The organism is Rhodospirillales bacterium, assembly GCA_016712595.1.
GTDB lineage: Bacteria > Pseudomonadota > Alphaproteobacteria > Rhodospirillales > Defluviicoccaceae > Defluviicoccus.
This window is the reverse complement of record JADJQT010000001.1, coordinates 57,672-173,014: the sequence shown is the minus strand read 5'-3', so window position 1 is coordinate 173,014 and position 115,343 is coordinate 57,672. Positions and strand designations below refer to the sequence as shown.

General features: G+C 62.2%; 104 protein-coding genes, 1 tRNA gene and 2 pseudogenes (2 of these 107 cut by a window edge). 63 read left to right on the top strand and 44 right to left on the bottom strand.

The features are described from left to right. The 21 genes from miaB to IPK66_00635 form a co-directional block, all read left to right on the top strand. Positions 1 to 131: the final stretch of a tRNA (N6-isopentenyl adenosine(37)-C2)-methylthiotransferase MiaB gene (gene miaB / locus IPK66_00735; GenBank protein MBK8173861.1), read on the top strand. Its footprint begins 1,216 nt before the window's first position; 131 of the gene's 1,347 nt are visible here — the last part of the coding sequence; its start codon lies beyond the left edge, outside the window; it ends in the stop codon at positions 129 to 131. Positions 132 to 136: 5 nt separating this feature from the next. Beyond that, entirely contained in the window at positions 137 to 1,195 is a 1,059-nt protein-coding gene (locus tag IPK66_00730; protein MBK8173860.1) for a PhoH family protein, read from the top strand. Continuing rightward, entirely contained in the window at positions 1,155 to 1,724 is a 570-nt protein-coding gene (gene ybeY / locus IPK66_00725) for an rRNA maturation RNase YbeY (GenBank protein ID MBK8173859.1), read from the top strand. The genes IPK66_00730 and ybeY overlap by 41 nt, the downstream gene beginning before the upstream one ends. Position 1,725: 1 nt before the next feature. Beyond that, entirely contained in the window at positions 1,726 to 2,697 is a 972-nt protein-coding gene (locus IPK66_00720) for an HlyC/CorC family transporter (GenBank protein MBK8173858.1), read from the top strand. Positions 2,698 to 2,768: 71 nt separating this feature from the next. Further along, positions 2,769 to 4,304, top strand: a complete 1,536-nt coding sequence (lnt, locus tag IPK66_00715; protein MBK8173857.1) for an apolipoprotein N-acyltransferase — start codon at positions 2,769 to 2,771, stop codon at positions 4,302 to 4,304. 232 nt (positions 4,305 to 4,536) lie between these two features. Beyond that, positions 4,537 to 4,992, top strand: coding sequence for a helix-turn-helix domain-containing protein (locus IPK66_00710; GenBank protein ID MBK8173856.1), 456 nt, complete (start codon positions 4,537 to 4,539; stop codon positions 4,990 to 4,992). Between the two features lie 226 nt (positions 4,993 to 5,218). Then, positions 5,219 to 6,394, top strand: coding sequence for a methionine adenosyltransferase (locus IPK66_00705; protein MBK8173855.1), 1,176 nt, complete (start codon positions 5,219 to 5,221; stop codon positions 6,392 to 6,394). Continuing rightward, positions 6,391 to 7,128 carry a tRNA (guanosine(46)-N7)-methyltransferase TrmB gene (trmB, locus tag IPK66_00700; protein MBK8173854.1) on the top strand — a complete coding sequence of 246 codons (738 nt, stop codon included), beginning with the start codon at positions 6,391 to 6,393 and terminating at the stop codon, positions 7,126 to 7,128. Before IPK66_00705 ends, trmB begins: the two co-directional genes overlap by 4 nt. Positions 7,129 to 7,310: 182 nt before the next feature. Next, positions 7,311 to 7,793, top strand: a complete 483-nt coding sequence (rimP, locus tag IPK66_00695) for a ribosome maturation factor RimP (GenBank protein MBK8173853.1) — start codon at positions 7,311 to 7,313, stop codon at positions 7,791 to 7,793. Between the two features lie 36 nt (positions 7,794 to 7,829). Beyond that, the gene (gene nusA / locus IPK66_00690) at positions 7,830 to 9,425 is read left to right on the top strand and encodes a transcription termination/antitermination protein NusA (GenBank protein ID MBK8173852.1); all 1,596 of its coding nucleotides are present in this window, start codon (positions 7,830 to 7,832) and stop codon (positions 9,423 to 9,425) included. Positions 9,426 to 9,454: 29 nt separating this feature from the next. Further along, a complete protein-coding gene (locus tag IPK66_00685) occupies positions 9,455 to 10,084 on the top strand; it encodes an RNA-binding protein (GenBank protein ID MBK8173851.1) in 630 nt (209 codons plus the stop codon). 7 nt (positions 10,085 to 10,091) lie between these two features. After that, entirely contained in the window at positions 10,092 to 12,890 is a 2,799-nt protein-coding gene (gene infB, locus IPK66_00680; GenBank protein MBK8173850.1) for a translation initiation factor IF-2, read from the top strand. A 39-nt stretch (positions 12,891 to 12,929) separates the two neighbouring features. After that, on the top strand, positions 12,930 to 13,346 hold the full coding sequence (rbfA, locus tag IPK66_00675) for a 30S ribosome-binding factor RbfA (GenBank protein MBK8173849.1): 417 nt from the start codon (positions 12,930 to 12,932) through the stop codon (positions 13,344 to 13,346). A gap of 1 nt (position 13,347) precedes the next feature. Continuing rightward, entirely contained in the window at positions 13,348 to 14,274 is a 927-nt protein-coding gene (truB, locus tag IPK66_00670) for a tRNA pseudouridine(55) synthase TruB (protein ID MBK8173848.1), read from the top strand. A 14-nt stretch (positions 14,275 to 14,288) separates the two neighbouring features. Continuing rightward, entirely contained in the window at positions 14,289 to 14,558 is a 270-nt protein-coding gene (gene rpsO / locus IPK66_00665) for a 30S ribosomal protein S15 (GenBank protein MBK8173847.1), read from the top strand. An 85-nt stretch (positions 14,559 to 14,643) separates the two neighbouring features. Further along, the gene (gene pnp, locus IPK66_00660; GenBank protein MBK8173846.1) at positions 14,644 to 16,788 is read left to right on the top strand and encodes a polyribonucleotide nucleotidyltransferase; all 2,145 of its coding nucleotides are present in this window, start codon (positions 14,644 to 14,646) and stop codon (positions 16,786 to 16,788) included. A gap of 259 nt (positions 16,789 to 17,047) precedes the next feature. Beyond that, positions 17,048 to 18,421 (top strand): nitronate monooxygenase, encoded by a 1,374-nt coding sequence (locus IPK66_00655; protein ID MBK8173845.1) that lies wholly within the window; start codon positions 17,048 to 17,050, stop codon positions 18,419 to 18,421. Between the two features lie 151 nt (positions 18,422 to 18,572). After that, complete coding sequence (locus IPK66_00650) at positions 18,573 to 19,007, top strand: transcriptional repressor (protein MBK8173844.1); 435 nt, start codon at positions 18,573 to 18,575, stop codon at positions 19,005 to 19,007. A 136-nt stretch (positions 19,008 to 19,143) separates the two neighbouring features. Further along, a complete protein-coding gene (locus IPK66_00645) occupies positions 19,144 to 19,563 on the top strand; it encodes a rubrerythrin (GenBank protein ID MBK8173843.1) in 420 nt (139 codons plus the stop codon). 116 nt (positions 19,564 to 19,679) lie between these two features. Then, positions 19,680 to 21,032, top strand: a complete 1,353-nt coding sequence (locus IPK66_00640) for a glycerol-3-phosphate dehydrogenase (GenBank protein ID MBK8173842.1) — start codon at positions 19,680 to 19,682, stop codon at positions 21,030 to 21,032. A 27-nt stretch (positions 21,033 to 21,059) separates the two neighbouring features. Continuing rightward, a complete protein-coding gene (locus tag IPK66_00635; protein ID MBK8173841.1) occupies positions 21,060 to 21,644 on the top strand; it encodes a DUF3501 family protein in 585 nt (194 codons plus the stop codon). Between the two features lie 86 nt (positions 21,645 to 21,730). Here IPK66_00635 and IPK66_00630 read toward each other — a convergent pair whose 3' ends face one another. After that, complete coding sequence (locus tag IPK66_00630) at positions 21,731 to 22,237, bottom strand: hypothetical protein (GenBank protein ID MBK8173840.1); 507 nt, start codon at positions 22,235 to 22,237, stop codon at positions 21,731 to 21,733. Between the two features lie 143 nt (positions 22,238 to 22,380). On the opposite strand from IPK66_00630, the gene IPK66_00625 reads away from it, so the two are divergent. Then, positions 22,381 to 23,373, top strand: coding sequence for a D-glycerate dehydrogenase (locus IPK66_00625; protein MBK8173839.1), 993 nt, complete (start codon positions 22,381 to 22,383; stop codon positions 23,371 to 23,373). Between the two features lie 2 nt (positions 23,374 to 23,375). Here IPK66_00625 and IPK66_00620 read toward each other — a convergent pair. The 6 genes and pseudogenes from IPK66_00620 to IPK66_00595 form a co-directional block, all read right to left on the bottom strand. Beyond that, positions 23,376 to 24,750 (bottom strand): annotated as a pseudogene (locus tag IPK66_00620) (cysteine--tRNA ligase). A 20-nt stretch (positions 24,751 to 24,770) separates the two neighbouring features. Further along, positions 24,771 to 26,150 (bottom strand): glutamate--tRNA ligase, encoded by a 1,380-nt coding sequence (locus IPK66_00615; protein MBK8173838.1) that lies wholly within the window; start codon positions 26,148 to 26,150, stop codon positions 24,771 to 24,773. Beyond that, positions 26,147 to 27,806: pseudogene (locus IPK66_00610) on the bottom strand (NAD+ synthase). The gene IPK66_00615 and the pseudogene IPK66_00610 overlap by 4 nt, the downstream one beginning before the upstream one ends. Before the next feature lie 168 nt (positions 27,807 to 27,974). Then, positions 27,975 to 29,057: a cation diffusion facilitator family transporter gene (locus IPK66_00605; GenBank protein ID MBK8173837.1), complete on the bottom strand. Its 1,083-nt coding sequence runs from the start codon at positions 29,055 to 29,057 to the stop codon at positions 27,975 to 27,977. 198 nt (positions 29,058 to 29,255) lie between these two features. Further along, positions 29,256 to 30,413 carry an MFS transporter gene (locus tag IPK66_00600; protein ID MBK8173836.1) on the bottom strand — a complete coding sequence of 386 codons (1,158 nt, stop codon included), beginning with the start codon at positions 30,411 to 30,413 and terminating at the stop codon, positions 29,256 to 29,258. Between the two features lie 94 nt (positions 30,414 to 30,507). After that, positions 30,508 to 31,362, bottom strand: a complete 855-nt coding sequence (locus tag IPK66_00595) for an ABC transporter substrate-binding protein (GenBank protein MBK8173835.1) — start codon at positions 31,360 to 31,362, stop codon at positions 30,508 to 30,510. 451 nt (positions 31,363 to 31,813) lie between these two features. Here IPK66_00595 and ndk point away from each other — a divergent pair, with 451 nt between their 5' ends. Continuing rightward, positions 31,814 to 32,236: a nucleoside-diphosphate kinase gene (gene ndk / locus IPK66_00590; GenBank protein ID MBK8173834.1), complete on the top strand. Its 423-nt coding sequence runs from the start codon at positions 31,814 to 31,816 to the stop codon at positions 32,234 to 32,236. Between the two features lie 78 nt (positions 32,237 to 32,314). Here ndk and IPK66_00585 read toward each other — a convergent pair whose 3' ends face one another. Together IPK66_00585 and IPK66_00580 are read right to left on the bottom strand one after the other, a co-directional pair. Further along, positions 32,315 to 32,968 carry a phosphoribosylglycinamide formyltransferase gene (locus IPK66_00585; protein ID MBK8173833.1) on the bottom strand — a complete coding sequence of 218 codons (654 nt, stop codon included), beginning with the start codon at positions 32,966 to 32,968 and terminating at the stop codon, positions 32,315 to 32,317. Between the two features lie 2 nt (positions 32,969 to 32,970). Continuing rightward, the gene (locus tag IPK66_00580) at positions 32,971 to 34,107 is read right to left on the bottom strand and encodes a phosphoribosylformylglycinamidine cyclo-ligase (GenBank protein ID MBK8173832.1); all 1,137 of its coding nucleotides are present in this window, start codon (positions 34,105 to 34,107) and stop codon (positions 32,971 to 32,973) included. A 119-nt stretch (positions 34,108 to 34,226) separates the two neighbouring features. Here IPK66_00580 and IPK66_00575 point away from each other — a divergent pair, with 119 nt between their 5' ends. From IPK66_00575 to IPK66_00565, 3 genes are all read left to right on the top strand, one after another. Further along, the gene (locus IPK66_00575; GenBank protein MBK8173831.1) at positions 34,227 to 35,453 is read left to right on the top strand and encodes a hypothetical protein; all 1,227 of its coding nucleotides are present in this window, start codon (positions 34,227 to 34,229) and stop codon (positions 35,451 to 35,453) included. Positions 35,454 to 35,515: 62 nt separating this feature from the next. After that, on the top strand, positions 35,516 to 36,634 hold the full coding sequence (locus tag IPK66_00570) for an AI-2E family transporter (GenBank protein ID MBK8173830.1): 1,119 nt from the start codon (positions 35,516 to 35,518) through the stop codon (positions 36,632 to 36,634). Further along, positions 36,634 to 37,317 (top strand): DNA replication protein, encoded by a 684-nt coding sequence (locus tag IPK66_00565; GenBank protein MBK8173829.1) that lies wholly within the window; start codon positions 36,634 to 36,636, stop codon positions 37,315 to 37,317. The genes IPK66_00570 and IPK66_00565 overlap by 1 nt, the downstream gene beginning before the upstream one ends. Before the next feature lie 507 nt (positions 37,318 to 37,824). Here IPK66_00565 and IPK66_00560 read toward each other — a convergent pair. The 7 genes from IPK66_00560 to IPK66_00530 form a co-directional block, all read right to left on the bottom strand. Beyond that, positions 37,825 to 40,506, bottom strand: a complete 2,682-nt coding sequence (locus IPK66_00560) for a pyruvate, phosphate dikinase (protein ID MBK8173828.1) — start codon at positions 40,504 to 40,506, stop codon at positions 37,825 to 37,827. Between the two features lie 10 nt (positions 40,507 to 40,516). Further along, positions 40,517 to 42,604 (bottom strand): glycine--tRNA ligase subunit beta, encoded by a 2,088-nt coding sequence (locus IPK66_00555; GenBank protein ID MBK8173827.1) that lies wholly within the window; start codon positions 42,602 to 42,604, stop codon positions 40,517 to 40,519. Positions 42,605 to 42,637: 33 nt separating this feature from the next. Then, entirely contained in the window at positions 42,638 to 43,513 is an 876-nt protein-coding gene (locus IPK66_00550) for a glycine--tRNA ligase subunit alpha (GenBank protein ID MBK8173826.1), read from the bottom strand. A 138-nt stretch (positions 43,514 to 43,651) separates the two neighbouring features. After that, a complete protein-coding gene (locus IPK66_00545; GenBank protein ID MBK8173825.1) occupies positions 43,652 to 44,353 on the bottom strand; it encodes a GNAT family N-acetyltransferase in 702 nt (233 codons plus the stop codon). Positions 44,354 to 44,367: 14 nt separating this feature from the next. After that, positions 44,368 to 45,234 carry a S49 family peptidase gene (locus IPK66_00540; protein MBK8173824.1) on the bottom strand — a complete coding sequence of 289 codons (867 nt, stop codon included), beginning with the start codon at positions 45,232 to 45,234 and terminating at the stop codon, positions 44,368 to 44,370. A gap of 81 nt (positions 45,235 to 45,315) precedes the next feature. Beyond that, complete coding sequence (locus IPK66_00535) at positions 45,316 to 46,062, bottom strand: methyltransferase (GenBank protein ID MBK8173823.1); 747 nt, start codon at positions 46,060 to 46,062, stop codon at positions 45,316 to 45,318. Next, positions 46,055 to 46,276, bottom strand: coding sequence for a DUF2007 domain-containing protein (locus tag IPK66_00530; protein ID MBK8173822.1), 222 nt, complete (start codon positions 46,274 to 46,276; stop codon positions 46,055 to 46,057). Before IPK66_00530 ends, IPK66_00535 begins: the two co-directional genes overlap by 8 nt. Positions 46,277 to 46,541: 265 nt before the next feature. Here IPK66_00530 and IPK66_00525 point away from each other — a divergent pair, with 265 nt between their 5' ends. Beyond that, positions 46,542 to 47,444 carry a polyprenyl synthetase family protein gene (locus IPK66_00525; protein ID MBK8173821.1) on the top strand — a complete coding sequence of 301 codons (903 nt, stop codon included), beginning with the start codon at positions 46,542 to 46,544 and terminating at the stop codon, positions 47,442 to 47,444. 52 nt (positions 47,445 to 47,496) lie between these two features. Here the strand turns inward: IPK66_00525 and IPK66_00520 are convergent, their stop codons facing one another. Beyond that, complete coding sequence (locus IPK66_00520) at positions 47,497 to 47,919, bottom strand: transposase (GenBank protein MBK8173820.1); 423 nt, start codon at positions 47,917 to 47,919, stop codon at positions 47,497 to 47,499. A 185-nt stretch (positions 47,920 to 48,104) separates the two neighbouring features. Here IPK66_00520 and mtnA point away from each other — a divergent pair, with 185 nt between their 5' ends. Continuing rightward, positions 48,105 to 49,208, top strand: coding sequence for an S-methyl-5-thioribose-1-phosphate isomerase (gene mtnA, locus IPK66_00515; protein ID MBK8173819.1), 1,104 nt, complete (start codon positions 48,105 to 48,107; stop codon positions 49,206 to 49,208). Positions 49,209 to 49,267: 59 nt separating this feature from the next. Here mtnA and IPK66_00510 read toward each other — a convergent pair whose 3' ends face one another. Then, positions 49,268 to 49,735 carry an SRPBCC domain-containing protein gene (locus IPK66_00510; GenBank protein MBK8173818.1) on the bottom strand — a complete coding sequence of 156 codons (468 nt, stop codon included), beginning with the start codon at positions 49,733 to 49,735 and terminating at the stop codon, positions 49,268 to 49,270. Positions 49,736 to 50,007: 272 nt separating this feature from the next. On the opposite strand from IPK66_00510, the gene IPK66_00505 reads away from it, so the two are divergent. Then, the gene (locus IPK66_00505; protein MBK8173817.1) at positions 50,008 to 50,313 is read left to right on the top strand and encodes a hypothetical protein; all 306 of its coding nucleotides are present in this window, start codon (positions 50,008 to 50,010) and stop codon (positions 50,311 to 50,313) included. Between the two features lie 76 nt (positions 50,314 to 50,389). Here the strand turns inward: IPK66_00505 and aqpZ are convergent, their stop codons facing one another. After that, entirely contained in the window at positions 50,390 to 51,121 is a 732-nt protein-coding gene (aqpZ, locus tag IPK66_00500; protein MBK8173816.1) for an aquaporin Z, read from the bottom strand. A 742-nt stretch (positions 51,122 to 51,863) separates the two neighbouring features. On the opposite strand from aqpZ, the gene IPK66_00495 reads away from it, so the two are divergent. From IPK66_00495 to IPK66_00480, 4 genes are all read left to right on the top strand, one after another. Further along, positions 51,864 to 53,156 carry an IS1380 family transposase gene (locus tag IPK66_00495; GenBank protein MBK8173815.1) on the top strand — a complete coding sequence of 431 codons (1,293 nt, stop codon included), beginning with the start codon at positions 51,864 to 51,866 and terminating at the stop codon, positions 53,154 to 53,156. 845 nt (positions 53,157 to 54,001) lie between these two features. Further along, a complete protein-coding gene (locus tag IPK66_00490) occupies positions 54,002 to 55,456 on the top strand; it encodes an NAD(P)-binding protein (protein ID MBK8173814.1) in 1,455 nt (484 codons plus the stop codon). Between the two features lie 5 nt (positions 55,457 to 55,461). Next, entirely contained in the window at positions 55,462 to 56,148 is a 687-nt protein-coding gene (locus IPK66_00485) for a PIG-L family deacetylase (GenBank protein MBK8173813.1), read from the top strand. Between the two features lie 20 nt (positions 56,149 to 56,168). Then, positions 56,169 to 56,804, top strand: coding sequence for a sugar transferase (locus IPK66_00480; GenBank protein ID MBK8173812.1), 636 nt, complete (start codon positions 56,169 to 56,171; stop codon positions 56,802 to 56,804). 31 nt (positions 56,805 to 56,835) lie between these two features. Here the strand turns inward: IPK66_00480 and IPK66_00475 are convergent, their stop codons facing one another. The 3 genes from IPK66_00475 to gph form a co-directional block, all read right to left on the bottom strand. Continuing rightward, complete coding sequence (locus IPK66_00475; GenBank protein MBK8173811.1) at positions 56,836 to 58,080, bottom strand: glycosyltransferase family 4 protein; 1,245 nt, start codon at positions 58,078 to 58,080, stop codon at positions 56,836 to 56,838. Positions 58,081 to 58,421: 341 nt separating this feature from the next. Continuing rightward, positions 58,422 to 58,496, bottom strand: a tRNA-Val gene (locus IPK66_00470). A 47-nt stretch (positions 58,497 to 58,543) separates the two neighbouring features. Next, the gene (gene gph / locus IPK66_00465; GenBank protein MBK8173810.1) at positions 58,544 to 59,215 is read right to left on the bottom strand and encodes a phosphoglycolate phosphatase; all 672 of its coding nucleotides are present in this window, start codon (positions 59,213 to 59,215) and stop codon (positions 58,544 to 58,546) included. A gap of 117 nt (positions 59,216 to 59,332) precedes the next feature. Between gph and glmU the strand changes: the two genes are divergently transcribed. From glmU to IPK66_00435, 6 genes are all read left to right on the top strand, one after another. Beyond that, entirely contained in the window at positions 59,333 to 60,700 is a 1,368-nt protein-coding gene (glmU, locus tag IPK66_00460) for a bifunctional UDP-N-acetylglucosamine diphosphorylase/glucosamine-1-phosphate N-acetyltransferase GlmU (protein ID MBK8173809.1), read from the top strand. Between the two features lie 5 nt (positions 60,701 to 60,705). Beyond that, complete coding sequence (glmS, locus tag IPK66_00455) at positions 60,706 to 62,529, top strand: glutamine--fructose-6-phosphate transaminase (isomerizing) (GenBank protein MBK8173808.1); 1,824 nt, start codon at positions 60,706 to 60,708, stop codon at positions 62,527 to 62,529. Positions 62,530 to 62,598: 69 nt separating this feature from the next. Further along, on the top strand, positions 62,599 to 63,951 hold the full coding sequence (gene gor, locus IPK66_00450; protein ID MBK8173807.1) for a glutathione-disulfide reductase: 1,353 nt from the start codon (positions 62,599 to 62,601) through the stop codon (positions 63,949 to 63,951). 150 nt (positions 63,952 to 64,101) lie between these two features. Then, positions 64,102 to 65,496, top strand: a complete 1,395-nt coding sequence (locus IPK66_00445) for a 3-deoxy-7-phosphoheptulonate synthase class II (protein MBK8173806.1) — start codon at positions 64,102 to 64,104, stop codon at positions 65,494 to 65,496. 28 nt (positions 65,497 to 65,524) lie between these two features. Continuing rightward, complete coding sequence (locus tag IPK66_00440; protein MBK8173805.1) at positions 65,525 to 66,700, top strand: nicotinate phosphoribosyltransferase; 1,176 nt, start codon at positions 65,525 to 65,527, stop codon at positions 66,698 to 66,700. Positions 66,701 to 67,347: 647 nt separating this feature from the next. Continuing rightward, positions 67,348 to 70,998, top strand: coding sequence for a hypothetical protein (locus IPK66_00435; protein ID MBK8173804.1), 3,651 nt, complete (start codon positions 67,348 to 67,350; stop codon positions 70,996 to 70,998). A gap of 237 nt (positions 70,999 to 71,235) precedes the next feature. Here IPK66_00435 and IPK66_00430 read toward each other — a convergent pair whose 3' ends face one another. Continuing rightward, positions 71,236 to 72,357 (bottom strand): DUF2125 domain-containing protein, encoded by a 1,122-nt coding sequence (locus tag IPK66_00430; protein ID MBK8173803.1) that lies wholly within the window; start codon positions 72,355 to 72,357, stop codon positions 71,236 to 71,238. A gap of 149 nt (positions 72,358 to 72,506) precedes the next feature. Between IPK66_00430 and IPK66_00425 the strand changes: the two genes are divergently transcribed. From IPK66_00425 to IPK66_00410, 4 genes are all read left to right on the top strand, one after another. Next, positions 72,507 to 73,346, top strand: coding sequence for a DMT family transporter (locus IPK66_00425; GenBank protein ID MBK8173802.1), 840 nt, complete (start codon positions 72,507 to 72,509; stop codon positions 73,344 to 73,346). Between the two features lie 21 nt (positions 73,347 to 73,367). Continuing rightward, the gene (locus IPK66_00420) at positions 73,368 to 73,979 is read left to right on the top strand and encodes a gamma-glutamylcyclotransferase (protein ID MBK8173801.1); all 612 of its coding nucleotides are present in this window, start codon (positions 73,368 to 73,370) and stop codon (positions 73,977 to 73,979) included. Beyond that, positions 73,976 to 74,470: a GFA family protein gene (locus tag IPK66_00415; protein ID MBK8173800.1), complete on the top strand. Its 495-nt coding sequence runs from the start codon at positions 73,976 to 73,978 to the stop codon at positions 74,468 to 74,470. Before IPK66_00420 ends, IPK66_00415 begins: the two co-directional genes overlap by 4 nt. Before the next feature lie 102 nt (positions 74,471 to 74,572). Next, entirely contained in the window at positions 74,573 to 75,286 is a 714-nt protein-coding gene (locus IPK66_00410) for a hypothetical protein (GenBank protein ID MBK8173799.1), read from the top strand. On the opposite strand, the gene pabB is transcribed toward IPK66_00410, so the two are convergent. The 7 genes from pabB to infA all read right to left on the bottom strand — a co-directional run bounded on the left by pabB (position 75,268) and on the right by infA (position 80,801). Next, on the bottom strand, positions 75,268 to 77,139 hold the full coding sequence (gene pabB / locus IPK66_00405) for an aminodeoxychorismate synthase component I (protein MBK8173798.1): 1,872 nt from the start codon (positions 77,137 to 77,139) through the stop codon (positions 75,268 to 75,270). The two genes, IPK66_00410 and pabB, sit on opposite strands and share 19 nt — an antisense overlap. Next, the gene (locus tag IPK66_00400) at positions 77,129 to 77,494 is read right to left on the bottom strand and encodes a hypothetical protein (protein ID MBK8173797.1); all 366 of its coding nucleotides are present in this window, start codon (positions 77,492 to 77,494) and stop codon (positions 77,129 to 77,131) included. Before IPK66_00400 ends, pabB begins: the two co-directional genes overlap by 11 nt. Beyond that, positions 77,495 to 78,463: a tRNA glutamyl-Q(34) synthetase GluQRS gene (gene gluQRS, locus IPK66_00395; GenBank protein MBK8173796.1), complete on the bottom strand. Its 969-nt coding sequence runs from the start codon at positions 78,461 to 78,463 to the stop codon at positions 77,495 to 77,497. Between the two features lie 36 nt (positions 78,464 to 78,499). After that, positions 78,500 to 78,715 (bottom strand): DNA gyrase inhibitor YacG, encoded by a 216-nt coding sequence (gene yacG / locus IPK66_00390; GenBank protein MBK8173795.1) that lies wholly within the window; start codon positions 78,713 to 78,715, stop codon positions 78,500 to 78,502. Further along, positions 78,712 to 79,932, bottom strand: a complete 1,221-nt coding sequence (locus IPK66_00385) for a ribonuclease E/G (GenBank protein ID MBK8173794.1) — start codon at positions 79,930 to 79,932, stop codon at positions 78,712 to 78,714. Before IPK66_00385 ends, yacG begins: the two co-directional genes overlap by 4 nt. Then, positions 79,919 to 80,521, bottom strand: a complete 603-nt coding sequence (maf, locus tag IPK66_00380) for a septum formation protein Maf (GenBank protein MBK8173793.1) — start codon at positions 80,519 to 80,521, stop codon at positions 79,919 to 79,921. The genes IPK66_00385 and maf overlap by 14 nt, the downstream gene beginning before the upstream one ends. A 61-nt stretch (positions 80,522 to 80,582) precedes the next feature. After that, positions 80,583 to 80,801 carry a translation initiation factor IF-1 gene (infA, locus tag IPK66_00375; GenBank protein ID MBK8173792.1) on the bottom strand — a complete coding sequence of 73 codons (219 nt, stop codon included), beginning with the start codon at positions 80,799 to 80,801 and terminating at the stop codon, positions 80,583 to 80,585. 265 nt (positions 80,802 to 81,066) lie between these two features. Between infA and IPK66_00370 the strand changes: the two genes are divergently transcribed. Next, positions 81,067 to 81,863, top strand: a protein-coding gene (locus IPK66_00370) for an IS5 family transposase (protein MBK8173791.1) whose coding sequence is annotated in 2 segments (ribosomal slippage) — positions 81,067 to 81,439 and positions 81,439 to 81,863 — 798 coding nt in all. Because the reading frame shifts where the segments join, the coding sequence is not laid out codon by codon here. 1 nt (position 81,864) lies between these two features. Here the strand turns inward: IPK66_00370 and IPK66_00365 are convergent. The 5 genes from IPK66_00365 to IPK66_00345 all read right to left on the bottom strand — a co-directional run bounded on the left by IPK66_00365 (position 81,865) and on the right by IPK66_00345 (position 89,969). Beyond that, positions 81,865 to 82,875 (bottom strand): polysaccharide deacetylase family protein, encoded by a 1,011-nt coding sequence (locus tag IPK66_00365; protein ID MBK8173790.1) that lies wholly within the window; start codon positions 82,873 to 82,875, stop codon positions 81,865 to 81,867. Positions 82,876 to 83,014: 139 nt separating this feature from the next. Continuing rightward, positions 83,015 to 84,388, bottom strand: coding sequence for an NAD(P)/FAD-dependent oxidoreductase (locus IPK66_00360; GenBank protein MBK8173789.1), 1,374 nt, complete (start codon positions 84,386 to 84,388; stop codon positions 83,015 to 83,017). Between the two features lie 152 nt (positions 84,389 to 84,540). Then, entirely contained in the window at positions 84,541 to 86,250 is a 1,710-nt protein-coding gene (locus IPK66_00355) for a DUF3473 domain-containing protein (GenBank protein ID MBK8173788.1), read from the bottom strand. Between the two features lie 524 nt (positions 86,251 to 86,774). Continuing rightward, complete coding sequence (locus IPK66_00350; protein ID MBK8173787.1) at positions 86,775 to 89,342, bottom strand: PAS domain S-box protein; 2,568 nt, start codon at positions 89,340 to 89,342, stop codon at positions 86,775 to 86,777. A 234-nt stretch (positions 89,343 to 89,576) separates the two neighbouring features. Continuing rightward, the gene (locus IPK66_00345; GenBank protein MBK8173786.1) at positions 89,577 to 89,969 is read right to left on the bottom strand and encodes a response regulator; all 393 of its coding nucleotides are present in this window, start codon (positions 89,967 to 89,969) and stop codon (positions 89,577 to 89,579) included. A gap of 351 nt (positions 89,970 to 90,320) precedes the next feature. Here IPK66_00345 and IPK66_00340 point away from each other — a divergent pair, with 351 nt between their 5' ends. The 15 genes from IPK66_00340 (at position 90,321) to IPK66_00270 (ending at position 104,242) form a co-directional block, all read left to right on the top strand. Further along, a complete protein-coding gene (locus IPK66_00340; GenBank protein ID MBK8173785.1) occupies positions 90,321 to 91,247 on the top strand; it encodes a response regulator in 927 nt (308 codons plus the stop codon). 6 nt (positions 91,248 to 91,253) lie between these two features. Continuing rightward, entirely contained in the window at positions 91,254 to 91,538 is a 285-nt protein-coding gene (kaiB, locus tag IPK66_00335; GenBank protein MBK8173784.1) for a circadian clock protein KaiB, read from the top strand. Positions 91,539 to 91,550: 12 nt separating this feature from the next. After that, positions 91,551 to 93,080 carry a circadian clock protein KaiC gene (gene kaiC / locus IPK66_00330; GenBank protein MBK8173783.1) on the top strand — a complete coding sequence of 510 codons (1,530 nt, stop codon included), beginning with the start codon at positions 91,551 to 91,553 and terminating at the stop codon, positions 93,078 to 93,080. Positions 93,081 to 93,270: 190 nt separating this feature from the next. After that, positions 93,271 to 94,095, top strand: a complete 825-nt coding sequence (locus IPK66_00325; protein ID MBK8173782.1) for a hypothetical protein — start codon at positions 93,271 to 93,273, stop codon at positions 94,093 to 94,095. A gap of 347 nt (positions 94,096 to 94,442) precedes the next feature. Then, positions 94,443 to 95,195, top strand: coding sequence for a 2,3-diphosphoglycerate-dependent phosphoglycerate mutase (gene gpmA, locus IPK66_00320; protein MBK8173781.1), 753 nt, complete (start codon positions 94,443 to 94,445; stop codon positions 95,193 to 95,195). A 316-nt stretch (positions 95,196 to 95,511) separates the two neighbouring features. Continuing rightward, entirely contained in the window at positions 95,512 to 96,810 is a 1,299-nt protein-coding gene (locus IPK66_00315) for a S41 family peptidase (GenBank protein ID MBK8173780.1), read from the top strand. A 19-nt stretch (positions 96,811 to 96,829) separates the two neighbouring features. Beyond that, a complete protein-coding gene (locus tag IPK66_00310) occupies positions 96,830 to 98,068 on the top strand; it encodes a divergent polysaccharide deacetylase family protein (GenBank protein MBK8173779.1) in 1,239 nt (412 codons plus the stop codon). Between the two features lie 8 nt (positions 98,069 to 98,076). After that, positions 98,077 to 98,604, top strand: a complete 528-nt coding sequence (locus IPK66_00305; GenBank protein ID MBK8173778.1) for an RNA pyrophosphohydrolase — start codon at positions 98,077 to 98,079, stop codon at positions 98,602 to 98,604. After that, positions 98,601 to 99,368, top strand: a complete 768-nt coding sequence (locus IPK66_00300) for an SDR family oxidoreductase (protein ID MBK8173777.1) — start codon at positions 98,601 to 98,603, stop codon at positions 99,366 to 99,368. The genes IPK66_00305 and IPK66_00300 overlap by 4 nt, the downstream gene beginning before the upstream one ends. Before the next feature lie 67 nt (positions 99,369 to 99,435). Beyond that, the gene (locus IPK66_00295) at positions 99,436 to 99,831 is read left to right on the top strand and encodes a dihydroneopterin aldolase (protein MBK8173776.1); all 396 of its coding nucleotides are present in this window, start codon (positions 99,436 to 99,438) and stop codon (positions 99,829 to 99,831) included. A gap of 360 nt (positions 99,832 to 100,191) precedes the next feature. Further along, entirely contained in the window at positions 100,192 to 102,087 is a 1,896-nt protein-coding gene (uvrC, locus tag IPK66_00290; protein ID MBK8173775.1) for an excinuclease ABC subunit UvrC, read from the top strand. A gap of 35 nt (positions 102,088 to 102,122) precedes the next feature. Next, complete coding sequence (gene pgsA / locus IPK66_00285; protein MBK8173774.1) at positions 102,123 to 102,758, top strand: CDP-diacylglycerol--glycerol-3-phosphate 3-phosphatidyltransferase; 636 nt, start codon at positions 102,123 to 102,125, stop codon at positions 102,756 to 102,758. Between the two features lie 97 nt (positions 102,759 to 102,855). Next, positions 102,856 to 103,107, top strand: coding sequence for a molybdopterin converting factor subunit 1 (gene moaD, locus IPK66_00280; GenBank protein MBK8173773.1), 252 nt, complete (start codon positions 102,856 to 102,858; stop codon positions 103,105 to 103,107). A gap of 2 nt (positions 103,108 to 103,109) precedes the next feature. Continuing rightward, the gene (locus IPK66_00275) at positions 103,110 to 103,595 is read left to right on the top strand and encodes a molybdenum cofactor biosynthesis protein MoaE (protein MBK8173772.1); all 486 of its coding nucleotides are present in this window, start codon (positions 103,110 to 103,112) and stop codon (positions 103,593 to 103,595) included. Next, positions 103,592 to 104,242 (top strand): HAD family hydrolase, encoded by a 651-nt coding sequence (locus tag IPK66_00270; GenBank protein ID MBK8173771.1) that lies wholly within the window; start codon positions 103,592 to 103,594, stop codon positions 104,240 to 104,242. The genes IPK66_00275 and IPK66_00270 overlap by 4 nt, the downstream gene beginning before the upstream one ends. 129 nt (positions 104,243 to 104,371) lie before the next feature. Here IPK66_00270 and IPK66_00265 read toward each other — a convergent pair whose 3' ends face one another. Together IPK66_00265 and IPK66_00260 are read right to left on the bottom strand one after the other, a co-directional pair. Next, positions 104,372 to 104,980: a winged helix-turn-helix domain-containing protein gene (locus tag IPK66_00265; GenBank protein MBK8173770.1), complete on the bottom strand. Its 609-nt coding sequence runs from the start codon at positions 104,978 to 104,980 to the stop codon at positions 104,372 to 104,374. Positions 104,981 to 105,880: 900 nt separating this feature from the next. Then, positions 105,881 to 106,783, bottom strand: a complete 903-nt coding sequence (locus IPK66_00260) for a branched-chain amino acid aminotransferase (GenBank protein MBK8173769.1) — start codon at positions 106,781 to 106,783, stop codon at positions 105,881 to 105,883. A 186-nt stretch (positions 106,784 to 106,969) separates the two neighbouring features. Here IPK66_00260 and IPK66_00255 point away from each other — a divergent pair, with 186 nt between their 5' ends. The 3 genes from IPK66_00255 to IPK66_00245 all read left to right on the top strand — a co-directional run bounded on the left by IPK66_00255 (position 106,970) and on the right by IPK66_00245 (position 109,586). Next, positions 106,970 to 107,488, top strand: a complete 519-nt coding sequence (locus IPK66_00255) for a MarR family transcriptional regulator (protein ID MBK8173768.1) — start codon at positions 106,970 to 106,972, stop codon at positions 107,486 to 107,488. 95 nt (positions 107,489 to 107,583) lie between these two features. Next, positions 107,584 to 108,267, top strand: a complete 684-nt coding sequence (locus IPK66_00250; protein MBK8173767.1) for a response regulator transcription factor — start codon at positions 107,584 to 107,586, stop codon at positions 108,265 to 108,267. A 14-nt stretch (positions 108,268 to 108,281) separates the two neighbouring features. After that, positions 108,282 to 109,586, top strand: a complete 1,305-nt coding sequence (locus tag IPK66_00245) for a HAMP domain-containing protein (GenBank protein MBK8173766.1) — start codon at positions 108,282 to 108,284, stop codon at positions 109,584 to 109,586. A 20-nt stretch (positions 109,587 to 109,606) separates the two neighbouring features. Here IPK66_00245 and IPK66_00240 read toward each other — a convergent pair whose 3' ends face one another. The 3 genes from IPK66_00240 to IPK66_00230 all read right to left on the bottom strand — a co-directional run bounded on the left by IPK66_00240 (position 109,607) and on the right by IPK66_00230 (position 111,469). Next, the gene (locus tag IPK66_00240) at positions 109,607 to 109,942 is read right to left on the bottom strand and encodes a tRNA-binding protein (GenBank protein ID MBK8173765.1); all 336 of its coding nucleotides are present in this window, start codon (positions 109,940 to 109,942) and stop codon (positions 109,607 to 109,609) included. A 135-nt stretch (positions 109,943 to 110,077) separates the two neighbouring features. Next, positions 110,078 to 110,518 carry a phasin family protein gene (locus IPK66_00235; GenBank protein MBK8173764.1) on the bottom strand — a complete coding sequence of 147 codons (441 nt, stop codon included), beginning with the start codon at positions 110,516 to 110,518 and terminating at the stop codon, positions 110,078 to 110,080. 300 nt (positions 110,519 to 110,818) lie between these two features. Further along, positions 110,819 to 111,469 carry a hypothetical protein gene (locus IPK66_00230; protein MBK8173763.1) on the bottom strand — a complete coding sequence of 217 codons (651 nt, stop codon included), beginning with the start codon at positions 111,467 to 111,469 and terminating at the stop codon, positions 110,819 to 110,821. A gap of 122 nt (positions 111,470 to 111,591) precedes the next feature. Here IPK66_00230 and IPK66_00225 point away from each other — a divergent pair, with 122 nt between their 5' ends. Then, positions 111,592 to 112,449, top strand: a complete 858-nt coding sequence (locus IPK66_00225; GenBank protein ID MBK8173762.1) for an RNA polymerase factor sigma-32 — start codon at positions 111,592 to 111,594, stop codon at positions 112,447 to 112,449. A 76-nt stretch (positions 112,450 to 112,525) separates the two neighbouring features. On the opposite strand, the gene IPK66_00220 is transcribed toward IPK66_00225, so the two are convergent. The 4 genes from IPK66_00220 to IPK66_00205 all read right to left on the bottom strand — a co-directional run. After that, the gene (locus IPK66_00220) at positions 112,526 to 113,344 is read right to left on the bottom strand and encodes a pyrroline-5-carboxylate reductase (GenBank protein MBK8173761.1); all 819 of its coding nucleotides are present in this window, start codon (positions 113,342 to 113,344) and stop codon (positions 112,526 to 112,528) included. A 31-nt stretch (positions 113,345 to 113,375) separates the two neighbouring features. After that, positions 113,376 to 113,876 (bottom strand): YbjN domain-containing protein, encoded by a 501-nt coding sequence (locus IPK66_00215; protein MBK8173760.1) that lies wholly within the window; start codon positions 113,874 to 113,876, stop codon positions 113,376 to 113,378. Positions 113,877 to 114,105: 229 nt separating this feature from the next. Next, positions 114,106 to 114,381 (bottom strand): accessory factor UbiK family protein, encoded by a 276-nt coding sequence (locus IPK66_00210; protein ID MBK8173759.1) that lies wholly within the window; start codon positions 114,379 to 114,381, stop codon positions 114,106 to 114,108. 227 nt (positions 114,382 to 114,608) lie between these two features. Next, on the bottom strand, positions 114,609 to 115,343 hold the 3' portion of the coding sequence (locus IPK66_00205; GenBank protein ID MBK8173758.1) for a M48 family metallopeptidase. It continues 9 nt past the right edge of the window; the window shows 735 of its 744 coding nt (coding positions 10-744); the start codon falls outside the window, past its right edge; it ends in the stop codon at positions 114,609 to 114,611.

The following is a 115,343-nucleotide window of genomic DNA, read 5'->3' as shown; positions in this document are numbered from 1 at the left end:
GCAGCCCCTACATGCAGGCCGTCCATCTTGATGCCGCTCCCGCGCTGCTGGGTTCTGTGACGCTGGCGCGGATCATCGGCGCGAGCGCGAACAGCCTGAGCGGCGCTCCTGCTTCGGGCGGGGGCGCGTGAGCCAATTGGCGGGCGACGCGCCCGGCGATCAACCCGCACGGGTGACGATCCATAAGCGTTTCGACGATAACCGGCTCGCTTTGCAGCTCTTCGGAGCGCATCACAGCCATCTTGCACGGATCGAACAGCATCTCGATGTGTCGATCGATACGCGCGGCAATCACTTGACGATCAGCGGCTTCCCGGATCCCGTGGCGCGCGCCGGCGCCGTCCTGGACCGGCTCTACGCGCGTCTCGAGCAGGGGCATTCTTTGCGACTTGCCGACGTCGATGCGATTTTGCGCATGGCTGCCGAAGAACCGACCGGCGACGGACCCGAGGCTGCGGACCGTGGCACAGGCGAACCCGAGGCGAGAGTGTTCATCCGCGGGCGGCTGGTGTCGGCGAGAACGCGCGCACAGGGCGCGTACATCCGAGCCATTGACAACCATGACCTTGTCTTTGGTATCGGCCCGGCGGGGACCGGTAAAACCTACCTGGCCGTCGCGAAGGCGGTCGAGCGCCTAGTCAACGGCGAGGTCGACCGGATCATCTTGTCCCGACCCGCGGTCGAGGCCGGGGAGCAACTCGGGTTTCTGCCGGGAAACATGCGCGAGAAGGTGGACCCCTACCTGCGTCCGCTTTACGACGCGCTTTACGATATGCTGCCGGCCCCGCAGGTGATCAAGCGGCTGGAGAGCAGCGAGATCGAGGTCGCGCCGCTCGCCTTCATGCGCGGCAGGACCTTGGCGAACGCATTCGTCATCTTGGACGAGGCGCAGAACACCACCGCCGTGCAAATGAAGATGTTTCTCACCAGGCTCGGCGAAAACGCCCGGATGGTGATAACCGGAGACCTCAGTCAGGTCGACTTGCCGAAAGGGACCCGTTCCGGACTGCGGCAGGCGCTTGAGATTCTTGGCGGCGTGGATGGAATTGCCTTTGTTGAGTTCGGCGAAAGCGATGTTGTGCGTCATCCGCTCGTAACCCGCATCGTGCGGGCGTACGATCAAGCGGAAGACCGCATGAAAGTGGGCGCAGAATATGAACTGGAGCGGCGAGACGGTGGACGCCGTCGCCCTTGACCTCGACGTGCTGATCGACACCAGCGGCTGGGAAGAGCGCATTCCCGGCATCGACGTGATCTGTCGCCGTGCGGCTTCGGCGGCTTTCATCGAAGCCCTGCGCGTTCGCCGGGCGCCAAGCGCGACAGCGGGCGCTGGTGTGACAGATCGCCCGGGCGCATGTCTGCTTCTCGCCGATGACGGCCAGGTGCAGGCGCTCAACCGGCAGTTCCTCGGACGCGACGAGCCGACGAATGTTCTCGCGTTCCCGAGCGCTGCCGCCGACGTGCTTGTTGTGACCGGCGCCGACGGGCCGCCCTTGAGTCTGGGCGATATCATCATTGCCCTTGAAACGACGGCAGACGAGGCGATGCGCGCGGGCAAGCCGCTCGACTGCCATCTGAGCCATCTGGTCGTCCATGGCGTCTTGCACCTTCTTGGCTTTGATCATCAGGTCGAAGATCAGGCCATTGAGATGGAAGCGTTGGAGCGGCGGGCGCTCTCCTCGCTCGGCATTGACGATCCCTATGCCGACGACGGCGAGAATTGACATGATCTCGAACGACTCCGCCACCCCGGCGGACGACGGCGCCAGTCGCTCGTCGGCGCGAACGACAGCGGCCCGGCACGATCCGGCATTAAGCAAGATCATTCGCGGCGCGCTGCGCCGAATCGGCCTCGTGCGCAATGGCGAGGGCTCGATGCGCGATGCGCTTGACGATCTGATCGAGGCGAGCGGAGACGCCGAAGAATTGCTCGGAGAGGACGAACGTGTCCTTCTTTCGAACATTCTCAATGTTCGCGGGCGCTCGATCAGCGATGTCATGGTCCCGCGCGTCGATATTATCGCCATCGACGGAGAATCATCCCTTGCCGAGGTCATCGCTATGATGACTCAAAGCGGACACTCCCGTTTGCCGGTATATCGGGAGTCGCTCGACGACGCGATCGGGATGGTCCACATAAAAGACGTCCTGGCTTGGCGCGGGCGTGACGAACAGTTCGAACTCACGAAAATGGTGCGGCGTGTCCTGTTCGTCGCGCCATCGATGGAAGTTCTCCAACTGCTGTTGGAGATGCGTGCGAGCCGGTCCCATATGGCTCTGGTCGTCGACGAGTTTGGTGGGGTCGACGGCCTGATTACCATCGAAGATTTAGTCGAAGAGATCGTCGGTGAAATCGCCGATGAGCATGACAAGGAGTCCGAGCCGACAGTTCGCAGCGAACTCGATGGTTCGCTCGATGCCGATGCGCGGGCTCCCGTGGAAGTGCTTGAAGACCACCTCGGCGTGACGTTGAGCGACGAGGAACGCGAAGAGGTCGACACGCTTGGCGGGCTTGTCGTCTCGCTGGCCGGTCGCGTGCCGATCCGCGGCGAATTGATCCACCATCCCTCGGGGCTGGAGTTTGAGGTGGTCGAGGCCGATCCGCGACGGATCAAGCGCGTACGGGTGCGCAGACCGGATGCGACGGACGGCGTATCCAGCGAACAGGCCGCGAGTCCGGGCGAAAGCCGCCGATGACGAGCTTTGTTCCCGCTGCGGAATTCCGCGACGTCGCCGATCAATCCGAGCCGTGGCGCCGGGTCAATCGCATGGCGATACAAGTCGGCCGCCTTACCGGCTGGCGAAGGGCGCTGCTGGCATTCGCGCTGGGTGCGATCGCTGTGCTCGCGATGCCGCCCTTGTATGTGCTTCCCGCGCTCGTGCCGGCATTCGTCGGGCTGATCTGGCTGATCGATGGTGCCCGTCACTGGCGGGCCGCACTGCTGACCGGGTTCTGGTTCGGTCTGGGTCATTTTACCTGCGGCTTATACTGGGTGGCCAACGCCCTTTTGACCAAACCCGAGCAGTTTGGCTGGATCGCGCCGGTCGCGCCGGTCGGTTTGGCACTGCTTCTTACCCCGAATACGGCGGTCGCCGCCGCGGTCACGCGCCTAGCGTCTCGCCCGGGTGTCGGCCGCGTGCTGGTGCTGGCCTCGGCGTGGACGATCATGGAGTGGGTTCGCAGTTGGGCCCTGACCGGCTTTCCCTGGAATCTCATCGGCAGCGTGTGGGCGTTTTCCGAAGCAATGCTGCAGCCGGCATCGGTGATCGGAACTTATGGTCTCGGATTGGCCACCGTCGCCGCCGCGGCGATGCCGTCGGTTCTGGCGTACCCATCGCCGGATTTATGGACCCGTTGGCGGCCGATCGCGGTTTCAGCGACGGTTTTGTGCGTTTTCTTCGTGTTCGGCGTTATCCGCCTCGCCGCGTTCGGGACGGTCGGAACCGTCGATGGAGTCCATCTGCGTCTGGTTCAAGGCGATATCCCGCAGAACCAGAAATGGCGCCGTGACCTCGTCGATGCGCATCTGCTCGCACAGGCGCAATTGGGGGCTGCCCCGGGGAATCCGGCGCCGACCCACGTGATATGGTCGGAGGCTGCGGCGCCGTTGCTCCTTTCCCGCGATCCGCAGCGCTTGAGCTTGGTGGGCAGCTATACCCCGCCCGGTGGATTGACCATTCTCGGATCGTTGCGAACGACCGCCGACGGGATCGAGCCCTTTCAGGTTTGGAATAGTTTGCTCGCGATCGATGAGCACGGCCGGATCGTCGGCTCCTATGATAAGTCGCATCTGGTGCCGTTCGGTGAATATATGCCGCTGCGCAGCGTGCTGGGGCTGGACAGTGTTGCTGGCGGAACGATGGACCTCTCGCGTGGAGACGGAGTCCACACGTTGCATTTGCCCGGCCTGCCGCCGGTGGGTGCCTTGATCTGCTACGAGGTCATTTTCCCCGGCGAAGTCACCGATCCGCAGGAGCGGCCGAAGTGGCTGCTCAATTTGACCAATGACGGCTGGTACGGCCGTTCGGCGGGCCCGTACCAGCATCTCGTCGCCGCTCGATTGCGCGCGGTTGAAGAAGGACTTCCCGTCGTGCGGGTTGCCAATACGGGAATCTCGGCAATTATTGATCCGCTCGGCCGCATTGTTGCGTCACTTGGCCTACAAAAACGAGGAGTCGTCGACGGGATGCTGCCGTTGCCTTTGGATCGCCCGACAATATTCGCCGAAACGGGCGTGTGGGGAGGACTTGGCTTGGCAGCGGCTGTCGGTATGATCGGCATGCTAGTATTTCGTCGTAAATAACCCATTTGTGGATATATACCGTCGCAAAAAACAGGTTAGACGCGAACAAATGTTGCGGAAACGCTCGCAATTTGCATATTATGTCGAGATATGAGGGTGCGGCGGTCGTACTTCGCCATTCACTTTCTCCTTGTGGGAGGTGTTCGCACGGCTCATTCGGAGTCTCTACCTCTCGGAAAGCGCAATTAAGAAAATGACTGACGGAAAGACGATCGCGAGACGCAAGGGTCGGATGGCCATGAGTTCAATCGAGGCGGATCGATCTCCCCCGGGGATCCCAAATCCGGTGGACATTCACGTTGGCAGCCGTGTTCGCCTCCGCCGAACGCTTTTGGGGCTCAGCCAAGAGAAGCTCGGAGAGGCCGTCGGCCTGACATTTCAGCAGATTCAGAAATACGAGCGGGGCGCCAACCGGATCGGAGCCTCGCGGCTGTTCGAGTTCAGTCGTATTCTTGATGTTCCCGTGTCGTTTTTCTTCGACGACATGGCCGAGCGCGCCAAGTCGCGAGATGGGCTCGACGCTCTGTCCTTGTCCGATCAACCCCAGGCATCGCTTGAGCCCGATCCGCTTACCAAGCGGGAAACGCTTGAACTGGTGCGCGCCTATTATCGCATTTCGGACCCGCAGGTCCGAAAGCGGCTGTTCGAATTGACAAAATCCCTCGGTACGTCCGAGGAGCCCATTTGAGTTCGTCGTGGTCGATCCCGTCACCCGCGACGGGGTGAGTGCATTTCATGTAACATCTTGACGCTTGCGGTGGCGCGCGGCAGAAGTGCGCTTGCCAGTGCGGGGCGGCAGTCCTTCCAATTTGAATCGAATTCCGCCAGCTTCGGTACGAGCAGCCGATCGCATCGCCTGCGCCTTCGCGCGGGAAGCGCGATATTCTCGCCAACGCCTGACAGGGGTTAGACGCGTGTGGAAGAAGGATTACGTGTTTACCAGCGAGTCGGTCTCGGAAGGTCATCCCGATAAGGTGAGTGACCGCATCTCGGATGCCATTCTGGATGCTTTTCTGGCGGAAGATCCGTTCTCTCGCGTGGCCGTCGAGACCTTGTGCACGACCAATTTCGTCATGCTGGCGGGCGAAGTCCGCGGCCCCGACTCGATGACCCATGATCGCTTCAAGGACGTCGCCCGGCAGGCCATCCGCGAGATCGGATACGAGCAGCGCGGATTCCATTGGAAGGACGCCGAGATCATCTCGCACATTCACTCCCAGTCGGCGGACATCGCCGTGGGTGTGGACGCGGCTGGAAATAAGGACGAAGGCGCGGGCGATCAGGGCATCATGTTCGGGTACGCGTGTCGCGAGACCGAGGTGCTGATGCCGGCACCGATCTTTTACGCCCACGCCGTCCTGAGTTCGCTGGCGCGGGCACGTCACTCCGGCGCCGAGCCTGGTCTTGGTCCCGATGCGAAGAGCCAGGTGACGTTGCGCTACGTTGACGGCAGGCCCGTGGGTGCGAGCGCGATCGTCGTCTCCACGCAGCACGCCGAAAAGCTCAATGTCGAAGATGTCCGTGAGATCGTGCGCCCTCACGTCGTCAACACCTTGCCAAGCGGCTGGATGTGCGATGAGGAACATTTCTACGTCAACCCGACGGGGCGGTTTGTCATCGGTGGGCCGGACGGCGACGCCGGACTGACCGGACGCAAGATCATCGTCGATACCTACGGTGGCGCGGCGCCCCACGGCGGGGGCGCCTTCTCCGGCAAGGATCCGACCAAGGTTGATCGCTCGGCGGCCTATGCCGCGCGCTATCTGGCGAAGAACGTCGTTGCCGCCGGTTTCGCCGATCGCTGCACGATCCAGCTCTCGTACGCGATCGGAGTCTCGCGGCCGTTGTCGGTGTACGTCGATACCCACGGCACCGGGCAGGTCGATGAGGAAAGACTTTCATCCGTGTTGCAACAGCTCATGGATCTGTCGCCGCGCGGCATAAGAGCCCATTTGCAGCTCAACCGGCCCATCTATGTGCGAACCTCGTCTTACGGTCACTTTGGCCGGGAACCCGAGGCGGATGGCGGGTTCTCGTGGGAAAAGACCGATCTGGTGGCCCCTTTGCGGAGGGAATTCGGCGCGACGTGACCCTCGAACCCGACGGTACGGCGAGGCCGTTCCACACCCAATTCTACGGGCGGCGCTTAAGCCGACCACTGCGTCCGAACCGGCGTGCGGCCCTTCTCGAGCGGCTCCCCGCCCGATCGATCGAACTCGCCGATGATGGTGCGCTCATTGAGCCCGCCACGCTGTTTCCCCGTGCCAAATCCGAAGTTTGGCTCGAGATCGGCTTTGGGGCCGGGGAACACCTCATAAAGCGGGCGCAAGCGCGGCCAGACGTCGGATTTATTGGCTGCGAGCCGTACGTGAACGGCGTCGCGGCGCTCGTATCGCGAGCGGAGGCGATGGCGCTGGGCCATATCCGCGTTTTCGCTGACGATGCCCGTCTGTTGCTCGATCGCCTGCGCCCGGCAACGATTGCCCGCGTGTTCATTCTTTTTCCCGATCCGTGGCCAAAGAAGCGACACCATCGCCGCCGACTGATCCAGCCCGATATCGTCCGGCACCTCGCCCGGATTCTGATCGACGGCGGCGTCTTGCTGTTCGCGACCGACAATATGGACTACGCCCGCTGGGCGCTGAACTGCGTGACCGCGAATTCGGACTTCAGCTGGCTGGCGCGTCGTCCGGCTGACTGGCGAGAGCAACCACAAGGGTGGGAAACGACCCGCTACGAGGCCAAAGCTCAGGCGCGCGGAGAACGATGCGTGTATTTGTCGTTTCTTCGTCGAGCGACCGTCCCCGCGGTTCCGTTGCGGTAAAAACCCCTTGTGCGCTGCGTGCGCCGGGTTATATACGATCGGGCGAGGGGCGCGCCGAGCGTTACGTGACGGATGCATGCAGGGCTGGACATTCAGCCAGAACGCACGAGGTGGGCCTTGGGCTCGCCTTTTTTGTTTGAAGCGCGGGCTTGCGCGCGCGCAATGGGTCAGGAGTGGCAGCCGTGGAGTTGGCTGAACGCATCGCTACCGTGGTGCTGCCGACCGTCACCGCCATGGGATATTCGCTGGTGCGGGTTCAGATCACGGGCAAACAGCGGTTGCGGCTGCAGATCATGGCGGAGCGCGCGGACGGACAGGCGATGATGGTGGATGACTGCGCAGAATTGAGTCGGGCGCTCTCCGCAGTTCTTGATGTGGACGATCCGATCGGCTCGGCCTATACGTTGGAGGTTAGTTCGCCTGGTATCGATCGGCCATTGGTATCGCTCGCGGACTTTGATCGATTTGCGGGCTTCGATGCCCGCGTTGAGCTCGCGCGCTCAATCGAGGGACGCCGCCGCTTCAGCGGGCGCCTTCGCGGAACGCAAGGCGAGATGGTGGCCTTGGCTGTTGAAGGGACGGATGTTCTCGTCCCGTTTGCGGATATTCAGCGCGCAAAACTGTTGCTGACCGACGAGCTCCTGGCGGCTCACGTGCAACATTGAAGCGCATGATGCGAGACGGAGAAGCACATCGTTACGATGAATAGCAGAGTGCCGACGGAAACCAGCGCCGTCTCGGCGCGCCCGGAACTGCTGCAGGTCGCAGAAACCGTCGCGCGCGACAAGAGCATCGACCGCGAGGAAGTGCTCGAGGCGATGGAGCAGGCGATCCAGAAAGCGGGCCGCTCGAAGTATGGTCACGACCACGACATCCGTGCCCATATCGATCGCAATTCCGGCGAGATATCGCTGGCGCGATATATCGAGGTGGTGGAAGCGATCGAAAACGAAGCAACGCAAATCCTGCTTGACGCTGGTCGGCGCAAGTCGCCGGGCATTGAGATCGGCGAGTTCATCGTCGATCCGTTGCCGCCAATCGATTTTGGGCGGATTGCCGCGCAAACGGCGAAACAGGTCATCGTTCACAAGGTCCGCGAGGCGGAACGTCGGCGGCAGTACGACGAATTCAAAGATCGAATCGCCGATATCGTCAACGGCCTCGCCAAGCGCGTGGAATTCGGGAATGTCATCGTCGATCTCGGCCGCGCCGAAGCGCTCTTGCGCCGGGAAGAAACCATTCCCCGCGAGCACTTCAACACGGGTGACCGTGTCCGCGCCTACATTATGGACGTTCGCGAAGAGCCGCGGGGGCCGCAGGTGTTCCTGTCGCGCACGCATCCGCAGTTCATGGCGAAGCTATTCGCGCAGGAAGTGCCGGAAATCTACGAAGGTGTGATCGAGATCCGCGCGGTCGCGCGCGATCCAGGCTCGCGCGCCAAGATCGCCGTCTATTCGCGTGATTCCGGAATCGATCCGGTCGGGCCTTGCATCGGCATGCGCGGCTCGCGGGTCCAGGCCGTCGTGGGCGAACTGCAAGGCGAGAAAATCGATATCATCCAATGGTCTCCTGACCCGGCCACGTTCGTCGTCAACGCGCTTGCCCCCGCGGAAGTGACCAAGGTGGTGCTGGACGAAGAGGCGAACAGGATCGAAGTCGTCGTGCCAGACGACCAGCTGAGCCTTGCGATCGGCCGGCGTGGCCAAAACGTGCGACTTGCTTCCCAGCTGACTGGCTGGGACATCGACATTCTGACCGAAGAGGAAGAATCCGGCCGCCGGAATGAGGAGTTCCGTGCGCGATCCCAGACCTTCATCGACGCCCTCAACATCGACGATGTGATCGCACACCTGCTGGTGACCGAAGGCTTCACCTCGGTGGAGGACGTTGCGTTCGTGCCGATTGACGATCTCGCGGACGTCGAAGGGCTTGACGTTGCGGTCGCAGAGGAACTTCGTAACCGTGCGCGCGCCTTCCTTGACGCACGCGACGAGATTTACACCCGCCGTCGCCATGAACTCGGCGTCGACGATGTCCTCGCCGCCATCAACGGCCTGAAGCCGGCGATGCTCGTCGCTTTGGGCGAAGCGGGGGTCAAGACCCTCGACGATCTCGCAGATCTGGCCGGTGACGAACTGCTGGATATTGTGCCGCAAGGAACACTGACGCTGGAACGCGCCAACGACATCATCATGGCCGCGAGAGCGCACTGGTACGAGAGCGAGGAGCCGGAGACGGACGAATTAGCGGGCACCGCTGCTGGCGCCAATCCTGCGGACGATTCGCAGGAGCGGTGAACGAATTGAGCGATACGCCGACGACGGACATCCCCAATTCGCCCGCAAATCGTCTGCGGCGCTGCTTGGCGAGCGGCGCCGTCGTTGATCGGGCGAAACTTGTGCGCTTTGTTGTTGGACCGGAGGGCGAGATTGTTCCCGATATCGACGAGCGTCTGCCCGGGCGAGGTCTGTGGATTAGCGCCGATGCGGCCGCGTTCGAAATGGCGCTTCGGCGGCGGCTATTCGCGCGCGCAGCGCGGGCAGCGGTCCGGATTCCGGACAGCCTGGAGCTCCAGGTTGAAACGCAGTTGCTGCGGCGCTGCCGTGATCTGATCGGTCTTGCTTTGCGGGCGGGGCAAGCTGTCTTCGGCCTGCAAAAGGTGCGCGACTGGCTGGGCGCCGGCAAGCGCGGATACCTGATCGAGGCTAGCGACGGAGCGCCGGGCGAATGCCAGTCGCTTCGCGCCCTTTCCTGCGGTATGCCCGTGATCGTCGCGCTCAGCGCCGACGAGTTGGGCCAGGCATTGGGGCGCGACCGTGCGGTTCACGGCATAATCCTTGCCGGCGCTCTCGCCGAACGCTTTTCCCGCGAGGCTCTGCGGCTTGCGGGACTGCGTGGGGCGAACACCGAACGAAACCCAATTGTCCGGGGTGCCGGACAAAGCCACTCGACGTGAATGAGCAATGACCGATACCGAGGACCGAGACACGAAAAAGCAGGGCCCGGTCGGCCGGCCCCGGAAGCTTGAATTGAAAAAGACGGTGGAAACCGGGCAAGTGCGCCAGAGCTTTGCGCACGGCCGCTCGAAGATGGTTACGGTCGAGGTTCGAAAGAAGAGAACCTACACGCCCGATTCGCGTGGCCGGATGTCGGAAGTCCAGCGCGGAGCCGATCGCAACGGGCCATTCGCCGGTACGGCGCGCCCAGACGGCCGGCCGCGGGACGGCGCCGCTGTCGGCCTGACCAATCAGGAAAAGGCGGCACGGGTCCGCGCGCTTCAAGATGCGATCAAGGCGGAGGAGGAGCGCCTCGCCGCTCCGCCGGAGCCGGTCGCTGAATCCGTTGAAGTCGAGGACATCGCTGAAAGCGCCAGCGTCGCGGAACAGCTTGTCGAAGCACAGCCTGCCGGGGAACAGACTGCCGGGGAACAGACTGCCGGGGAACAGCCCGCCGAGGGACGGGTTGATGAGGGGCCGGCTGACGTCGATGCGGCGGCAACCGAAGTCTCGATACCGGACGTCGGCGAACAGGAGTCGATCGCGGTGTCCGAGCTGCCTCCTGGCGAGGAGACGGCGGAAACGGGGCGTTCCGGCGATAGCGCCGCCGCCGCAGCCTCACCCCTCGTGCAAGGGGCGAGCGAGGCTGACGTGGTGGCGGTGCCGGACGACGCGTCCAGCGAGGCGGCGCCGACCACCGAAGCGAAGACAGAGGTGACGGACGCAGCGGCGACCGACGGGGCCGGCGCGGAGGCGCCTCAGCCTGCGGCGCCGGGCTCACGTCCGGCGAGTGCGGAGGAGCAGGCTCGCGCCCGGCGAGCGCCCGCGCGTCCGGAGGCACGCCGACCCGAAGGTCCGCGCCAGGACGCCGGATCCCGGCGGTCGGGCAAGATCAATGTCTCGGTGGCGCTCGAGGATGCCGGCGAGCGGATCCGCAGTCTCGCCTCGGTGCGCCGCGCCCGCGAGCGCGAACGTCAAAAGCAGATGCAGATGCGGGCGGAGACGCACAAGGTCGTCCGGGACGTGATCATTCCGGAAACGATGACCGTCCAAGAACTTGCCAATCGAATGGCGGAGCGCTCGGCGGACGTCATCAAATCGTTGATGAAAATGGGGGTGATGGCAACCATCAACCATACCATCGATGCTGACACCGCGGAGTTGCTGGCGGTCGAGTTTGGTCACAACGTGCGGCGGGTGAGCGCCGCGGACGTCGAAATCGGCTTGAAGGGCGAAGTCGACGACGCCCAGGATCTGCAAAAGCGGCCACCCGTCGTCACGGTCATGGGGCATGTCGATCACGGCAAGACATCTCTGCTCGACGCGTTGCGCAAGACGGACATTGCCCAGCACGAGGCTGGCGGGATCACCCAGCACATCGGAGCCTATCAAGTCACCCTGTCTGGTGGCGACAAGATCACGTTCATCGATACGCCGGGTCACGCGGCTTTTACGCAGATGCGCGCGCGTGGCGCCGAGGCAACCGATATCGTCGTGCTGGTCGTGGCGGCCGATGATGGCGTCATGCCGCAGACCGTCGAGGCGATCAATCACGCCAAGGCTGCGGGTGTGCCGTTGATCGTTGCGATCAACAAGATCGACCGCCCCGACGCCAATCCGCAGCGTGTCCGCACGGAGCTCTTGCAATACAGTATTCAGGTCGAAGAGATGGGCGGTGACGTTCTCTCGGTTGAGGTTTCGGCGAAGGAGCACTTGAACCTCGACAAGCTCGCCGACGCTATCTTGCTGCAATCCGAATTGCTTGACCTCAGGGCCAATCCCGAGCGCCCGGCGGAAGGCGTCATCATCGAGACGAAAGTCGAACGTGGTCGTGGCACCGTTGCCACCGTTCTCGTGCAGCGCGGTACCCTTCGGGTCGGCGACATCTTCGTCGCCGGCAGCGAGTGGGGACGGGTGCGCGGACTTACGGACGCATCCGGTGCTTCGGTCAGCGAGGCTGGTCCCAGCATGCCCGTGGAGATCTTGGGATTGAACGGGACGCCGGCGGCAGGAGACGATCTGAGCGTGGTCGGCAGCGAAGCGCGCGCCAGGGAGGTCACGGAGTTCCGGCAACAACGGACGCGCGATGCCCGGACATCGGTCGGACGCGGCACGTTTGAACAACTGTTCAGCCGCATCCAGCAGGGCGAGGCCAAGGCCTTGCCGGTGGTGATTAAGGCCGACGTCCACGGTTCCGCCGAGGCGATCGTCACCGCCCTCGATAAAATGGGAACGGATCAGGTCAAGGTTTCCGTCTTGCATTCGGGCGTCGGCGGTATCAACGAGACCGATGTCGGTCTGGCGCGGGCGTCGGATGCACTCATTATCGGATTCAACGTGCGCGCGAACCCGCAAGCGCGCGAGTTGGCGAAGCGTGACGGAGTAGAAGTCCGTTACTATTCAATTATTTATGAACTCGCCGACGATGTAAGAGCCATCCTTTCCGGTATGCTTTCACCAATCTTGCGCGAGACCATCCTTGGCTATGCCGAGATTCGCGAGGTGTTTAATATCTCCAAGGTCGGGAAGATCGCAGGTTGCCGTGTCATCGAGGGTATTGTCCGGCGCGGAGGTAAGGTCCGGCTGCTGCGCGACAACGTGGTGATCCATGAAGGCGCGCTGGGCAAACTCAAGCATTTCAAGGACGATGTTCGCGAGGTGCGGGAAGGGTTTGAATGCGGCATTGCCCTTGCCAACTTTCAGGACATTCAGACCGGCGATAAAGTCGAGTGCTTTGAATTGGAAGAGATCGCGCAGCAACTCTGACAACCGTCTTTGTATCGTTAAGATTGCGCGCGCGTCGCCATGTCTAAAGACAATATTCCCGCAGGCCAGCGGCAGCTTCGCGTCGGCGAAGAGCTTCGACACGCGCTCGCCTGGGTTTTTGAGCGCGGCGAGATCCGAGATCCGGCATTCGCCGGCGTTTCCATTACCGTGACTGAAGTTCGAATTAGCCCGGATTTGCGTCGGGCGACGGTTTTTATCCTGCCCCTCGGCGGGGTAAATGCCGATGAGATCGCGACAGCCTTGACGAGGGCGCGCGGTTTTCTGCGCCGACGAATCGGGCAGAGCATGCGCCTCCGCTATGTTCCCGACTTGGCCTTCCGCGTCGACCGGACGTTCGACGAGGCGGATCGTATCGGGCGCGCACTGCGCAGTCCCGATGTTGCCGCCGACCTGGCGCCAGACGATGACCTTAGTGAAAGCAATGAGGAACGATAGCGTGGGCGAGCGGATGAAGGGCAGGCGGATCAACGGCTGGCTGGTTGTGGACAAGCCCGCGGGTATCAGTTCGGCTGCGGTCGTGAGTCGAGTTCGCCGCGCAACCGGCGCGGCCAAGGCCGGCCACGGCGGCACGCTCGACCCACTAGCGACCGGGATCCTGCCGTTGGCGCTGGGCGAGGCGACGAAAACCGTCCGCTATGTCGTTGACGGGCGCAAGCTCTACCGATTTACGGTGAAATGGGGCGAGCAGCGCAACACCGATGATACCGAAGGCGAAGTGACGGCGATCAGTGACGTTCGTCCCGACGTTGCAGCGATCGAGGCCATCTTGCCGCACTTCCAAGGCGAAATTAGCCAGATTCCGCCGACGTTCTCGGCGATCAAGGTTTCCGGCGAGCGCGCTTACGCGCTGGCGCGCTCGGATCGGCCGGCAGCCTTGCCGGCGCGTGAAGTGACGGTCCTGCGGATCGAGTTGGTCGACCGCTCGGACGATGATCATGCGACATTCGAGGTCGAAGCCGGGAAAGGTGTTTACATGCGTGCCCTTGCCCGCGACCTCGGTCTCGCGCTGGGGACCGTTGGTCACGTGACAGCCTTGCGTCGCCTCAGTGTCGGGCCGTTTTCCGAGCGCGAGGCAATATCCCTGGAAAACATCGAGACCTTGGGGCATAGTGCCGATCTGGATGATCATGTGCTTCCGGTAGGTTTGGCGCTGGCCGGCATCCCGGCGCTCAATCTTACCGAAACGGAGGCCAAGAGCCTCCAGCGAGGGCAGCCGATCGCGGTGCTGCCTGTCACGAGCCGGTCTCCTCTCACTGAAGTCTCCAGAGACGCTGTTGTATGTGCGATGGCGAGGGGACAACCGGTGGCGCTGGCCCAGATCAAGGGCGGGGAGATCAGGCCGTTACGTGTCTTGAATCTCTGACCACGGAGTATCAGATGTCGATCACCGCAGATCGAAAACAAGAAGTGATCAAGGAATACGCCACTCTGGAAAACGACACGGGCTCACCAGAAGTACAAGTGGCGATTTTGAGCGAACGGATTCGCAATCTAACCGAGCACCTAAAGGCGCACAAGAAGGATTTCCACTCGCGGCGTGGGCTGTTGATGATGGTCGGCCAGCGCCGTCGATTGCTCCAATATCTCAAGACTAAGGAAAAGGGGCGCTACGAGCGCCTCGTCGAACGGTTGGGACTGCGGCGTTAGCCGCCCCGCCGTCGATGCGCGCCGACATCCGCCAGCGAGTTCACGACGCGGCGGGTGTCCGCCCCAAATTTGAAGGAAGGACTGCATGTTCAAGGAATTCCGCAAGGTCATCGAGTGGGGCGGCCAGCCGCTCGTGCTCGAAAGCGGCAAAATAGCGCGGCAGGCCGATGGTGCCGTCATGGCGACCATTGGCGAGACCAAGGTCCTCTGTACGGTCGTTTATGAGAAATCTCCGAAAGCCGGGCTCGATTTCTTTCCCCTCTCGGTGCACTACCAGGAGAAGAGCTTCGCGGCGGGCAAGATACCCGGGGGGTTTTTCAAGCGCGAAGGTCGCCCTGCGGAGAAAGAGATCCTCACATCGCGACTGATCGACCGGCCGATTCGCCCGTTATTCGCGAAGGGATACCGGAACGAAACGCAAGTCATCTGCACCGTTTTAAGCCACGACCTTGAGAACGATCCGGACATTGTTGCGCTGATCGGAACGTCGGCTGCCCTGACCTTGTCGGGCGTGCCGTTCCTCGGGCCGGTTGCCGGATGCCGGGTTGGCTACATAAACGGCGAATACGTCTTAAATCCGCAGCTTGATCAGCTCGCCAGCAGTGATTTGGACCTCGTCGTCGCTGGTACGCGCGAAGGCGTGCTGATGGTCGAATCCGAGGCAAAGGAACTGTCCGAGGAGGTCATGCTGGGAGCGGTGATGTTTGGTCATCGCAGCTTTCAGCCGGTGATCGACGCGATCATCGATCTCGCCGAAGCATGCGCCCGGGACCCCCTGGATCTGCCACCCGTCCCCGATGGCCTCGCATCCCTGGCTGAGCGCGTTCACTCGGCGGTGGAAGTCGAGTTGTCCGACGCGTACACGGAAACCCATAAGGGGACGCGCCGCGATAAGGTCGCGGCCGTGAAAGAGCGCGTTTATCTGGCACTGTCGAGCGACGAGACACTGGATCAGGCGTTGGTCCTCGAGCGCTTTGACGAGGTGTTCAAAAGCGCGGAAAAGAACATCGTTCGCCGGCGTATCCTGACCGAGGGTCGCCGGATCGACGGGCGGGATTCGCGGGCGATCCGGCCGATCGCGGTCGAGGTGGGATTATTGCCCCGCGCCCACGGCAGTGCCCTGTTTACCCGGGGAGAGACGCAGGCGCTGGTCATCACCACGCTCGGAACCGGGCAGGACGAGCAGATCATCGACGCCCTTGCCGGCGAGTTCCGCGAGAACTTCCTGCTGCACTATAATTTTCCGCCGTATTCGGTCGGAGAGGCCGGACGGTTCGGCTTCACCGGTCGCCGCGAAATCGGACATGGCAAGCTGGCTTGGCGCGCGATCCATGCGGTGATGCCAAGCAAGACCGACTTCCCCTACACCATTCGCGTTGTCTCCGAGATCACCGAATCCAACGGGTCCTCGTCCATGGCAACCGTCTGCGGGGCGTCTCTTTCGCTGATGGACGCGGGCGTTCCGCTATCGCAGGCGGTCGCTGGCATCGCGATGGGACTGATCAAGGATAAGGACGATTTCGTCGTGCTGTCCGATATCCTCGGCGACGAGGACCATCTCGGCGATATGGATTTCAAGGTGGCCGGGACGGATCGCGGGGTTACCGCCCTGCAGATGGACATCAAGATCACGTCGATCACCGAATCGATCATGCAGACGGCGCTCGATCAGGCGCGGGACGGTCGCCGGCACATTCTCGGGGAGATGGCGAACGGAATTACGACAGCGCGTGAGGCTCTCAGCCAGATGGCGCCGCGGATTACCGTGATCCACATCAATAAGGAGAAAATCCGCGAAGTCATCGGGCCCGGCGGAAAAGTGATTCGCGAGATTTGCGAGGTCACCGGAGCGCGCGTGGATCTGGAAGACGACGGCACGGTAAAGGTGGCCGCGGTTGATCAGAAGGCGGCAAACGCGGCCATTGACTGGATCCGCTCGATCGCGGCCGAGCCGGAACCGGGCATGATCTATACCGGCAAGGTCGTGAAGATCGTCGACTTCGGCGCCTTCGTCAATTTCCTCGGCAACCGCGATGGGCTGGTGCACATTAGCGAGCTTTCCCGCGAACGGGTCGGCAAGGTGGGGGACGTTGTCCACGTCGGCGACAGCGTCAAGGTTAAGCTCATCGGCATCGACGACCGCGGGAAGATCAAGCTTTCGATGCGTGCCGTCGATCAAAAGACGGGCGAAGATCTTTCCGATGCGGCGACGGCTAAAGTCGCCGGATAAGGAAAGCGAGCACGCCGCTAGGCTCAGTGTGCCAGGGCGTGATTTCTGGCGCCTGCGAAATGTGGACAGACCGCGCGCCTGCCGGTGCGTCGTCGGTTCGGCTTAAAGACGATTCCGCCCGCAAATCGCTTGCGGCGGAGTCGCCTTTGCCAGAATCCTCTATATATCATCCTTAGAAGTTGAGTGTCGGCGAGCGCGCGGCGTGCGCGGCGAGCTGTAGTCGGGCGCAAGAGAGGCCAACCTGTTACAGGCGTTAACCATATCCGGGCGTGAGGTGCTGCCGATCGTTGAAGGTGGCAAAGGCGTGGCTGTGTCGAACGGGCGGAGCGCCGGGGCATTCGCCGCAGCGGGGTGTGTCGGGACGTTTTCGGGCGTCAACGCCGATGCGTTCGATGACGAAGGGAAGATAATCGCGCAAATCTACCATGGGCGCACGCGACGCGAGCGATACGAGGAGCTTGTGGCGTTTGCCATTCGCGGCGGCATTGCCCAGGCGCGCCAGGCCTATGAGACCTCAGGCGGCCGAGGGCGCCTGCATATGAATGTGCTGTGGGAGGCGGCGGCGACGCCGCACATCCTTCACGGCATCCTCGAGGGGGCCAAGGGGCTGATTCACGGGATCACCTGCGGTGCCGGGATGCCCTACCGGCTGGCGGAAATCGCAGCGCAGTTCAGTGTGTGTTGTTATCCCATCGTCTCGTCGGCTCGCGCCTTCCGGGCGCTGTGGAAGCGATCCTACAGCCGCTTCCGCCAGACCTTGGGGGGGGTCGTCTACGAAGATCCCTGGCTCGCCGGCGGTCATAATGGCTTGAGTAACTCCGAAGATCCGACTGCACCGGAGGCGCCATTGCCGCGGGTTCGGGCGTTGCGCACGGAAATGCGCATGCATGGCCTGGGTGATGTGCCGATTTTCATGGCGGGGGGGGTGTGGTATCTGCGCGAATGGAAGGATTGGATCGATAATCCCGATCTCGGGCCGATCGCCTTTCAGTTTGGCACCCGCCCTCTGGTGACTCGGGAAAGCCCGGTGCCGGACGAATGGAAGCAACGGCTTCTGACGCTTGAGCCTGGCGATATCCTGCTCAACCGGTTCAGCCCGACGGGCTTTTACTCATCGGCGGTGAAAAATCCTTTCCTGATCGAGCTGGCCCAGCGCAACGAGCGCCAGGTCGCCTACACACGCGAGCCGGTGGGGGAGCATACCGAGCGTCTGCCGATCGGTGCGCGTGGACGAGTCGTCTATGTCACGCCGGCCGACAAACAACGAGCGCAAGCGTGGACGAGCGAAGGATTCGTCGAGGCGATGCGGACGCCGGATTCGACGTTGATTTTCGTTACGCCCGAAAAGTCATTGACGATCCGTTTCGATCAGCAATCCTGCATGGGCTGCTTGTCCGCATGCCGGTTTTCGAACTGGGCGGAAAACGAGGAGGGAACGACCGGAAAAATCGCCGATCCCCGATCGTTCTGCATTCAAAAGACCCTGCAAGCGATCGCCCACGAGGGGGATGTCGACAACAACCTGATGTTCGCCGGTCACAACGCCTTTCGTTTCGGTTCGGATCCTTTTTATCGCGATGGCTTCGTGCCGAGCGTTGGGCAGCTTGTGGACCGCATTCTGACCGGTGACTGATTGACGCCGGGCCGGCCCTCGGCGAGCGCGCGGCGTTGAGCCGCGGCGAGTGATGCGGATTGGCCACGTTCCACGAAGGAGACGGCGTTCCGTCGTGGGAAGACTCTGATACTCTTGCGATCCTCGGTGCCAAAGGGCCATATGAGGACGTATGAGCATGTCCAGACCCTTCAGCCGCGTTATCGATCTGCTGCGTCACGCCGACTTGCGACCGACGCGTCAGCGTCTCGCTCTCGCGCGCCTTCTGTTCGAACACGGCGACCGTCACGTCACGGCGGAGAGCCTGCACGACGAAGCCATTGCGGCGAAGATCGGGGTCTCGTTAGCCACTGTCTACAATACGCTGCATCAGTTCGTCGAGGCGGGATTGCTGCGCGAGATTATCGTCGACGCGGCGCGCTGCTACTTCGATACCAACACGAACGAGCATCATCACTTTTTTTTCGAACAATCGGGTCGCATCGAAGATATCCCGGCGGAGAAGGTGCTGGTTTCGGAACTGCCGCCAACGCCTCAGGGGATGCGGGTGGAGCGGGTGGACGTCATCGTGCGCTTGGCGGTGAATGCGAATAATAAGAGTAATTAACGGGTTATTTGTCTTTTTAGAATTCTTAAACGCTCGTTGACAGAACGCCCGCGCGACCTAATATCTGTTTGGTCAGATCGTGATCACTGCGAGCGCGGTTGCCTTGGCGCGCGTTCCGCATTGGAGGAGAGACGTCATGCCTGATCTCAAGGGCTCGAAAACTGAAGACAACCTGAAGGCCGCGTTCGCCGGCGAATCGCAAGCCAATCGTCGCTATCTGTATTTCGCGCAAAAGGCCGATGTCGAGGGCTACAACGACGTCGCCGCCGTGTTCCGCTCGACAGCGGAAGGCGAGACGGGACATGCGCACGGCCATCTCGATTTTCTCGAAAAGGTCGGCGATCCCGCGACCGGTCTGCCGATCGGCGGTACGGGGCTCAATCTGAAGGCCGCGATTGCCGGTGAGACGCACGAGTACACCGACATGTACCCGGGTATGGCCAAGACGGCGCGCGACGAAGGGTTCGACGAAGTCGCGGACTGGTTCGAGACGCTGGCAAAGGCCGAAAAATCGCACGCCGGCCGGTTCCAGAAGGCGTTCGATACCCTCAGCTAAGCGTTACCGGTCGCAGGGGGCCTAGGACGGGCTCCCTACGGCCTGTTTCGTGTTCGATCGGCGCCGACATCGCGAGCACGACGCCGCGCCCGGAAGAAAAGTCAAGGAAGCGGCTTATGCGCGAAGGTAGCCTCGAAGCACCAACTAGGCATCCCATTCCCTGGCGCGATGACGATTTCTATGATGCCGACAAGATCGATGTCGAACTCCGACGGGTTTTCGACATTTGTCACGGCTGCCGTCGCTGCTTCAATTTGTGCGATAGCTTTCCTCGCTTGTTCGACCTCGTGGATGCGGCTGACTCCGGGGAAGTCGAGGGTGTCGCCAGCGCCGACTTCAAGCAGGTAGTCGACGCGTGCACCTTGTGCGACCTCTGCTTTATGACAAAATGCCCTTACGTCCCACCGCACGAGTTCGACCTCGATTTTCCGCACCTGATGTTGCGGTATCGTGCCGCCGAATTTCGCGCGAAGGGCCTGTCCTTCGTGAAGAAGCAACTCACGGAAACGGATCGCAACGGCAAGCTCGCTGCACCGGTCGCGCCGATCGCCAACTGGGCGACCCGCTGTGGAAACAATTTGACCAGACCGGTGATGGAGGCCGTCGCCGGCATTCACCGAGACGCGTCCTTGCCCAAGTATTCCGGCAAGACCCTGGTTGCCCAGGCGCACGCCCGCCCGATCGACATCAACCGTCTGGCCCCCGCCTTTGGCCGCAAAGCCGTCCTCTACGCCACGTGCTTCGCCAACTACAACAATCCGACGATCGGGGCGGCAGCGCGCAAGGTGCTGGCGCGAAATGGCGTCGAATGCGAGGTGGTCTATCCACGATGCTGCGGTATGCCCCAGCTCGAGTATGGCGATCTTGCGCGCGTGGCCGAAGGCGCACGGCAAACGGCCATGGATCTTCGCCCGTGGATCGATAAGGGATACGATGTGATTACGCTGGTTCCCTCGTGCAGCCTGATGATGAAATTCGAGTGGCCGCTAATCGAACCAGAAGACGAGAATATTGCCTTACTCAGTCGCGCGACCTTCGATGCCGCCGAATACATCGTCGACATTCATCGCAAAGAAGGTCTTGCGGGCGGAATGAAACCGGTTCGTGGCGGCGTTACCGTGCACATTGCTTGTCACGCCCGGGCGCAGAACATGGGGCAGAAGGCGGCAGAGATGCTGAAGTTGCTGCCCGATACCAAGATCGAGGTGATCGAGCGCTGCTCCGGTCACGGCGGCTCTTGGGGAATCATGAAGGAAAACTTCGAAGTGGCCCTGAAGGTCGGCCGTCCTGTCGCCCGCCAGGCGAAAGAAAACGGCACGGAGTTTGTCGTTTCCGAATGTCCGCTTGCACGCGATCACATCGTTCAGGGCATGGAACGTGTCGGTGCCGAATCGGGGATTACGCACGGCGATGACCGGAAAGCGGTGAGCCACCCGATCGAAATTCTCGCGCTCGCCTACGCGCCGTAGGCCCCGGCCGGATAGGGGAGATCAGGAATGTTTCGTCTGATCACGCACGCCGACATCATGCCGATGGACGATTACGCGCGCATCCGCGACGGCCGTCGGCGCGAAATGGCGGCACTGAAGAAAGATCGGCGTGTCCACGTAGGACCGGACATAACATTTTACTTCGAGAGTTTCTCGACCATGCTGCACCAGATTCACGAAATGCTGGCGGTCGAGAAGGGCGGCGAAGCGCAGATCGAGGATGAACTCCGCGCGTACAATCCGCTCGTACCCAAAGGAGACGAGCTGGTCGCAACAATGATGATCGAGATCGACGATCCCAGGCGCCGGGACCGCATGCTCTTCGCCATGGCCGGAATCGATGCCTGTGTCGCGTTATCGGTGGACGGCGAAACGATTGCGGCGCAGGCGGAAAGCGATGTCGAGCGCACGACGGCAGACGGCAAGACGTCAGCGGTCCACTTCCTGCGATTCGGCTTCAGTCCTGATCAAATCACAGCGTTTCGACGGCCGCAGAACCGTGTCACCCTGACGGTGGCGCATCCGGCGTACGATCATATGGCGGCGCTGCCTGAAGCCGTCCGCGCGGCCCTGGCACAAGACTTCGCCTGATCATTGCCGCGCGGCGGGCCGGCCACCCCGGCCCCCCCCGTGAGCTGACCAACGACCAGCTGACATGTCGGGCGGAAAAGGGCGTGTCAGTCGATTTCTTCGAGCTTGTAGACGCCCCAGATCTCATTGCGCTGCAGCCAGCCCTTGACGCTGGACACCTGAATCTCACACCAGCTGTCATCCTTCGGGCAGGTGAGAACCTTGCCGATCACATTGCTTTCCAGCCGGGCGACAATGGCGCCGTTCATATCCGGCGAGGCGTGTAGCGGCGGTTCTTTGCCGGTGACGATCACCGAGCGCTTGGCCGAAAGCATGCTCGAGTGCATCCAGCCTTCCGCACCTTGCCAGTCGCGCACGCGTCGCCAGTGATAGTATTCGGCGGTCACCTCAAGGGGCAGGCCCTGCCGCCGGTAGGTCCAAACGATCGGGTATTGCTCGCCCGGTCCGCTACGCATATTGGCCTCGGTGGCGCGCAGGCTGACGAATCGGGGGATCGGCAGGCCGGAGGCCTCGGGCGCGGCGTACGCCGGGAACGCGCCAACAAAGACGACGAAGATGATCAGCAGGACGACGGACATCCGCAGACGATGCATGGACTCAATCGCGATGGTGGGTCACAATCCGAACAAGGGAATTATAGGGACGTCAGGGCGGCAGCGGTCAAGCCGCGTACGCGCCAAGGCAAGATAAAGCGGCTGCTGGCTCGACGGACGTTCAAGAAATCTTCCGGGGACTCATGGCCAAACTAAAACCCGTCGTCGTGGTTACACGCAAGCTTCCCGACGTCATCGAAACGCGGATGATGGAACTGTTCGACGTCCGCCTGAATCTGAATGACGAGCCCTTGTCCTCCGAGCGCCTCATCGAGGCCTTGCGGACAGCCGATGTTCTCGTTCCAACCGTGACCGACCGGATCACCGCGGTGATTCTCAACAATGCCGGAGATCGCCTGAAACTGATCGCCAATTACGGTACCGGCTTCGATCACATCGATCTCGCTTGCGCGCGTTCGCGCGGCATCACTGTCACGAACACGCCAGACGTCCTCACCGAGGATACGGCGGACATGACCATGGCGCTGATTCTCGCGGTACCGCGTCGGCTGACCGAGGGCGAGCGTTTGCTCCGCGAGGGCAAGTGGACCGGCTGGGGACCGACGTGGATGCTGGGCCATCGCGTCTCGGGCACGCGTCTGGGCATCGTCGGCATGGGGCGCATCGGTCAGGCGGTCGCGCGCCGGGCGCGCGCCTTCCAGATGAGCATTCATTACCACAACCGCAATCGGCTGCATCCGGACATCGAATCCGACCTCGAAGCGACCTATCACGAGAGCCTCGACCAGATGCTGGTGCGGATGGACGTCATCACCGTCCATTGTCCGCATACGCCCGCGACGTATCATCTTCTCTCCGCACGGCGCTTGAAGCTTCTCCGCCCGCACGCCTACATCGTCAACACCGCGCGCGGCGAGATCATTGATGAAGTTGCCCTCGTCCGCATGCTGCGTGCCAAGGAAATCGCTGGCGCGGGACTTGACGTTTTCGAGAACGAGCCGGCGGTCAATCCCAAATTCCTGACCATGCAGAATGTCGTGCTCCTGCCACACATGGGCTCTGCGACACACGAAGGCCGCATCGACATGGGGCAGCGTGTGATCATCAATATCCAAAGCTGGATCGATGGCCACAACCCGCCGAACCGTGTCCTGCCGGAAGACAGGATCTTCTAAGGTCAGGCGCGGCGCCAGGTTGTGCCTTGAGGGCCGTCTTCGAGGACGATCCCGGCGGCGAGAAGCTCGGCGCGGATTCGGTCAGCCTCGGCAAAGTTCTTCGCCTTGCGTGCCTGCACGCGTGCGGCGATGTGCTGGTCGATGTCCGCCTCCGCGATCTCCGGGCATCCTGCCGGCTGCCACTGGAGCCACGTTTCCGGGTCCTCGGTTAGCAAACCGAGAGGCTCTGCGGCTTGGCGCAGTGCGCCTTTGGCAGCATTACGCTCATTCTCGCTCCCGGCGCGATTGACAATCGCCAGACGCTCGTGCAGCGCCGCCAGCGCCGCCGGGGTGTTCAGGTCATCACACAGCGCCTCCACCACGTCCGCCGCCGCCGCTGGATCACCTGCTTCCGCCGTCGTTGCGGCGTTTGTGCCGCCCCGAAGCGCGCTGTAAAAGCGATCGAGCGTCCGTTTGGCTTGCGTGATGCCGTCCTTGGTGAAGTCGAGCGGCTGGCGATAGTGCGTTTGCAGCAAAACTAGCCGGATAGCCTCGCCCGGGGCCCCCCTTTCTCAGATCGTTCACGGTGTAGAAGTTGCCGAGGCTTTTCGACATCTTCTCGCCTTCGGTCATCAGATAGCCGTTGTGCAGCCAGTAGCGGGCAAATGTCCGGCCTTCGTGGGCACAAGTGCTCTGGGCGATTTCGTTTTCATGGTGCGGGAAGATCAAGTCGGCTCCCCCGCCATGAATGTCGAACGTCTCGCCCAGGTAGCGACAACTCATCGCTGAACACTCGATGTGCCATCCAGGGCGGCCGCGCCCCCAGGGGCTCTGCCAGCCGATGTCGCCCTCCTCGGAGGGCTTCCACAGCACGAAGTCGCGCGGGTCCTTCTTATAGGGCGCGATCTCGACGCGGGCGCCAGCGATCATTTCGCCGAGGTCTCGCCGCGACAAGCTGCCGTAGTTCGGCATTGACGCAACGTCGAACAAAACGTGGCCATCGGCGGCGTAGGCGTGCCCGCGTTCGACCAGCAGAGCAATCATGCGCTGCATGTCATCGATATGCGCCGTGGCACGCGGCTCATGCGTCGGGTCGAGGCAGCCGAGCGCGCGCATGTCGGCATGATAGGCCTGAGTCGTTCGCCGGGTGATCGCCTCGATCGGCTCACCTGATGAGTAATGGGCAGCGATGATCTTATCGTCGACGTCCGTGATATTGCGTGCGTAGGCGACGTGGGCTTCGCCATAAAGGCGACGCAACAGCCGGAACAGCACATCAAAGATGACCGCCGGCCGCGCGTTGCCGATGTGCGCGTAGTCGTAGACCGTGGGGCCGCAGACGTACATGCGAACGTTTGCCGGATCGAGCGGTTCGAAGCGCTGCTTTTCCCGCGCCATCGTGTTGACGAGATGAAGGCTCACCGCGTGGTCTCCGTTGCCGCCAACGCCGCTGCTGGCTGCGGTCCGCTGGATGCAAGTCTCCGCTCGGCCGTCGCTCGTCCGATCAGCGGCAGGAGCACGCGCAGTTCCGGTCCATGCTCCCGACCGGTCAGCGCCAGCCGAAGCGGCTGGAACAGCGCCTTGCCGCTACGGCCACTCTCCTCCTTCACCAAGCGCGTCCACGTTTCCCAGGTGGTCTCGCCCCAGGGCTCGGCCGGCAGCAGCATCGCCGCGCTGCGGATAAAATCGGGATCGTCCACGATCGGCACGATCGCCCCGAAGCAGACATCGTGCCAGTAGGTGGCGTCGGAAAGCCGATGCAGGTTCAGGCGGATCGCTTCCCAGAAGGTGCGGTCGGCGCGCACAAGACCCATTCCGTCGAGCTTTGCCGCGATTGCATCATAATCGCTCGCATGCAGCAGCTGGGCGTTCAAGCGCTCGATCTGGTCTGTATCGAATTTCGGCGTCGCCCGTCCAAACCGGGCAATATCGAAGTCCGCCGCCAGATCCTCGAGCGACGAAATTGGGGTTTGTGGCTCGCCGGTACCGAGCCGGGCGAGATAGCCATTCAGGGTCATCGGTTCGATGCCGTCGTCGCGCAGCGAGCGCACTGTCATCGACCCCAGGCGCTTGGACAGCCCCTTGCCGGCACTGTCGGTGAGCAGTGGCAGATGCGCGAAGACCGGCGGTTCAACTCCCAGCGCCTGAAACATCTGGATCTGCACAGCCGCGTTGGCGACGTGATCCTCTCCCCGAATTACATGCGTGACGGCGAGGTCCACATCGTCGATTGTCGATGGCAACATGTAAAGGAACGTGCCGTCGGCGCGGACAACTACAGGATCGCTCATCCGATCCGCCTGCAATTCAACGCGTCCGCGGACGAGGTCATCCCAGCTGACGGTGCCGGCTTCAAGCAGAAAGCGCCAGTGCGGTTTCCGGCCCTCGGCGTCCAGGCGGCGGCGCTCAGCCTCCGAAACGCCGAGCGCGGCACGATCGTAAATTGGCGGCCGGCCGCGGGCGAGCAGGCGCTTGCGCTTATAGTCGAGTTCTTCGGGGGTCTCGTAACAGGGATAGACGCGCCCGTCCGCTTGCAGGCGCTCGAAGGTGGACTGGTAGGCGGCAAGTCGCTCGCTCTGCCGGGCCAGACTGTCCCAATCAAGGCCGGCCCACCGCAGGTCCTCTTCGATCGCGGTCGCGTACGCCGCGCTCGAACGGTCGGGGTCGGTATCATCGAAACGCAGCAGGAAATGCCCACCCGACGCCTTAGCGAACAGCCAATTGATCAACGCTGTCCGCGCGTTGCCGACGTGCAGCAGCCCGGTCGGGCTCGGGGCGAAACGAACCTTGGGAGTCATACCCGATCTGTAAACCCGTTGGTGATCGGGTAGCGCCGATCGCGGCCGTAAGCGCGGCGGGTGATCTTCACGCCGGGGGGAGCCTGACGGCGCTTATACTCGGCACGATCGACCATGCGCCATACCCGGCGCACGACATCGGGATCATATCCCTTTGCCGCCACATCGTCGACCGAAGCCTCGTCCTCGATCAGCGCTTCAAGAATTCCATCGAGCGTCTCATAGGGCGGCAGCGTGTCCTGATCCGTCTGGTTCGGCCGGAGTTCGGCCGTCGGGGCTTTGGTGATTACGCGTTCGGGAATTACGCGACCTTCGGGACCGAGAAGGACCGGGGGACGGGTCTGGTTGCGCCAGCGCGAGAGCGCGAAAACCGTCGTTTTGTAGAGGTCTTTCAAGACCGAGTACCCGCCGCACATATCTCCGTAAAGGGTCGCATAACCCACCGACATTTCCGATTTATTGCCGGTGGTCAGCAACATGTGGCCGAGCTTGTTGCTGATTGCCATCATCACCAGCCCACGCGAGCGGGCCTGGATATTCTCCTCGGTGACGTCTGCGGCGCGTCCTGCGAATACGCCGTCCAGCATCGAAGAAAACGCGCACATCGCCGGTTCGATCGTGACGGTGTCGAGATCGACACCGAGCAGGCGGGCGATCTCGGCGGCATCCTCGAGACTTTCGTCCGAGGTGTAGGGTGAGGGCATCATGATGCACCGTACACGCCCGGGCCCCAGCGCGTCGACGGCGACCGCCGCGCTCAGCGCACTGTCGATGCCGCCGGACAGACCGAGGGCGATGCCGGGGAATCGGTTCTTTTCGACATAGTCGCGCAGGCCCACGGTCACAGCCAGATAGATCGATTCCAAGCCGTTGACCATCGGCGCCTTGTCGCCGCCGTCACAGACCCAATATCCGTCCGACGTCTGACACCATCGACTCAAGGTTACGCCTTCCTGCCAGGCAGGCGCGAGCACGCGCAAGCCGTCGGCCGGGTCCCAGACGAAAGAGGAACCGTCGAACACAAGTTCGTCCTGGCCACCCACGAGGTTGACGTAAATCAGCGGCAGTCCGGTCTCATTGGTTCGTTCATCGGCGAGACGATGACGAACCTCCGGCTTGCTCGCCTCGAACGGCGAGCCGTTGAGGACGACGAGGAAATCAGCACCCGCTTCAGCAAGGTGCGAGGCAACCGTCGGCGTCCACATATCCTCGCAAATCATCACGCCAAGGCTGGCGCCACGGAACGTGACCGGTTGCGGCAGGGGGCCGGACCGAAAACACCCGCTTTTCATCGAACACGCCGTAATTGGGCAGGTCGTATTTCAGCCGAACCGCCGCAAGCCGACCGCTGTCGAGCAAAAGCGCGGCATTGTAGAGGCGGCCCTCGACGCGCCAGGGACAACCGACGAGCAAAGCCGGGCCGCCGTCGGCCGTATCGGCGGCGAGCGCAGAGACGGCGGCTTCCAGCCGATCTTGGAAAATCCGTTTGAGTACGAGATCTTCTGGCGGATACCCGGCAAGCGCGAGCTCTCCGAACACCAACAAATCCGCATCCGGTGTCGCTGCGCGCTGCGCGCGAATCCGCGCGATGTTGCCGTCGACGTCGCCGACGATCGGATTTACCTGTGACAACCCAACCGTAAGCAACTTGCTCATCGGGCAGAAACGATCTCAAGCTGAAAAGAAGCAAGCACCCTAAGGGCGCTGGCGCAGGCTGTCAACGAAGGCAATGGCCGGGACCAGGGCGATCGCCTTGGCGGCGGGCAGCGTTTGCCTTCGGCCCTCGATGAGGGTCTTTCTTGCCCAATTACAAGCGCAAACAGGTCATGATTTCTCCGACTCCACGCCAGCCACGATGCCTTTTTGCGTAAGCAGCGAAGTTTCCTGGCGATGCCCTGCCTCATCCTCGCACCCGGGATCGAGGCAGGCAATCCGCTCGATCTGGATCGTGACGTGGCGGATATCGTAGTCGTTGCGCAGAACGTCGCGCAGCTTGTGAAGAACATCGTCGTGATCCGCATCCGCGTCGATGCTGGCGTGCAAGGTCATCAGCGGCTGGTCCGGCGTTAGCAGCCAGAGGTGGACATGGTGAATATCGTTTACGCCCGGTACGGCGCCCACCAGGGCCGTGCGCAACTCACCGATGTCGACTCCGTCGGGCGCCCCCTCCATCAGCACATGAAATGAGCGCCCGACAAGTGACCAGGCGCTGCGGAGGATCAGCAAGGCGACGAAGACCGAAAGGATTGGATCGATCGGCGTCCAGCCCGTCGCCAGGATGACGATTGCCGCGACAATGGCGGCGACGGAGCCCAACAGATCGCCCAGAACATGCAATGCCGCGCCCCGGACGTTGAGGTCGTGCCGGTCACCGCCATGCAGGATGGCGAAGCTGGCGATATTGATGGCAAGGCCAGCCGCGGCGACCAACGCCATCATTCCCCCGAACACCGGGACGGGAGAGAACAGGCGCTGTGCCGCCTCGACGGCGATCCAAAGGGTAATCGCGATCAGCGTCGCGCCGTTGATAAACGCCGCCAGGACCTGAAGGCGATGCAGTCCGTAGGAATGCTTCAACGTCGCTGGTTGGCGGCTTGCGCGCACGGCAGCGAACGACAGGCCGAGCGCGGCGACGTCGGCCAACATGTGCCCGGCATCCGCCAACAGCGCCAGCGAGCCCGACAGAAAGCCGCCGACCACTTCGACGATGAGGAAGCTTGCCGTCAGAAGCAGCGCAAGGAAGATGCGTCGCTCGTTATCGGCTCCGCGAGTGCCGTGTGCTCCGTGGCCCGCGTGCGCATGACCGTGACTGTGGGCATGGTCGTGATGGTGTGAAGGCCCGCGAACGCCCGCAGGCCCGTTATGAGCGATGTGTTCGTGCTCGTGGTTGCCAGCGTGATCTGCCATCCGATAAGGATCCGTGAACTTCAGGCGGACATCGCGTCGATCTCATAGCGGGGATCAAGCCATTTGGCTGCGTCGCCATGCAAAATAGGGACCTTCGATTTTTCGTTCGTGCCATCCAACGGTGACCATCAATCGAGACTGCTTCAATTGGCAAGATCTATTCGGACCAAGTCATCGAAGGCGATGGACCGGTCAGCTTTACGCGAACGCGGGCTCGTCTCGACGCAAGAGCGGACGGATGCACGCGGCTCCTGCAAACCCGCTGATCGCCATCAGCCAATACGCCTGGCCGGCAAGCGTGGCGTAACCGAGGCCGGCCGCGTAGATCATCGTGCCGAGAAACAGGCCGAAGACGACCGCCGAATAAAGGCTTTGCGCCGAGGCTGACAGCGCGGGCGCGATGTTTCGTGAAATCCAGTGCATGGCACCGAGGTGAGCCGCGCCGAAACTGAGTGCATGCAAAGCTTGCAGAAAAACAATCAGCGACAGCGTATCGCTGGAGCCGGCGCCGAGCCAGCGAATGCCAGACGCGAGACCAGCGACGCCGATCAGACCGGCCGCGCCGAACCAGCGAACAGCGGCAGCGCCCACGGCAAACAGGGCAACCTCGCACACCACCCCTTCGGCCCAGAGCGCGCCGATGATGGTTTCGGAATAGCCGATGGATTGCCAGTGGATCGTGCCGAAGGCGTAATAGACGGCGTGGCTGCCCTGGACCAGACCGCAGGCAATGAGCATGCGGACAAAAGCGCCCTGCCGTAGGAGGTCAAGCACAGGCAGGCTGCGTGACACACTCCGCTCGGCTCGCAGATCAGGCAGCAAAGCGCAGGTTAGGGTGGTCGTGAGGATTCCCGCCAGAATCAGCCAAAACGTCGCGTCGACCGAAGTCCGGACGATCACGACACCAGCGACGAGCGCGCTAAAAATATAAGCAAGCGATCCCCACAGGCGCACGCGGCCATACTCGAAGCCGTCGTCGCGGGCTGCCGCCATCGTCAAGCTCTCGGCGAGCGACATCACCGGCGGCCAGAGCGGGAAAAAAAACAGGCTGACGAGCACGATCGGCCAGAACGTCCGGGCGGCCGCGAACAAGGCGAAGGCAAGGGCACTTGCAACCGCGAGGATGAGCATCGGTCGCCGCCGTTCGCCACTGCGATCGGCGACGTGCGCCGCGATCGGCAATCCGATCACCTTGGCGAGGATTCCAATCGCGAGAACCAAGCCGATTTCACTGGCGTCGAGCTCGCGTGCCGCGAGCCAAAGCGGCCAGAACGGTTGGATCGTCCCGATCACAGCGAAAAACGCGGCATAAAATGCGGCAAGCCGCAGGCAGGTCGTTGCAGGCAGGCGCGGCACAGGCGTTGATCAAAACTCAAAATCGATGGCTAGAATCACATTCTAACCGATCGTAGCAGTGCTGGCGCGCGCTCGCCACGCCAGCGCGCGCGGTTCAAGCTGCCTCTTCCTTCAGTGAATCGGTGAACTGCGCGAGATAGGTGAGCCCGGAAATGGCCCGGCTGCCGTACCACGACACCATCTGGGCATCGATCGGGTGAACCTTGGCCGAATGCTGCGGATGGGCTTCGATAAATTCTTGCCGGTGGTGCTCATCGAAGGGAAACGGCTCGCTGGAAAGCAGCACGAGATGGCAGCGATCAAGTAGCGCGTCGTCGATTTCCATCTGCGGATAGCGCCGATCCGCCAGGGCCGGCAGGGTATCGATGCCGGCGAGCGCCAGCATGCGCGAGATGTAGGTGTCACGCGCGACCGTCATCCAGGGATTCTTCCAGATCAGATAAAGAGCCGATCGCCGCGGCCGCTCGGCGGCGGTGGCTTGCGCCGACGCGATGGCATCTTCGAAGCGCTGGCACAACGCCTCCGCCGCCTCGATGCGCGCGAACGTGTTGCCAAGGAGGCGATAGAGCGCAAGGTTGTCTCGAACCTCGACGGGGTGAGTGACGACGATCTCGTAGCCTTCGTTCGTTAGCTCGTCAGCCAGCGCCCGCGGCGTCTCGTCGATGTTCACGACGATGTGGGTCGGTGCGAGTCTCCGCAGCTTGGCGATGTTGATTGATTTGGTGCCGCCAACGCTGGGCACGTCGCCGATCCGGTCTTTCGGGTGAACGCAGAACACGGTTCGTCCAACCACCCGTTCACCCAGATCCAGCGCGAAAAGCAGTTCGGTCACGCTGGGAACCAGCGAGACGATGCGCGGCGCGACCGCCGTCTGATGGCCGACGCCAACGGCATCGATTCGTGGATCGCCAGGAACGAACCTAGCGGTTGTCTTGCTTGCGCTACGCATCCAAAAGTTGAAAAAACCCGAGAGGAATAAAAATTTCGATTGTGATCCGCATCACAGAAATAATGCCCCGCCACCGCCATACTCTATGGCGGATGGACATTTCATCCGGAGTTCTCCCTTCCCTCAAGAGCACCAACTTGGGCCGGCTTTGCCGGCCCTGTTTTTTTGTTAAATGCTCTCGCGAGAGGATTCGTCCATCGCGACGGCACGTGGCCAAATCCAAACCTCAACGAACTATCGTTATTGTTGCGTAAATTGTGTCAATAACGTGGACGATAACGGTGTGACGACGTCGTCGCGTCGTTATAGCCCGCTCTTGCTTGTCAGCGACGGGAGGCGGGTCTATTAAAGCGCCGCTTCGGGCAGGCCCGATGCGAGGGCGGCCGCTGCTGCGGTTGCCAACACTTCCGCCACGCCGATACCGCCGAAAGGCTAGGGAGGGACCCTGATCATGGCCATTGAGAAAACACTGTCAATCATCAAGCCGGATGCGACCGCGCGTAATGTTACCGGCAAGATCAATGCTTTTTTTGAAGAAGGCGGACTGCGAATCGTTGCGCAGAAACGCGTCAAGCTAACCAAGGAGCAGGCGCAGAAGTTCTACGCTGTTCATGCGGAGCGCGCGTTTTATGACGAGCTGTGTGAATACATGATATCCGGTCCGGTAGTTGTTCAAGTCCTTGAGGGCGAAAACGCTGTTGTGCGCAACCGCGAAATCATGGGCGCCACAAATCCCGCCAATGCCGCCGAGGGCACCGTCCGCAAGGCGCTGGGGTTGAATGTGCAGGAAAACTCCGTGCACGGATCCGATTCTCCTGAGAACGCGGCGAAAGAAATCAGCTTTTTCTTCAGCGACGTCGAAATCGCGGGCTAAGGCATCCCCCACCGAGCGAAGCGGGCGGCCGGCAGCGGCCGACCCGGCGCCTCGCGGGATCGCCGGCTGAAGGTCCGTTCAGAGCGACGACGGGTTGATCAGCGCTGTCGGCGGAGCACTGGCACCGGCGATGGCAACCCGTTCAAACGAAACCTGCGTCCGGCCCTCGGCAATCAGTCGAACGGCGAGAGGATAGACGCGGTGCTCTTCGGCGAGGACCCGTGCTGCGAGCGCGTCGGCATCGTCGTCGCTGTGCACCGGAACAACGGCTTGCGCGATGATCGGCCCATCGTCCATCGCCGGCCGGACAAAATGTACGGTGCAGCCGGTGAAGCGGGCGCCATAGTCGAGCACGCGCTCATGCACGTGAAGCCCGCGAAAAGCCGGCAGCAGCGACGGGTGGATGTTCACCAGGCGGTCCCGCCAGCGGTTCACGAAGCCGTCGGTGAGTAACCGCATGAAGCCGGCGAGACAGACGAGTTCTGTGTTCGCCGCAAGGAGTGCGGCATGCACCGCGTCCTCGAAGTCGGCGCGATGGGCAAACGCGGTGTGATCGATCGTGCAGGTGGAAATTCCAGCCGCGGCAGCGTGCGCGAGTCCCTCGGCGCCGGGAACGTTCGAGACGACGAGCACGATGTCCGCTGGATAATCGGGGCTGGCGGCGGCGGCGATCAGCGCGCGCATGTTACTGCCGCGGCCCGAGATGAGGATTGCAACCTTCAGGTTTGCCACGGTTATCGCGCGCTCCCTGCGGCAGCGAGGCTTTCCAAGCCGATGATGTGGACCCGTGGTGCGTCGGCGTCGTGTGGGACGATCCGCCCGATGGCGAACACCTGCTCGCCGGCGAGCGCGAACGCGCGCGTCAGCGGCGCAACCTGTTCGGGCGCGCAGATAGCCGCCATGCCGATGCCGCAATTAAATGTGCGCACCAGTTCCGCGGGCGAGATACCGCCAGCCTGGGCGAGCCACGCAAAAACCGCAGGCACGGGCCATTGAGCGCTGTCGAGAACGCATGCCAGGCCAGCGGGCAAGACGCGCGGGATGTTCCCGACGAGTCCCCCGCCGGTGATGTGTGCCAGCGCATGCAGACCGCCCGCGGCGAGCGCCGCCAGGCATGCGCCGACATAGATACGCGTCGGCGTCAAAAGAACATCTCCGAGAGGGCGAGCGGGTTCGAACGGCGCGGGATCACGATAATCGAGCCCGGCCTCGCCGACGATCCGGCGCACAAGCGAAAAACCGTTGGAATGCAGGCCGGTGGAAGCGAGGCCAAGCACGATGTCGCCGGTCTGCACGGCCTGACCGGTCAATACCTGGTCGCGCTCGACCGCACCCAGGGCGAACCCCGCGAGATCGTAGTCGCCAGCGGCGTAAAGTCCCGGCATCTCCGCCGTCTCGCCGCCGATCAGCGCACAACCCGCCTGCCGGCAGCCTTCGGCGATTCCGGCGATGACGCTGCGCGCGGCCTCGACCGACAGATGCGGCGTCGCATAGTAGTCGAGAAAGAACAGCGGTTCGGCGCCCTGAACGACGAGATCGTTGACGCACATGGCGACGAGGTCGATTCCGACGCTCTCATGGCGGTCGCAGGCGATCGCCACTTTCAGCTTGGTGCCGACGCCGTCGGTGGCGGCCACAAGCAGAGGATCGCGAAAGCCGGCTGCTCGCGGATCGAAGAGCGCGCCGAAACCGCCGATCGCATCAACACACCCCGGCCGGCGCGTCGCCGTCGCAAGCGGCCGGATCGCGTCCACCAGTTTGTCACCGGCGTCGATGTCGACGCCCGCATCTTTGTAGCTGAGCCCGGTAATGGGTTTCCCCCGCGTGACATGGTAACCTGCCGAGCGTGGGCGGCAGTGAGCGGGAAACAATAATGCATAGGAGCCGTTTCGCAAACTTCGTGTGGCGTGGCGCGCCGCGGTGCGGCGTTTCGTGGCCGAACCGCCGTGCGTCGATGGTCCCGCGCGGGCACGCGGCGTCGTTGTCGTGGATGCGGCTCCTGGCCTTGTGCTGGCTCGTCGGTGCGTCGGCGATCGCCGGGTGCCGGCCGGCCTTCGCGACCGATGCACTCTTTCAAGTGCTCGACGTTCAGGTCGACGAATCGGCGCAGACCGCTGCACTCGCGCGGGAAAAGGCGCTTGCCGGCGGCGCACGCCGGGCCTGGGACGTGTTGATTCAGCGGTTCGTCGATCCGCGGCAGAAGCGGCCGATCCCCGACTATTCCCAAGGCGAGATCGACGATGCCATCAATGACTTTTGGGTAGGCGCGGAGAAGTCGTCGTCGGTGCGCTACATCGCCACGCTGAATTTTAATTTCCGCAAGGAGCAGGTGCAAAAATTGCTCTCGGCGCGCGGCGTTCGCTTTACGATGACGCCATCACCGCCGGTGCTCGTGGTGCCGGTCGTTGCCACGGTTCGCGATGCTGTTGCCGCGCCATCGACATCTCCGACACCAGCTTCCGTACCGCCGGTCCAACAGGCCGGGGCATCCGCGTCGACGCCGCCGTTGTCGACGGCCGAGATCGGCGGGGGCGCCGATTCCTGGCGCGCCGCCTGGCGGGGCGTTAAGATCGTCAGCCTCGTGCCGATACGCGTCTTTGGCGGTACCAGCGGTAGTGGCACGTTGACGGCTGACGATGCAGTGCACGGAGACGTCGGGCGCCTCTCTGATGCGGCTCAGCGCGACGGCGCGGTCGATGCCCTGGTCACTGTGGCGACAATCGCGCCAGCAATCGAGCCCAACAGCCATGCGCTCACCGTCTCATCGGTGCGCTATGGTGCCGGATCGCAACCCCAGGCACTCCCGGATCGGGTCTTTCCGATCGATGCCGACAAGCCAATCTCTGATGTATTCGCGCGCGCGGCGGAAGCCGTGGTACAAGACCTTGATGCGGAGTGGCGGCATGGCCCATCGGCCAGCATCAAGACCTCATCCGCGCTGGCAGTAACCGTACCCACCGCGAGCCTGGAGCAATGGGTGGAGCGGCGACAGGCGCTCGATTCGGTGCCGGGTATCGAGCGTATCAACGTCACCTCGCTGACGCGGGAAGGCGCCCACGTGACGATCGTTTATTCCGGCGGATCGGACGATCTGGAAGCAGCGCTTGCGCAGCGTAATCTCTACCTGCACAACCCCGATGGCGCGTGGATTGTCTCCTCCGAGCCGCCCGCGGCGCGCATTGATGAGACACCTGGTTTCGTCGCTCCGCCGCGATAGACATATCGCGACGTACACCGCACACCCGCATGGGCAATTCTGCCGCAAGGATATTGGCGACGATGCAAGCCGAAGAACGCATAAGCGAGGAGCGACGCATTCTCCTCTGGGTGAGCGTATTCGTCGTGCTCGGCATCATTGTTTACCTCCTGCGCGGGGCATTGATGCCGTTTGTGGCGGGTATGGGCGTCGCCTATCTGCTCGATCCTGTCGCGGACCGGTTGGAGCGGCTTGGCATTCCGCGCACGATCGCCTCGCTGTTAATCGTCCTTGTCTTTATCCTGATCGTCGCAGTGATTTTCGTCCTGCTCGCACCGGTATTGGCCGACCAGGTAACGGACCTGATCGCCCGCGTGCCAGAATACGTCAACACTCTACGAAAGGAGGCGACGCCGTTACTGCATAAGCTGCGTTCTCGTCTGACGGCGGGGCAGGCGGAACAGGTTGACGAAGCGATCAAGTCTCATGCCGGAGACATTCTATCCTGGCTCGGTTCGATCATGAGCGGGATCCTCTCCGGTGGAGCGGCCTTGCTTAGCGTCCTGGGGCTTGTGTTCATCATGCCGGTCGTCGCGTTCTATATGATTCGCGACTGGGACCAGCTGATCCTGCACATCGATTCACTGCTGCCGTTGAAGAGCGCCAAGACCATCCGCCGCCTCGCCCGGGAGATCGACTTACGGCTCAGCGGGTTCGTCCGCGGCCAGGCCCTGGTTTGTCTGCTTCTTGGCGTATGGTACGCTACCGGACTGACGCTCGTCGGCCTTGATTTCGCGCTGCTCCTCGGCCTTGCCGCGGGTGGCCTTACTATTATTCCTTATCTTGGCAACATCATTGGCCTCGGCTCCAGCGTGCTCCTGGCTACGGCGCAGTTCGATGATTGGGTTTCCGTGGCGCTGGTCGCCGGGGTCTTCCTGACCGGGCAGGTGCTGGAAGGCAATTTCATTTCCCCAAAGATTGTCGGCGACCGGGTTGGGTTGCACCCCATATGGCTTCTGTTCGCTGTGACGGCCGGTGGAAGCCTGCTTGGTATCACTGGGGCGCTGCTCGCGGTGCCGGTGGCCGCGGCGCTCGGTGTGCTTGTCCGGTTCGCTGTCGAACGTTACAGGCAGAGTACTCTTTATGCCGATACGGCCGCCGACGGCCCGCCGGCAGGAGACGAGCATACGGCCCTCGATTGATGGTGCCTCGACAACTTCCGCTCGCCCTGGAGCACCCACCGTCGCTCGTGGGGGAGAATTTTCTCGTCGCCCCGTCGAACCGGGATGCGGTCCGCTGGCTCGAACGGTGGCCGGACTGGCCGTCGCCGGCGATCGCGCTGTTCGGCCCATCAGGGTGCGGCAAAACGCACTTGTGCCAGGTGTTCCTTACCCGCAGCCTGGGCGTATCCGTCGAGCCGGCATCGTTGATGTACGATCGAGCGATCGATCTTATCGCCCACGCTCCGGCGTGTGTCATCGACGACGCCGATGGCGCTATTGCCGCCGGGCTGGAGGAGCCATTGCTGCACCTCTACAACAGTCTCGCCGAGCATAAAGGCAAGCTGTTGCTGACCGCGCGAGCGGCGCCGGCGCGCTGGCCAGTCAAGCTCGCCGATCTTCGATCCCGGCTCAACGCCGTTCCGTCCATCGGCATCGGCGCACCGGACGATGATTTGATAGCAGGGGTGCTGGTCAAGCTATTCGCCGATCGTCACCTCATCGTCGACAGTGAGGTGGTGCTTTACGCTTTGCCGCGCATTGAGCGCTCATTCGCCGCGGCCCAACGGCTAGTTGCGGACCTCGATGCCGCTGCGCTCGGAAGCCACCGGAAGATCACCGTGGCGCTGCTTCGCGACGTCATTCGTGTATCGGGTTGCGAATAGAAAGACTCGACCACGAATGGACGAAAGTCGCACGGCCGCGTATCGGGGGAATGTAGTATTCTGCTTGCATGACGCCGTGAAGCGGAGATGAGCTTCCACTCTGCCAACGGCGTTGTAGCCCTCCCATATCCGGCAATCGTTGTCGGTGGGTCAACTGGCTGGCGATGCGTGGCATCGCCGGCCGCCCTTGTCCCCCCGTGCCGTTGCCCGCGCTCTTCGATGGCCCGATTGGCGGCGATGGCTTCACCACCTTTGTCGGGCAGGGTCTCGTTTCAAGCCGGCTGGCGGGCGATATCGCCGTTTTGAATGGACGCAGAGGCGGATCGCAAGGCGCTTGGCTGCGGATCGCGCAAAGGGAGATCCGAAAATCAAAGAGGGGACCGAAGTCCCCTCTTTTCAGTTGAGCTGGCCCGTTGGTGGGCAGAGCACGATGCATTCTGCCTCTCCGGATCCGCTTTCCTCGCCCGCGCCGGCCCGCCTTCAGGCCGGCGCGGTCTGGTTGGCGGCTCAGGCCGTCGTGCTGACCATCCCCGTATCCATCGCCGCATGCGCCGCCGCCAGCCGCGCGATCGGCACGCGATAGGGCGAGCACGACACGTAGTCGAGCCCGACGCTGTGGCAGAAGTCGACCGAGGAGGGGTCGCCGCCGTGCTCGCCGCAGATGCCGAGCTTGATGTCGGGGCGGGTCTTGCGGCCGCGCTCCGCCGCGAGCTGGACGAGCTGGCCGACGCCTTCCTGATCGAGGACCTGGAACGGATCGTTGGGGATCACCCCACGATCCTGGTACTGGACGAGGAACGGACCTGCGTCGTCACGCGACAGGCCAAAGGTGGTCTGGATCAAATCGTTGGTGCCGAAGCTGAAGAACTGCGCACCCTCGGCGATCTGGTCGGCGATCAGAGCGGCCCGCGGCAGCTCGATCATCGTGCCGACCATGTACTCGAAGGTCGTGCCGCTCTTCTCCATCGTCTCCTTGGCGACGCGATCGACCATCTCTTTCAGGCGGTCGAACTCGTTCTTGATCGCGACCAGCGGGATCATCACCTCGGGCAGCACCGTTTCGCCCTTCTTCTTGACGTCGACGACGGCTTCGAAGATGGCCCGGCACTGCATCTCGTAGATCTCGGGATAGGTGATGCCGAGGCGGCAGCCGCGATGACCCAGCATCGGGTTGGATTCGTGAAGCTGTGATGCCTTAGCCTTGACGTCCTCGACCGTCTTGCCGGCGGCCTTCGCCACCTCGGCCATGTCGGCATCGGTGTGCGGCAGGAACTCGTGCAGCGGCGGATCGAGCAGCCGGACGGTCACCGGCAACCCGGTCATGATGGTGAACAGCTGGATGAAGTCGTCCCGCTGGTACGGCAGCAGCTTGTCGAGGGCGACGCGGCGCTCGGTCTCGGTATTGGCGACGATCATCTCGCGGACGTGAATGATGCGCTTCGGATCGAAGAACATATGTTCCGTCCGGCACAGGCCGATGCCCTCGCAGCCAAAGTTGCGCGCCGTCTTGGCGTCGAGCGGGGTTTCGGCGTTGGCCCGCACCTTGAGCTTGCGGATCTCGTCGACCCATCCCATCAGCGTGCCGAAATCGCCGGTCAACGCCGGCTGAATCTTCGGCACATCCCCCTTGAGGATCGCGCCGGTCGAGCCGTCGATGGTGATGACGTCGCCCTCGTTGAGCACGGTATTGCCCGAGGTCAGCGTCTTCGCCTTGTAGTCGATGCGCAGGTCACCGGCACCGGCGACGCACGGTATCCCCATGCCGCGGGCGACCACCGCCGCGTGGCTGGTCATACCGCCGCGGGTGGTCAGGATGCCCTGGGAGACGTGCATGCCACCGATGTCTTCCGGCGAGGTCTCGATGCGCACCAGCATCACCTTCTTGCCGGCTTTCGCCCACTCTTCCGCCTCGTCGGCGGTGAAGACGACTTGCCCCGAAGCGGCACCCGGCGAAGCCGGCAGGCCCTTGCCCAGTGATTCCTTGGGCGCCTTCGGATCGATCATCGGATGGAGGAGCTGGTCGAGCTGGGCCGGATCGACGCGCTTGACCGCTTCCTTCTTGTCGATCACACCCTCTTTGCACATTTCGACGGCGATGCGCAGGGCCGCTGCCGCGGTGCGCTTGCCATTACGGGTCTGCAGCATCCAGAGCTTACCCTTCTGGATGGTAAACTCCATGTCCTGCATGTCGTGGTAGTGATCTTCCAGGCGGTCGCGGATGGCGACCAGTTCCTTGTAGAGCGACGGCAATCCCTCTTCCATCGCCGGCAGGTCGGATTCGATTGCCTTCTTTTCGGCCAGCGAGATCGGCTGCGGCGTACGGATGCCGGCAACGACGTCCTCACCCTGGGCGTTGACCAGGTATTCGCCGTAAAACAGATTCTCGCCGGTCGAGGGATTGCGGGAGAAGCACACGCCCGTCGCCGAGTCCTCGCCCATGTTGCCGAACACCATCGCCTGCACGTTTACCGCCGTGCCCCAATGGTCGGGGATGTTGTTCAGCTTGCGATAGGTGTTGGCGCGCTTGTTCATCCAGCTTCCGAACACCGCCCCGACGGCGCCATAGAGCTGCTCGGTCGGGTCTTGCGGGAACTGCTTGCCGATCGCTTTTTGAATTTCAGCCTTGTATTGCTCGATCAGCGCCTTCCAGTCGTCAGCGGTCATGTCGACGTCGTAGGTCTTGCCGACCTTTTCCTTGTATTCGTCGATCAGCACTTCGAACTCGTGCTTACCGACACCGAGGACGACGTCCGAATACATCTGGATGAACCGGCGATAGCTGTCATAGGCGAAGCGTTCGTCGCCGGTCAGCTTCACTAGGTTCAAAACGGTGGTGTCGTTCAGACCGAGATTGAGCACCGTGTCCATCATGCCCGGCATCGAGGCGCGCGCGCCCGAGCGAACAGAGACAAGCAGCAGCGGGCCTTCGGTCGCGCCGAACTTGGCGCTCATGATCTTCTCGACGTGGGCAAGACCGCCGGAGACCTGATCGCGGAGATCCGGCGGGTAGGTTTGGCTGTTGGCGTAATAGTACGTGCAGACCTCGGTCGAAATGGTGAAACCCGCCGGCACCGGAATGCCGAGGCTGCTCATTTCCGCGAGGTTGGCCCCCTTGCCGCCAAGCAAATTCTTATCCTTGGCGCCGCCTTCGGCTTTGCCGTCCCCGAACGTGTAAACCCATTGTGTCATGGCTTGCTTCCTACCCTTCGATTTGTGCGAAATCTGCTACCCCGCCGAGCGCTGACCGGATTTGCGATAGCAGCTTCAACCGATTCTCTCTTCGTTGCGCGTCTGCGCAATTGACCTGGACACGGTCGAAGAACGCATCCACGGGCTTTCGCAATCCGGCCAGGATTGCCATGGCGTCGCGGAACCGCTCATCGGACAGGGCCGCGGCGATTTCGTCGCGTGCCTCTGACAGCGCCCGATACAGATCCGATTCTTGATTTTCAGCCAGAAGTTCCTCGTCTACCTCCCCGACGTAGTGCCTCTTATCTTTATTCTCTTCGATACGGACGATGTTGCTCGCCCGCCGGTAGGCCACGAGCAAGTTAGCACCGTCGTCGGAAGTGAGAAAGTCTCTTAGCGCGTCGACCCTAGCCAAAAGTCGCACGAGATCGTCCTCATTGCCGTCCGCGAACACCGCCGAGACCAGATCGTGGCGCACGCCCTGCTCGCGCAGGTGCACCTTGAGCCGATCGGCAAGAAAGGCGAGAAGGTCGTCGCAGACGGTGACGGCGCCCGATTGGGTAGTGCCGTCGGGATAGGCCGCCTGAGCGCTTTCGAAGAGCGGTCGCAAGTTGAGGCGAAGGCCGTTTTCGATGATCAGGCGGATGACCGCGAGCGCGGCTCTTCGCAAGGCGAACGGGTCTTTCGAGCCGGTCGGCTTCTCGCCGATGGCAAAGAAACCGGCGAGCGTATCGATCTTATCGGCGAGGGCGACGGCGATGCTGACCGGCGTTGTCGGGCAGCGGTCGGACGGCCCCTGCGGCGCGTAGTGATCGGCGATGGCTTCGGCCACCTCCGGTGCCTCGCCGTCATGGCGTGCGTAATAGCGACCCATGATCCCTTGCAGTTCCGGGAATTCGCCGACCATCGCGCTCATCAGGTCGGCCTTGGCGAGCGCCGCGGCGCGGGACGCCAGTCTCGCATCGCCACCGCACAAAGGCGCCAGCACACTGGCGAGAATACCGAGACGCTGGGTGCGCTGCAGATCCGAGCCCAGCTTGGCGTGGAAGACTCGCTCGGCGAGCTTCGGCACCCGGCTCTCCAGTGTACGCTTGCGGTCCTCGTCCCAGAAAAATTTGGCATCGGACAGGCGGGCACGCAGCACCCGCTCGTTGCCGGCGACGATCGCCGCCCCGCCGTCGCTCGCCTCGGTGTTGGCGACCAGCACGAAGCGCGGCGCCAGCCTGCCGTCGGCATCGAGCAGCGAGAAGTACTTCTGGTGGGCGCGCATCGCCGTGATCAGCACCTCGGCCGGCACGTCCATGAATCGTGGATCGATCGAGCCCAGCATCGGCACCGGCCATTCGACGAGGCCGGTGACCTCGTCGAGCAGTGCCTCGTCGGCGCGCACACTCAGGCCCTCGGCCGCCGCCAGCGCTTCGGCCTTCCGGGCGATCAGTGCCCGGCGCTCGGCCGGATCGAGCATGACTTTCGCATCATTCAGCTTTGCGGCGTAATCCGCGAAGTCGGTGACCCCGATCTCGCCAGGTGCAAGGAAGCGGTGCCCCTGGGTCGACGCGTTGCCGGAGAGCGTCAGGTCCGCCCCCAGAGGCTGCGAGGCGGCAAGGGGGGCGCCGTTGAATACGGCGAGAATGTTGTGCAGCGGGCGAACCCAACGGAAGTGACCTGCACCCCAGCGCATCGATTTCGGCCAGGGAAGGACAGTGAGGACTTCGATCAGGATGCTGGCCAGAACCTCGGGTGTCGCTGCGCCGGCGCGGACGTATGCCGCGAAGTAGGACGGCCCCTTGTCGGTCTCGCGGACCTCGGCTTGATCGATCGACGAAAGTCCTGCGGCGCGCAGGAAGCCCTGCACCGCCTTGTCAGGCGAGCCGACGCGTGGGCCCTTGCGCTCCTCCCGGACATCCGGCTGACGCTCGGGCAGGCCATCGACGACCAGTGTTAGGCGACGCGGGGTTACGTAGGCATCGGCCGAGGTGAAGGCGAGCTGCGCCTTGGCGAGCCTCTCACAGACCAGGCGCTTGAAGTCCTCGGCGGCGCGCGCCTGCATGCGCGCGGGGATTTCTTCGGACAACAGTTCGATGAGCAGTTCAGGCATCAGTGGCTCCGAGGGGCGATCGCCGCCGGCACGTCAGGCCGCATGGCCGCGGCTCGCCAACCAGGCCTCGCAGCACGCCTTCGCCAGCGCCCGCACCCGGCCGATGTAGGCGGCGCGCTCGGTCACGCTGATCACGCCACGGGCGTCCAGCAGATTGAAGCGGTGGCTCGCCTTGATGCACTGATCATAGGCGGGTAGCGCCAAGGGCTTATCCAGCGCCAGCAGCGCCTGGCATTCTGCTTCGGCGTCGGCGAAGTGGCGGAAGAGCTGCTCGGTGTTGGCGTATTCGAAATTGTAGGCCGAGCCTTCGCGCTCGTTCTGCAGGAAGACATCGCCGTAGGTGGTCCCGCAGCCGTCCCAATCGAGGTCATAGACGTTCTCGACGCCCTGGATGTACATCGCCAGGCGCTCAAGGCCGTAGGTCAGCTCGACCGCCACCGGGGCGCACTCGATGCCGCCGACCTGCTGGAAATAGGTGAACTGGGTAACCTCCATGCCGTCGCACCAGACCTCCCAGCCGAGACCCCAGGCGCCCAGGGTCGGGCTCTCCCAGTCGTCCTCGACGAAACGGATGTCGTGCACGGCGGGATCGATGCCGAGGTGACGCAGGCTCTCGAGGTAGAGGTCCTGCGCGTTCGGCGGCGACGGCTTGAGCAGCACCTGGAACTGGTAATAGTGCTGCAGACGGTTGGGGTTCTCGCCGTAGCGGCCGTCAGTCGGCCGCCGCGACGGCTGGACATAGGCGCAGCGCCACGGCTCGGGGCCGAGGGCGCGCAGCGTCGTTGCCGGATGGAAGGTGCCGGCGCCGACCTCAATGTCGTAGGGCTGGAGAACGACGCAGCCGCGCTCCGCCCAGAAGCCCTGCAGCGATAGGATCAGCGATTGGAAGGTGGATCGGTTCGGCGCCATTGCGGGATTGTTCGAACCCTTGCGGCAAAAGCGGCCGACGGCCGCTTTTTGGGAGCCGCGACCATACTGCCCGCTCTCCAGCCGGTCAAGAAACCGGCTGTCGGGTCGGCCGACACCGCAAGTGCTTGGTGATCGGTCTTAAGAGCGAGCCGCGAAGTCGCGCAACGCTGCCCGCTGGCGTCCCTCCGCGTCGAAGTTCTCGGGCGCGAGCCAGCGCTCGAAGACCGCTCGGCGTCCCGGCCATTCATCCGACAGCATTGAGAACCACGCGGTATCGCGGTTGCGGGTCTTGACGATGAGATGGCGGTAGAAGATGCCCTCGAAGCGAAACCCCAAGCGGAGCGCGGCGTTGCGCGATGGCTCGTTCAGCGCATCGCACTTCCACTCGACGCGACGGCAGCCGAGCGTCTCGAAGCTCTCGCGCAGCAGCAGGAACGTCGCCTCCGTCGAGGCCCGCGTGCGCTGCAGCCGCGGAGCGAACCAGACGTGGCCGATCTCGAGCACACCGTCGACCGGCCGGATGTTGAGCAGGCTGGCCATGCCGGCGGCGCGACCGCTCCGCCGTTCGCACACGGCGAAAAACAGCGGATCGAGCGACGTCGCGCATCCACCCAGCCAGGCGAGGAACGGCTCGCGCCCGCGAAACGGTCCATAGGGCAGGTACCGCCATAGCCGCAGGCTCTGTTCACCGGCGTGCCCGGACGCATAAAGATCTCCGGCGTGTTCGTCCGGCTCCAGTGGCTCCAGACGGACGAATTCTCCTTCGATCGCCGCGCGAGACGGCCGCAGGCCCGGAGGGCGCGGCCGCACTTCGGCTCCCGACAGTGCGCGCTCGCTCATCGTTTTTGTCCCGATCACAGCCCGAACTGGTTCCACATCAGCCGTTCTTCAACCCAGGCAAACGTCCGGTCGAGCAAGTCGGCGAAACCAGGGCGCTGCTCGGCGCCGATTCCCGGCAATCGCGAGCGGCGCCACCAGCGGCGGGTCTGACCAATCACACGCAACCGCACTTTCGCGCCAAACTTCTCGCGCATGATTGTCCGCACGTCGCCCAGTCCGTCGATTAGGCCAAGGTCGAGTGCCTGGCGGCCAGCCCAGTAGCGGCCGGAGAACAGTTCCGACTCCTCGCCCTTGAGCCTGTCGCCGCGCCGGGTGCGGACGTGCTGGCGAAACGATTCGTGCACGTCGGCCTGAATCCGCCGAAGGTGGGCGACTTCCTCGGCTTGTTCAGGCCGGAAGGGATCGAGTGCACCTTTATGGACACCGGCGGTGTGCACACGGCGCTCGATACCGAGACGGCCGAGAGCCTCGGTAAAGCCAAAACCCGCGGAAATTACGCCAATCGAGCCTACGATCGAACTTTCGTCCGCCCAGATCTCGTCGCCAGCGGCAAGCAGCCAGTACCCGCCCGAAGCGGCGACGTCCTCGGCAAAGGCAAAGACCGGCCGGTCGTGTTCCTCGGCCAGCGCGCGGATGCGCCGGGCGATCAGTGCCGATTGCACCGGCGAGCCGCCTGGCGAATTGACCACGAGGGCAACCGCTTTCGCGTCCTTTATTGTGAATGCACGCTCGAGCGTGGGCGAGAGGGTGCCTAACGAAAGTCCCTGGCGCAGCGCGCCCACCCGGCCGATGACGCCGTGCAGCGGCACCACGGCGATCACCGGCGGCGGATTGCGAAATCGCTCGAACGGAAGCCAGGAGAGCAGGTGGCGCAGGCGCATTAGCAAAGCCGATCGTCTTGTGGTGCTTGACGTAGGCAAAATGTCGGGCGCGATTTGCGGCGTTCAAGGCGCATTGGCGCGTCAGCCGGCAAGATCAAGCGGCGCCGCATCGCGAAGGATGGCGTCGATCTGATCGGTATAGGCGCCACCGGCCTGGTGCAGGATGAGGCCGGGCAGCAGCGTCAGCGGCGCGCCCGACCCCTTCTGGCCGGATACGATGACACGCTTGGCGGCCTTACCGGCGCCGGGCCAAAGCGGTTGAATAACGAGCGCGCCGAGCCGGCCGTTCAGTCCCGCCAGGACGTCGGCCAGGCGGTCGGCCCGCTGGATCAGCGTTACCGTACCGGCAGTACGCACCATTCGCAGGCAAAAGTCGATCCAGCCGGAAAGCCGCACGCCACTTTCGACCATCGCCTGGGCGCGGCTGGGGTCGCGCGGGGCCTGTCCGGTCCCCTGCTCCACGTAAGGCGGGTTCGCCATGACGTGGTCGAACGAGGCCGGCGATAAGCGAACCGGCGGATTGGCGATATCACCGAGATAGAACCGCGTTCGTGCGGCAACGCCCGTCGCCTCGGCGTTATCGGCGGCGAGGCGAACGAGCGTCCGGTCCATCTCAATGCCGGTGACCTGAACACCGTCGACGCGGACGGCAAGGCACAAGGAGGCCGCACCGGTACCGGCGCCGACATCAAGCACCGTTTCATTCGATCGCGCCGGAACGGCGGCGGCGAGCAAGACCGAATCCGTGGTTGCGCGGAACCCTTCCGACGGCTGGCGCAGGTGCACACGGCCATTCAGCAGCCGATCGTCGGTTGCCCCCTCAGACATCGTCGGCGACGCCCCGCGCCGCGTCGAGCACCTGCCGTGCCCGGGCTGCGTCGGCATCGTCGACCATTATTCGCCGCTGCACTGCCGAAAGCGCACCGCCATAGGCGCCGCAGGTGAACCCGTCGAGGATATGCGCCCGGATCCCGAGTTCGCTCAGGCGCGCTTCAAGCCAGGAGACGAAAACGGCGTCCTCGCTACGCGTGAGTTCGATCATTATCATCCGGCATCGCGAGTAGAGCCCATCGCCGATCCTTTGGCCGCACCAACGCGGCGGCGGGCTTGACCCCAGCCGGTCGGGATTCATATGCTCGACACTTCGGGACTGGCCGTCAAGCGGCCGATCACAAACGAGGGAGGATGCGTAAGTGGGCGTTGCCGTGGGCCTTGACGGCGGATTTGATCGCAAGCCGACGCTCGACGCCCTGAACGACATCGTCTCCGGCGATCTGAGAGCGGTTAATGCCCTGATTGTCGAGCGGATGCAAAGTCCCGTACCACTGATCCCGCAGTTGGCCGGCCACGTGATTGCCGCCGGCGGCAAACGGTTGCGGCCGATGCTGACGCTCGCGGCGTCACGGCTGTGCGGCTATCAGGGCTCGCGCCACGTTGGCCTCGCCACCAGCGTTGAATTCATCCATACCGCGACGTTGTTGCATGACGATGTCGTTGACGATTCGTCGCTCCGGCGTGGGCGGGCATCGGCAAATACCGTCTGGGGAAATAAGCCGAGCGTTCTGGTTGGCGATTTTTTGTTCAGCCGGGCGTTCGAGCTGATGGTCGAGGACGGTTCCCTCGAGGTTCTCGCGATTCTCTCCCGCGCGTCGTCGGTGATTGCCGAGGGAGAGGTGATGCAATTAATCACCACCAACGATATCAAGACGACGGAGGCGGCGTACCTCGCGGTGATCCGTGCGAAGACGGCGCAACTGTTTGCCGCGGCGTGTCGCATCGGCGCTGTCGTCGCCGACCGGTCGCACGGCGACGTCGAGGCCCTCGACGCCTACGGCATGAATCTTGGCATTGCCTTTCAGCTCATCGACGACGCGCTGGACTACTCGGCGAAGCAGGCGACTCTGGGCAAAACCGTTGGTGACGATTTCCGCGAGGGCAAAATGACGCTGCCGGTCGTGTTTGCCGTCGATCGCGCCGACGAGACGGAACGCGCGTTCTGGCAGCGCACGATCGAGGACCTTGAACAGGACGATGCCGATCTTGATCGCGCTATCGCCCTGTTGAATCGCTGCCAGGCCCTTAGCGATACGGTCGAACGGGCCCGCAGCTATGGACTTGCCGCTGCGCGCGCGTTGGCCCCGTTTCCGGAATCGCTGGAAAAGCGGGCCCTCCTCGACGTCGTCGCCTTCTGCATCGAGCGCGCCTACTAGGGTCTGTGGACGAATTTGATCAAGCATGGGCCTGCTGCTAGCTTATGATTGATCATCTGGAGTTTTGGGCGGTGTTCCCCCATCCAGGGCTGGCCTGAGGCGTCCGAAGCCCTGCTTGATGCGCGCGAGCCTTGAGGGGCCTTTGCAAAGAAGGTCGGCTTATCCTCTCGTTGTTCTTGTGGGGAATTACCCGAGCGATGCGGCGCGCTCTCGCAGCGGCTCTGTTCACCTTGCTGAATACCCTTGTCGGCGATGGCCGCACGCGGAACGAATCCAGCGTAGCGAAAATGGCTTGGAACGCCCTCGCTTTGCTCAACCGCGCGAACCGCTCCCACACGCTGTTCCAGTTGCCGAATTCCTTCGGCAAGGCGTGCCAGCGCGCGTTTTCGACCGTGAAAAAACGCGGCGCTTCCCGGAACAGACGGTTGTCCTGAGCCTTCCGGCCCCGACGGGGCAGATGGGCGCGAAACATCACCAGCGTATGCTGCGAATCCTTTTCGCTCGTCCGTTACGACAAGACTCCGAACCCAATTCCAGTCGGAGTCTGATGAATCACAACCGATTCACCGTAGGGATCCTAAAAATTCATCTCACCAAATTTCGGCCACACGGCCTAGAGTGCCGATACCAATATCGGTGGTCTTCGGCGACGGGCGCACGATGCGAGTGGATGGGCGGCACTATCGGACGATCTGGCCCGCTGCCGACGCCAAGAGCGTTGAAATTATTGATCAGACGCGGCTTCCGCACGACTTCGCCATCGTTCGACTGCATTGCGCTGACAGCGCTGCACACGCGATCCGGACGATGCAGGTGCGCGGTGCCCCGCTGATCGGCGCCACTGCCGCGTACGGTCTCGCGCTGGCGTCACTCACCGATCCGTCGACTGCCGCGTTGCACGCGGCTGCGGCCGACTTGCGCAGAACGCGGCCCACTGCGGTCAACCTCGCTTGGGCGCTGGACCGGATGGTGGCTGCGCTTTTGCCGATCACGGAAAACCAGCGGACAGAAGAGGCGTGGCGCGTGGCCGCAGCCCTCTGCGAGGAGGACGTGGCGATCAACGGTGCGATCGGCGATCACGGCGCAAGATTGATCGCAGACGCTTGGGAGCGAAAGGGGCGATGCGGGCACATCAACGTGTTGACCCACTGCAATGCCGGCTGGCTTGCCGCTGTCGACTGGGGAACGGCGCTTGCGCCGATTTACAAGGCGCACGATCACGGGTTGCCTGTCCACGTCTGGGTCGACGAGACCCGGCCGCGAAACCAGGGGGCGTTTCTGACCGCCTGGGAACTGGGGCAGCACGGAGTTGCGCATACCCTGATCGTCGATAATGCCGGCGGGCACCTGATGCAACGCGGACTCGTCGATCTGTGCATCGTCGGCACCGACCGGACGACGCGCGCCGGCGATGTCTGCAACAAGATCGGAACATACTTGAAAGCGCTCGCCGCGAGCGATTGCGGCGTGCCGTTCTATGTCGCCTTGCCCAGCCCCACGATCGACTGGAGAATCGCCGACGGGATCGCTGAGATCCCGATCGAACAGCGCGACGAAACCGAAGTCGTCCGTATCTCCGGTCGCGCCGAAGATGGCCGGATCATTGACATTGGCATCGCCCCCGAAAGATCGCGCGCGCGCAACGATGCATTCGACGTGACTCCGGCTCGCCTCGTCACCGGGCTGATTACCGAACGGGGTGTTTGCGCCGCGAGCGAAGCGGGCCTGCGCGGGTTGTATCCGGAGCGTGGTATCGACTTGTGAGCGCGGTGCCCACCATTTCGCGCACAGGCCGCGCCGCTGGCGTGCTCAACACTCCGGCGTCAGGATACGCCGAGAGCGTGCAAGCTCATGTCCTGCATCACGTCGTGCCAGCCGGCGCTGTAGAGGGCGGCCGCGGCGGGTGAGGGCAATCCTTGGTGGGTAATGACCACCCGGGTCGCGCCGTCCTTCAAATCAAGGAATTCGACTGTAACGTAAGTGTCCGTCACTGCGTCGGCGGCGTTCTCGGAGGACCAGGTGAAACAGAGCTTGTGCGGCGGCGCGATCTCGACATAGTGGCCGATCAGGACATCCTCCCCGCCACTGGCCGCGCGCAGCGCGAAGCGAAACTTCCCGCCACTGCGGACATCACACTCGCACGACGTTAAGGCCGACTTCTGCGTTCGACCCCACCAGGCGCGCAGGGCAGCAGGATCAGTGAAAAGGTTGAATACCTCGCGGGGCACCAGCGGCACTACCCGGGCCGCGCGAACGGTCATTCCACGCGCGTGCGTTGTCGCGTCGATCATTGGGATTTCCTTTCTGACGTGCGCCGCGGCACCGAAGCAGGTCAGGCCGACGAGCGTGTTCGTCCCTGCGGCATATTGCCCCTCCGATCCGCTGTCAATGGCAAGCGCGGTCCGCGGCCGATGATCTGGAAATGTTCTGGCTGGACAACCGGTGCGTGCCGAACCAAAGTCGCGGTTGGATGCTTGCGGATGGCCGGATCAACACGGCGTTGCGCAACCCAGGATAACCCGCGCGCTTTACGGGAGGAGGTGGCGGCGGGAGGGGACGTCGGATGCGAGGCATCTACCGCGACCGCCGAGATCGCCTGCGGGCATCGAGTGAAGTCTTTCCGTCAATGCTGGCAGATTTTCTTGAAACCGAAGTCCGCGAAGATCCGCGCTGGTGCGAGGAACTTCTCCGCGGGCTGGATCAGGCTTGCGGTGGGCGACCGTTCGCAGCGCAGGGAAGCGCCTACGCCCTGAAGGCGGGGCCCGATGGTGTGGAACTACGCAATGGGGACGAGCGTCGCGCCGCCTTGCGTCTTGCGGTCACTGACCTTAGACGGGCTCTCGCTGCCTGGAGACGAGCAATTGGCTGATATCAAGCAGCGAAACCGGGAGGCGAAACGGCCGGATCGGCTCGTTCCGCCTCCACGGCATCTCGTCCGGAGACGATCAGGCGCGACCTGCTTTGACCGGTTCGCCAACAATCTTCGTCGTCGAATCCGCGCCCAGCCAGCGATAGATGAAGCCGCCAAACAACGCGCCGACGATCGGCGCCAGCCAGAACATCCACAACTGCGCCAGAGCCCAGCCGCCGACGAGAACCGCCGGACCGGTGCTGCGCGCCGGATTCACCGAAGTGTTGGTCACCGGAATGCTGATCAGGTGGATCAGCGTCAATGCAAGGCCAATGGCGAGCGGCGCAAATCCGGCAGGTGCCCGGCCGTGGGTTGATCCGAGAATGACCAGGAGGAAGAAAAAGGTCAGGAATGCCTCAGCAATGAGCGCCGAGATCATCGAATAGCCACCCGGAGAGTGTTCACCGTAGCCGTTCGAGGCGAAGCCGGCGGACAGATCGAAACCGGCCTGACCACTGGCGATCAGGTAGAGAATGCAGGCGGCCGCGATCGCTCCCAGGACCTGTACGACGACGTATGGCAAAATATCGCTCGCGGGAAAGCGCCCGCCGGCCCAAAGCCCGACGGTGACCGCCGGATTGAAATGCGCGCCGGAAATATGACCGACGGCATAGGCCATGGTTAGAACGGTCAGTCCGAAAGCCAACGAAACGCCGACGAATCCGATCCCAAGACCGGGGAATCCGGCGGCGAGGACGGCGCTGCCGCAGCCACCGAAGACGAGCCAGAAGGTACCGAGAAACTCGGCGCCCAGGCGTTGAGACATGCTGTTCATCGCTTGATCCCTATCTGATCACCCCTCCGACACGCATTCCGATAGCCGGTTCTCTCGTGCGCCTTAGAGCGGTGATAATTACGTTCAAAACCCTGCCATGGCCGCCGGGACCGCGTGGCGGCCCGCCGGGCATGAGGCTACGAGGGCATTGATCGGCGAGACCAATCGCCAGTGAGCCCCCCTGAGCTGAGATCATTACGACCGAAAATAGACGGCTCGGCAACCCCCAGTCATTAATCGCCGGCGAGGAGAGGCGTGCCCGCTGCGAACACCTTGGTTGAGCCTCACATCTAAGCCCAACCCGTCCTGCGGGTCGGGCCCCTGCGGATCACGGGATCGTTTGCTTGCAGCGCCTTCACCAGTTCGCAAAGGGAGCGAATCACTCCGATCGCGGGTGTAACAGTTCGGCGACGACGCGCCACACATGACGGTTTGCCACCTTTGAAAGACCTCGATCTGGCCAATGGCGGCTTCGCTGATGGGGGTTGCTTTGCGGCGGACGCGCAGCCGCGCAGATCAGTTGAGAACAAGTCCGCGAAGGTGCTGACCATCATCACCGACATGGCTGACACACACCGGATTTCCCGCCCCTGGTGGACATAGGGCCTTAGCCCGTCTTATTCACGACGGCGGGCGTAGTGAACTGGCGGATGTAGCGTAAGCGGTTGATGTGGCGTAGGATTCGGTTGCTGAAGCCAACCCTTCGACGACATCCTGGCCGGCCACATCCGCCATGACCGACGATACGACGCTGCCGTTCTCGTTTCCAGCCGTCGGACGCAAGAAGGTCACCGCCGCCTTCGACGGCGGCCGGATCAGCTCGGACGGCGGGGTTCTGCTGCTGGCCGAAGTCGAGCGCCGGCTGGGCATTTCCACAAAGCTCGCCGCCGTGATCCCGGACGGCCGCGACGCGAGCCGGATCACTCACCCGTTGGCCGACATTCTGCGGGCGCGCATCTTCGCCATCGCCTGCGGCTGGGAGGACGCCGACGATCTCGACAGCCTGCGCTTCGATCCGGCGTTCAAGCTCGCCTGCGGCCGGTTGCCGGATAGCGGACGGGACCTGTGCTCGCAGCCGACCGTCTCGCGCTGGGAGAACGCCCCCGACCTGCGCAGCGTCATCCGGCTCGGCCGGGTCCTGCTCAATCTGTGGCTCGACAGCTATCGGGCGCCGCCCGCCGCGGTGACGCTCGACATCGACGACACTTGCGACGTCGTCCACGGTCATCAACAGCTGTCGCTGTTCAACGCCCATTACGACGAGCGCTGCTTCCTGCCGATCCACATCTACGATACCGCCACGGGCCGGCCGGTGGCGGTGATCCTGCGCGCCGGCAAGACTCCCTCGGGCAAGGAGATCCGCGGTCATCTGCGTCGCTTGGTCCGCCACATCCGCCGCCGCTGGCCGCAGACGCGCCTCACCATCCGCGGCGATGGCCACTACGGCCGCCCGGAGGTGATGGATTGGTGCGAGGCGAACGGCATCGATTACGTCTTCGGTCTGCCCGGCAACAGGGTGCTCGACCGGTTGGTCGACGAGGCCGCCGACGACATCCGTACCCGCCGGGCGCTGGAGAAGAAGCCCTGCCTGCGCGGCTTCACCGAGACCGGTTACCGGGCGAAGTCGTGGAAACAGCAGCGCCGGGCGTGTGCTCGCATCGAAGCGACGACCCGCGGCCTCGACATCCGCTTCGTCGTCACCAGTCTCGAAGCCGGTTCGGCCGAGCACGTCTACGACACTCTCTACTGCGCCCGCGGCCAAGCCGAAAACCTGATCAAGATGCACAAGAGCCAGCTCGCCTCGGACCGCACCAGTTGCCGCTCGCCGCTGGCAAACCAAGTACGACTGTTGCTGCATACCGCTGCCTACTGGCTCATCCTCGAGTTGCGCGACGCCATCCCGAAAACGCACGCCCTGGCGGTCGCCGAGTTCGCCACCCTCCGACTGCGACTGCTGAAGCTCGGCGCCGCCTGCCCGGACGCGGCGCTGATCCGCCACCTCGCCACCGCCCTCGCCGGACCCTGAGCACTGGGGCCAGAGACGCCCCGCCGAACCCCTCCCGGAAACCACCCACACCACCATCAAATCCAATCCGACCAAGCCGGGAAAACCCGAAAGCCCACGCTCGTCCCATCAGTCAGCGTCGCCCAAAATCTCAACCTCCAAGCCGGCGTCATGAATAAGACGGGTTAGCGGCTGACGATAAGCAAATACGCGTCATCGTTGTATAGAACGCCAAGCGGTGCCGCCAAATCCATTGGTTTCTCCGCTATTTAAGCAGAACAATAACTTCATATCGTGATAATAAATAAAAAGTTAATATTTGTATGTAGCGTTTAGTAAAAATTAATTGTGTATGCACTAATAAGTGCGCTACATATTATTAGTAAATAATCATAATATTGTATTACGCATCGTATATATGTATAATAGAGGTGTAATTTCTGACATTGTGCGGCTATGATACTGCGTTAATGGCAGTAGGTAGTTTTTGTATGCCACCCGTATGACCTGATAAGCATCAACTGGACGCCCGTTCGCCTCCCCAACTTTCTGCGCCAGAGTTCAAAATTCTTTACTCGTAATACGAGAGCGAGATTGGGCTATCGGGTGGCTGCGCCAAACCTACCTTCCGTGACATCTGGCTTCATATCGCGAAAGATGACGCGCCATATTCTCACTAAAAATTCAGAAAAATACTCAAAAGTAGTAATGTATCAACATAACATATTGAAACTTATGTGTTTCATACACTTTGTGTATACGCGTAAATAACCCCATTTAGGCTAAATTAGTTTAGCATTGCGTGGGCGACGGCAAAAATGAGATGACAATGAACGATTGTTAATGATTTGCAGGGGGGCGGGGTGGTGGCCGAAATTCAAAAAGACATACTGATTGTTGGTGCCGGGCCAACAGGTCTCGGCGCCGCTTGGCGCTTAAACGAGCTGGCGACACGCGGAGTTATCAATCCATTGATCGATTGGCTGTTAGTCGAGCGCTCGCAGTTTCCTGGCGGCATGGCCATGTCAACGACAGATTCTCAAGGATTTACATGGGATCTTGGGGGGCATGTCGTTTATTCTCACTATAAATATTTTGATGCATTGCTTGACGAACTCGTGGGCGGCGAGTTGCTTCATCATGAACGTAAAGGTTGGGTATGGATGCATGGGCGGTATATTCCATTCCCGATCCAGCGCAACCTCCATCATCTGCCGCCTGCCGACTTGACCCGCTGCCTGAAGGACCTGATCGGCAATCAAGCGATGGACCGGGGAAACTCTTCGGGGCCGACGAACTTCGCTGAATGGTTGCGCTGGAACTTTGGGCAGTCTCTTACCGAGCTGTTCTTTCTGCCATACAATTTCAAGATGTGGGCCTATCCAGCCGATGAAATGGGCATCGACTGGACCCAGCGGAAAAGCGGTTCGCGCTACGCCAACGTACCGCTGGTGGACGTCGACCGACTGTTGGAGAACGTCGTTTGCCGGCGCGACGATCCCGGCTGGACCGGCGCCTCGCTCTTTCCCTACCCGGTGCGTGGCGGCATCGGCGCATTGTGGCAGCGAGCCTATGCCAAGCTCCCAGCCGACCGGCGTCTGCTCGATCAGGAACTGGTATCGATCGACACCGATCGGCGGATCGCCCGTTTTAGCAGCGGCCTGCAAGTGGCGTACCGGCATCTCGTCTCCAGCATGGCGCTGCCTGACCTACTCGCGGCGATGCCAGCGGACGCAGCCGACTTTCGCCGAACCTGCCCGCTCAAACACTCGCGTAGTCACGTCGTGGGATTCGGCCTGCGCGGGGAAACGCCCGCAGCATTGCGAGACAAATGCTGGGTCTACGTTCCGGAACTCAACCTGCCGTTTTTCCGGGTAACCGTGATCTCCAACTATTCGCCAAACAACGTGCCGGACGACGGCGCGCATTGGTCGCTGCTCTGTGAGGTCAGTGAATCGCCATATAAGCCCATCGATACGGACGAGATGCTCGCCGAAGTCGAGGCGGCGCTCACCACGTCTTTCTTGCCGCCTGACCAGACGATCGTCTCACGCTGGTATCGTTATCTCGATTATGGCTATCCGGTGCCGTGTCTGCAGCGCGACGGATTTCTTCGCGAAGTGGAGCCCTGGCTGCGTCGCCGGCATATTCGCACGCGCGGCCGTTTCGGCGGGTGGAAATACGAGACCTCCAATCAGGACAACGGCTTCATGCAAGGGGTCGAGGCGGTCGATAGCATCCTGTTTGGTGCCGAGGAACTCTCGTACTTCTATCCCGACTTGATCTGCGACGGCGCGGTTCAACGCGTGTTGCCGAACTGACCGCGATGGATAGCATTGGGCCCTCCGCTGAACCGGGCGGTTTGCTCGGTTTGGCCAATGCCCGCGTGCTGTGCGTCGCCGCGCACGCAGACGACGAAGTGCTCGGCTGTGGCGCGACACTCGCCCGCGCCTGTGAGGAAGGTGCCGAGGTCCGAGTGCTCCTGCCGGTCAGGCGCTCCGAAGTTCGCAGCACTGCCAACGGCGAATTGCACCTGAACCAGTTTGTGGCAGCGGTCCGGATGCTCGGCGCCGAGCCTGTTGTCCCTGCGGACATGATCCCGGAACACCGTGCGGAGTCGGATACGATGGCGCTACATGCGGTGATCGAGCCGGAAGTAATCTGGTCCGATGTCATCCTGACCCACTGGCACGGCGATGCGCATCAAACCCACCGGGCGGTCGCGCGCTGCGTCGAGATCGCAACGCGGCCATTTCGCCGACGTCGGCACGTGCTCCAGTACGAGGTGCCGAGTTCGACCGATCAGACGTTCCGCAACACATTCGCGCCCAATCTCTATGTCCGCCTCGAGGAACGGCACGTCGCGCGGAAGGCGGAGGCGATGGCGCTCTATACGACGGAGCAGGCTCCCGGACGCAATCCCCGCAGCATCCTGCGCTGGGCCGAATTTCGCGGCGAGCAAATCGGCGCTCGGTTCGCCGAGAGCTTTGTCATCGCGCGCGCTTTTATCTGAAATTGAGGGGACCCGGAGCAATGAGCGCCGCACTCTACCCCGTCGGCAAGCGCCTTATCGATGCCCTTGGCGCGGCCTTTGCGCTCGTGTTGTTCGGCCCCATCGCCCTGCTGTTCGGTGCCTTCATCCGCCAGCAAAGCCCCGGGCCACTGTTCTTCGTCCAGACACGCGAGGGTCAGTGTGGCCGCCCGTTCAACATCCTCAAGCTGCGGACGATGTATCCCGATGCGGGAGAACGGCTGCGGCGCCATCTTGAAACGGATGCGAGCGCCGCCGCGGAATTCGCTGCCAACGGTTGCCTGCGTGACGATCCTCGCATTGTCGGACGGGCGGGCGCTCTGGCGCGACGCTACAGCATCGACGAAATCCCTCAACTGTGGAACGTCCTCGTTGGTGAAATGAGCCTCGTCGGACCGCGCCCGCTGCACCCACGCGACGCCGAGATGTTCTTCGATGCACCGACCCGGGCGGCCCGCCTGCTGGTCCTTCCAGGGATGACCGGCTTGTGGCAGGTCAGGCGCGAGGGCAAGCGCGACGTCATGCGCAACATCGGCGAGCTCGACCTAATTTATGTCCGCAAGCGCTCGCTGCGCTTCGATTTCATGATCTTGCTGTTGACGCCGCGCGCGGTCTTGTCCGGCGGCGGAGTTTCTTGAATTCACGTGCTGGATGAGAGAGGGGACGGACTTAACGGGTGTCACGCCGTCCGCTGCCACGTGGATCACGCCGAACGATGGCGTAGGTCGCCTCCAGGCCATCGATATGCCGATCGAGCGTAAGCGGATTTTCCCAATACGTATCATAAGCCTTCCGGCCCATGGCCTTTGCCGTATCGGCATCAGTGAGCCGCTGCATGACGTCCGCGAGGGCGTTGACGTCGCGGCTGGGAAACCACAGTCCGGTTTCACCATCGCGCACGGCCTCGCGCCCGGCACAGTTATCGGAAACGATGACGGGAATGCCGTTGGCAAGCGATTCAAACGTGGTTAGCGGCTGGCACTCATACCACAACGACGGGAAGACGAGCGCGCGGGCGCCGCGCATCGTCGCAAGAACCTGATCCGGTGGCAGCCATCCGTGCAGTTCGGCACTCGGAAAGATGCCGCGAATGTGGTCGGCCTCGCCGCCCGCGCCGACGAAGACGGCCTTCAGGCCCGTTTGCCGTGCCGCTTCGGCGAAAAGGATGGCCCCCTTTTCCGCCGATAGACGTCCGACGAACAGATAGGTGTCGTTGTGCTCGGGATTTGCCGGCCCCCGGTCCTCGACCGAGATCGGGTTGGCGACGGAATAAATGTTCGCCTGCGGTGGCAGGTAGGGCTGGATCACCTGCCGCTGCAAATCGCTGATGCAGATGAAATGGCGGATGCCGCTCGGCATGCCGCCAAGCCACCACAGGGCCGCCTGGCGCACGACGCGAAAGGCCTTGTGCCGATAAGCGCGGACGTCGCAGTTCGTACTGACGCAGGCGGCCGACAACGGCGTCAGCGGACAGTTGGACTGCTGGCGATAATTAAAGAAAGCGCCGTTCGGACAGGCGAGGAAATACTCGTGGATCGTATGGACCGTCGGTACCGGCGTGCGGGCGATTACCCTGCCGATGCTGGGGGACAGGGCTTTCGCCCAGCCGTGGACGTGCAGGATCGTTTGCGACGGATCGAGGGTATTCAGCAGCGCGCTCAGTCGTTCCGCCGCCGCCCGGTTCCAGATGCCGCGCGTCGCCGCGCGCAGAGCCGAGTCGTCGTTCAGCAGATCGGGCTGATCGAGGCAGATGACGTCGACGCCCGCCTCGTACAGCCGTGCCTCGACCGGCGCAACCGCGGCGAAATAAAACACCCGATGTCCGCGGCTCGCGAGACCGATCGCACTTTCGATCGCGACCTTTGCCAAGCCACCGTTTATGGATGCATGATCGGACGCGACGACGATCGTCAACACGTAACAGTCGAGCCCCCGCTTCCTAACTGGCGGACCATCGAGCAGGATGGACTTTCGACGGCACAAAGTGGAAGGTGCCAATTCCGCTCCCACGGCGGCTTGATAGTCGATCGCCCGAAGCGCTGCAAGCGCGTTGTGCCTAGCGATCCTGCATTATCGGGACAGCGAGCGCGCTTGCCACGGCGACGTGCGAGAGGATGCAGCGGCTCGTGTGATCAACAGAAAATCTCGCACGGTAACGGACGATTTTTCGCCGCAAGTATCACCGGCAAACGTCAATACGCCAAAGTTCTTTGGAAACACCCGTTGGCCGACGGTTTGATGCATTGGCGAAAAGGTGGTGGGCGCGACAGGGATTGAACCTGTGACCCCTGCCGTGTGAAGGCAGTGCTCTCCCGCTGAGCTACGCGCCCGGCCTCCTTCGTGTACGGCGATATAAGGGCCGAATGATTTGGGGCTGTCAAGAAAGCCGGCTGATCGCCGCCGGCAATTCGGCGAATTCCCTGATGATGATGTCCGCGCCGAGGTCTTCCGTCGGCACTGCACCGTAGCCACCGGTGCGCACGATGACCGGCACGCCGAGGGATCGCGCGGCGGCCACGTCATTGATGCTGTCTCCGACCATCACCGCCTGATCGGCTGCGCCGCCAAGTGCGACGAGCGCCGCTTCGAGGTGCCGTGGATCGGGCTTGCGCGCGCCGGGAACCGAATCGCCGCCGATGACGGCGGAAAAATAGCTATCGAGGCCGAGTTTCGCGAGAATTGCACAACTCATGCGTTCCGGTTTGTTGGTGCAGATGCCGAGGCGGAATCCTGCTGCCCGCAGCGCGGCGAGAGTCTGCTCGACACCGCAATAGGCATAAGTCAGGTCCGCGGCATGAGCTTCGTAGATGGCGAGAAACCGCGCAAGGAGCCGGTCCGTCTCGCTCTCTGCGCCGAGGCCGCCGGTGATCGCGAGCGCGCGGCGGACGAGCACGCCGGCACCGTCGCCGACGATCGCGATGACCTCGTCCAGGAGGAGCGGGCGACGCCCCGCTTCGGTCAGCATCGTATTCAAAGCCGCTTGCAGGTCGGGTGCGCTGTCGATCAGGGTACCATCGAGATCGAAAACGATGAGGGTGATGACGCGCATCGAACGTTTCGCCTAATCCGTGTAGAAGATGTATCGCAGGGTGGGCGGCAGGGGCGTACGGCTGGCCCGTATCGTCCATCCGTAGCTTCAATCCTGGTTGTAAGCGGCTCGCGATCCATGACCAACGGAAAAACCGCCATCATCGTCCTTGCCGCGGGGTTGGGCACCCGCATGAAGTCGAGCCTGCCGAAGGTGATGCATCCGATCGCCGGCCGGCCAATGATCAATCATCTGCTCTCCTCGCTGCAACCGCTCGACCCCGAACGGCTGGTCGTCGTCGTCGGTGAGGAGATGCGGGCGGTTGGCGACGCGGTCGCGCCCTGGCCTACGGTCGTGCAGGCGCAGCGCCTCGGAACCGGCCACGCGGTCATGGCCGCCCGCTCCGTGATCGAGGGTTTCGATGGAGACGTTCTGATCGTCTATGGCGATACGCCGCTGCTCTCGACCCAGACCTTGGCGCGTATGCTGGATGCGCGCCGCGCCGAGAGCGCGCCGGCCGTCGTCGTCCTCGGGTTTCGTCCCGCCGATCCGGGCGCTTACGGACGCCTCGTCGTCGGCGCCGACGATCGGCTAGAGAAAATTGTCGAGGCCAAGGACGCGTCGGCGAACGAGCTTGCGATCGGCCTGTGCAACTCCGGGGTGATGGCGGTCGACGGCGCCCGTCTCTTTGCCCTGCTCGACCGGGTCGAGAACACCAACGCCAAGGGCGAATACTACCTGACCGACATTGTCGGGCTGGCCCGTCAGTCCGGCGCGGTTTGTCGTGTCGTCGAGGGCGATGAGCATGAGTTGATCGGCGTCAATTCACGCGCCGAACTCGCGGTCGTCGAGGGATTAGCCCAAGCGGAGCTGCGCGCGCGGGCGCTGGCGGGCGGTGCGACCCTGACCGACCCGTCCAGCGTCTTTTTCAGCTATGATACGGAACTTGGCCGCGATGTCGTCATCGGCCCGCATGTCGTCTTCGCCGGGGGCGTCTGCGTTGCCGACGACGTCGAGATTCGCAGCTTCTGCCACCTCGAAGGCGTCTCGATCGCCAGCGGGGCGAAAATCGGGCCGTTCGCCCGTCTTCGTCCGGGCGCGGCGATTGGCCCGGACGCGCATATCGGCAACTTCGTCGAGATCAAGAACGCCTCGATCGAAAGCGGTGCCAAGGTCAATCACCTGACCTATATCGGCGACGCGCGCGTCGGCGCCGGCGCCAACGTCGGCGCCGGAACGATCACGTGCAACTACGACGGATTTTTCAAGAACCACACCGATATCGGGGTCGGGGCGTTTATCGGCTCCAACACAGCTCTCGTGGCGCCGGTGAAGGTCGGGGATGGCGCGATCGTCGGCGCGGGTAGCGTCATTGCCCGCGACGTTGCCGCCGATTCCCTGGTATTGACACGGGGCGCGCTCACGCACAAAGACAATTGGGCGCGCGAATTCCGTGAGCGGCGAGCCGCCGAGAAAAAATTGCAGAAATCCCCCAAGAAGAGCTAGCGCATATGTGTGGCATCATTGGTATTGTTGGCAATCAGACTGTCGCTCCCCTTCTGCTCGACGGATTACGCCGTCTCGAATACCGCGGCTATGATTCCGCGGGTATCGCTACGGTCGAAAACGGCGTGATTGTGCGCCGGCGGGCGCAAGGTAAACTCGCCAACCTCGAAGCATTGCTGGGGACCGATCCGATCGGCGGACGAATTGGCATTGGTCACACCCGCTGGGCCACGCATGGAGCGCCCACGGAGGCCAACGCCCATCCCCACGGCGACAGCCATGTCGTGCTGGTGCACAATGGCATCATCGAGAACTTCGCCGCCCTCAGGCGGGAACTGGCGGCAAAGGGCCGGCAGTTCACCACCGAGACCGACACGGAAGTCGTCGTTCATTTGATCGGCAGCCTCCTCGCTGAGGGCGCCTCGCCGCAGGAGGCGGTCCAGGCGTCGCTCGCGCGCATTGAGGGCGCCTTCGCACTCGCCATCCTGTTTACCGGATACGACGACCTGCTCATCGGCGCGCGCCGCGGCAGCCCGCTCGCCGTCGGTTACGGCGATGGCGAGATGTATCTTGGCTCGGACGCCTTGGCTCTCGCGCCCTTGACCAGCCGGATCTGCTATCTGGAAGAGGGAGACTGGGCGGAGGTCACCACCGGCGGCGCCGTCATTCACGATGCCGATGGCGCCGTGGTCGAGCGGCCGATCAAGCTGACGGCGACGTCGGGCGCGATGATCGGCAAGGGCAACTTCGCCCATTTCATGTTGAAGGAAATCTATGAACAGCCGGCGGTGATCGGCGATACGCTGCACGGATTGCTCAATCCGTGGAACGAGGTCGTCGTCCCGCCGCCGCTGCCGTTTGATCTGACGCGAATCAGCAAGCTCACGCTGGTCGGCTGCGGGACGTCGTTTCACGCGGCGCTGGTCGCCAAGTACTGGTTCGAGCAGATTGCCCGCCTCCCGACCGAGGTCGATATCGCCTCGGAGTTCCGCTACCGCGCCGCGGACATGCCCCAGGGCGGTCTTGCCGTCTTTATCTCGCAGTCGGGAGAAACCGCCGACACGTTGGCGGCGATGGCGTTTGCCCGCAAGCAGGGCCAGCACGTGCTGAGCGTCGTCAACGTTCAGGAAAGCTCGATGGCGCGCCAGGCGGACGCGACGATGCTGACTCACGCCGGCCCCGAGATCGGGGTTGCGTCGACCAAGGCGTTCACCACGCAGTTAACCGTCCTCGCCTCGCTCGTCGTCGCGTTCGCGGCGAAGCGCGGCAAGATCGATCGCGAGGAGGAGCGCCGGCTTTGCCGGGCGCTGACCGAGGTGCCGAGCCGCGCCAATGAAGTGCTGAACCATGACGGGCGCATCGCCGAGATTGCCCGCGATGTCGTCGATGCCCGCGACGTTCTCTATCTTGGACGCGGCACCGGTTATCCGATCGCGCTCGAGGGCGCGCTCAAGCTCAAAGAGATCAGCTATATTCACGCCGAGGGTTACGCCGCCGGCGAGATGAAGCACGGGCCGATCGCGTTGATCGACGAAAACATGCCGATCATCGTCATCGCACCCTCCGATCATCTGTTCGAAAAGACGGCATCGAACATGCAAGAGGTCATCGCCCGCGGCGGCAAGGTCATTTTCCTCTCCGATGCCGAGGGCATCGAGCGGCTGGGGACCGTCGCCGCGGCAACGGTTGAACTGCCGGCGGTCCATCCTTTCGTCGCCCCGTTGCTCTATACGATTCCGGTCCAATTGCTCGCCTATCATGTCGCAGTGTTGAAAGGAACCGACGTCGATCAGCCGCGCAACCTTGCCAAGAGCGTCACGGTCGAATAGGTGCTAGGCGGCGGTGGGGGGATTGGGCTGGCGGCGATAATAACGCCGGAGCACAAAGTCGGAACGCCTATGGCACAGTTTGACTTCGACCTGATTACGATCGGCGCCGGTTCGGGGGGCGTGCGTGCCGCTCGCCTGGCGGGCGGTTACGGTGCGCGCGTGGCGATCGCGGAGAAGAGCCGCGTCGGCGGAACCTGCGTGATGCGCGGGTGCATCCCCAAAAAACTCCTGATCTATGGCGCTCATTACGCCGAGGATATCGAGGACGCGCGCGGATACGGCTGGAGCATCGCGGGGGCGCAGCTCGACTGGGCCGAACTCATTGAAGCGAAAAATCGCGAACTCGATCGCTTGGAGGGCGTCTACGGCGGGATCTTGAGGCGGAACAACGTCCATATTCTCGAAGGCAAGGCCGTCCTCGAAGACGCCCACACGGTGGATTTGTGCGGCCAGCGGTATACCGCGGAAAAGATCCTGATCGCCTGCGGCGGATGGCCCTCGCTTCCCAACATTCCCGGCATCGAACACGCAATCACCTCGAACGAAGCACTGGACCTCGAAGCGCAGCCCGAGCGCATCTTGATCATCGGCGGCGGATATATCGCGGTCGAGTTCTGCGGCATCTTCCGCTCGGCGGGCACGGCCGTGACCGAAGTCATCCGCGGCGATGAAATCCTGCGCGGCTTCGATGACGACGTCCGCAGCTTCTTGCGCGAGCAGATGGAGCGACGGGGAATTACGGTTGAGCGGCGCGCGGTGTTGCGCTCGCTTGCAAAGACCCCGGACGGGATCGTCGTCACGCTCGCGGACGGGCGGCGGTTGGAAGGCGATGTTGTCATGTTCGCGACCGGTCGCGCGCCGAACACGCGCGGTCTCGGTCTGGAGGAAGCAGGGGTGGAACTCGCGTCCGACGGCGCGGTCGTCGTCGATGCGCAGAGCCGGACGACCGTTGCCAACATCTACGCCGTGGGCGATTGCACCGACCGGATCAATCTGACGCCCGTCGCCATCGCCGAAGGCCGCGCCTTCGCCGAACGCCATTTCAATGCCAACCCGGTCTGTCTCGACTACGAGAACGTCCCGTCTGCGGTATTCAGTCAGCCGCCGGTCGCGGTCGTCGGCCTGACCGAGGCGCAGGCGCGCCTCCGCGGCCCCATCGATGTCTATACGTCGCGGTTTCGCCCCTTGAAGCATACGATATCCGGGCGAGATGAGAACTCGTTCATGAAGATCGTCGTCGACGTCTCGACCGATCGCGTTCTTGGCTGCCATATGGTCGGGGCCGATGCGCCGGAGATCATCCAGGGCCTGGCCATCGCGTTGAAATGCGGTGCGACAAAGGCGCAGTTCGACGCCACCATCGGCATCCATCCAACGGCCGCGGAAGAGTTCGTAACGATGCGCGACAAGCGCGTGCCGTGATCTTGCGCCGAGATCTTGCGCCCTGGCGGGGAGCGCGGCCGGGGCGCGGTGCCAAGACCGCATAGCTGCCCGTTGGCCACGCCGGTTGAAAACCGCTCTCGACCCGCTTATAGCCTTTAGCCTGAGAATAAGCAGAGAACGAGCGAGGCGATGAGGGACGCGTGGAGTCCGGACGTTTGGCGGAATTGTCCCATCCGGCAAGTTCCGACCTACAGTGATGCGAACCGGCTCACGGCGGTCGAGGGGGAACTCCGCCACTTTCCGCCCCTGGTATTCGCCGGTGAAGCGCGCCGGCTGAAACGGCTGCTGTCGCGGGTCGCCGAGGGCAAGGCGTTCTTGTTGCAAGGAGGCGATTGCGCCGAGAGCTTTGCCGAGTTCCACCCCAACAATATCCGCGATATGTTCCGGGTGCTGCTGCAGATGGCCGTCGTTCTGACCTTCGGCGCGGCGGTGCCCGTGGTCAAGGTCGGCCGCCTCGCCGGCCAGTTCGCCAAGCCGCGCTCGTCGGACAGCGAGACGATCGACGGCGTCACCTTGCCGGCCTACCGTGGCGACATGATCAACGGCATGGACTTCACCCCCGAAGCCCGCGAGCCCGACCCACAGCGGATGCTGCATGCCTACAACCAGTCGGCATCCACGCTCAACCTGATCCGCGCCTTCGCTCAGGGTGGTTATGCCGACCTGCATCAGGTGCATTTGTGGAACCTCAGCTTCGTCGCCGACAGTCCGCAAGGACACCGGTACAAGGATCTCGCCGGGCGCCTGGATGAGGCACTTGCCTTCATGGCCGCCTGTGGGCTGACGTCTGAGACGACCCCGCAGATCCGTGAGACCAGCTTTTTCACCTCGCACGAGGCGCTGCTGCTGAACTACGAGGAAGCGCTGGCGCGAGTCGATAGCACCACCGGCGACTGGTATGACACCTCGGCGCATCTTCTGTGGATCGGCGAGCGGACCCGTCAGATCGACGGCGCCCACGTCGAATTCCTGCGCGGAGTTGGCAATCCGATCGGCGTCAAGCTCGGACCGACAATCGCTGGCGACGAGCTGATTCGCTTGATCGACATCCTCAATCCGGCGAATGAAGCCGGACGCCTGACGCTGATCGTGCGCATGGGGCCGGAAAAAATCGACGATGTCCTGCCAGCCATGATCCGCCGCGTCGCTCGCGAGGGGCGGCGCGTCGTCTGGGTGTGCGATCCAATGCACGCCAATACGGTAAAGAGCTCGAGTGGATATAAGACACGGCACTTCGATCGCATCCTTGAGGAAGTCCGCGCTTTCTTCGCCGTGCACGAGGCCGAGGGGACCTACGCCGGCGGCGTTCATTTCGAGATGACCGGCCAGGACGTCACCGAATGCGTCGGTGGTGCCCAGGCCATCACGGAAGCCAACCTCGGCGCACGCTACCACACCCACTGCGATCCGCGCCTGAATGCCAGTCAGGCCTTGGAGTTGGCGTTCCTGCTGGCGGAAACCCTTAAGGAGGGTCGCAGCCGTGAGCGTACGCGCGAGCTGGGGCGAGCAGTTGCCGCATTCTGAGGCCGGGGTCGCCGTACCGTCTGCGAGCGTGCTCGAGCCGTCGTCAAGCGTCCTGCAACCCAGCCCCGGCGACGTCGAGCCGTGGACGGATCGTTATTTCGTTAAGACCAAACAGACGATCCGCCGCTTCGGCGACAAGACGGTGACCTATGCCGTTTTCATGCGCCGGCCGGTGATTTTTACCCCGCGATTGATGCTGCGTTGGCTCAACCAGGTTATCGCAAGTCGGAACATTAACGTCCGCATCGAATGTAACTATCACGAAGGCGATTGGGTCGGCGCCGGCGAGCCCTTATTCTATATAACTGGCTCCTTCTATCATCTTGTCGATCTCGAAACGTTATATTTACAAAAACTGGGCGCCTCGTGTGTGGCCGCTTATAACGCGTTTACCATGTGCTCCGATCTTCCCAAGGTCGCGTTCATCGCCATGGACGCCCGTCATTGTGCCGGGATCGAAATGGCCGAGATGATGGCTTACGCGGCCGCCGTTGGCTCGGAGGCAGCGAAGCGGCAAAGCCGCGCCAAGGGCTTTGTCGGAAATGCCAACGATGCCACCGCTCATTATTTCGGCCAGGCCAAGGGACTGGGCACCATGCCCCACGCCCTGATCGGCTATGCCGGATCGACGGTACGCGCCGCCGAGATGTTCGCCGAGACGTTCCCGTCTGAAGATCTGACGGTTCTGGTCGATTATTTTGGCCTCGAGGTCACCGACTCGCTTGCCGTCTGCCGGCGGTTTGCCGACCTTGCCTCCGCCGGCCGTCTCGCTGTCCGCCTCGATACGCATGGCGGGCGGTTCATCGAAGGGCTGGACCCGCAGGCGTCCTACGCCGTTCTCGAACGCCATGTGCCGTTGGCGGTCCGCCGCTACCGAAACGATACTGAGCTGCGCTACCTGACCGGCACCGGCGTTTCGGCCGCGGCGATCTTTCATATGCGCGAAATGTTGAATCAGGCGGGCTTCGAAAAAGTTCGCATCGTCGCTTCCTCGGGGTTCGACGTCTATAAATGCAAGGTCATGGCCGACGTTGATGCGCCGATCGATGCCATCGGGACCGGATCTTATCTTCCGGATACGTGGAAGGAGACGTACGCGACGGCGGATATCATCGAATACGATGGCGCGCCGCAGGTCAAAATTGGCCGAGAATTTCTTATAAAGCGAGCGCGCTCGGGCGGAAAACATACTTTGCCGGAATGAGCACAGTGCGCCAACGCCGCGGCGGCGGGGCGGAACTCCAAATTGCCGACCGATCCGAGGCCATTTCCGCAGCCTGATATAGGCCCCGTGCGCCAAGCTTGGCTGATCGCCTTGTTCGCCGGTGCAAACTGTGCTTGGGAGTAGCGCGCGCTATCCACGGACGTCGCTTACGGACGTGATCGGACCTTCGCCGGCGATGGCGTCCCGTACTTCTCGGAGCGCCTCGACGTTCCCGCCAGCACGCCGGTAGCGGCGCCCCTTTGTCACAGTATAAACGGTCGAATAACCAATTCTCCCGCGGTCCGTGTCAAAGATCGCTCGGGCGACACCAACAAAGCCCCGCTTACCGTTTGAACTCGCTCGCAAAACCCAAGCGCGAAATTGCCATCAATCCCCTTCCGCGTCGCGCGGATCTTAGCGCAGATCTCACCCGCCTCGGGTGAGGTTCACTTGCATCTGCAAATTGCCCTCAGTACCGTGAATAGCATGGGCGTGGGAGCGTCCGTCTGGCGATCCGCTTCGCGAACGCCAGCCAGCCCAGTTCGCTTCTCCGACGACCGACGCCAGGTTGAACGGTGAGCGCGGAACTGCAAATTCCCGCCGAAGCTGACAAGCGCACGGCGCGGCTCTCTTAAGGAGGAAAGCTCATGGCAACGATCAACGGGACCAGCGGCGACGACGTCATCACCCCGGGTGGCGTCTCAGCAGGCGTAACGGGCGGCGTGCCGTCGGCTAGCGATGACAGCGTCTATGGCGGCGGCGGCAACGACTTGATCGATGGTGGCGGCGGAGCCGACACGCTCAATGGTTACACCGGCGATGATACGCTTCTTGGCGGTGCTGGCGGGGATGTGTTTATCGCCTACTATGGCGCGAATTCACTGAACGGCGGCGGCGGCGTTGATACGCTCGATGCGACGAGCGGCGGTGACTATACGGATGACACCTTCGTCAGCGTTGAGACGCTGCAAGTTGACAACTCTCATGTCGATATTACTGCAGCAAATCTGGCGCTTTTTGCGAATATAGACCACACGTCTGGAAGTTCATCAGATTACTACTATTTCCGTATATTTGGAGATAGTGTAGGAAATCTCACCGGAAAGTTTGCTGATCCAGACAAAACCTTGGTCATTTACAGCTATGGTAGTAATGCGATTACCATCGGCCCCGGATATACCGGCACCGTTGACTATCATGGGTCGGGTTCCGACGAGACGGTAATTGGCGGCGACGGCAACGACAGCCTCTACGGAGCGGCTGGCGACGACAGCCTGAACGGCGGCGGCGGAGCCGACACGCTTAATGGTTACACCGGCGATGATACGCTTCTCGGTGGTACTGGTGGGGATGTGTTCATCGATTACTACGGCGCGAATGTGCTGAACGGTGGCGCCGGCGCCGACGTCCTCGATGCGACCGGCGGAGGCGACTATACGAATGACGCCTTCGTCAGCGTCGAAACATTGCGGGTTGACAATTCTCGCGTCGATATCACTGCGGCAAATCTCGCGACATTTGTAAATATAGACCACACATCTGGAAATTCAGGCGACTATTATTATTTCCGTCTTTTCGGAGATGGTGTGGGAAATTTTACCGGAAAATTCGCAGATCCGGACAAGACACTGAGCATATACAGCTATGGCAGCAACGCCATTACCATTGGTCCGGAATATACTGGCACGGTTGACTATAACGGTTCCGGTTCCGACGAGACGGTGATTGGGGGTTCGGGCAACGACAACCTAGACGGCGGTGGCGGTAACGACAACCTGTTTGGGGCTACCGGCGACGACAGCCTCTATGGAGCGGCTGGCGACGACAGCCTGAATGGCGGCGGCGGCAGCGACACGCTCAATGGTTATACGGGCAATGATACGCTTTTTGGCGGCGCAGACGGGGATGTGCTGATCGATCGCTACGGCGCGAATGTGCTGAACGGCGCCGCTGGTGCCGACACCCTTGATGCAACCAGCGGCGGTGACTATACGGATGACACCTTTGTCAGCGTCGAAACGTTGCAGGTCGACAACTCTTTCATCGATATTACCGCGGCAAATCTCGCAACATTTGCACGTATCGACCATACGTCCGGAAGTTATTCAGATTATTATTACTTCCGGTTATTTGGCGATAGCGTGGGAAACCTCACCGGCAAGTTTGCCGATCCGGACAAGGCTTTGAATATCTATAGCTATGGTAGCAATGCCATTACCGTCGGTCCCGGATACACAGGTCAGCTCAACTATCACGGCTCCGGTTCCGATGAAACGGTGATCGGCGGTGACGGCGGCGACAGTCTCTATGGGGCGGCCGGCGATGACTCGATCGATGGCGGGAACGGAAACGACACGATTAACACCTACAGCGGAAATGATACGGCTCTGGGTGGCGGTGGCGACGACTTCATCGTCGATCTCTATGGGAACAATCTGCTCAACGGTGGCGCCGGTAACGATACCATCGAGGGCGGTTCGGCGACGGATATCCTCATCGGTGGCGCCGGCAACGATATGATCATCTTTGATTCGTCGTATTCCGCCGGAAGCATCGATCTGGCTGGAGGCTCGGCGAATATCGGCGGTGTCATCGAGACGATGATCGGCTTTGAGAACGCCATCGGCTCGCAAGGTGCGAACATCATCACCGGGACCGGCGGTGCCAACTTTCTCGACGGGCAAGCCGGCAATGATTCGATCTCGGGTGGCGCCGGCAACGATACGATTACGGGCGGCGGCGGCGTCGATACGATGAACGGCGGCGCCGGCATCGATACCGTTGACTTCAGCTTCTCGACGTCGGCGACCGGCTGGGTGTTCAATCTCGGCGCGGCGACGGCGGTGTTCGGCGGCGGCATCGAAACGATCAGCGGCTTCGAAAATCTGATCGGTTCCGCCGGTGGGGACAACATCACCGGCAACGGACTTGCCAATGCGCTGTTTGGCGAGGGCGGCAACGATACGATCTTCGGGCTTGGCGGCAACGATACGATTTCCGGCGGCATCGGTACGGATTCGATGAACGGCGGCGGCGGAATCGACACGGTCGACTATTCGTTCAACGCCGACGCCTGGGACATCGACCTGGCCGCCGGCAAGGCGACGATTGGCGGCGTCACCGAGCAGGTGATCGCCTTCGAGGCGGCGATCGGCAGCCAAGGGGCGAACGAAATCTCGGGTACCGGCGGCGACAATCTGCTCGACGGACAGGCCGGTAACGATACGCTGCTGGGTCTCGACGGTAACGATACGCTGATTGGCGGAGCCGGGGCTGATCAACTGGTCGGCGGGGCCGGCAATGACACCTATGTCATCGATGCGCTCGATAGCGTCGTCGAAGGGATCGGGGGCGGCGTCGATACGGTGGTGAGCGGCACCAGCTATCAACTGTTTGACGCGCAGTTGGAGAATCTGACGCTGACCGGCGGAGCCGACTTGCAAGGAACCGGCAACGCGCGCGCCAACATCATCGTCGGCAGCGACGGCGACGACACGCTGAGCGGCCTCGGTGCTGCCGATGGCCTGTCGGGCGGCCTCGGCGACGACAGCCTCAACGGCGGTGCCGGTGGCGATACACTAATCGGCGGCGACGGCGCGGACATGCTGTCCGGCATTTCCGCCGACGACAGCCTCAATGGCGGCGCCGGCGACGACTTCCTGGTCGGCGGGGTCGGCGACGATACGTTGCTGGGTATTACCGGCGCCGACTCGCTGCTCGGCAACAACGGTGCCGATGCGATCGACGGCGGCAGCGGCAGTGACACGCTGCGCGGCGGCGGCGGAGAGGACACGCTCATCGGTGGCGGCGACGACGACCTGATGGTCGGCGATTCGCAGAACGACATGCTCGACGGTGGGGACGGCGCCGATACACTGCTGGGCGGGCTCGGTTTCGATACGCTGACCGGTGGAGCCGGCGCCGATACCCTGGTGGGCGCGGAAGCCTCGGACAGCCTGATCGGCGGCGCCGGGGCCGACCGCTTCGACTACTTCGGCGACATCACGACGCTCGGGCGGGACACCATCGACGGGGTCGATGGCATTGGCGTTGCCGGCGGTGACGTCTTCAATTTCACCCCGCTGGATGCCGATCTGACCGTCGGCGGCAACCAGGCATTCAGCTTCATCGGTACGGCGGCGTTTACTGAAGCCGGCCAGATCCGCGTTGTGAATGCCGGCGTCAACACCCTCATCCAGCTCAACGTCAACGCCAGTCTCGGCGTCGATCTGGAAATTCTCGTCCGCGATGGCGCCGTCGTTGCCTCCGACTATGTCGTCGGAGACTTCCTGTTGTAATCAGGCGATCACAGGCGGTTATCCCCACCGCCGTCGATCGCCGATGCTGCTGAAACGCGCGGGCTCGGAACGGGCTCAGGCTGGCCGGCCCGCGCGATAAAAAGAGCGCTGCGACAGGCGGTGCTTGGCGTTGGTTGTCGGCGGATCGGCCGCGGTGGTGGATGCAGCAGTCCGGCGATGATGCGGTTTCTCTCGGGAACCGGCTGGTGCGGCGCTATCCTGAGCGTATCGTCGCGTTTAGCGACCTGATGGACGATCGAGCCAGTGGAGCGGCGGCAGGGTCAGAAGCGGTACCGGACCCAGCGATAACTGTCCGTCCTGGATCGATAAGGGTGCCGAGAGTGGCGGCTCGTCCGCCACCCCGGCAGCATCGCCGGGAAGCTCGCTTCGAGCAATGGAACGCAGCAGGATCTTGGCCGTTGCTGCGGAGAATGGCGCGATCGTGTTCTCGTTGGCCAACCGGTCCAGCGCCGCTTCGTAGCCCTGCAGGCGGATCGTCATCGCCCCGATCGGCTGGCCATCGCGGTCGAGCGCGAAGGTACCGTCGCCATCGAGCGAAGTCGGGCCGGTAATGATGGTGAGCCGGGTGATGTCGATATCACCGCCGCCATCGCGCCATTCACCAAGCGCCGCCGGCCATGGGTGCGCCTTAAGGGTGCCGTTGAGTTTCGCGGCGATTTCAACGTGCTGTCCATCGCGTCCCAGGGGCGTCGCCCACACCTGTGGCAGATGGAGGGCCTCGAGCGCAACGTGTGCCTCGTAGGCCGAGCGGGCCTCATCTGTCGTGGCCGCCGGATCACCGGTTGAGGTTAGATCGAGCTGTTCAAGCGAAAGTGTATCATCGTTGGCCGCGTCGCGAAGCGCGAGCGTTCGTACGGCAAGTCTGCCATTGGGCAGCCAACTGGTGCTTGGAACGATATCAAAGGTCAACGATTCAGCCGTTCCCGCGTAGCTTCGCTGAACATCCTCGGTTGCAATGTCGAGCGCCTGCTGACCGATGAATTCGAGCCGCATCAGCGGTGGCGCGAAGATGGGAAGGGTCAGGCGCACCCGTTCCGAGTTCCACGCCCATTCGCCAGATTCGGGCGCAGCATGCGCGTCATCGAGGCTCACGCCGAGGTAAAGTGGGAAACCGGTCAGGTTCGTATCGGCGAACGTGATCTGCCAGCCCTCGGATCGGCGCTCGGCGATCCAGGCAAGCGCTTGCGCGCGGACGTCGTTGGCGGCGGATCGCCACCAAATACTGTAGCCGCCGCCGGCCATGACCAGGACCAATGCCAGCCCGACGACGAGAATTCTTCTGTTCGGGTGGGAACGTCGCGGAGGAAATGGCACTTCCTTCGAAGGACGGATTAGCATGCGCCGGCTCTCGCTTCGGTTACAGAGTCGGGTTCTTAGCCGCTTGCGTCGATGGAGGCGAGAGGGTTAGCTTGGCGATGAGGCCATGGCCCAGGACAATGACGCCGACGCCGAGCGCTGACCCCTTCTTGAACCGCTGGATCGCCGTGATGCCGGCGGTTTTCGTTCTGTTGTGGAGTACGGGTTTTATCGGCGCCAAGTTCGGCATGCCGTACGCCCAACCGTTCACCTTTCTTCTGACCCGTTACGTCGTCGTCGCTTCGGCTCTTGCGATCGCTGCGGTGGCGAGAGGGGCACCGTGGCCACGCCGATGGGGGGACATCAGGCGGATCGCCCTGGTCGGCGTTCTCATCCACGCGATCTATCTCGGCGGCGTTTTCCTCGCCATTTCTCTCGGCGTTCCGGCCGGGATCGCGGCGTTAATTGTCAGTCTTCAACCGTTGGCGACGGCGCTATTGTCCGGCCCTTATCTCGGGGAACGCGTTTCAGCGGTGCAGTGGACGGGCCTGGTGCTCGGGTTCGCCGGTGTCGTTCTCGTCGTCGTCGATAAGCTCACCTGGAGCCATGGCCAGTTCGCCGGTGTTGGCGCGGCCGTGGTGGCGCTGCTGGGAATTACCGCCGGCACGCTCTATCAGAAACGGCACGCCACCGGGATGAACCTCATTACCGGGTCTTGCGTGCAGTTTGCCGCTGCGGGTCTCGCCACCGTGCCGGTAGTGTTACTCTTCGAAGGCCGGGGCATTGAGTGGACCGGCTCGTTCGTCTTTGCGCTGCTCTGGTTGTCCTTTGTCCTGTCGATCGGAGCGATTACCCTGTTCCATATGCTCATTCGGCGCGGGGCCGCGGCAAAAGTCGCGAGCCTTTTCTATCTCACGCCAGCGGTAACGGCGGTGCTCGCATGGCTGCTGTTCGATGAGACGCTCGGGTGGACGGCTATTGGCGGCATGGTGGTCGCGATGCTCGGCGTCGCGCTCGTCGCCCGCAGATGACGCGACGGAGATCAGGTTAGGATGAGCACGGGCGCGGAAAACGCCAATGCCTCGATCACGGGTGAGCTGATCTGGCCCGACGAGGGTGGGGTGGCGTGGGTGTTCGGATACGGCTCGTTGATGTGGGAGCCGGGATTTCCCTACCTGGAGCGGCGACGGGCGTTATTGATCGGCTATCACCGATCGCTGTGCATCTTGTCGATCCGCAACCGCGGCACGGTCGAACGACCTGGTCTCGCTCTCGGCCTGGATCGCGGTGGGGCCTGCCGCGGTTTCGCTTTTCGCATTCATCCCGACGACGTCGAGGCGGCGAGAGTGTACTTGTGGGAGCGGGAGATGAGCCATGGCGTCTATGTTCCGAAGAGTTTGCCGGTGCGGTTTCCCGATGCGACGCGCACGCGCGCGTTGGTCTTCGTCGCTCGCCTTGGGCATCCACAATACGTACGCGACGATGAGCATGAACGGGCGGCGGAGTTGGTCGCGCAGGGTGTTGGCATTTGTGGCACCGCCCTTGACTACCTGCGCAACGTTGTTGGCCATCTCGATGAATTTGGCATTGCTGACTGCCCGTTGCATCGCGTGCTGATCCGCGCCGAAGCGATCGCCGTTCGTAACCGGGGAGATACGGCATGACTACCGGTTCGCGCCCTGCCGTTTTGACGGGAGGCTGCCAGTGCGGCAATGTCCGCTACGCGCTGTTCGCACCACCCGAAGGCACACATCTCTGCCACTGCCGGATGTGTCAGAAAGCCGTCGGCGGCCCATTTGCCGCATTGGCGCCCGTGCGGCTCGAGGATTTTGCATGGACACGGGGAGTCCCCGCGACCTTCCAAAGTTCGTCGCTCGCCGCCCGCGACTTCTGTGTCGCCTGTGGTACGCCGCTTACCTTTCGCTATCTCGAGAAAGAATGGATCGACGTTACACTCGGCTCGCTCGACCGGCCGGGGGACGCTCCACCCGTTCGGCACTTCGGCGTGGAGGCAAGGCTACCATGGCTTGATCAACTGAACGAGATGCCGTCCTCGATCACCGAGGACTCGATGCCGGCCGAGGTCCAAGCGCGTCTCGTCAACCACCAGCATCCGGACCACGACACGCCGCCCAATTGGCGCCCACCGCGATAGGAGCGAAGACTTTTTTATTCAAAAAATAGGAAAATATTGCTATATCTGTCCTCGCCACTGGAGGTCATCCCCGCGCGCGGCCTGACCAGGCGGAGGGACAGTGTGACGGGCGACGAGCGAAAATTCTGGCAGCGCAGCCGCGTGCTTCTCTGGGTGGTACCGGTTGTGGCGGCGATCGCCGGCATCGTCGATTTCGCCGCGAACTGGAAGCAACTGGAGTCCGGCCCGCCGGCTCCCCCGCAGGTTGAACAGGGCCCGGGGGGGTCGGCCGACATCAATCGCGAAGCGTCTGTCGGCACCGTTCAAACACTTGGCGGCAAGGTTAGCCAGGATTTCTCCAAGAATGTGATTCTTTACAACAACGCCTTTCGCGTCGAGGTCGTCCGCGCCACCGACGATGCATCGACGGAAAATCAGCGGCTCCGCGACGACATCTTGTCCGTGCTCGATGGACTCCTCGGGGCCGAGCCGTCAGGAAAGTTGTCAGCCGATACGGCCCGCGCCATGGGTCAGCGATTGGGCGCGATCCTCGATGCCGTGCCGATTTCCTCCTATCAGTTGAAAGGGCGGGAATTCACCCTCAAGCCCGGCAACGCATGGTTCCTGCCGAACAGCGATGACAGCATTGCCTTCGTCGGCCCAAGCGAGAACGGCGATGTCAACGCCATCACCATTCGCCGCAACGGACGCAGCAGCACGATGGCGGTGGGGGCGACGCGCGAATTCCGCCAGGGCGCAGGGACGTGCCGGCTGCTGCTACACGCCATCGCCGCCGACCATGCGAGTGCCACCTTTTCCTATACCTGCCATTCCTGAGGTATGCCGGACGATGACGGCGAACTTGGGCGCGCCGGCATCAAGCCGCGCACCGAATTTCCGAGCAAGACCGCATCGGCGCCGGCGAGATCCTCGGGATAGAGCACCGCTTCTACGACCGTGCCGTCGCCGGCATCCAGCAACGCGCGGCGTAAGGTACCGTCGAGCAGGCCACAAGATACAGGTGGCGTCAGCAGCCGACCGTCGCGGCGGACGAAGAGGTTCGTCCACGTTCCTTCCGTCAACTCGCCGCGTTCATTGACGAACAACACCTCGTCGCAGGCGCATTCGGCGCGCCGCTGCTTCAGTTCCTCGTCGTAGGCGTCGCGGCGGGTGGTCTTGTGGTAGAGCAACGGGTCTCGCGTAAAGACGGGGCGGCCGGCGAGGGCGTAACGGAGCATGGACGATCGCGGCAGCAGTGGCGCGGACTCGACGCTGATCTCGCCATCCTCATCAAGCACCAAGCGCACGCGCCAGCACCCGTCGCCAAGCGAACACGCAGCCTCCTTCAAGGCGGAGCGGATCGCACGCCCGTCACAGGGGATGCCGAAGAAGGCTGCCGATCCGATCAAGCGGCGAATGTGTGAGTCGAGCAGGAAATAACCGGCATCGTGCTGCCATCGCAGGGTTTCGATCAAGCCCATCGGCGCGGCCGTTTCGGTCAGGAACCGGGCCTTGAGCAGGCATTCGTCATATTCTGCGTCGGCATTCGAATCGGCGACGATACCACTGCCGATCCCCATCTCGCCGTGGCCACGGTCGTCCAGCACTAAGGTGCGGATGGCAACGTTGAAAAAGCATCGCCCGTCCGGAAAGACCATGCCGATGGCCCCCGTATAGATGCCGCGCGCTTCGGTCTCAAGCGCGCGGATGATCTGCATCGCGCGGATCTTCGGTGCGCCGGTGACCGAGCCGCAGGGAAAGAGGGCGCGTAGTAGCGCGCGCAAATCGACGCCCGGACGCAAGCGGGCGGTCACGCCCGACGTCATCTGGTGCAGACTGCGATAGGTCTCGACGGTGAACAGGTCCGTGACTCGCACGCCGCCGGTTTCCGCCAAACGACCGATGTCGTTGCGCATCAAATCGACGATCATCAGGTTTTCAGCGCGGGATTTTTCGTCATCGGCAAGCCAGTCTCGCTGGCGGGCATCCTCCAGCGGAGTGACACCGCGCGCGGCGGTGCCCTTCATCGGCCGGACAAGCGCCAGGCCGTCGTCGACCTTGAAAAAGAGTTCCGGCGAAATCGACAGGACGCGCAGGCCCGGAGCCTCGATCAGGCCACCACAGGCGACACGCTGGCGGCGGCGAAGCTCGGCGTAGAACGCCGTCGGATCGCCTTCGAGGGTGAACCTGTACTTGAGTGTCAGGTTGATCTGGTAGACGTCGCCGGCGGCAATCAGCGCGTCGACCTGCGCGAAGGCGGCCCGGTACGTGTCGCGATCCCAGGTGAGTCGCAGGTCGCGAACGGCGGCAGCTTCTCCAGTGGCGCGCATATGCAGCCATTCTCGCGTCTCGCGGGCGCTTAGGCGACGGGCGGAGGCGAATATGCCGATCCAAAGGAGCGGAACGTTACCTACGAGCGGCAACAAAGGGGCCAGCGCCGGTTCCAACAGGTAGCCAAGCTCATAGGCGAAGAAACCGGCGGCAAACCGCCCTTTCGCCACCGCTTGCGTGATAACGGTGAGCGCGGCATCAAGGTCATCGGGCGCGTGGCAGACGACAACGCGATCGGGATGCTCGAGCAGCCAGCAACCGCCGTCCGGCTGCAGCGTGTCGTCGAGGAGAATTAAGCCGTCGCGCGAATTTGCCTTCTCGTCGCGCCTGCGATCGTCCCGCGAGGACTTACTCTTCATCGCTCGCGGGTGGGGGCTCGGGCGAGAGCGCCGGTAACTCACCAGGGGGATCCATCGTCTGCGCCGCACAGCCGGCGCGGTATTCCGGCGACATTAGATCCATCGGGCGCACGCCGATGCCGGTTCCCCGTCCGGTCCTCTGGTAGACCGTTACCGCGTTCAACGCCTCACATCCGGCCGCCTGCGAACCTGGCAGATCCGCGGGCACCGAGGAACTCGGCCGGTTCTTGGCGATCGCCGGCGGCAGACCTTGCGGCACGCTATCGCCAGCGAATGCCGTCGCTGTTGCGGCGCAGGTAGAGACGACGACGAGGGCGCGCGCCGTACCTTTGAGTTCGCGCACGCTCAAGGCCATCTAGGTCACTCCCGCAGTGTCGCCGCCGTCGATCGTCTCGGCTCCGCTGTTGTCGATCGTCTCGGCTCCGCCGATGGAGCCGATGGCCAGGGCCATCACCGCCTGCGGTGACAGTCCGGTGGCGCGCAGCGCGCTCAATGCCGCATCGCCGTCGCGTTTGGCGAGCTTGCGACCGGCGGAATCCCGACAGAGCGCATGATGGTGCCAAACCGGCACCGGCAGGTCCAGTAACGCGTACAGAAGGCGGTGGATCGGAGTTGCTCCGAGCAGGTCCTCGCCGCGGGTGACAACGGTCACACCCTGCGCTGCGTCATCGACGACGACGGCAAGATGATAGCTTACCGGAGCATCTCGGCGAGCGACGATGACATCGTCCGTCCTCTCCCCTGTAACCCTCCGCGTCCCAAGCCGCCGGTCGGTCCAAGATAGCGGTCCCGTCTCGGCGAGGCTGCGGCCGACGTCGAGCCGAATTGCGAATGGCTCGCCGGCGTCAATGCGACGGCGTCGCTCACTCAAGCTCAACCCTCGGCACGTTCCGGGATAAATCACTCCGCCATCACTTTCGCTCAAGCGCGCCGAGTCGCCGGATGCCGCAAGGTCTTCGCGGATGCGCCTGCGTGTACAAAAACACGGATAGACGAGGTTACGCTCCTTCAGCCGCCGTACCGCCCTCGCGTAAAGCGACAACCGCTGCGACTGGCGGACGACCGGTTCGTCCGATTGCAGGCCGAGCCAACCAAGGTCACCAAGGTTGGCCTCGATAAATTCAGCTCGGCATCGCGTTGGATCAATGTCCTCGATCCGCACAAGGTAACGGCCGCCGGCCTGTCGCGCCGCTTCGCGGGCAAAATGGGCCGAATAGGCATGACCGATGTGCAGATTTCCACTCGGACTGGGAGCAAAGCGGGTGACAACGGCCCTGGCTTCGTGCGGTGATCGCGGACCGTGGCATGGCGGTAATGCGTTCATCGCAACCTGCCCAGTCTCGTCTTGAGCCTCATCGCCTTATATCTCGTCGTTATCTGGTTCGCGCGATGACGTTGAAACGGTCACGTCGTCGTCTTCGACTGCCGGAATTCGATAGACATCGCCAAGCCAGCGACCAAGATCGATGTCGGCGCAGCGCTTCGAGCAGAATGGGCGCATGCGGGTCGTCGCAGGTTCGCCACAGATCGGGCATGGCCGTACCGCGCACGGACCCTTTGGAGGGGATGTTTTCATCGAGGCATCTCCCGTCGTGGCGGCTCAGGCAGGAGTCGAAAACCACCGACAAGACCTGTTTCCGATCGCAGCTCGATCCGCTCGCCCAGCCGTCGTTCAAGCTCGGCCCGGGCGGGCGCCATTTCACCTTGCAGGGATTTTAGCACCGCGGGTGAAACGGCCAAGATCGGCGCGATAGGGGGACCGGGGCGCCGGCCTTCGGCTGCGAGCGCGCGCAAGGCATCGCCGGCAATGAGTTTCGGTGCGCGCGCGCATCCGCTACCTTCGCACGCCGAGCAAATGTTCGCGAGCCGGCGTGAAAGCGACGGTCCCCGTCGTTGTCGGACGATCTCGACGAGACCAAGGCGTGTCCATCCGGCGATGCGGTTGGAGGCAGGATCGTCCGCTAGGGTGTCGCGTAGTGTCTGTATCACGCGTTCTCGATCCTGTGGTCGCCGGATCGGCACAAAATCAACGACAATCACGCCACCGATGTCGCGCAGGCGCACCTGCCGGGCGAGCGCCTCCGCCGCCTCAAGATCGCAGGCAAGCGCCGCGGCTTTCGCCGAACGTTCAGTGGCACGGCCGCTGTCGACATCGATCGCGGTGAGTGCCGCTGTCTCTTCGATGATCAATCTGCCGCCGCCGGGAAGGTCGACGCGAGGCGAAAGCGCGGCATCGATCGCCTCGTCAACACCCGAGGCAGAGAACAGCGGCTGGGGCTCGATCCATAGATCAATGCTGGTATGAAAATCCCTCAGGACGCCTCGTAGCACGGCGAGGCTCGGTGCGTCGTCCACGACGATGCGGCACGTTCCGCTCACGCTTGCGCGCCGCACCAAGTCTTCGATTGGATCAGCGCCGCGCCGCAGTCGAAAGGGCGGTCGAACGCCCGTGGATGGTGTTGGCGCGGGCGCAGAAAGCCGCGTGCTCACCTTCGCGGACTTCTTCGCGTCTGCCGTACGTACGACCTCGACGATGACGGTTTGGCCTTCACTCAGTCGCCCCGCGCTCGGGCCATCGGCTGACATCAGCAGTCCCGATGAACCGTCACCGAGATCAACGAAGGCGCCGCTGATCGACGGCGTCAACGCTGTAATGCGAGCGAGAAAGACATCGCCAATGTGGATACCGCTGTCGCCGTCGTCGAAAACGAGTTCGACGAGGACACCGTCTTCGAATGCCGCCGCCCGGCGATCTCCCGGGAGCACACTGACAAACACCTCATCGATCGGCATCGACGCGCTCCGCCGAGATCGCGCGTGGAACGCCGGCGGCGTCGAGAAGGCCGCACACCTCGTAGAGTGAAAGGCCAACGACGTTGAAATAAGAGCCAATGATATGGCGCACGAACGCTGATGCCGCGCCCTGGATGGCGTAACCGCCGGCCATGCCCCGCCATTCGCCGCTGGCGACGTAACGATCGCATTCGCTTGCCGACAGCCGTTTGAAGGCGACGATGCTTGTCACGAGGCGCAGGCTCATCTTTTCGTCGGAACCGATGAGCGCGATACCGCCATAGACGCGATGTCGTGCGCCAGACAAGGCCTCAAGGCACCAGCGGGCTTCGGTCTCGCTCGCCGGTTTCGGCAAAATGCGGCGACCGCGGGCGACGACAGTATCCGCGCCGAGTACGACTGCACCAGCAAACCGGCGAGCGACCGCTTGCGCTTTATTGCGGGCGAGGCGGCCGGCAAGCTGACGTGGCAATTCACCTTTGACGGGCGTTTCGTCGACGTCGGGTGGCGCGATGATGTCGGGCGCAAAGCCGATCTGAGCCAGCAAGTCGAGGCGCCGTGCGGAGGCGGAGGCGAGTACGAAAGTCAAGGGTGATGGCTGAGCGTGAGGGGCAACGCAAAGGAGCGGCGACGGCACCCAATGCGGATGCTCACTTGTAGCGGAAGGTGATCCGCCCCTTGGTCAGATCGTAGGGCGTCATTTCCACGTTGACCTTGTCCCCAGCGAGAACGCGGATGCGATTCTTGCGCATCTTGCCCGCAGTATGAGCGAGAATCTCGTGATCGTTGTCGAGCTTCACCCGGAACATCGCGTTAGGAAGTAATTCCGTGACCACGCCGGTAAATTCGATGACTTCTTCCTTGGCCATGCCTTCTCCTCGGAGGTTGAAATGCGCCGAGTAGATGTACGGCATTTTCGTGTGGGTCAAGCGCTTTTGCTTCGCGTCGCGGTGTCGATTTCAGCGGGCGAGGTCCAGATGCCGATAGCCGGAGCGCGAGGCGCTAAGGTGTACCCGAAATGACATGCATTGTTGGAATTGGCGTGACGAAGGTGCCCAATCACTAGGTCACGAACTCATAAACGGGATTTCCAAGGCGGGAAGAATCTGATTCGAGCTCCTCGAAGGAGCGATCATGTCCCCACTGCGCTTTGAGCTGACGGATTTCGAATGGTCGATCATCGGGCCTCTGCTGCCGAACAAGCCGCGCGGCGTGCCGCGAGCCGATGACCGAAAGGTCCTGAACGGCATCTACTGGCGGCTGCGGACCGGCTCGCCCTGGGCGGATATAATGGAGCGCTACGGCCCGTCGACGACCTGCTACAACCGCTTCGTCCGGTGGCGCGAGCGGGGCGTCTGGGACCGGCTCTTCGAGGCCGTTTCGGCGGCTTACGAAGGCGATCTGCAAATGATCGACTCCTCTTCGATCCGCGTCCACCAGCATGCGGCGAACGTCAAAAAGGGGGCTCGCCGGGAGCCGGTGAAGGGGACGACGCTCCAGCCCGGTGCATGGGGCGTTCGCGCGGTGGACTGACGACCAAGATCCATGCCCTCGTCGACGCCAACGGCAATCCGATCGCCCTGAAGCTCACCGAAGGCCAGGCCCACGACGGCCGAAGCGCGAGCGATATACTGGACGGGCTCGGCACCGGCCAGATTCTGCTCGCCGACCGCGCCTACGACAGCGATGCGCTGCACACGGGCCTGGCCCAGCGGGGGGCTTGGGCCAACGTCAAACCCATGCCCAGGCGCGTCAACATCCCGGCCTTCAGCCCCTTCCTCTACCGCTATCGCAACCTCGTCGAGCGCTTCTTCAACAAGATCAAGCCTTTCCGCGCCGTCGCCACCCGCTTCGAAAAGCGCGACGCCAACTACCTCGCAACCGTCAAGCTCGCCGCTGCACGCATCTGGATGCGCTTTATGAGTTCGTGACCTAGCCGACGGCGTGGATCGGCTCGCCTCGATCCGCGGAAAAGTCGGGTTCAAACTCCCGCATCCGCTTCATCGTCCCGAGCAAATCAACGTGGCGTCCCATCGGCAGAACATGAAACCAACGCGTATAAACCGAAATGAAGCCGTCAAGCCAGGCGAGCTTGGTCGCTGCGGGAATGTTCATGCCAGGGAAGAAATTCAGCGGCTCGATGCCATCATCCACGCCGAGAAAGTCGAGCGGATGCAGCAACAAGGACGGTTGCACGCCCGTCCAACGGCAGAGTTGCAGCGCCATGGCGAAATAGAATCGGGCGAGTGCCGGCGAATAGCCGGCGAGGTACGTCAAGTAGCTGACATGGAACGGTGCGCGGAAGATCGGCATCGTCGTAACCGGAACCTCGATCAGTGTCCCTTCGCTCAATCGCCAGGAATATGGCCGCAGTGGCCGCAGGCCTTCGCGCAGCCCGCCAAACAGAGCCTTGCGCTGTTCGCGCTCCTCCTTGCTTAGTCGCGCGGTGAAAAAATAGTAAGCTCGCGCGAGAGGACCGAGAAAAGTGGGGAAAGTCGAGGCATCATAGCGGTATCCGCGGCGTTTCAAGGTCGCCAGCACCGCTCTTGAGATGCTGAAGCCCGGGCCGCGGAAGCCCTCTGGTCGCCGCCCGGTCGCCTCTTCGATCGCCCTTTCGGCACGGGCGATTTCTGCTTCGATATCGGCGTCCGAATAGAGATGAAGCCAGGGTTCATGATGAAACGAGTGGTTGCCGACTTCGTGTCCGGCGGCGGTGATTGCCGACAGGGCCGGGCGGTTCTCTGCCCGTTCCGCGTCCTGGCCGACGATGAAAAAGGTAATGGTCAATCCGCGCTCTTCGAGGAAGCGAAGAGCGCGCGGCACGACAACGTCGAGATAAGATGGAAAAGTCTGCCACGCGGTCCCGCCGTGGGTCTTCATGTAGGACCATTGGTTGTCGAGATCGAGCGACAGGCTGGCGATTGGCTTATCCGAGGCAGTCATGCGTTCATTCCTCGTCGTTTTCCGGGCCGAGGGCTCGACCTGTTAGGACGCGACACGGGTGCGCACTCGCTCAAGCGGCGACGCGGGCCAGTGGCAGGCAAAGTCGTGCCCAATGGCGGAGAGCCCCGCAGGCTGGCGGCTAGGCGACGGCCAGTAGCGGTGGCGTGGCCGCACAATCGTCGCTTCGGGGTTCATCCAGAAGCTTCGGCAGCGCGGCTTCCGCGAGCGCGACCGTTTCATTCACCGCAAGACTGGCATTCACGATGTGGGCAGAGTTCACGATCGAAAGACCCGGGACCGAGGTCAGCATTGGAGGAAGACGGTCAGAGTAGCCGATCGTGGTTACGGCGTAGACTTGGCGAGCGCGCGCAACACGGAATGCGGTAACGTCTTCGGGTTTAAGATCAGGATAGATTTTCACCAGGCCGTCGAAAAAGCGCCGCTCGATTTCTGCATCCGACAAAGACCAGTACTCGTCTTCGGCGGTGACGTACCGTGGCAGGTACACGAGCGATTGACCATTGCAATGCTGCGCGGCGTCCACCAGCGCCGACATTTCAATCACGGTCGTGAACGGCATTGTCGGGTCGGTTATGTAGGTGAGGTAGTAGCCGCCGAGGGGGCGACGAAGGAGAGCGGACGCACAGATCACGCCGTTGTAGACGACGCCTTCAAGCCGCTTGCGCTCATCTTCGGTCAGTCCGTCACAAATCTTCGCCGCAAGAGGGGCCGCAGCGGTAACGACGACACGATCAAATTCAAAGCTTCTGTCGCGGGTCGTAACCTTAAACGCGCCACTGGCGTCCTTGCGAATTAGCTCGACAGGCGCCGACGTTCGCACATCGACGCCTTCGCCGGCGAGTTTGCTGGCAAATGCGTTAAGTATCCGTGCGTACCCGCCTGGAACGTAGCCGAACATCTCCGTTTTCATACCGCCTTGGCGAGCGGCGTAGAAACGGCGCGCGTATGACCAGATGAAGGACGCCGAAGCCTTGCGGTAATTGTCGCCGAGTTTGGCGCAGATCAGCGGGCGCCAGATGTTCTCAAATACCCGCTTCCCGGATAGGCGCGTGAGCCAATCGCTCAGCGGAATCGATTCCAGCGGGCGACCGTCCTTGATCCTCGCCATGTACATGATGGTAAGTCCAAGACGGACCTTGTCGACCAGGTTCAGTGCCGGAAACTTGAGATAGTCCACGGCATTGTTCAAATTGTGCAGGCCGTGTCCGGTAAAAAATCCGGTTCGGGTTACCTTCCAGTCAATCCCGTGGTCAAGCCCGAACTCGTCGAGCAGCCGGCGCAGGTGGGCGTCGGAGAGCATGATCACGTGATAATAGCGGTCCCAGGTCACGTCGCCGACCTGCCACGCCGAAGCGAGTCCGCCCAGATCAGGGGCGGCCTCAAGCAACGTTACCGATTGGCCGCTTTGCGCCAGGCGATGCGCGAGGGTCAAGCCGAGCAATCCGCCGCCGACGACACACCATCTCTTTGCGGTCGTGCTCGTATTGATCATGTGCAATCACCCATCATTTGAGAGTTTAATCCACCGCGCTAGGCTGGTTCCGGCGGATCGCAATTGGCCATAACCAAGGACCGTCCGAAACGAGCTATCCGCATGAATGAATTTAGTCAATTCTCGGCGGTTTTGAATTCACGCCAGCACCTTTATAGGTGCTGGCGCTCTCCTGGTGTCTCCGGCTTTGATGAAAGCGCTTCGGATATGCGTTCGCCGGCGAGTGCCGCGATCAATTGCAGATGACCACCGATCGTCTTGAGGATCTTCATTTTCGACTGACCAAGGAGGCGCACCTCAAGGACTGCCGGGTATTCAACGATTTTCGATCCCTGCATGTCGAGCCAGCTCAGGATCTCGGTAATTCCGACGTAACGCTCGTTGCGCAGCGTAATATTGGCGAGTGTGCTTTTGCGATAGACGCGGAAGCAACTCGTGTAGTGGGATAATTTGTTGTGTAACACGGCACGGTAAAGCGCTGAGGCGCCTTTGGACAGGCCCATCCGCCACCCCGGAACGTTCATGATCTGGCCGTGCTCGTGGAAGCACGAAGCTGTCACCGCATCGACGTCGGGCTTCAGCATCGGGATCATCTCTTTGAGCTGATGCGGATCGAAGGTACCATCGGCATCAATGGCGCAAACGATTTCCGTACGGGCGTGACGGATGCCCGTAAGAGTCGCGGCTGCAATGCCTCGGTTGTGCGGATGTTGCACCACCTGGCAGTCTGCCCGTGGTGCGAACAGCTCATTGAGGCGCTCCCAAGTCTTGTCTCCGCTGCCATCATCGACGAAAACAAAGCTCACCTGATACTCGTCGCGCACAGTCTCGATGAAACTGTCGAGTGTGTTGGAGAGGTATCCGAGCGTTGCTTCTTCGTTAAAGCAGGGAATAACAACACTGATGGGCGTGCGTGCTCTTGCCGGGCCGCTCGTTACGCTGATTGGCTTCACCGGCTGCGCTGGCGTGCGCTGGGCAATTCGAGCTGGGTCGAATGCGACTTCGGGAAGCTGCAGGTGATCAGCGATGGTGCCGAACCGATATTGGCCGAGGTAATGCCGGATGCGCTGCTCCATGGCGTGGAGATTACGGTACTGGCGAATGCGCTCAAGACGCGTCACCGCGCTAATCCGCGGCTGCTCGGGGTCAAGTTCCCAAACATGGAAATAGAACACCAAAGGCGACGTTTCGACGCGCACCCATTGGTCGATAGCGTGGCGGATGAGCCCTTGCGGCAATTGGCGCAGGTAATTGCCGCCGGAGATCGGAACCGTCAGCGGACCGAATTGCCATGAGGACAGCGGCACTTCCCAAATGTCGCGACCGGCATGCTCGCGGCGGTGAATGACGCGGCTGAATCCGTCCTCCTTGGCAAACCCGATGCCGAATGGACGAACGGAAGAATCGTAAAGGAAACCTTCTTCGGCGAGGATGTCGAGCGCCCAAAGATCGGTCTTGCGCAAGCCTCCGCGCGAAGCGCGATACCCCCGGATGGGCATCCCCGTCGCATCTTCCAAGGAGATCCGAGACCGGCGAACTTCTTCGCGGAACGCCTGTGGCGACATCTCATCGATCGAGCGATGAAAATACCCCTTGCTGGCGATCTCATGGCCACGTCGGGCAACTTCGGCGACAATCTCCGGCTGGTGTTCACCAATCCACCCGAGAACAAAGAACGTGGCCTTTGCGCCCATCTCGTCGAGCAGGTCGAGGGTTCGGTGGGTGTTGCGCTGGACCCGGCTTTCGAAACGGTGCCAGTAGTCCGGAGGCACGACGCGGCTCACTGGACCGACGTGACAATAGTCTTCGAGGACGACGCTTAATACATGCCGGCGGGCGCTATCATCGCCTTGCACAGCCATCTGCTAGACCTCCTTTAACGGGGCGGCAGTCAGCCTTCCCCCCAAGTTTCGCCAAAGGCGCTTGGTCCCGATCAACGCCCTGCCCGCGAATGGTGAAAGACTATGCGTTTCGGCTCTCGATATCTGTGACCCGTGTCACTTGCATCACCATCAATTTGCACTCGCTCTCCGGTGCATCTCGCTGGATGGAACTACTCGTCACAGGATATCGCCATCACTCGCAAACCCGAGCAACTGGTGTTCGATCCGCGCATTCAGCCTATAAGTTGGACAGAGAAATATAAGTGTCAACAAAGAGTCGGCGACACAAAATTACGGGCGTCGGCTGCATAAGCCAAAAAAGTACCAAGAGATCAGATTCGCCAGATTATACCTTCCGTGCGTGCTCTGAACGAATCGTTTCTTACCATCGCGGAGGGGCGAACTCAAGAAATGGTTCCAGTCCCGGGAGCGGGTCCAGCGAGCGCCGCGGGATGGGAAAGCTGATTGGGGTTGGTCGTCTGCCGGCAAATGAGTCCCCCACTTCAACGCGCTTTTTCGGCGAGTAATACGCGGATTAGTACAGTCAGCTCACTATCCTGGTAAGGTACCATTAAATACTCGACTCTCCCCGCGAGTCCCACAGCTTTTATTGACTCGCAGACATCTTGCGGCGCGGCCATAACGATGGCGACGTCGGGACGCCGATGATGAATTTCGTGGGCAAGGTCAGCCGCGCTCAATCCCTCGAAGGCCAACGTATCGACAAGGACCAGATCCAGGCACGCCGCGTGATCGACGAGGGCGAGAACGCTGGCAAAATCGACGGCCTCCAACACCTCATGACCTTCGCGGCGAAGCGCGACGCGCGTCCGATCGCGAACGCTGGCATCCTTTGTCACGACGGCGATCGAGCCGCCGCCGTTTGTCTTCGTGCCGCCCATGCTTTGGAGGTCGGTATCGTTCTGATGGTTCGAACGGGGAAGAAACAAGCGGACGACGCTGCCGTGGCCGACCTCGGATTCAACGGCGATATGCCCACCGGATTGTCGGACGAAGCCGTAAACCATGCTGAGGCCGAGGCCCGAGCCTTCCCCGAATTTTTTGGTCGTGAAGAATGGCTCGAAAATCCGCTCGACGATCTCGGGCGGCATGCCCGTACCGGTATCGGTGACGGCGAGCACCGCGTAATCACCGGCCGTCACGTCCTCGCCTTTTGTCTCGATGTCCTGTGGCAAAACGGCCGTGCCGGTCGAAATAATCAGATCGCCACCATTCGGCATTGCGTCGCGCGCGTTGACGACGAGGTTGAGCAAAGCGCTTTCGAGCTGGCCGCGATCGATCATCGTCTCCCATACGTTGGCCTTGAGGTCCTCGCGGACATTGATGCGATCGCCAAGCGTCCGGCGAAGCAATCCAGCCATCTCGGCGACGACGTGATTGAGATCGGTTGCCCTGGGATTGAGACGCTGGCGCCGGGCGAACGCCAACAGACGATGCGTGAGCTGCGCGCCGCGCTCCGCCGACCAGATGGCGTCGTTGATCAGTTCACGGCTCTCTGGATCGAGCGCCGTGTTTTCCTCAAGCAGTTGCAAATTTCCCAGAACAATTCCGAGGAGATTGTTGAAGTCATGGGCGATACCGCCGGTGAGCTGGCCGATCATTTCCATTCGCTGTGAGCGTCGCAGGCGTTCTTCCGTCGCCTTGCGCTCGGTGATGTCCTCCTTGACCGCCACGTAGTGGGTGACATTGCCGCGCCCGTCGCGGACCGGAGCAATCGAGGCCAGTTCCCAGAGCACGTCGCCGTTCTTGCAACGGTTGCTGAACTCTCCGCGCCATACGCCCCCAGCGCTGATCGTCTTCCAGAGTTCACTGTACTCGCGAGACGACGTGTATCCGGACTGGAGAAACGCCGGTGTCTTGCCAACGACTTCGGGATAGGTATAGCCAGTCGATTCGGTGAACTTCGGATTGACGTATTCGATGCGCCCGGCAATGTTGGTAATCATTACGGACGCTGGGCTCTGTTCAATCGCCTGAAACAATTTACGCAAGTCGCCTTCGGTCCGACGGTGGGCAGAAACATCCTGAACGAAGAGCAAGGAATTGTTCTGGCCTCCCCAGCGCATGGGGACGACGCGCATTTCGCCATAGGCAATCGACCGGCCCGGCCGGATGATATCAATTTCGGCGACGTCATCCTGTACCAGTGGAAAGCCGAACGGCGCGCCGATCAGATCCTGCGCGGGATAGCCGAAAAGTGCCTCGGCTGCCTTGTTGACAAAGCGGATATCGTGTTTTGCGTCGACAATCACAATGGCGATCGCGGACGTCTCAATGATCGAGCGCCACCGTTCTTCGCTTTCCTTCAGCGACTCTTCAGCGCGCTTGCGAAATGAAATGTCCTCGTAAAGGCAGGCAACTTCGGCGGAAGGTAACTTGAATACGTGATATTCCCGCCAGGTCGATGCAGATGGGGTCTTGACGGAAGAAAGGCAGGCGACCAATCGCTCGGACTGGCCGGAGCGCCAAACCTGCTCCAATGCTTCCACCAACCGCTCGTGCGCCAGCGACGGAAACTCGGCCTGCGATCGAAGAGGCGATCCCGGGTCATCGGCGAGGCCATCAAGACGCAGAGCCTCCTGATTCACCGAGACGAGAGTGAAGGTGCGCGTGCCCGCGGCCGCGCGAAACACTGCGGCAGCGGAATTCATGCTCTCGAACACTTGGCGGAAACGGCGCTCATCGCGGCGCAGCCGGCGCATGACGGGGGCGCACAAGGTGGCGTAAGCGAGAGCCCCAATTACGCTGGCGATGAAAGCAGTCGCAATGACGGCCGGAGCCGCGCTCGCAATCCACGAGCGGGAGGTCGAGACATCGCCGGCAGTAACGGCGGCGGTATCGAATGCCGGTTCTGGGACAGTTGCGGCGAACACCAGGGCGTTGCCCGTCCGGTTGACCAGATCAGTGCCGCGCTTGTCAGTGACCGTCCAGGTCCACGCCGTGGCGAGTCCCGCCGTCGCCGCCGTTCCAAATGCCCACTTAGAGGTTGCAGGGCGCCCGTTTCGTGCCGCCTGTTGATTGCCCGATCGGTGAACTAAAAAAGGGTTCACCTTGCCTCCCAAAAGCTTCCAAGTGGGGGCGCCGTCATTATCAGATTTGGCTGAGCCGAGATTGCGTAAGGCCGGTGACCGGTCTTGCATTTGTAACCGCGTGGCCTCTGCAAGGACGCGACGTCGTTCCGATACGTCATCGTGATCAAGCGCCGCGACGGCAGTGCCGCTGAAACGGACGGCGATTGTAACCACGAGCAGAAAGACCAGACCGACCGTCTGTCCCTCACGCACTCACTTGCCCTCGCCATCCATGTCAGATTCAAATTCGCGGCCAGGATTGAGCAGCGCCTCGCGCAACCGCGATACGCTTACCGGCTTGCTGAGCGTAGAAACGGATCGCAGCCCCTTGAACTCAGCCAGTAACCGGGCATTCAGAGCATAATCTGGATGGTATCCGGTAATGATGATGATGTCCGCATCACACTTCTGTTCGACAAGCCAAAGGATCAATTCGTTCCCGTCTATATCGGGCATGACCATGTCGATGACAACGACGTCGGGGCGTCGGCGTTTGTAGGCGAGTTTGAACTCTCGGCCGTGGTTGGTGACGTCAACGTCGAAATCGAGTGGTTGGGCGACGCGCTCTACAAACGCGGCAAACCGAGGTTCGTCGTCAACGATCAACAGGTGCTTGCGAGGCATTGCTTATATGTTGATTTTCACGCGCGCGATAGGTAAAGTTTCCGATACGTACTTCATTAGCGGCACAACGTCCTATGTCGACCCCGACTCGCCAACGATCTGAATATCGTGCACCAGCAGTCCGGCAAAGGTTGTGTCTGTGCCCGGATTTTCCCGACACCACGTCCCGTTGGCGTGAAATGCTGGCCGTGCTAGTTCTCTCAGCGCTAGACTAAGGTTTGAGCGCGACCAAGAGCAAGGGGGATCCATCAGGCACAACCGTATATTATGGTATCCGAATTCGCGAACGCTAAGCAATAGCACAATGAACAGAATAAATTCGGAGCGTCGAGGATGTCGGTAAAGGGAATTACACTGGAACACACGACTGGAAGCAGAATTTGGAATATCCTCGTTTTCGGTAGCGAGAATGCCGAAGTAACGCGCCTTGAACATAAATTCCAGGCGGTCTTGGCGGAGCAAGGGTCACTGAGAGTGTTTTCAGCGAAACGGAATTGCGACGTCGATGAACTGATCCAGGCCGGCTATGACGTGTCGTTTGTTGACCTCGATGCATTGGGCGATGGGGCAGACGCAATAGTGGCCGATCTCCATTTGCGGGCGCCGGGGGTGCCGTTGATTGCCATTTCTCGCAGCGGAGACGAGGCTCCGGCGATCGCGGCGCTTCGGGCAGGAGCGCAGGATTGCCTGAGCGCCGCCGAACTCGACGGTCCGCCGCTGGCGCGGGCGATCCGGTACGCGATCGAGCGAAGCTGTTTCCATGCGCGTATGAAGGAGGAAGTCGAGCGCGTCGAACGGGATCGGGAAATGGACTATCTCTCGATTCTGACGAGCATGACGCCCACGATGGTCTCCGAGCGCCTCCTCGGCTCGAAGCCATTGATTAGACGAGAACCCGCCGCTTTCGCGGCCGCAGTGCGCGGCTATAGCAATTCGCTCGAACGAGCCTTGCTCCATTCGGCCTACAGATCATGCCGACAGCCCACTGACGATGTTCACGACATCGCCGACCGCCTCGGAATGCTTAACGCCGGACCGCGTGATGCGGTTGAGATTCACAAAGCGGCGATCAGCCAACGCATCGAAGGCGAATCTGCCGTGCGAAGTAAGGCATATATCGAGGAGGGGCGTCTCATGCTAGTTCAGCTAATGGGTCATCTCGTATCTTTCTATCGCAATTTTTCTTGGGCAGCCGAGCGAGTGCCGCACGCGCCACCTTCCTCGGACGACGACAGTGCCCCGCCCGTCTCTGGAACATAGGCTACGATGAATACTTATGTTTTGAAGCTCTATATTGCTGGGCATACGCCGCGCACGCAGCAAGCGATCCTCAGCCTCAAAGACATTTGCGAGAATGAGTTGGGAAACCAGTATGAATTGATCGTCGTGGATGTCCTCGAGCGCCCGCATCTCGCCGAGGACGAAAAAATTCTCGCGACGCCGATGCTCGTCAAGGAATTGCCGCCGCCGCTGCGGCGCGTCGTGGGCGATCTTTCAAACCGTGAGCTCGTTCTCATCGGGCTCGATATCGCTGAAAAGAAGCCGTTGTGAGGGGCGCAAGAAATGAAAGATGACAGCGTCGGTCCGGCCATCGAAAAGTTGGCGACCGGGATTCCCGGGTTTGACTTCGTTGCTGAGGGAGGCCTGCCAAAAGGTCGAACATCTCTCGTCGTCGGCAGTTCCGGTTCGGGGAAAACCATCTTCGCCACGCATTTCCTGGTTGCGGGAGTTTGCGCTTACCAAGAGAGCGGTGTCTTCGTTACGTTCGAGGAGCAGCCTGTCGATATCCGCCGCAACATGCGTGGCTTCGGATGGGATATCGAGCATTGGGAGAAAGACGGCTCTTGGCTGTTCGTCGATGCGTCGCCGGAGCCGAGCCTCGAGGTTACGATCGTCGGCGATTACGACTTTGGTGGCCTGCTCGCGCGCATCGAGCACGCGGTGCGCATGATCTCGGCGAAACGTGTCGTGCTTGACTCCATCGGCGCGGTTTTCAGTCAGTTCCACCATCATAACCGCATCCGCCACGAACTGTTCCGGATTGTCGCAGCGATGCGCCAATTGGGAATTACATGCGTCATGACCGCGGAGCGTCGCGAAGAATATGGCCCTATTTCCTGCTATGGGATCGAGGAGTTCGTTACTGACAACGTGGTCATTCTGCGCAACGTCCTTGAAAACGAGAAACGGCGCCGGACCATCGAGATCCTAAAGTTCCGTGGAGCTGTGCATCGGAAGGGAGAGTATCCGTTTACCGTTATGCCGGACGCCGGAATGATCGTCATTCCTCTGTCGGCAATCGAACTGAAACAGCATTGCGGCGATACCCGCGTCACATCGGGCAATCCAGATCTCGACCGCATGTGCGGAGGCGGCTTCTTCCGCGATTCCATCATCCTTGTCTCAGGGGCGACGGGTACCGGCAAGACACTGATCGGCACCCATTTTGTCGACGGCGGAGTTGCTCACGGCGATCGTTGTCTTCTCTTCGCTTTTGAGGAGAGTCGCGAGCAACTCGGGCGAAACGCCATTGGTTGGGGAACGGACTTCGATGCGCTCGAAACGCAGGGCAAGTTGCGGGTCGTGTGCGAATATCCGGAATCGGCAAGTCTCGAAGACCATCTGATCCATATCAAGAAGAGCATGGAGGAGTTCAGACCAAATAGGGTTGCGATCGATTCCATATCGGCACTGGAGCGCATCGCCACGACACGCGGGTTTCGCGAGTTCGTTATCGCCGTTACCTCGTTCATCAAGCAGCAAGAGGTAACCGGTCTGTTCACTTCGACCACTCCGACATTGACGGGTGGTGCCTCTGTCACCGAGGCGCACATCTCATCGATCACGGATACGATCGTTCTTCTGCGCTACGTCGAGTTGCTGGGCGAGATGCATCGCGGACTGACGGTCTTGAAGATGCGTGGCTCGACACACGAAAAGGAAATCCGCGAACTGGTGATCAACAATTCGGGGATGCACATCGGCGCGCCCTTCCGGAATGTTACGGGAATCCTTTCTGGGACACCCATGCAGATCGGCTCGCATGAACTCGAGCGGCTTGACAGTATGTTCCGGCCGGATGATGCGCTCTGATATGGCCCTGCCGTCTGGCTTGCCGGAAGACTCGTGAAATAGAAGAAACACATCGACAGAGCGCAGGACATCGCTCTGAAACGGTTCTGTCACATCGTGCGATCTTCTTATTACAGCCGTTGTATCGCCCTCTGGCGAGGCCGACGGCACGGTCATCGCTGCACTCTTGCGCGGCGAAAGGAGAGACGCGATGGAACATCCCCTACTCGCCGCTGATCGCCATTCCGGCGTCGCTGAACGGTTCCCCTCGGACTCGCCGGTTGGGGTTGGCGAACTCGAGTTCCTTAACGCCAATCATCGGCAGGCCCTCGGCCATGTCCGGATCGCGGGGTTGCTCAGTCTCATTAGCGTGATCGAACGTGTCCTTGCGTCGATCGCCGACGAGCTCCTTGGCCACATTGGCGGGGGCGATGAGCCTGGACACACGGAGCCTCTTCATCGGGTTGAGGGCGCCCGAAAGGCCATCTGCCGCGAATTCGCCATCCCGTGGACGGCGGTCGGTCCCAACGCGCCGATCCGGCGCGCCATAATGGATTCGCACCCACTGGGGTTCGCTCTGACGGGCGTGCACAGCGCCCTGATCATGGCGCCCGGGGGGCAGGGGAGCACGCATTCATCCGACGTCGTCATCGAACTTCCTGCCGCCCCGCGTCTTCATCGCCTGAGCTGCGACGACGCGATCGTGGCGCGCCGGGTCGGGATCGTGGAGGTCCTCGCTGCCGCCAATGGCGAGGAGTCGCGGCGCTGCGCGTCCATCGATTATCTCAAGATTCTCATGGCGATCGACGATACGTTGGCGTGGCAATCGGAGCTTGATCTGGAAGCCTTCGTGCTCGCCACCGGGCGCAACTTCGAAGAACAAGAATGTTTGCGCTTCATCGAAGCTCAACGCCGGTGGCTTCGCCGGGCCGCACTCGACTCGGCGACGGTCCATCCAACGTTGGTCGCCTGCCTGAGGGCCGTGGGCGCGACGGTCGACGACAAGGTCGCGCGGCTGGTTGCGGCAATCAGCTAATGGTTGGGCGGAATGAGAAGGCCTGCTAATCGTCGCGCTTAAAGAAAGGCGAACACGCGGCGATACCGTCATCGATGCGCGCGCGCTGGGTTGGCCGCACGGATCTACGATGCCCAAAGATCCGCCACGACCCAAGGCTCAGGGCCTTGGGTCGGTCGGCGGCCGCTCACGTCAGCCCGATCGCTCGGGCCGGCGCCTTGGCGTTTGAAGCAGGTGATCGAACCCGATAGACTGCCGCGCGCGAGCGGTGTAGGCGGGCAGTTCCGCGTGCACGGAGAACTCGCGAGGAATTCCCAGGCTCGGGTGCGCATCCGCCCCGGGACAACGGCAAGGAGGGGAACACGGGCATGACGGCGACCTTAATATTGCTTCGCCACGGAGAGAGTGAGTGGAACCTGGCGAACCGCTTCACCGGCTGGGTCGACGTCGACCTGAGTGAAAAGGGCCGCGAAGAGGCGCGCCGCGGCGGCGAACAGATGAAGGCCGAGGGTTTCGAGGTCGATATCTGCTTTACCTCCGTGCTGAAGCGGGCGATCCGCACGCAGGCGATCGCCCTTGATGCGATGGACCAGATGTGGGTGCCGGTGGTCCGGGCCTGGCAGCTTAACGAACGCCACTACGGTTCGCTTCAAGGACTGAACAAGGCGGAGACGGCAAAGAAGTACGGCGAGGCGCAAGTAAAGATCTGGCGCCGCAGCTACGACGTTCCTCCGCCGCCGCTCGACAACGACGACGCGATGCACCCTCGCTTTGAGCGCCGTTATGCGCACCTCGATCCTGTCGTGCTGCCGGCCACTGAATCTCTGGCGATTACGCTTGATCGCGTGATGCCGTTCTGGGCGAACACCATCGTACCGCACGTGAAGGCCGGTCAGACGGTTCTCATTGCCGCGCACGGCAACAGCCTTCGCGCGCTGGTCAAGCATCTGAACAAGATCTCGAACGAAGACATTCTTGAGCTGAACATTCCGACGGGTATTCCGCGGGTCTATGAGCTCGATAACGATCTCAATGTGCTGAGCGATCGTTATCTTGGTGACGAGGAAGCGATCAAGGCGGCGGCGGCGGCGGTCGCGGCCCAGGCTTCGGCGAAAGTCTGACGCCCTCGAAGGGGCGCGCTGCTGCGCCCCTTTATTGCTCTTCTTGCAGACGGTGGGGCACGCGCCGCGGGTTGGTCACGCGCAGAGGTGGCGCGTGCCGGCCTTGATCATTCTGCGCGCCGAAGGCTATCATCCGCACGCAGCGCCCGAAGCGTAGCGCGGCGATCCGTCGATCGATCGGAAAGAGACGAGGAGTCTTTCGGTCGTGCCGCCGATCCGCTTGATCGTGCCGACATCTTCTTTCCCGACGCAGTACGGATCGCCCGGAACATCGTCGCATCGCCGCTGAACGGATCGCCGAGGCGAAGGAAAACAGATGACATCCAGAAGGGTTCTCGTGGCTGCAACGGTGGCCGGCGTCATTGCGTGGTCGTGGGCCGCAGCCGACGATGCACCGACGTCGAAGACCGAAACGTACGAATTGCTCAATCTGTTTGGGGATGTCTTCGAACGGGTTCGCTCTGATTACGTCGAGCCGACGACGGACGAAGAGCTGATTGAAGCAGCGATCAACGGCATGCTGTCGTCACTCGATCCCCATTCTGGCTATCTCAACGCCAAGCGATTCGACGAAATGAAGGTGCAGACGCAGGGCGCTTTCGGTGGCCTTGGCATCGAGGTGACGATGGAGGGCGGCCTGATCAAGGTTGTCTCGCCGATCGACGATACGCCGGCGTTCCAGGCGGGGCTCGAACCCGGCGATCTGATTACGCATATCGACGGCGAGCAGGTTTTGGGCATGACCCTGCCGGAGGCCGTGGACAAAATGCGGGGGCCGGCCGGCAGCACCATCAAGCTTACGATCCGTCGAGCCGAGCGCGAGCCCTTCGACGTTACCCTGACCCGGGCGGTGATCAAGATCAAGTCGGTGCGCTCGCGACTGGACGGCAAGGTTGGCTACATCCGCATCAGTTCCTTCAGCGAGCAGACTGACGTCGGGCTGCAAGAAGAGATCGACAATCTGAAAAAGCAGGCGGGCGGGGAACTGCAGGGCATCGTCCTTGACCTTCGCAACAATCCGGGCGGCTTGCTGACCCAGGCGGTTGCGGTCGCGGACGATTTTCTCGATCAAGGCGAGATCGTCTCGACCCGTTCGCGCAAACCCGAGGACGGGCAGCGATTTAACGCCAAACCTGGCGATTTGGCCGAGGGATTGCCCTTGGTCGTGCTGATCAACGGCGGCTCGGCGTCGGCGTCGGAGATTGTCGCCGGCGCGCTGCAGGACCATCGGCGGGCCATTCTTCTCGGGACCCGGTCGTTCGGCAAAGGCTCGGTTCAGACGATCATTCCGCTCTCTGGTCATGGGGCGATGCGTCTGACCACCGCGCGCTATTACACCCCGTCCGGACGCTCGATCCAGGCGGTCGGCATCGAGCCCGATATTGTCGTCGCGCGAGCAAAGATCGAAACCGTCAAGGACCCATCTCCGCGCCGTGAAGCCGACCTGCGCGGCGCGCTCGATACGAAACCCGATAGCGCGCCTGACGGCGCCGGCGGTGAGTCCGCCAATCCGGGTGCCGATACGAGCGCGAGCGACTACCAGCTCCTGCGCGCGATCGATCTCGTGCGCGGTCTGGCGTTGTTCTCCAAGCGGACGGATGAGAATGCTCACTGATCCGCATGGGTGAACGCCGATGGCCGATGATGGCGCCGAGTCCACGCCCGTAGAGGAGCCCGGCCCTGGGCCTGCGGAAAATGGACTCGGCGATCCCCGGGGGGAGGAGGCGAAGGATAAGCACCAAAGATCCCTCGCGTCGTCGGTCGCCTCGCACCGACACTTGATCTGGGGCGTTGCCGCCGGTGTGGTCGGCTTCCTCGTTTTGGTTGGGGGTGCCGTCCTGCTGCTGAACGAGCCCGGTCGCTCGGAGCACGCGGCAACAGTCGAAATCGAGATTGCGCGATCACCGGAGGTGCCGCTCACAGACATACCGCGTGAGCCGTCCTCGGAGAAGCAGACTGTCGTTCCCGAGGCGCCGCTGCCTGTTGTCGAGGCCGACGGCGGCATCGTGGTTACGCCCTACAGCCCTTCGGCGTTCGCACACATCCCCGCCGCGGCACTCGACCCACCGCTGCCGGCAGCTCCCGATCCGGCCCTCGTGCAGACCACCCGAGCGGGCCTGTTGCCAAAGATCGCGGCCGACGGTCGGACAGCGAGGCAGGTTTACGCCCGGCCATTCAATACGCGCGATGATCGCCTGCGTCTGGTCGTGATCGTTACGGGATTTGGACTCAATGAGGCTTCGAGCCGAGCCATCCTTGAACGGTTGCCGGGGGTTGTTGTCATTGCCGTCGACGCCTATGCGCAAAGTCCGCAAGACTGGGCCCGCCGCGCTCGCGAGGCCGGACACGAGGTCCTGGCGACGGTCCCTCTGGAACTGGCACAGTTTCCATTCGAGGACCAGGGGCCACGAGCCCTTCTCGTCGCGGCAACCGGCGAGGCCAATTTGCAGCAGATGGAGGGCATCCTCGGGCGGCTGGTGGGCTATGTTGGCGTCCTCGCTACCGGCGGTTCCGCCTTTGGCGAGGATATTGACTCATTGACGCTTGCGGCTGCATCGTTGCGTCGGCGTGGCCTGCTGCTGGTGGATGCGACGAACGGTTCCGCCGCGCCGCTGTTCCGCGCCCCCCATGCCGGCAACGTTACGGTCATTCCAGTCAACGTCGTCATCGACGGGGCGTCCGATGCACCGGCGATCGACCGGCAATTCGCGGCGCTTGCGGGGTTTGCCCAACAACATTTCGTCGGCGTCGCCATCGCGCCGCCCGAGCCAAAGGTGATCGAGCGGCTGAACGCTTGGATTGCCGGTCTCGATGCAAACCGGTATGTCCTGGCGCCGGTCTCTGCGATTGCCGAAAAGACGAGTGGACATTGACGCTGACGATGAACCTGACGAAGCCAAAACCTCTCCCCTACCGCCGGGGCGTCGGCGCCGTGCTGTTCAATGCCGCCGGTCTTGTCTTCGTTGCCCGGCGAATCGATACACCGGGCGCTAATTGGCAGTTGCCGCAAGGTGGCGTCGATCCGCGCGAGAAGCCGCGCGAGGCCGTCCTGCGTGAACTCAAGGAAGAAATTGGCACGGACAAGGCACAGGTGATCGCCAAATCGCGACACTGGTATTGTTATGATCTTCCCGATGACCTCATCGGCAAGGTGTGGGGCGGCAAGTTCCGTGGACAAAAGCAGCGATGGTTCGCGCTGCGCTTCAACGGTGTTGATGCCGACATCGATCTTGCCGCCGATGATCATCCCGAATTCGATGCTTGGCGGTGGACCTCGATCGAGACCCTTCCTGGTCTTGCCGTGCCATTTAAGCGCTCGCTCTATTCCAGCCTGCTCGTCGAGTTCGCGCACCTTGCGGTGCCTGTGCCATCGAGGCATCCGGGCGAGTCCGTGACCTCGATCAAATGACGGCGGAAATGCGTCCGGTCGCTCTCGTCACCGGTGCGGCGCGACGCATCGGTGCGGCGATCGCCCGCGGCCTCGCCGGTGCGGGGTGGGCGGTGGCGGTCCATCACGCGCGCTCGACGCAGCAGGCGAACGCCCTGGTCGGTGAGATCATCGCCGCGGGCGGGAAGGCCGTGGCCATTGCGGCCGACCTCGAAAGCGAAGACCAGACGACGGCGCTGATCGAACAGGCCGCGCGCGCCCTTGGTCCAGTGACCTGCCTGATCAACAACGCATCGATCTTCGAGCGCGACGAGGCATTGACCGCAACGCATGAGAGCTGGCAGCGGCACATGCAAATCAACCTTCGCGCGCCATTTGTGTTAATTCAGGAGCTTGCGCGTCAGCTCCCGGCGACAAAAAGCGGGTTCGTCGTTAATATTCTCGATCAGAGAGTCTGGAATCTCACCCCACATTTCGTCTCCTATACGCTCAGCAAGGCGGGTCTGTGGACGCTTACTCAGTCGCTTGCGCTGGCGCTGGCACCACGGGTCCGCGTCAATGCGGTCGGACCGGGGCCGACGTTGCCGAGTTCCCGGCAGAACGACGAGCAATTTGCCCGCCAATGGTCGACGACGCCGCTGATGCGTCCGGTTAGCCCCGAGGAAATCTTCGCTGCGGTGCGCTTCCTGCTTGACGCTCCGGCGATAACGGGCCAGATGATCGCGGTCGACGCTGGCCAGCATCTCGCCTGGAGCCGTTCAAGCGAACGGATCGGCGACGAATGAAGCGACGGGTGAGCGACGCGTCACCCCTTCGCCCCTCGAGGAGAGAGTCTCAATGACCGTCGATCGGATGCAGGCGGTTGAGCCATTGCGCATCGCCGATGCACGCAACGCCATTCGGCACGTCTTCATTCGCGATCTTGTCCTCATGTGCAGGATCGGCGTGCATCGCCATGAAGAAGTGCAATTGCAGCGCGTGCGTATCAATCTCGACCTTGCCGTGCGCGAAGGTCGCGACCTGCAAGATGACCTCGCCAACGTCGTTTGCTATGAGCAGATCGCCATCGCTGTGCGTGAAGCAACAAGCGCGCGCCACATCAAGTTGCTGGAGACCCTGGCAGAGGAGATTGCGGCCCTTTGCCTTACCGACGAGCGTGTTCGCTCGGTTCGGGTCCGGGTCGAAAAGCTCGACATTCTACCGGATGCCGCCAGCGTCGGCGTCGAAATCGAGCGTTTCGCCGGCTGACTCTGGCCGGAACACCCTGTGCGCGGCCGATGTTCTCCGGCTCGCGTCGAAAACGCTCTTGAAGTTGTGCACATCTTGGGTTTGACCGCGCTTGGTTGTGCCCCAACTGGGGCGAAACGGTTCGCGCCAGTCGAAATTGCAGTGCGAATTTCAACAAAACATAATTATATCAATGTATTGAACATATTCCTAATGTTGCATGGCAACCGACAAGGCAGATTTTCCCCCGCTAAACGCGTCTTCCGTCGATGACTATCAACAACGTTATCCACAGGATAACGCTGATTGGGGCATGTCAATGGTGGTGATCGATCTTAGAGGAGCGTTGACGGCGGGTTCTGCCTGGACAAATTAACCGAGATGGGATTCTCGACGACCGATGGCAGTCTGAACAATCCGGATGTGCCGACGTTGCGTGGCGCGGCGGTCATCGACGCCTGTCTGCAGCGTCTGCCATCATCTCCCGGAGTGTATCGCATGATGGCCGACGATGGAGGCGTGCTCTACGTCGGCAAGGCGCGCTCGTTGAAAAAGCGCGTCGCGACTTATGCCTCACCCGGCCGGCTGGGTCCTCGCCTTCAGCGGATGATCGCCGAGACGGCTTCGATGGAATTCGTTACCACGCATACCGAGGCCGAAGCGCTGCTGCTTGAATCCAACCTGATCAAGCGGCTGCAGCCGCGCTACAACATTCTTCTGCGCGATGACAAGTCGTTCTCCAGCATTCTCGTGACCGGCGATCAGACGTTTGCGCGCGTACTCAAACATCGCGGCGCGCAATCGCGAAAGGGCGAATATTTTGGCCCGTTTGCCTCGACGTGGGCGGTCAACAGGACTTTGACGGCGCTGCAGCGCGCGTTTCTGTTGCGCACGTGCAGTGATGCCGTGTTTGCCGCGCGGACGCGGCCGTGCCTGCTCTACCAGATCAAACGCTGTTCCGCGCCCTGCGTCGGACGCGTCAGTGCCGAAGCATACGCTGGCATGGTTGATGAGGCGCGCGCCTTTCTCAAAGGGAACAGTCAACGTGTCCAAGAGGATTTGGCGCGGCGGATGGAAAAGGCGAGTGAGAGCCTCGACTTTGAGGAGGCAGCGAAGTACCGGGATCGCATTCGCGCGCTGACCGCCGTACAGTCGCATCAGGACATCAACCTGGAAGGCGTGGGCGACGCGGATGTCATTGTCGTCGCTCAGTCGGGCGCATCGTTCTGCGTGCAGGTGTTTTTCTTCCGTGGCGGCTGCAACTACGGTAATCGCGCCTATTACCCGGATCATGCTGCGGGTGAATTGCCGGAGGTTGTGCTCGAGGCGTTCGTCGGCCAATTCTATGATCAAAGGACGCCACCGCCGCTGGTGTTGCTCAGTCATGTCCTTCCCAACCAGGACCTGGTGCAGGAGGCGCTGAGCTTGCGCGCCGAGCGCCGGGTCGCGATGGCCGTCCCGCAGCGGGGGAGCAAGCACAACCTCGTACGCCACGCGCTCGATAACGCGCAGGAAGCCCTCGCGCGGCGCATTGGGGAGAGCGCGTCGCAGCGCCGGCACTTGGAGGGGCTCGCGCGTCTGCTCGATCTCGAGACGGTCCCGGAGCGCATTGAGGTCTACGATAACAGCCATGTCGGTGGCAGCGAGGCGATGGGCGCGATGATCGTCGCCGGTCCCGACGGGCTGATCAAGGGCGCGTATCGCAAGTTTCGCATCCGCAATCTCGCTGGCGCGGCTAAGGGAGATGATTACGCGATGATGCGCGAGGTCCTTACACGGAGATTCGCCCGGGCACAGAACGAAGATGCGGAGCGGAGCCAAGGCCAGTGGCCGGACCTCGTGCTTGTCGACGGGGGCGCCGGCCAACTCGGCGTCGCCCGTCAAATCCTCAGCGATCTCGGCGCGCATGAGATCACTGTTGCCGGGATCGCCAAGGGGCCGGATCGGAACGCCGGGCGGGAGCGGATCTTTCTTGCCGATCGGCCGCCGTTGCAGCCGGACGCGCGCGACCCCGTGCTGCACTACCTACAGCGACTTCGTGACGAGGCGCACCGGTTCGCCATCGGCAGCCATCGAGCTAGGCGGTCGGCAAAGATCGCTGTCTCGGCTCTGGATGAAATCCCTGGAATCGGTCCGTCTCGCAAAAAAGGCTTGCTTCATCACTTCGGATCTGCGCGCGCGGTCGAGCAGGCTGGGCTGGCCGATCTCGAGGCGGCTCCGGGAATCAGCCACGCGATTGCCAAGAAGATCTATGATTGGTTTCATCCTGAGCGCTAGAATGCGATCTTGTGCACTGCAGAATCGAACGGCCGATGGAAGCCAACCTCCCGAACGCCCTGACCATCTCGCGTATTCTTGCGACGCCGGTGGTGTGTCTGCTGCTGTTCGTTGGCACGACGCTGGGAAGTTGGCTGGCGCTCGCCGTGTGGGCCTACGCTTGCCTGACCGATTTTCTCGATGGATATCTGGCGCGAACTTGGCAGCAGCAGTCGAACTTTGGGCGAATGCTCGATCCGATCGCCGACAAGCTGCTGGTCGCGTCCGTATTATTGGTTTTGGTGGGAGCCGACCGCCTTATCGGCGCCTCGATCCTTCCCGCTGGCGTGATCCTTTGCCGGGAAATTCTGGTCTCCGGTTTGCGGGAGTTTCTCGCCCAGGTGCAAGTGCGCGTACCGGTCTCCCGCCTCGCCAAATGGAAAACGTCCATACAGATGGTCGCGATCGGCTTTCTTGTCGTTGGTGACGCCGGCCCTCGATTTGGTCCAGTAACCCCTCAAGACGTCGGGATCTACGGCTTGTGGGCGGCAGCGGCGCTGACGCTGGTGACTGGCTATGATTATCTGCGCGCTGGCCTCACTCATATGGGCGCGGAAAGTGCGGTCGGTGAAAATCGTCCGGCCAGTTCCACCGCGCTCGATCACGTCGAGCAGGTGCGCGAGGGTCGTTAACGTCAAGCGGACGAACGCTTTTTGCTTCCAGCCTGAGATAAGGCTAGAAAATTGCCTGCGCGAGGCGTCGGGACCGACGGCGCGGATAGGGGAATTGATGCGAATTCTTTATTTCGCCTGGGTGCGCGAACAGGCTGGTTGTGCGGCCGAAGACGTCGCGTTGCCTGCGACGGTTGTCGATGTCGCCGGCCTCGTATCCTGGCTACGGTCGCGCGGCGGCGGGTCAGCCCAAGCACTTGCCAATCTTGGCGTCATCCGCGTCGCCGTCAATCAGGAATACGTCCCGTTCGATCATCCGGTGGCGCCGGACGATGAGGTGGCCTTCTTCCCTCCTGTGACCGGTGGGTGATCGTGGCCATTCGTGTTCAGTCCGAAGGCATTGATGTCAGTGGCGAACTGGCGGCATTTGCCGATGCGACCGCGGCGGGTGCGACATGCCTGTTCGTTGGACGGGTACGGGACGTCAACGCGGGAGTTGCGGTCGCGGCGATGACGCTTGAGTACTATCCCGGCATGGCGGAGAAGGAGCTTGCGCGCATCGAAAGTGCCGCACGGGGACAGTGGCCGTTGCAGGATGTTCTAGTCATTCACCGCTACGGGCGACTGCAGCCGGGCGATGAGATTGTTCTTGTCGCCGTCGCGTCAGCGCATCGCGATGCGGCGTTTGATGCCTGCAGGTTTCTCGTCGACTGGTTGAAAACGCGCGCACCCTTTTGGAAATCGGAGGCTGGTCCGGCCGGGTCTCGATGGGTCGGCGCACGCGCGGAGGATGATGCCGCGGCCGAGCGATGGGAGAAGGGCGAACCTTTGCCGCTTGATCCGGGGGCGCCACAATGAGAACGCGACGTCCGCCCTGTCGCGCGATCATTTTCGATTTCGATGGCGTGATTGTCGAATCGGAACATATCAAGTCGCGCGCTTTCGCAGCGCTTTACGCGGAATACGGACGGGACGTTGCCGATGCTGTTGTCGCCCATCATGAACAGAACGGCGGCGTATCGCGCCGGAAGAAAATTCGCTATTGCCATCGCACCTTGCTTGGGCGGGAGGTCGGCGACGAGGAACTCGAGGCATTGTGCCGCCGCTTTTCCTCGCTCGTCGAGGGCGAGGTCGTCGATTGCCTGTGGGTGCCCGGAGCGCGTGGCGTGATCGAATCCCAGGCGACGCTGCGCCTCCTGTTCGTCGTCTCCGGTACGCCGCACGAGGAACTCGGTCGTATCGTCATGCGGCGTGGTCTCGCGAGCTTCTTTACCGAGGTATGGGGATCGCCTCCGGAAAAGGCGGTGACAGTAGAAGGGATTCTTTCTCGTCACCGATTGGACCGTGACCGGCGGAGCGTTCTGTTCGTCGGTGACGCTGTGGCAGACTGGCGAGCGGCGCGCGAAACCGGTGTGCGGTTTGTCGGGCGGGTGGCGGATGGCAAGGCGAGCCCGTTCCCCGCCGGAACAGCGGTTATCCGCGACCTCCGACAACTCGTCGTTTGACGGGGGCGGCTGTACCCATATCGCTGCGCCGCTTTGCTTTAGTCCGCTCGCGCGGTGTCCAGCGGACTATAACCACACGGCCCGCTGGCGTAGCTGGGCTTCTCGCCATTTGACGGGATCAATGGGCAGTCACGTCTCGTCCTTCAAATCACCGGCTGCACGCGGAGCGCTCGCCGTCTCGCCGAAATAGGCATAGCCGACGCCTCGGATGGTGCGGATGACGTCACTTTCGCCGCCGCGGGTGAGCGCCTTGCGCAGCCGCAGAATATGCACGTCGACGGTGCGGGGAGAAACCTGCGCGCTTGTTCCCCAGACGTGATCGAGGAGTTCCTCACGGCTCATCGCGCGGTTGCGGCGTTCGACCAGTGTCCAAAGGAGGCGGAATTCGGTGGGACCGAGGTGGATGGGCCTGCCCGATCGGCGGACGAGGTGAGCCGTCGCGTTCAGATCGACATCTCCGTCGATCAGTCGCACATCGGACGCGAGCGATGCCGCGTCGGAGAGGACATTTAGCGAGGATAACCAACCAACGGGATGTCCCTCCGTCGTCGGCAGGGGGGCCTGTGCGGCCGCGCACTCGGAGGCATCCGCTGCGCCCGGGTCCTCTGGGCCAATCATTATCAGGGGGCACTGAGGCAACCCCGATCCGCCGAGGCTGCGCGCGTGAATGATTGCGCTCAGACGGCTAAGCTGTAGCCAATCGCACAAGAGAAAGTCCGGTTTGCTCAAATCGATCATTTCAATCACTTCATCTTCGCTTCGAGCAAAGACAATATCGTAACCGCGACGACGGAACAATTCCTGGGACGATACGGGTTGAACATTCTCAAAAACTAGTAAACATGGCTTTCTTGGGGATTGAGTAAATCCGAATCCAGAGGATTCACCAAACGCGGGGCTCGTCAATCGTTTCATGGCTGTCCCTTTCCCCTGTTTTGTCGACTGGCCGAATTGTTTGATTTACGCGTGTGTTGCAGACACTCCCTCATGCGTAACCACAGAAACATGCGGAAATCGTGTGTATCGTCGGCGTGGCCGCGAGAAGGTTTGTTGGGAAATGTCGCAGGTCAGCCGCTGCGCCAGCCATGGTCGAAACGTGCCGTGCTGGCGGCAGCGAGAAGGGTCGGCCGTTCCCAGGCGTCGCAATCACTGGGTCGCATCCTCCTTGCGAGGAGTACAAGGGCCCTCGGAGGACGTCGGCTTTTGGACGCGTAAAAGCGAAAAAGCCAACTCCCGATCCCGGTTACCTGGCGATCCCGGAACAATGGGGGCGCAACCACCGGCAGCAGCCGCGCGGTCGGCGCGCTATGACCCATCTCGAGGTGACGCCAGCGGCGGTGGACGCCCTGTCAGTGCCCTTCGTCCATGGTAAGTCCAGAACTGTTGTATGGGCTTGGTGATGCGAAAGCAACCTTTGATCAAGGCTATTTGTATGTTTTCGCTCGCAATCCGCGATCAGCAAGGTTTATTGCGTTATGCAGCGTGTCGACGCAATAAATATTTCTCGGTTTCCGCGCAAAGGCAGATAAGCGCAAAGTCTCTCTCACGCACCCCATTTCCCAACCAAGAGCGGTGCGGCCCCGGAGTGTTCGTGACGTTCAATGAACGATGGTGCTCCGCGTCTTCCGGGGCAAACACCTAGGCGGCGGTGGCTGCCGCAGGCTGGCGTTGACCTGTTGCCCGTTCGTAGTCGACGATCAAGGTGCGAGTGATTTCCGCCGGAGTGAAGTGGTGCTGGTCGATCTGGCCCACAGGCGTGACTTCGGCGGCCGTGCCGGTGAGGAAGACCTCGCGCGCGTTTGCCAATTCGTCCGGGAAGATCGCTCGTTCGATCACGTCGATCCCGCGTGCCTGAGCCAGAGCGATCACGGTCCGCCGGGTTATGCCGTCGAGGAAGCAGTCGGGGGTTGGCGTGTGGAGCCGGCCATCAGGCATGACCAGGAAAATATTAGCGCCGGTGGCTTCGGCGATTTGTCCTCGCCAATCGAGCATGAGCGCGTCATGCCAGCCTTCGGCCTCTGCCTGGTGCTTCGACAGCGTGCAAATCATGTAAAGGCCCGTGGCCTTGGCGTGCACCGGGGCACATTTGGGATCGGGACGATGCCAGGGCGATGTGCGCATGCGGATGCCTTTCATCCGCGCTTCCTCGCTGAAATAAGAGCCCCAGTCCCAGGCGGCGATCGCAAGGTGGATTCGCGAGTTCTGCGCCGAGACGCCCATCATCTCGCTGCCGCGCCAGGCGATCGGCCGGATGTAGCCGTCGACGATATTGTTCGCCTTCATCACCTCCTCGCAGGCGCGATCGATATCCTCGACCGAGCAAGGAAGGCGGAAGCCAAGTGTCTGTGCCGAGGTCTCGAGACGCTGCGAATGTTCTGTCATCTTGAAGATCGTGCCTTGGTATGCACGCTCACCTTCAAACACGGCCGAAGCGTAGTGCAGGCCATGGCTTAGCACGTGCAGTTTTGCCTCTCGCCAAGGCACCAGTGCGCCATCAAGCCAGATGAAGCCGTCTCGATCGTGATACGGTTGAGCGCCCATGGTTCGAATCTTCCCCGGATAGTTGCGCCAAATGAAATAATCTTGCGATTTTTTGCGATTGCGTGTTGCAATGGGTAACATTGCGCGGCATATATGTCAACAACACTGACGTATCTATCGCCGTTCCGACGACGGAGGGACGCCCCAGTGGTAGAACAGCCACGCGAGGTAGCCTTGGAAGGTGCAATGCCCTCGGCCCAGGATCGGGATGCTTCGGTGTCACCAGGCTCGGCAGCCGAGGGAGTGTGTGCGTCAGGGGCGGGCGATCGGACCCTGCGTGAGGCGGTAGAGTTGTTGTTCTTTGCCTACCGCGATTTCACCCGCGACGCCGACGTACTTCTCGGCCGGTATGGATTTGGCCGCGCCCATCACCGGGTAATCTATTTCGTTGGCCGGCGTCCCGGAATAACCGTGGGCGATTTGCTGTCCATCTTGCAGATCACCAAGCAGAGTTTGGCTCGCGTTCTCAGCCAGATGATGAGCGGAGGATTTATCGTTCAGCGTTTGGACCCGGGAGATCGGCGGCGACGGCGTCTTTACCTTACGCCCGAAGCACAACTTCTGGAGCAGACGCTAACCGAACGGCAGGTCGCACGCATCGCAAGCGCGCGTGACTGCGTGGGAGAAGGGGCGGCGCAGGGATTCCGCGCCATGCTGCTGGCGATGATCAACGCGCACGATCGGCAGCGCTTCAGCAAAGACTGACTGACCGGCGCGCACCTTGTGCGCTCTCGCTGCCGTTTCGCCGCGCATACAGGGGAGAGTCCGCGTGTGCGGCGTTTTCTGCTATCGTCGCCGGAATGACGCTTGAATCGCCACACATTCTGGTTGTTGATGACGATGCGCGACTGCGAAAGCTGCTCGCCCGCTATCTTTCTGAACACGGATTTCTTGTCGCCACCGCCGAGGACGCGGTCGATGCCCGGAGCAAGCTGTCGAGCTTTGCGTTTGACCTCATCGTTCTCGACGTGATGATGCCGGGGGAAAGCGGGCTCGTTCTCGCCAGTGACCTCAGGCGGAGGTCCGGCGTGCCGATCTTGATGCTGACAGCGATGGGCGAACCGGAGGATCGGATCGCCGGACTCGAACGCGGCGCCGACGACTACATGGTCAAACCGTTCGAGCCACGCGAACTGGTCCTGCGGATCGGCAACATCTTGCGTCGAGTGCCGCAGATCGACCCCGTTCCCGTGGAGGTCCGCATGGGCGAGCTCGTTTTCGATCTTGAGCGCAGCGAACTGCGTTGTCGCGACCAGCCGGTGAGGCTGACATCCGTGGAAACGGCTCTTTTGGCTGCGCTGGCGCGCCGTCCTGGCGTTTCCTTGAGCCGTGAAGAATTGATCGATCTGACCGGTGCCACGGGCGGGGATCGCGCCGTCGACGTGCAGGTCACACGGCTGCGTCGCAAAATCGAGCGTAATCCGCGCGATCCGCATTACCTGCAGACGGTGCGTGGACGGGGTTATGTCCTCAAGCCCGACTGAATCGCGCTGTGTCGATGCTGAAAACATTGCTTCCACGAAGCCTTCTTGGCCGGGCGCTGCTCATCGTCGTCACGCCGCTCATCCTGACGCAAGTGCTGTCCGCCTATGTCTTCTATGAAAGTCACTGGGATCAGGTCAGCAAGCGGTTGTCCCTCGGTCTTGCCGGGGACATTGCGGTTCTCGTGGATGCATTGAGCGGCATGCCGGATCCGGCGAGCCGGGATTGGTTGTTTGCTCACGCGGCGCGGCAAATGGAGATCAAGGCGCAAATCATACCAAACGCGATCCTTCCTAACGCGCCGATGCACGAGACGTCACTTGAAGGTGAGTTGCGCCGTGCCTTGATCCGCAAGGAAATCACCAAACCGGTCCGGGTCGAGGAAGGGATGAAAAAAGAGGAGGTCGTCGTCCTCGTGCAACTTGCCGACGGGGTCCTTCGCCTCCAAGTGCCGCGCTCGCGGGTGTTCAGCTGGACGACCTACGCCTTCGTTTTATGGACGGTTGGAATGACGCTCATCCTGCTGGGCGTGGCGACGATGTTCATGCGTAACCAGGTGCGGCCGGTTCGCCGGCTGGCGCGGGCTGCCGATGCGTTCGGTAAAGGCCGGGACGTCGACGGATTCAAACCGGAAGGAGCACGCGAGGTCAAACAGGCGGCGCGCGCTTTCCTGGCGATGAAGAACCGTATCCAGCGGCAGATCACCCAGCGAACGACTATGCTCGCCGGCGTCTCGCACGACCTGCGCACGCCGCTGACCCGGATGAAGCTCGAACTTGAGTTGCTGGGCGAGAACGACGACATCACCGCCCTGAAGGAAGATGTCCACGAGATGGAACGCATGCTCGACGGATATCTTGCCTTTGCCCGTGGTGAAGGGACCGAGAAGCCTCAACTCCTCGATCTCGGCGAGCTGCTCAGCGATGTCGTTCGCCAGGCGCGGCGGAACGGCCGCAACGTGGCTTTGGTGGTGGAAGGGGATCTTTTTTTGCCGCTGCGTTCGAGCGCAATCGCACGTTCGTTCACGAATCTTGTCGATAACGCACTGCGCTTCGCGGCCTATGTCTCGGTACGCGCGCAGCGGCTCGGCAATATGATCGAGGTGATGGTCGATGACGACGGCACCGGCATCCCGCCTGATCAGCGCGAGGAGGTGTTCAAGCCATTTCTTCGCCTGGAAGCTTCGCGCAACCAAGCAACCGGTGGCGTTGGTCTCGGCCTGACGATCGCCCGTGATGTCGTCCGTGGCCATGGCGGTGAAGTGACCCTTGACGATTCGCCTTATGGCGGGCTGCGAGTAAGGGTCCGCCTGCCAGTTTGATGTCCGCGCGACGGCACGCTTCAGTATAGACGCCCGCCATCGGGAACAGCTCGGTCCGGCCCGATCAGAACCACCTCGCCTTCGGCGTCCGGGAATCCCAGTACGAGCACCTCCGATAGTACCTTGCCGATCTGACGAGGGGGGAAATTCACCACCGCCGCGACCTGTCGACCGATCAGGAACTCAGGTGCGTAGTGTCTGGTGATTTGCGCCGAGCTGCGCTTACTGCCGATCTCGGGGCCGAAATCGATCGTCACCTTGATCGCCGGCTTGCGCGCGCTGGCGTTCATCTCGGCGTGAATGATCGTGCCGACACGAATGTCGACGAGAGCAAAATCTTCGAAAGAAATGGTCATCGTGCAAGACTGGCGAAACCGGAAGCCTTCGTCTGCGTTCGGGCGCGCACCAGAGCGGCCCACTGGTTCGGTCCGAAACGCGAAACGGCCGCCCAATTGGGGCGGCCGTGCTCTTTAATCGGCGATTTCAGGTACTTAGGCAGCAGGCTGCTTCAGCTTCAGCACCAGGTCCTTCATCTCGTCGAGGCTCGTCGAAATACGCGCATTGATCGTCGACGTCGCGTCCTGGCTCGACTTCGCGACCATCTCGGCCAGTTCGCGCATGTTCGACAGCGCGCGCTCAAAGGCGTCCTTGGCCAGCTCGGCCTGCTTGGCGGCGACTTCCGGCGGCGACCCAGCCTTCGACAGCGCGTCCACGGCCTTCGAGGCTTCGTTCATGGTCTCTTGCAGGATCTCGGCCTGGCGCTTAACCACGGCCTGCAGGCCCTCAAAGGCCACGCGATTGGCGCTGGTCAGCGCTTCGACGTTCTTTTTCTGGCTGGCGACGAGGGAGTCCATGTCAACGCCAGGCAGCTTGTACTGCTTCAGCATGTTGGAGAACTCACCGACCATCTTGCTCGGGTCGAATTCCTTCATCAGCTTGGATACATCGAAAAGGTTCTCGGGTGCCATGTGCCTAACTCCTTCGCCCGCCCTGTGGGACGGCGCCCTGTATTAATTGACGAGCGGAGTATCCTCCCATCAGGCAATCGCGTCAACAATTTTTGTGCACTGCACAAAAGTGCAAGTCAGCCGCATTAAGAGAGCTCATAACCCTATAAAATACAGCGATTATTTTTGCACATGCAACCATTGAGATCATAGCCGCCCGCAGCATTCACTCTGTAATTGCCGCGATTCATGCCGCGCATGCTGTGGGCTGCCGATGGCGAAAAATCACGCTGGCGCACCGGGGGGCTCGTCGTTTGCGAGCGGTGGCGTTTCGTCCGGCGTCTGGCCTTCTCGTGAGGCTTTGCCACTGCCGGGAAGTATCCGGGCGATCGAGTCAATGCGTTGCAGAGCCTTGTCAAGCATCGCCATGGTCCGCGCCATGTCGGGCGTATCGTCGGCAAGCCAGATTCGCAGGACACTGAGGTAAAGCACGCCAAGGGCCTTGATGCGCAGGAATCCGAGACCTCCGGCTGATGAAATCCCCGCTGCTTCCAGCGTCCAGGCGAGCGAACGCGAGAGTCGCGGCAAGAGACAGCACGCGCAAAGGGGGTCGAGCGGTATGTCGCGAATTATCGCGATCATTCCATCCCGCCGTGACTGCAACGCGTCGAACCGGCGCATCAGAATGTCGAACAAACGGTCGCGCGCCGGCTCATTCGGATCTGCCGCGCCCTCTTCGAGCATTGCCCGGTCGGTGGCGACAATCAGTCCGCAAAGCAGCGCCGTCTTGTCAGGAAACGTCCGATAGGTGTCGAGCAGCGGAACGCCGGCCCTTGACGCCGTCTCGGCAAGAGAAACGTTGCGCCAGCCCCGCTCGCACGCAAGATCGAGTGCCGCCTGCGTCAGACGCTCGGCGACGTCGAAGTCGTTGGCCATGGTGCCCCCATCCGGATCCCATTGATGGCGGAATCGAGTGTATCAGTGGCCGCCCCTCTCAGGTACCGTATTCACGGTGAGGTCGGTGGTCCGATCAATCAGCACCCTGGCGACGACGAACGATGCCGACAAAGTCCTGGAGCGAACGGGATCACCAACGCGATCCGCTTCTCATCGAAGCGGCCCGGCATCCGTTGCTTGGGCCCGATGAGGAGGTGGATCTGGCTCGGCGCGCCGAGGCGGGGGACGGCGAAGCCTTAAGGCGCCTCGTCGGCAGTCATCTTCGCTACGTGTTCAAGATCGCCCGCCGTTATCGCGGCTGGGGATTGCCAATGAACGACCTCGTCCAGGAAGGCACGCTAGGACTGGTGCAGGCGGTGCGACGCTTTGATCCGGACCGGGGCGTGCGCCTCTCCACCTATGCGATGTGGTGGATTCGCTCAGCAATTCAGGAGCACGTCTTCAAGTCGTGGTCGATCGTTCGGCTCGGCACCAGCAACGCGCAAAAAATGCTCGTATTGGCGCTCCGGCGGGTTGCCGAGGACCTCGGTGGAGGCGATGCGGATGCCAGCGATGACCGCTTCTCCCGTTTCGCCGAACAATTCAACTCGACGGCGACCGAGGTCGCCCGTCTCGCCCGCCGCCTCGCGGGGCACGATGCGTCGCTCGATCAGCCGGCGGCCGGCGGGCGTCCCCTGATCGACAATTTGGCGGACGACGAAAGCGATCCGGAGCAAGTCCTCGCACGCACCAGCGAGTCCGAACGGATTGATGAGGCGCTAAGCGGTGCGCTGGCCAAGCTGACGCCGCGCGAACAGCTGGTTATTCGTGACCGGTACTTCCTCGAGGCGAAACGAACATTCGAGTCGATCGGTCGGGACCTTGGCGTTTCGAAGGACCGGGTCCGCCAACTCGAGGCCCGTGCGCTGGCAAAGCTGGAAGGGCTGTTGCGCCCCTTTCTTGTCAGCTCGGTGTGGTGAGAGCCGACGCCGATGGTGTGAAATCATCCCCGTCTTAACGGCAGCGATTGCTTCGGCAGACCGCCGCCGTCCCGCGTCAGGACGCAAGTTCGCGCGAGCGTCGCGCGGCGGCGGCAACCGCCTTCGACATCAACGCCTGCAGACCGCCCGTCTCGGCCATCAGTACCGTGAGCGCCGCAGCCGTCGTACCGCCTGGGCTGGTAACGCTCAAGCGGAGGCGATCCGCGCCTTCCTGCGAGCGCATAAGGAGTTCGCCCGCCCCCGCCACCGTTTCCCGGGCGAGGCGCTCCGCGAATTCCGCCGGCAGGCCGACATCAATGCCTGCGCGCATAAGACACTCGACGAGAAGGAAGACGTACGCGGGGCCGCTTCCGGATACCGCGGTCACGGCGTCGAGCATTGACTCGTCGTCGACCCAAAGCACGCTGCCGACGGCGGCGAGCAGATCGGCGCAGAGGGATCGCTGGCGTCCGTCGGCGCCGGGACTGGCGCATGCCACGCTGATCCCGCGCCCGATGGCGGCCGGCGTGTTTGGCATGGCCCGGACGATCGCCAGCGACGCGCCGCGTCCATCGCCCAAACCGAAACTCAAGCCTTCAATCGTCCGGCCCGCGGCGATCGATAGAATGACAGTGCCCTCAGCTGCGAAGCGGGCGTAGCTGCTCAAAATCAGGGGTATGATTTGCGGCTTTACCGCGAGCACAATGACGTCAGGCTTCCCGCCCACATCGTCGGGCGACGCCACGATAGCAACGTCTTGCATGGCGTTGACAACGCGCTGAGCATCGGGTTCGACGACGACGATTTCAGAGGACGGCAATCCACGGTCAATCCAACCGCGCAAAAGCGCGCCACCCATGTTGCCGCACCCGGCGAGGACTACCTTGGGCGTCATCGCCGTGGCGCCCAACGGCAATCCTCCTGCATTACGCCTCGCCGACGGTTTCGATCATCGCTGCGGCAAGCGCGTCTTCGGCGGACTTGCCGCCCCAGACGACGTACTGAAACGCAGGATAGAAGCGTTCGCAGTCAATCAGCGCGTTCTGCAAGAGGTCTTCGACCTGCTCGAAACTGGGACCGCCGCTGCCGCGCAGAGGCAAGGCGTGACGGTATGCGAGGAGTCCCTCGTCCTGCCAGATGGCGAAGTGCCCCATCCATACCTTGTCATTGATCAGGGCCAGCAGTTCGTGAATCGCGCCTCGCCGCAGCTTGGGCACGCGCGTATCGAACGCGACCGTGAAGTGCATCGCACCGACGGCGGCGTTCCAAGCGCAGAACACGTTATAATCGCACCATTTGCCAGGGATTTGGACGGCAATCTCCTGATCGTTCGGTCGATCAAACACCCAGTCGTTCGCGGCGACGATCTGCTCGATCACGTCAAGAGGGGTGGCGTCTTCGATTTCCGGCACGCGGATCATGGTCATGACTGGCCGCTCCTCGCCCTGTGTGAGACTGCTATTCGGGCCACTTTCGCCGTACATCCTCAAATTAAAATGCCCCATTTCCACATCTGGGGCTCACCCGATACTAACCCACAATCGCTAGCGTGCCAGAAGACAGGAGGTCCTGCAAGCTATGCGTATCGCCGATTTGTCGCAACGCGTTGAAAAACTGAGCGGTCTCTCGTGGAATCGCCGGGATAGCCGTGATATGTCAGGCACCATCGTCGGCTGCCGAGGACGGAGCAAAGAAGCTTGCTTCAAGCGCGGCGATTCGTGCGGAAAGCCGGTCGTTTTCGGCGCGGGCGTTCGCCGCCATGGCCTTCACAGCTTCAAACTCGTCGCGGCGCACAAGGTCAAAGTCCGCTACCAGGCGTTCCACTTGCTGGCGGACAATCGCCTCGACCTCCTGCTTCAAGCCGACGAAAGTCGATGCGGCTCCGCTCGCCACCTTGGCCAGGTCGTCGAAAAAGCGATTGCTGGTTTGCATGGGACATGCCCCGCCGTGCGTTGTTGCTTGTCAAGGCAATATAAGGGAGGCGGTTGCGCTGGCGCAACGGATTCACGGTCATGCGAGGGGATCGCTGTTGCCGAATCGTCTCAATCGCAGCGGCTTCGGCCGTTTTCTAAGCCTTCCGTCGCAGCGATCGCGGTGACGGCGGGGCGACGCCGCGAAAATCGCGGCTCTTGTCCTTGCTCCGCGCGCGCTCCGATGGCTCAGCCGTAGCAGAAGAGATTCCGGCCGTGGTGACGGAGCCACGCTCGGCTGGCTTCGACGTCTACCGCCAAATCCTCCACGCGTCGCCAGAAGTCGGGACCGTGACCGGCGACCTCAAGGTGGGCCATCTCATGGGCGACAACGTAGTCGAGTACCGCCGGCGGCGCGAGAATCAAGCGCCAACTGAACGACAGCTTCCCGGTTGAGGAGCATGACCCCCACCGTGAGCGCGTGTCGCGCACACGGATAAGCGTCGGCGCGCGCGCGACGTGGGGCGTCAAGGCGGTGACGCGCAGATCAAGGACGCGTGCGGCTTCGCTGCGCAGCCATGATTCGACGCGGCGGGAGAGCATGGACGCGGGACCGCCGACAATCAGCGATGCCTGGTCGTGATGAGCATGCGCCCGGCTCGATGGCTCGTGACGGACGACGGTCGCGCGACCGTGAACCGGAAGCACAGCGCCATGGTTGAAGGGAATTCGAATTGGGGCGGCGCCCAGGCGGTCGCGGATCCACTGGGCGTGCTCGCGCGCGATCGCCAGGCCGTCTTCGACGCAGTAGCAGGCGGGGAGCACGACGACGACGCCCGAACCATCGGCGGTCATTCGCAGCGACGCGCGACGCGCGCGCGGATGGCGGCGCACTTCCAGGATTGGAGCGACGGTGCCGAGATCGATAACCTGGTGGCTGGATTGAATGCGCTTTCCGGGCTTTGCGCGGCGACGTCGCACCGT

Excerpts from the sequence above, each read along its gene's own strand:
- IPK66_00550 (MBK8173826.1), bottom strand. The coding sequence starts at position 43,513 with ATGGCGCCGAACCGATCCACCTTCCAATCGCTGATCCTATCGCTGCAG.
- IPK66_00535 (MBK8173823.1), bottom strand. The coding sequence starts at position 46,062 with ATGTCTGAGGGGGCAACCGACGATCGGCTGCTGAATGGCCGTGTGCAC.
- IPK66_00230 (MBK8173763.1), bottom strand. The coding sequence starts at position 111,469 with ATGGCCAACGACTTCGACGTCGCCGAGCGTCTGACGCAGGCGGCACTC.
- IPK66_00315 (MBK8173780.1), top strand. The coding sequence starts at position 95,512 with ATGACATCCAGAAGGGTTCTCGTGGCTGCAACGGTGGCCGGCGTCATT.
- kaiB (MBK8173784.1), top strand. The coding sequence starts at position 91,254 with ATGAATACTTATGTTTTGAAGCTCTATATTGCTGGGCATACGCCGCGC.
- gph (MBK8173810.1), bottom strand. The coding sequence starts at position 59,215 with ATGCGCGTCATCACCCTCATCGTTTTCGATCTCGATGGTACCCTGATC.
- uvrC (MBK8173775.1), top strand. The coding sequence starts at position 100,192 with ATGGGATTCTCGACGACCGATGGCAGTCTGAACAATCCGGATGTGCCG.
- IPK66_00355 (MBK8173788.1), bottom strand. The coding sequence starts at position 86,250 with ATGGCTGTGCAAGGCGATGATAGCGCCCGCCGGCATGTATTAAGCGTC.
- IPK66_00245 (MBK8173766.1), top strand. The coding sequence starts at position 108,282 with ATGCTGAAAACATTGCTTCCACGAAGCCTTCTTGGCCGGGCGCTGCTC.
- IPK66_00640 (MBK8173842.1), top strand. The coding sequence starts at position 19,680 with ATGCGCGAAGGTAGCCTCGAAGCACCAACTAGGCATCCCATTCCCTGG.
- IPK66_00255 (MBK8173768.1), top strand. The coding sequence starts at position 106,970 with ATGCCCTCGGCCCAGGATCGGGATGCTTCGGTGTCACCAGGCTCGGCA.
- IPK66_00385 (MBK8173794.1), bottom strand. The coding sequence starts at position 79,932 with ATGCCGATCGATGAGGTGTTTGTCAGTGTGCTCCCGGGAGATCGCCGG.
- nusA (MBK8173852.1), top strand. The coding sequence starts at position 7,830 with ATGAATAGCAGAGTGCCGACGGAAACCAGCGCCGTCTCGGCGCGCCCG.
- IPK66_00425 (MBK8173802.1), top strand. The coding sequence starts at position 72,507 with ATGCCGGCGGTTTTCGTTCTGTTGTGGAGTACGGGTTTTATCGGCGCC.
- IPK66_00525 (MBK8173821.1), top strand. The coding sequence starts at position 46,542 with ATGCAAAGTCCCGTACCACTGATCCCGCAGTTGGCCGGCCACGTGATT.
- IPK66_00595 (MBK8173835.1), bottom strand. The coding sequence starts at position 31,362 with ATGCGTAGCGCAAGCAAGACAACCGCTAGGTTCGTTCCTGGCGATCCA.
- IPK66_00210 (MBK8173759.1), bottom strand. The coding sequence starts at position 114,381 with ATGCAAACCAGCAATCGCTTTTTCGACGACCTGGCCAAGGTGGCGAGC.
- lnt (MBK8173857.1), top strand. The coding sequence starts at position 2,769 with ATGGCGATACAAGTCGGCCGCCTTACCGGCTGGCGAAGGGCGCTGCTG.
- pabB (MBK8173798.1), bottom strand. The coding sequence starts at position 77,139 with ATGAAGAGTAAGTCCTCGCGGGACGATCGCAGGCGCGACGAGAAGGCA.
- IPK66_00615 (MBK8173838.1), bottom strand. The coding sequence starts at position 26,150 with ATGACTCCCAAGGTTCGTTTCGCCCCGAGCCCGACCGGGCTGCTGCAC.
- IPK66_00445 (MBK8173806.1), top strand. The coding sequence starts at position 64,102 with ATGAGGGACGCGTGGAGTCCGGACGTTTGGCGGAATTGTCCCATCCGG.
- rpsO (MBK8173847.1), top strand. The coding sequence starts at position 14,289 with ATGTCGATCACCGCAGATCGAAAACAAGAAGTGATCAAGGAATACGCC.
- IPK66_00420 (MBK8173801.1), top strand. The coding sequence starts at position 73,368 with ATGAGCACGGGCGCGGAAAACGCCAATGCCTCGATCACGGGTGAGCTG.
- yacG (MBK8173795.1), bottom strand. The coding sequence starts at position 78,715 with ATGAAAACATCCCCTCCAAAGGGTCCGTGCGCGGTACGGCCATGCCCG.
- ndk (MBK8173834.1), top strand. The coding sequence starts at position 31,814 with ATGGCCATTGAGAAAACACTGTCAATCATCAAGCCGGATGCGACCGCG.
- IPK66_00305 (MBK8173778.1), top strand. The coding sequence starts at position 98,077 with ATGAACCTGACGAAGCCAAAACCTCTCCCCTACCGCCGGGGCGTCGGC.
- pnp (MBK8173846.1), top strand. The coding sequence starts at position 14,644 with ATGTTCAAGGAATTCCGCAAGGTCATCGAGTGGGGCGGCCAGCCGCTC.
- pgsA (MBK8173774.1), top strand. The coding sequence starts at position 102,123 with ATGGAAGCCAACCTCCCGAACGCCCTGACCATCTCGCGTATTCTTGCG.
- IPK66_00220 (MBK8173761.1), bottom strand. The coding sequence starts at position 113,344 with ATGACGCCCAAGGTAGTCCTCGCCGGGTGCGGCAACATGGGTGGCGCG.
- IPK66_00530 (MBK8173822.1), bottom strand. The coding sequence starts at position 46,276 with ATGATCGAACTCACGCGTAGCGAGGACGCCGTTTTCGTCTCCTGGCTT.
- gor (MBK8173807.1), top strand. The coding sequence starts at position 62,599 with ATGGCACAGTTTGACTTCGACCTGATTACGATCGGCGCCGGTTCGGGG.
- IPK66_00645 (MBK8173843.1), top strand. The coding sequence starts at position 19,144 with ATGCCTGATCTCAAGGGCTCGAAAACTGAAGACAACCTGAAGGCCGCG.
- IPK66_00260 (MBK8173769.1), bottom strand. The coding sequence starts at position 106,783 with ATGGGCGCTCAACCGTATCACGATCGAGACGGCTTCATCTGGCTTGAT.
- IPK66_00310 (MBK8173779.1), top strand. The coding sequence starts at position 96,830 with ATGGCCGATGATGGCGCCGAGTCCACGCCCGTAGAGGAGCCCGGCCCT.
- IPK66_00625 (MBK8173839.1), top strand. The coding sequence starts at position 22,381 with ATGGCCAAACTAAAACCCGTCGTCGTGGTTACACGCAAGCTTCCCGAC.
- glmU (MBK8173809.1), top strand. The coding sequence starts at position 59,333 with ATGACCAACGGAAAAACCGCCATCATCGTCCTTGCCGCGGGGTTGGGC.
- IPK66_00340 (MBK8173785.1), top strand. The coding sequence starts at position 90,321 with ATGTCGGTAAAGGGAATTACACTGGAACACACGACTGGAAGCAGAATT.
- rbfA (MBK8173849.1), top strand. The coding sequence starts at position 12,930 with ATGTCTAAAGACAATATTCCCGCAGGCCAGCGGCAGCTTCGCGTCGGC.
- IPK66_00635 (MBK8173841.1), top strand. The coding sequence starts at position 21,060 with ATGTTTCGTCTGATCACGCACGCCGACATCATGCCGATGGACGATTAC.
- IPK66_00435 (MBK8173804.1), top strand. The coding sequence starts at position 67,348 with ATGGCAACGATCAACGGGACCAGCGGCGACGACGTCATCACCCCGGGT.
- IPK66_00505 (MBK8173817.1), top strand. The coding sequence starts at position 50,008 with ATGCGAGGCATCTACCGCGACCGCCGAGATCGCCTGCGGGCATCGAGT.
- IPK66_00360 (MBK8173789.1), bottom strand. The coding sequence starts at position 84,388 with ATGATCAATACGAGCACGACCGCAAAGAGATGGTGTGTCGTCGGCGGC.
- IPK66_00325 (MBK8173782.1), top strand. The coding sequence starts at position 93,271 with ATGGAACATCCCCTACTCGCCGCTGATCGCCATTCCGGCGTCGCTGAA.
- aqpZ (MBK8173816.1), bottom strand. The coding sequence starts at position 51,121 with ATGTCTCAACGCCTGGGCGCCGAGTTTCTCGGTACCTTCTGGCTCGTC.
- ybeY (MBK8173859.1), top strand. The coding sequence starts at position 1,155 with ATGAACTGGAGCGGCGAGACGGTGGACGCCGTCGCCCTTGACCTCGAC.
- glmS (MBK8173808.1), top strand. The coding sequence starts at position 60,706 with ATGTGTGGCATCATTGGTATTGTTGGCAATCAGACTGTCGCTCCCCTT.
- IPK66_00300 (MBK8173777.1), top strand. The coding sequence starts at position 98,601 with ATGACGGCGGAAATGCGTCCGGTCGCTCTCGTCACCGGTGCGGCGCGA.
- IPK66_00225 (MBK8173762.1), top strand. The coding sequence starts at position 111,592 with ATGCCGACAAAGTCCTGGAGCGAACGGGATCACCAACGCGATCCGCTT.
- IPK66_00540 (MBK8173824.1), bottom strand. The coding sequence starts at position 45,234 with ATGCGCCTGCGCCACCTGCTCTCCTGGCTTCCGTTCGAGCGATTTCGC.
- IPK66_00605 (MBK8173837.1), bottom strand. The coding sequence starts at position 29,057 with ATGGCAGATCACGCTGGCAACCACGAGCACGAACACATCGCTCATAAC.
- IPK66_00650 (MBK8173844.1), top strand. The coding sequence starts at position 18,573 with ATGAGCATGTCCAGACCCTTCAGCCGCGTTATCGATCTGCTGCGTCAC.
- IPK66_00215 (MBK8173760.1), bottom strand. The coding sequence starts at position 113,876 with ATGACCATGATCCGCGTGCCGGAAATCGAAGACGCCACCCCTCTTGAC.
- IPK66_00485 (MBK8173813.1), top strand. The coding sequence starts at position 55,462 with ATGGATAGCATTGGGCCCTCCGCTGAACCGGGCGGTTTGCTCGGTTTG.
- IPK66_00570 (MBK8173830.1), top strand. The coding sequence starts at position 35,516 with ATGCAAGCCGAAGAACGCATAAGCGAGGAGCGACGCATTCTCCTCTGG.
- infA (MBK8173792.1), bottom strand. The coding sequence starts at position 80,801 with ATGGCCAAGGAAGAAGTCATCGAATTTACCGGCGTGGTCACGGAATTA.
- gpmA (MBK8173781.1), top strand. The coding sequence starts at position 94,443 with ATGACGGCGACCTTAATATTGCTTCGCCACGGAGAGAGTGAGTGGAAC.
- IPK66_00265 (MBK8173770.1), bottom strand. The coding sequence starts at position 104,980 with ATGATCGATTTGAGCAAACCGGACTTTCTCTTGTGCGATTGGCTACAG.
- IPK66_00480 (MBK8173812.1), top strand. The coding sequence starts at position 56,169 with ATGAGCGCCGCACTCTACCCCGTCGGCAAGCGCCTTATCGATGCCCTT.
- IPK66_00235 (MBK8173764.1), bottom strand. The coding sequence starts at position 110,518 with ATGAAGGAATTCGACCCGAGCAAGATGGTCGGTGAGTTCTCCAACATG.
- IPK66_00545 (MBK8173825.1), bottom strand. The coding sequence starts at position 44,353 with ATGAGCGAGCGCGCACTGTCGGGAGCCGAAGTGCGGCCGCGCCCTCCG.
- IPK66_00555 (MBK8173827.1), bottom strand. The coding sequence starts at position 42,604 with ATGCCTGAACTGCTCATCGAACTGTTGTCCGAAGAAATCCCCGCGCGC.
- IPK66_00720 (MBK8173858.1), top strand. The coding sequence starts at position 1,726 with ATGATCTCGAACGACTCCGCCACCCCGGCGGACGACGGCGCCAGTCGC.
- IPK66_00415 (MBK8173800.1), top strand. The coding sequence starts at position 73,976 with ATGACTACCGGTTCGCGCCCTGCCGTTTTGACGGGAGGCTGCCAGTGC.
- IPK66_00400 (MBK8173797.1), bottom strand. The coding sequence starts at position 77,494 with ATGGCCTTGAGCGTGCGCGAACTCAAAGGTACGGCGCGCGCCCTCGTC.
- IPK66_00710 (MBK8173856.1), top strand. The coding sequence starts at position 4,537 with ATGGCCATGAGTTCAATCGAGGCGGATCGATCTCCCCCGGGGATCCCA.
- IPK66_00495 (MBK8173815.1), top strand. The coding sequence starts at position 51,864 with ATGACCGACGATACGACGCTGCCGTTCTCGTTTCCAGCCGTCGGACGC.
- IPK66_00365 (MBK8173790.1), bottom strand. The coding sequence starts at position 82,875 with ATGACTGCCTCGGATAAGCCAATCGCCAGCCTGTCGCTCGATCTCGAC.
- IPK66_00630 (MBK8173840.1), bottom strand. The coding sequence starts at position 22,237 with ATGCATCGTCTGCGGATGTCCGTCGTCCTGCTGATCATCTTCGTCGTC.
- IPK66_00430 (MBK8173803.1), bottom strand. The coding sequence starts at position 72,357 with ATGCTAATCCGTCCTTCGAAGGAAGTGCCATTTCCTCCGCGACGTTCC.
- kaiC (MBK8173783.1), top strand. The coding sequence starts at position 91,551 with ATGAAAGATGACAGCGTCGGTCCGGCCATCGAAAAGTTGGCGACCGGG.
- IPK66_00240 (MBK8173765.1), bottom strand. The coding sequence starts at position 109,942 with ATGACCATTTCTTTCGAAGATTTTGCTCTCGTCGACATTCGTGTCGGC.
- IPK66_00270 (MBK8173771.1), top strand. The coding sequence starts at position 103,592 with ATGAGAACGCGACGTCCGCCCTGTCGCGCGATCATTTTCGATTTCGAT.
- IPK66_00510 (MBK8173818.1), bottom strand. The coding sequence starts at position 49,735 with ATGATCGACGCGACAACGCACGCGCGTGGAATGACCGTTCGCGCGGCC.
- moaD (MBK8173773.1), top strand. The coding sequence starts at position 102,856 with ATGCGAATTCTTTATTTCGCCTGGGTGCGCGAACAGGCTGGTTGTGCG.
- IPK66_00250 (MBK8173767.1), top strand. The coding sequence starts at position 107,584 with ATGACGCTTGAATCGCCACACATTCTGGTTGTTGATGACGATGCGCGA.
- IPK66_00565 (MBK8173829.1), top strand. The coding sequence starts at position 36,634 with ATGGTGCCTCGACAACTTCCGCTCGCCCTGGAGCACCCACCGTCGCTC.
- mtnA (MBK8173819.1), top strand. The coding sequence starts at position 48,105 with ATGCGAGTGGATGGGCGGCACTATCGGACGATCTGGCCCGCTGCCGAC.
- IPK66_00560 (MBK8173828.1), bottom strand. The coding sequence starts at position 40,506 with ATGACACAATGGGTTTACACGTTCGGGGACGGCAAAGCCGAAGGCGGC.
- infB (MBK8173850.1), top strand. The coding sequence starts at position 10,092 with ATGACCGATACCGAGGACCGAGACACGAAAAAGCAGGGCCCGGTCGGC.
- IPK66_00295 (MBK8173776.1), top strand. The coding sequence starts at position 99,436 with ATGCAGGCGGTTGAGCCATTGCGCATCGCCGATGCACGCAACGCCATT.
- IPK66_00575 (MBK8173831.1), top strand. The coding sequence starts at position 34,227 with ATGCGGCTCCTGGCCTTGTGCTGGCTCGTCGGTGCGTCGGCGATCGCC.
- gluQRS (MBK8173796.1), bottom strand. The coding sequence starts at position 78,463 with ATGAACGCATTACCGCCATGCCACGGTCCGCGATCACCGCACGAAGCC.